The organism is Paraburkholderia sp. A3BS-1L (assembly GCF_051125215.1).
Lineage (GTDB): Bacteria > Pseudomonadota > Gammaproteobacteria > Burkholderiales > Burkholderiaceae > Paraburkholderia.
Genome location: NZ_CP120445.1, coordinates 746,647 through 861,989 on the forward strand (window position 1 = coordinate 746,647; position 115,343 = coordinate 861,989).

Below are 115,343 nucleotides of genomic sequence, written 5' to 3' on the forward strand. Positions count from 1 at the left end.
GATGCGCGTGTTGCCGTGCTCAAGGCGGTGGTCACGCAGGCCAGTTCCGCCATTCCCATCATGCCGCTCTATCTCGCGCTGCTCTTCAAGGCGATGAAGGAAAACGGCACGCACGAGGGTTGCATCGAGCAAGTCTATGGACTCCTGCGCGATTCGCTCTACAGCGCCACGCCGGTGCTCGACGACGAAGGCCGCCTGCGCGCCGACTACAAGGAGCTCGACCCCGCGATCCAGGCGCGCGTGAAAGCTGCGTGGGACCAGGTCACCGACGAAAACCTTTACGCCACCACCGATTTCGCGGGCTACAAGGCGGAATTCCTGCGTCTGTTCGGCTTCGGCATCGAAGGCGTCGACTATGGCGCCGACATCGATCCAAACGTAGCGATTCCCGGCATCGTCGAGATGTAAGCGTCGGGTTTCGCGGCGCCGAGCGGCGCTAGCGCTGCGCGCCGATCAGCACCATCATCGGCCGCTCGCGCTCTTCGGCCAGCGCGGGCATGGCGTCCACCTGCGCCTGCGTCGGCCCCCATTCGATCAGGCGGCTCAAGGTGAATCCGCAATCGATGAGCGTATTCACGAGCGTGCCTAGCGTGCGATGCTGCTTGACGACGCCCTCGGCAAGCCAGTTCGTCGCGCGCGGGCCTTCCATCTGATAGCTGTCGAGCAGCCAGCTCTTGTTGTTGTCATCGTCGAGACAAAAGCCCGGCGCGCGCGGCGCCATGTAAATCGGATGCTCGATGGAGAACACCAGCCGGCCGCCCGGCACGAGTGCGCGGTGAATCGTGCGCAGCAACCCGGCAAGATGCTCCACGTAATGAAACGCGAGCGAACTATAGACCAGATCGAAGCTGGCCTCGGCCACTTCGAGCGTTTCCAGATCGGCGCGACGCCATGCGATAGACGCGGGTTGCGGTGACGATTGCGCCGGTGCCTGCGTCATCGCTCGCGCACGCTCCAGCATGCGCACCGAGACGTCCACGCCCTCCACCGCAGCCGCCCCCTGCTGCGCCGCCCAACGGCAAAACCAGCCATAGCCGCAGCCGAGATCGAGCACCCGCAAGCCACCCAGGTCCGGCAGCAATGCGCGCAGCGCGGGCCATTCGGGCGCGCCGTCCAGCCCCTGCACCGAACGGTTCAGGCGGCTGTAGCTTTCGAAGAAGGCGGGGTCGTCGTAGATGTTCTGGGTCATGCGCGCGAGTGTCTCACGAGGCGCACGCAATGTCCCGCCGCCTTCAATGCGAATGTCGCGGCACCTCCGCGCCCCGGCAGCCCACGAGGAAATCGAAATCGCATCCCTCGTCGGCCTGCAGCACGTGCTCGACGTAAAGCTTGCGATACCCGCTGCCGTCCGCCGGCTCGGGTTTTTGCGCCGCCGCCCACGCAGCGAGCCGCGCGCGGATCTCTTCATCGCTGATATCCACGCGCAGCGTGCCCTTTTCGCAGTCGAGCTCGATCCAGTCGCCGTTGCGCACGATCGCAAGCGGGCCGCCCGCGCGCGCCTCGGGCGCCACGTGCAGCACCACCGTGCCATAGGCCGTGCCGCTCATGCGCGCGTCGGACACGCGCACCATGTCGGTCACGCCCTGCGCGAGCAGCTTGGGCGGCAAGCCCATGTTGCCCACCTCCGCCATGCCGGGGTAGCCGCGCGGCCCGCAGTTCTTCATCACGAGCACCGAGTCGGGCGTGACGTCGAGCGCGGGATCGGCAATGCGCGCCTTGTAGTCGTCGAAATTCTCGAACACCACGGCGGGCCCGCGATGCTTGAGCAGCGCCTGCGTGGCCGCCGAGGGCTTGAGCACCGCGCCGTTCGGCGCGAGATTGCCGCGCAGCACGCACAAGCCGCCGTCCTGCACGAGCGGGTTGGCGAGCGGGCGGATCACCTCGTCGTTGTAGCTCGGCGCGTCGCGCACGTTTTCCCATAGCGTATGGCCGTTAGCGGTGAGCGCGTCGGGATGCGGCAGCAGCTTCGCTTCGCCGAGCCGCCGCAGCACCGCCGGCAGACCGCCCGCGTAATAGAACTCCTCCATCAGGAAGCGGCCCGAGGGCTGCAGATCGACGATCGTGGGCGTGTGGCGGCCGATGCGTGTCCAGTCGTCGAGATCGAGCTTCACGCCGATGCGCCCCGCGATCGCCTTCAGGTGAATCGCCGCGTTGGTCGAGCCGCCAATCGCGGCATTCACGCGGATGGCGTTCTCGAACGCCGCGCGCGTGAGCAGCTTCGAAAGGCGCAGGTCTTCGAGCGCCATCTCGACAATTCGGATTCCAGACAGATGCGCGAGCACGTAGCGGCGTGCATCCACGGCGGGAATGGCGGCGTTGTGCGGCAGGCTCACGCCCAGCGCCTCGGCCATGCAAGCCATCGTCGAGGCCGTGCCCATGGTGTTGCAGGTGCCCGCCGAGCGCGACATGCCCGCTTCCGCCGACATGAACTCGTGCATCGAAATCTTGCCCGCCTTCACCTGCTCGCTCAATTGCCATACCACCGTGCCCGAGCCGATATCGCGCCCTTCGTGCTTGCCGTTGAGCATCGGCCCGCCGGTCACGACGATCGCCGGCACATCGCAGCTTGCCGCGCCCATCAGCAGCGCGGGCGTGGTCTTGTCGCAGCCGCACAGCAGCACGACCGCGTCCACGGGGTTGCCGCGGACGGCTTCTTCCACGTCCATCGACGCGAGATTGCGCGTAAACATTGCGGTGGGCCGCAGGTTCGACTCGCCGTTGGAAAACACCGGGAATTCCACGGGAAAGCCGCCCGCTTCGTACACCCCGCGCTTCACGTGCTCGGCGAGCTTGCGAAAGTGCGCGTTGCAAGGCGTGAGTTCCGACCACGTGTTGCAGATGCCGATGACCGGCTTGCCCGCGAACTCGTGCTCGGGGATGCCCTGATTCTTCATCCAGCTCCGGTACATGAAGCCGTTCTTGTCGGTGGTGCCGAACCACGCGGCCGAGCGGAGCCGGATTTTGCGAGCGTTCATGGCTTTACCCACTTAGTGAGAAAAACCCATAAATAGCATGACTATATAGCCAGGGAAGATCGGGAAAACGCGGATTTAAACCGCCATATCCGTTGAATATAGTTTGTCTATTGACGCTTGCAAGGCAGATGGCCGGTGTTGAGTCACGCCGACTCGACACCGGCCCGGGATGGCGCGATTGACTCGTGACACTGTCTGGCCGTGAGGGACGCGAGTGCAGGTAGCGCCGAATTCAAGAAATAGAAAGCTACGTTGGAGACACGCATGAAACTGGCTACTCGCATGGCAAGCGGCCTCATTGCCGCCGCCGCGGCTTTTTCGTTCGCGGCGGGCGTCGCGCACGCCGAGGACAAGCAGATCACGCTGGGCTTCGCGCAAGTGGGCGCCGAGAGCGCCTGGCGCACTGCCAATACCGTATCGGTCAAGGCCGCCGCCAAGGAAGCCGGCATCAATCTCAAGTTCTCGGACGCCCAGCAAAAGCAGGAAAACCAGATCAAGGCGATCCGCTCCTATATCGCGCAGAAGGTGGACGTGATCGCCTTCTCGCCGGTGGTGGAATCGGGCTGGGAGCCGGTGCTCCAGGAAGCGAAGCGCGCGAAGATTCCCGTGATTCTCACCGACCGCAATATCGACGTGAAAGACCAGTCGCTCTACGTGACGATGATCGGCTCGGATTTCATGGAAGAAGGCCGCCGCGCGGGCAAGTGGCTCGAGGAGCACTACAAGAACAATCCCGGCCCCGTCAATATCGTCGAATTGCAGGGCACGGTGGGCTCCGCGCCCGCGAACGATCGTCACGCGGGTCTCATCGAGGTGATCAAGAACGATCCGAAGTTCAAGATCATTGCGTCGCAAAGCGGCGACTTCACGCTCGCGGGCGGCAAGCAGGTGATGGAAGCCTTCGCGAAGACCTATGGCAACAAGATCAACGTGGTCTACGCGCATAACGACGACATGGCGCTCGGCGCGATCCAGGCCATGGAGGAAGCGGGCATGAAGCCAGGCAAGGACGTGAGCGTGGTGTCGTTCGACGCGACCAAGGGCGGCTTCCAGGCGATGATCGCCGGCAAGATGAACGTGGACGTGGAATGCAGCCCGCTGCTCGGGCCGCAACTCATGACTGCCGTGAAGGACGTGGTGGCGGGCAAGCAACTGCCCAAGCGCATCGTCACGAACGAAACGGTGTTCCCCGAGAGCGTGGCGGCGCAGGTGCTGCCGTCGCGCAAGTACTAATTGCGGTAAGCACAGGCACGCATGAACCTCACGCCGCTGCTGGAAACCGTCGGCCTGACGCGCACGTTCCCCGGCGTGCGCGCGCTCGACGGCGTCGACTTCCGCCTCTTTCCCGGCGAGATCCATACGCTGATGGGCCAGAACGGCGCGGGCAAGTCCACGCTCATCAATGTGCTCACGGGCGTGCACGAGCCCGAGGCCGGCGAGATCCGACTCGCCGGCCAGCCCGTGCGCTTCGCTACGCCGCAGGAAGCCGAAGCCGCGGGCATTCAGACGCTTTATCAGGAAGTCAATCTCTGCCCCAATCTCTCGGTGGCGGAGAATATTTTCGCGGGCCGCCAGCCGCGCAAGCGCGGCCTGATCGACTGGAAGACGATCCACCGGCGCGCCGCCGACGCGCTCGCCGCGCTCAATTTATCGCTCGACGTCACGCAGTCGCTCGACACCTACCCCATCGCCATGCAGCAGATGGTGGCGATCGCGCGCGCCGTTTCGGTCGATGCGCGCATTCTCATTCTGGACGAGCCCACTTCGAGTCTCGACGAAGGCGAAGTCGCGCGCCTGTTCGATGTGCTGCGCAAGCTGAAGGCGTCAGGCATCGCCATTTTGTTCGTCACGCACTTTCTCGAGCAAACCTTTGCGATTTCCGATCGCATCACCGTGATGCGCAATGGCGAGCGCGAGGGCGAATATCTCGCCGCCGAATTGCCGGTGCAGACGCTGGTGGCCAAGATGGTGGGCCTCAACCACGCTACCCACGCCGACGATCGGCTCGCGCACGGCGCACAGCAAGCACACGCGCCCGAAAACTCCGCACAAGCCGACGCGCAAACCGGCGCGCCCTACCTCGCCGCGCAGGGCATCGCGCGCCGCAGCGTGCTCAACGCGCTCGATCTCGAGGTGCGGCCCGGCCAGATTCTCGGCCTTGCCGGCCTGCTGGGCTCGGGGCGCACGGAAACGGCGCGTCTCTTGTTCGGCGCCGACCGGGCCGACGCGGGCGCCGTGCGCATCAACGGCGAGACCGTGAAGCTCGCCTCGCCGCGCGACGCGGTCCGCCACGGCATGGCGTATTGCCCCGAAGACCGCAAGAAGGAAGGCATCGTTGCGGAGCTTTCGATCCGCGAGAACATCGTGCTCGCGCTGCAGGCGCGGCGCGGCTGGTGGCGCATGATTGGACGCGCGCGCCAGCGCGAGCTCGCCAATGGGTATATCGCGCAGCTCGGCATCAAGGCGCGCGACGCGGAGCAGCCCATCGGCCTGCTTTCGGGCGGCAATCAGCAGAAGGTGCTGCTCGCGCGCTGGCTCGCGACCGAGCCGCGTCTCCTGATCCTCGACGAACCCACGCGCGGCATCGACGTGGCCGCCAAGTTCGAAATCATGGACCGCGTGCGTGCCCTCTGCGCGAAGGGGCTCGGCATTCTTTTCATCTCCTCGGAAATCAGCGAAGTGGTGCGCGTGAGCGACCGCATCGCGGTGCTGCGCGACCGGCGCAAGGTGGCCGAGCTTGCGGGCGCGGCACGCTCGGAGCACGAGGTCTACGGCCTCATTGCCGGAGATCGCACATGAATGCGCGCCAAACTTCGGGGCCCGGTTTGGGCCCGCCCGCGTGGCTTGCGCTGACGCTCAAGCATCCGCTCGTATGGCCCGCGCTCACGCTCGTCGCGCTGTTCGCCGTGGATGTCGCGCATCGCGCCAGCTTTCTCTCCATCACGCTGCTGGGCGGCCATCTGTTCGGCGCACCCGTCGACATCCTCATGCGCGCCGCGCCGCTCGTCGTGGTCTCGCTCGGCATGACGCTCGTGATCGCCACGCGCGGCATCGACATTTCGGTGGGCGCCGTGGTGGCGATCGCCGGCGCGGCGGCCGCCACCGTGCTCGCCGACGACCCCTCGCGCGTCGGCGCCGCGTTCGGCGCGGCGCTTGCCGTGGGCCTGCTCGCGGGCATGTGGAATGGGTTGCTGGTGGCCCTCGTCGGCATGCAGCCGATCATCGCCACGCTGATCCTCATGGTGGCCGGGCGTGGCGTGGCGCAACTGCTCACCGGCGGCCAGATCATCCCCATCGGCGCGCAAGGTTATCTGTACGCGGGCGGCGGCTATTTTGCGCTCGTGCCCTGCGCAGTGTGGATCGCGATTGCCGTGACGGTGCTCACCGCGCTCATCGTGAATCGCACCGCGCTCGGGCTCTTCATCCGCTCGATTGGCGTGAATCCCGTGGCTGCGCGGCTCGCGGGTCTGTCGTCGCAGGCCGTGGTGTTCGGCACCTATGCGTTCTGCGGCGTGATGGCCGCCATCGCCGGCATTCTCATCAGCTCGAACGTGCGCAGCGCCGACGGCAACAACGCGGGCCTGCTGCTCGAACTCGATGCGATTCTCGCCGTGACGCTCGGCGGCACCTCGCTCTCGGGCGGGCGCTTCAGCCTCGCCGGCACGGTGCTGGGGGCGCTCATCATCCAGACGCTCACCTACACCACCTATTCGATCGGCGTGCCGCCCGAGGCCACGCTCGTGGTCAAGGCCGTGGTCGTGCTGTGCGTGTGCGTGATCCAGTCGCCCGCCGCGCGCGCTTTCGCCGCCCAGCAGCTCAGGCGCATCGGGCACGCGCGGCGCGCGCGGGCCTGAGAATAAAGACTTCGGGGAATCCGAGCATGAACCGCCCATCGCAAGCTCATGACAACGCTGCTTCGAGCCCGCTCGCCGCATTGCGCCGCAGCATCTCGCGCTTTGTCGATCCGCGCGTGCTGCCCATCTTCGTGACGGTGCTGCTGTTCCTGGCGTTGTTCGGCTTCGGCTCGGCGATGTACACCGGCTTCTTCTCGCTGCAGGTTTTGTTCGGACTCCTCGTCGACAATGCATTCCTGCTGATCGTAGCCATCGGCATGACGTTCGTGATCATCTCGGGCGGCATCGATCTTTCGGTGGGCGCCGTGGTCGCGCTCACCACGATCCTGTGCGCCGTAGGCACCGAGAAGCTGCACTGGCCGGTGGCCGTGGTCGTGCCGCTCGTGCTGCTGTTCGGCGCGCTGTATGGCGCGGCCATGGGCGCGCTGATTCACTTCTTCCGGCTTCAGCCTTTCATCATCACGCTCGCCGGCATGTTCCTCGCGCGCGGCACCTGCTTTCTCATCACCACCGAATCCATCCAGATCAACGACCGCGGCTTTCACGCGCTCTCCGAATTCAGCATTCCCGTGGGCAGCGGCTCGCTCACCACGGGCTCGCTCACCGCGCTCGCCATGCTCGCGGCGGGCATCGTCATCGCGCATTTCACGCGCTTCGGCCGCAACGTCTACGCCGTTGGCGGCAATGAGCGCTCAGCGCTGCTCATGGGCCTGCCCGTCGCGCGCACAAAGATCGCCGTCTATGCGCTTTCGGGCTTTTGCTCCGCGCTCGGCGGCGTGGTGTTCACGCTCTATGTGCTCTCGGGCTATGGCCTCCAGGCGCAGGGCATGGAACTCGACGCCATCGCCGCGACCGTGATCGGCGGCACGCTGCTCACGGGCGGCGTGGGCTATGTGATCGGTTCGGTATTCGGGGTGGGCATCCTCGGCACGATCCAGACGCTCATCACCTTCGACGGCACGCTCAGCTCGTGGTGGACGCGCATTGTGATCGGCGCGCTGCTCTGCGCGTTCTGCCTGCTGCAGCGCGCCACCGAGCGCCATGCCGCGCGCCGCAAATCCACGGGCGGCGGCAAGGGCTTCGCGCGCGCAGCGCGCGCCCGCACGCCGGCTGCCGCGCCGCTCGAACAGACGAAGCTGGTTGCCGCGCCGCCGCGTGAGGCGTGAGGCGTGAAGCATGAGGCGTGAAGCGCCGCCAGCGGTTTTATTCGCATCATTGCAAGCGCCCGGTTACCGGAGCTGTCCCGCATCTGCACGCGATCGACTCAACGTCGACCACATCGACCCACCAAGAAGAGAGCCGGAGGACGACATGGCACAGCAGCACGATGACGACCAGGAACACGAACAGGAACGTGACGGCAACGGTTTCAGCGCCGCGCGGCGAGGGCTGATGCAGGGCGCGGGGCTGGGCGCCGCGCTCTCGTTCATGAGCGCGCTCGGCGGCGGTGCGGGCGGGCTGATTTCGCAGGCGCAAGCAGCGGAAACCGCCTTTCCCTCGCACAAGAAGTGGAAGATCGTCTTCGTCAATCATGTGACCACGAACCCGTTTTTCGTGCCCACGCAATACGGCATTCAGGATGCCTGCGCATTGCTCGGCATGGACTATCAGTGGACCGGCTCGGCCACCTCCGACGCGGGCGAAATGTTGCGTGCGGTGAATTCGGCGATCGCGGCGAAGGCCGACGCCATTGCCGTGCCCATCGTCGACCCGAGCGCCTTCGACAAGCCCGTCCAGGCCGCGCTCGACGCCGGCATTCCAGTGTTCGCCTACAACGCCGATGCCCCGCGCGGCAAGCACAATCCGCGCCTTGCCTATATCGGCCAGGACCTGTATCTCTCGGGCTACCAGATGGGCGAGCGCATCGTGAGCCTGATCGACAGCGGCATGGTCGCGCTCTTCATTGCAACGCCGGGGCAGCTCAATATCCAGCCGCGTCTCGATGGCGCAAGCGACGCCATCAAGAAGTCCGGCAAGAAGATCGACATTCAAACCGTGGCCACGGGCGCGACCGTCAACGAGGAGCTTTCGAAGATCAAGTCGTTCTATCTGGGCCATCAGGACCTGAAGGGCATGTTCGCCGTGGATGCGGGAAGCACCCAGGGCGTGGCGCAGGTGATGAAGGAGTCGAACCTGCCCGCGAAGGGCGTACACGGCGGCGGCTTCGATCTGCTGCCCAGCACGGTCCAGCTCATCCACGAGGGCTTCCTCGACTTCACCATCGACCAGCAGCCCTATGTGCAGGGGTTCTACACTGTGATGGAGGCGTTCGTGTTCCTCGCTTCGGGCGGGCTGGTTGGGCCGGCCGACATCAACACGGGCCTGAAGTTCGTGACGAAGTCGACGGTCGAGCCGTATTTGAATACCTCGACGCGCTATGAAGGCAAGACCACCAAGCCGCAAATCGTCCCGATGAACGGCGCAATCAAGTCGTGATGGATACAGTGAACGAATCCGGCAACATCGAGGCAGTCCGCGCGCCGCGGCGCGCGGGCGTTTCATTCGCATCGCGATGGGCGCCCGAGTTGCGCATTCTGCTCGTGGCCGTGCTGCTGGCTGCGTATTTCGAGTTCGCGAACCACGATTTCCTGCTCACCAACGCCAGTCTCGTCAATCTCTCGCAATTCATCGCGCCGGTGGCGATCATCGCGTTCGGCGAGATCATGCTGATGATCGGCGGCGATATCGATCTATCGGCGGGCATGGTGTTCGCGTTCGCACCGTTCATGATGGTGTTCGCCAGCGATGCGGGGGCGCCCATGTGGCTGGCCGTGATCGCGGGGCTCGCGGCGGCCGCGCTGATCGGCTTCGCGAACGGCGCGGTGACGGTGTGGCTGCGGCTGCCCTCGTTCGTCACCACGCTCGGCACGCTCTTTCTCATCAACGGCGTCACGCTCACGGTCTCGCGCGGCACGCCCGCCGCCACGCCGGGCTCGCCCGCGTTCTCCGCTTTCATGGGCGCGTGGGGCTACAGCGAAATCCTCTGGACGTTGGGCATCGCGTTCGTGATGCACGTGCTGCTGCGGCACACGCGCTGGGGCCTGCATACGCAGGCGGCGGGCGCGAACCCGCTGGGCGCGAGCGAGGCGGGCATCCACGTGAACCGGCTGCGGCTGGGCAATTTCATTCTGGCCGCGGTGCTCGCGGGCTTCACCGGCATGCTCGAAGCGTTTCGCATCACCTCCATCGATCCGCAGGCGGGCGGCAACCAGATCATGTTCCTCGCCGTGGCCGCCGCCGTGATCGGCGGCACGCCGCTCACGGGCGGCTCGGGCACCATCGTGGGCGGGCTCATCGGCGCGGCGGTGCTCGGCATTCTCAACGACGGCTTCACGCTCATCGGCATCAACGCGTTCACGTTCAATATCATCCTGGGCGCCGCGATTCTGGCCGCCATGGTTTTCAACATCCACATAGGACGTATTCGCCGCAAGGGGGCACGCTGATGGACGAATCGCAAGCCGCCTCCTCCGGCGCGAACACCGCGCCGCTCGCGCTGCGCGGCGAGCGCCTCGTGAAGCGCTTTGGCGCGGTCACGGCGCTCGACGGCGTCTCGTTCATGCTCGGCAAGGGCGAGATCCTCGGCATTCTCGGCGACAACGGCGCGGGCAAGTCCACGCTGGTGAAAATACTCACGGGCTTTCATCAGCAAACAGATGGCACGCTGCATATCGACGGCCAGCAGACGCTGCTGCGCTCGGTCGATCACGCGCGCGCGCTCGGCATCGAATGCGTGTATCAGGACCTCGCGCTCGCGAATTCGCTGAGCATTTACCACAACATGTTCCTGAACCGCGAGATCGTGCGGCGCGGGCCGCTCGGGCCATTGCGCCTGCTCGACCACAAGCAGATGCGCGAGCGCGCGGCGCAATGCCTCGACGACATCGGCGTGCACGTGCCCTCCGTGGATGTTCCTGTCGAACGGCTTTCAGGCGGCCAGCGCCAGGCGATTGCGGTGGCGCGCGCCGTGCATTCGAACGCGAAGATCCTGTTGCTCGACGAGCCGCTCGCAGCAATGGGCGCGCGCGAGGCCGGGCTCATCATCGACCTCGTCATGCGGTTGAAGGAAAAAGGCGGCCTATCCATTATCATGATCATGCACAATTACGCGCAGACGCTCGATATCGCGGATCGCATCATGCTGATGCAGCGGGGCCGCGTGACCTACGAACAGCAAAGTGCGCTCACGTCGGTGACGGAGCTCATGGAGATCGTGCGGAGGGAATATCGGGCCATGCGCGCCGGCTCCGCACACTGAGCCACACCGAGCCACACTCAGCGACTGAGCGCACCGGACGTTTACAACAGGGAGTGTCCGAACGGGCCGCCGGACCGAACATTCGGGACGTCCCGGCAGGACAGACATGGATTACCGCAACCTAGACAAACGCAAGAGCATGCATGGGCGCATCGTGCAGGAGCTCGGCATGCAGATCGTGAGCGGCAAGCTCGCACCCGGCCAGCGCCTGCCCGCCGAGCCCACCTTGTGCGAGACCTATGGCGTGAGCCGTCCCGTGCTGCGCGAGGCCACGCGTGTGCTGGTGGCCAAGGGTCTCGTGGTGTCCAAGCCGCGCGTGGGCAGCGTGGTGCGCAAGCGCGAAGAGTGGCACATGCTCGACCCCGACGTGCTGTACTGGACCGTCAACAGCATTCCCGAAGGCGAGTTCTTCCGTTCGCTGATGGTGGTGCGGCAGATCATCGAGCCCGCGGCCGCCGCGCTCGCCGCCATTTCCGCCAGCGACCAGGACCTCGCACGCATTACCGCTGCCTATGCGCGCATGGAGCAGGCCAAAACGGCGGCCGATCTGCTCGAGCCCGATCTGGAGTTTCATCGCGCGATCATGGCGGCCACGCACAACGACATGCTCGCGTATATCGGCAACATGCTGTCGCTCGCGCTCACCGAGTCGATCAAGCTCACGAGCCGCCATCCGAATACGCATGCACTTTCGCTGCCCCGCCACAAGGCCATACTCACGGCAATCGAGAACCGCGACGCGCTGGCCGCAAGGCAAGCGAGCGTGGTGCAGCTCGACAACGCGCGCGCCGATGCCAATACCATTCTGGGCGGCGCGGCGCTGGAAACCTGAGCGCCGCATCGCAGACCCGGCCGCACAGCAGGCACCGCCCACGCGCCGCGCGCTCACACCGCCCGCCTGCTGCGGCGGAACTGGTCGAACAGCACGGCCAGCAGCAGGATGCCGCCGCGAATCAGGTACTGATAAAACGTGGGCACGTTCATGAGGCTCATGGCGTCCTGCACGGCGCCCATGATGAGCACGCCCACCAGCACGCCGGAAATCGTCGCCACGCCGCCCGTGAGCGAGACGCCGCCCAGCACGCACGCCGAAATCACGCCCAGTTCCAGCCCCACCGAAGTCTTCGGGTCGCCGAGGCTCATGCGCGAAGCCAGCATCACGCCCGCGAAACCCGTAACGAGCCCCTGCAGCACGAACACCGTGATCTTGATGCGCGTGACCGGCAGGCCCGCGAGCCGCGCCGCTTCGCCATTGCCGCCCACTGCAAGCACGTTCTTGCCGAACACGGTTTTCTTCAGCAGAAAGCCGAACACCGCGAAGCCGATGATGTTGCTCCAGATCGGGTACGAAATGCCGAGGAACGCGCCACCGCCCAGATCGAAGAAGCGCTCTTCGGAGATCATCACGGCGTCGCCGTTCGAGGTGAGGAAAGCAAGGCCGCGCACGGCTTCCATCATCGCTAGCGTGGCGATCAGCGAATTGATCTTGAAGCGCGCAATCAGCACGCCGTTCACGAGGCCCACGGCGCCGCCCGCGAGCACGCCCGCCGCGATGCCCAGCACCACGCTATGCGATTGCGTGATGACCGTGGAGGCCACCACGCCCGAGAACGCCACGATCGACGCCACGGAAAGATCGACCTCGCCCAATGCGAGCACGAACATCATGGTGACGGCGATCGAGCCGATCAGCGTCACGGAAAGCAGCAGACCCTGAATATTGCGGCTCGTGAGGAAGTCGGGCACCGTGGCGGAAAGCACCGCGAACAGCACCACGAACACCACCGCGATGCCCGACTTGTTGATCATGTCCCACGCGCGCGCACGCGAAGGCGTGATGGGCGCGGCGGCTTCGTTGACGGTTGGCGTGCCCTGTGGCTGCATGGCTTGACTCATCTCTGGTTTCTCTTCGGGGGTGTTTAGCGCGGCAGCGCCATCTTGATCAGTTCGTCGGGTGTGGCTTCGGCCTTCGGCACGCTGCCCACGATGCGCCCTTCGCGCATCACCACGATGCGGTCGGCCACGCCGATCACCTCGGCCAGGTCGCTCGACACCATGATGACCGCGCGCCCTGCTTCGGCGAGCTCGTAGAGCAGGTTGTAGATCTCGGCGCGCGCGCCCACGTCGATGCCGCGCGTGGGTTCGTCCATGAGGAACACTTCGATGCGCTCCGCAAGCCAGCGCGACAGAATCACCTTCTGCTGGTTGCCGCCCGAGAGCGTGCCGATAGCAGTTTCGCCGTTGCGCGTCTTGATCGCGAGTTTCTGGATGTAATCCTGCGCGAGCGCGCGCTCGCGTTTCGCGTCGAGCAGAAAGCGCGCGGGGCTGAAATGACGCCGCGCGCTGATGTTGAGGTTGTCCGCCACCGAGGCAATCGCAACGATGCCTTCCTGCTTGCGATCCTCGGGACACAGTGCGATGCCCGCGCGCACCGCGTCGCGCGGGCTAGCGAAGTTCACGCGCTCGCCGTCGAGTTCGACGTGGCCCGTGCTCGCGCGCGTGGCGCCGTAGAGCAGCTTCATGAGTTCGGAGCGGCCCGCGCCCACGAGCCCGAAGAAGCCGACGATCTCGCCGCGCCGCGCCGTGAACGACACCGGCTCGGCCAGCCCCGGTCCCATCAGCGCCTTCGCTTCGAGCAGCACCTCGCCCGCCGCTCGCGCGCGATAGCCGTAGACGTCCGCGATCGAGCGGCCCACCATCGCGGCAATCAGCCGGTTGCGGTCGAGATCGGCCACCGACTCGAAGGTCTCGATGCGCTTGCCGTCCCGGAACACCGTCACGCGGTCGCACAGCTCATAGACTTCGTCCATGCGGTGCGTGACGTAGATGATCGCGCGGCCGTCCGCGCGCAGCGCGTTGATGATGCGAAAGAGGTTCTCGGTTTCGCGCGCCGAGAGCGAGCTCGTGGGCTCGTCGAAGGCGATCACGCGTGCGTCGCGCATGAGCGCCTTGCCGATTTCGATCATCTGGCGCTGGCCGATGGAAAGGTTCTTCACCGGCGTGCGCGGGTCGATGCGTTCGCCGAGGCGCTGCAATTCCGCCATCGCGCGCTGCACGAGCGTGCGCTCGTCGAGCACGCCGAGGCGGTTGGGCAATTGCCCGAGCATCAGGTTGTCGGCCACGGTGAGCTCGGGCACGAGATGCAGTTCCTGATAGATGATGGCGACGCCCGCGTCGAGCGCTGCGCGCGTGGTCGCGAAGCGCTGCTCCACGCCATTCAGCCTCAGCGTGCCTTCCTGCGGCTGGTTCACGCCCGAGAGCACCTTGAGCAGCGTGGACTTGCCCGCGCCGTTCTCGCCCATCAAGCCGTGCACTTCGCCCGCGCGCACGGCCAGCGAAACGCGGTCGAGCGCGCGCACGCCCGGAAAGCTCACGGTGATGCCGTCGAGTTCCAGATACGCGCGCGGCTCCTGTTGCGCCTGCTGCCCCTGCTGCCCCTGTTGAACCGCTCGAATCATGGTTTCAGTCATTGCATGCCTGCCCTTGCTCTTGCCCTTGCGCGTGCCTTAAATGCCCAGATCGGTGCGCACGGCCTGCCAGTTATCGCGCGTCATCAGCTTGCCGGTGGTCTGCGTATCGGCGGGCGGCTGCTTGCCGTTGCGGATCCAGTCGACGAGGTTCTGCGCGCTGTCCTTGCCGTGGTTCGTCGAGCTCACGGCGATGGTCCCGTAGAAGCCCGTAGGCTGCTTTTTCTGGAACTCGGCGAACGCTTCGCCCGCGCCGTTGATACCCACGCCGATCACGTCCGCGGACGGCAGATGCAGCTGCTCGGTCGCGCGCACGGCTCCCAGCACGCTTTCCTCGTTGAGCGCAAACACCACCCACTTCTTGATGTTCGGATGCTGCGCGAGCACCGGCGAAGCCGCGTTGAAGCCGCCTTCGTCGTCAGTGGTTTTCTGCGGCGCGTCGAAGATGTTTTCCTTCTTGAAGCCGTTGGCGAGCAGCGTCTGCGTCGCGCCATCGGTGCGCAGCTTCGCGGTGGGCAATTCATAGTCTGTGATGCGCAGCGCGCCTACTTCCTCAGGCTTCCAGCCGCGCCGCTTCATCTCGTCCGAGATCGCCTGGCCCACCTGGTTGCCGATCTTGAACGCCGACATGCCCAGGTGCGGCACGTTCGCGAGCGGCTTGCCCGACGAATCGACCAACTGGTCGTCCACGGTCACGAACTTCATGTTGTAGCGCTTCGCGCGCGCCTGGATGGCCGGTCCGAGACGCACGTCGGGCGCACAGATCACGAAACCTTGCGCGCCCTGCGCGCCCAGGTTGTCGATGGCGGCCAGCACTTTCTCGCCGTCGGGCGTGCCGATATTGACGACCGAGAATTGCTCTTTCTGGCCGAGCGCCGTCGCAGCCTTCTGCTCGTTGATGAACCATGCCTGCTCGGGCATCTTCACGAGAAAGCCGATCTTGGTGGGCGCGTCGGCGTGCGCGGCCACGTTCATGCCGAGCGGCGCGATGCACATGGCCGCGAATACGGCGCGCAGGGTGAAGCGGCGAATCTTGCTGGTCATGCTGTTGTCTCCTCTGGTGTGTCTCTGGTTTCTCTGTTGCAACTCAATGCCCGAACGCTTCGACTTCGATATGCCGGCCGAGCAGAAACGCGTCGGCCACGAGCCGCAGCGGACGCACATCCACGTCTTGCGCGCCGTGCGCAATGAGCCAGTGAAAGCGCTCGTAAAGCGCTGCGTACTCGCGCTGCGCATCCAGTTCGACCGGCTCGCCGGCGATGACGAGGCGCTTGCCGCCTTCGGCGATGGAGAGCAGGCCGTCGGTGGTTTCCACGTCGATTTCCCATTGCTCGACGGGACCATGCCGCCAGTCGAATTCGGCGCGCACCGGCACGCCATCGGTATCGATGCAATCGAGTTCCGCGGCGATGGGCGTTGCGCAATCGCTGGGCACATGGAGCGTCGCGCCGCGCAGCAGCACCTCGCGCGGCAGGATGCGCGTAACGATGGAAAGCGCGTTGATGCCCGGATCGAACACGCCGAGGCCGCCCGGTTCCCAGATCCATTGCTGGCCCGGATGCCAGCGCCGCACGTCCTCTTTCCAGCGCACGTGCACCGCGCGAATCGTTCGGTTCAAGATCCACGCGCGCGCCGGCTCGACGGCGCTCGCGCAGCGCGAATGCCACGTGGCGAACAGCGTGCGGTTATGCTGGCGCGCCAGTTCGCGCAGCGCCTCCACTTCACTCACGCTCGCGCCGGGCGGCTTTTCGAGCATCACGTGCTTGCCCGCCTCGAGCGCCGCGCGCGCCTGCGCATAACGCACCTGCGGAGGCGTGCAGAGCGAGACCGCGTCGAGCCCGGATTCGGCGGCCAGCAGCGCGTCGATATCGGAGTAGTTGCGCACGTTCTCGATCTGCGCATTGCGGCTCGCGCCCGCCACGAGCTCGAAGCCGGGGTTGCCCGCGATGGCAGGCAAATGCTGGTCGCGCGCGATCTTGCCCACGCCTGCGATGGCCAACGTATATGACGCGTTCATAAAGACCTTCTTGTCGAAATCACCCATGCCATTGATCTGCATGCCGAATCAATCATTTTCCCCAGCGCAGCACGAGCGGATCGAGCCGGCGCGCAATGGCGATCAATTCCGCGCGCGTTTCCGGATGCATCGCCGGCAGCGGGTGACGCGGCAGCTCGCAGGCGATCACGCCGCCCTCCTTCATGAGCGCCTTGCAGGCGAGCAAGCCCGCCTGGCGGTTCTCGTGATTGATCAGCGGTAGCCACTTCTGGTAGAGCGAGAAGGCGTCATCGAGGCGGCCTTCGCGGTGCGCCACGATGATCGGGCGGATGCCATCGGGGAAACCGCCGCCCGTCATCGCGCCGGTTGCGCCCGCGTGCAGGTCGGCCAGCAGCGTGATGCCCTCCTCTCCGTCCCACGGCCCCTCGACCGCGTCGCCGCCGAGACCAATCAGCTCGCGCAGCTTGTTTGCCGCGCCCGGCGTCTCGATCTTGAAGTACGCAACCTGCTCGATCTCGCGCGCCATGCGTGCGAGCAACGCCGCGGACAGCACCGTGCCGCTCGCAGGCGCGTCCTGGATCATGATCGGAATGTCGATGGCGTCCGACACGCGCGCATAGAACTCGTAAATCTGCTGCTCGGGCACACGAAAGGTCGCGCCGTGGTACGGCGGCATCACCATGACCATTGCCGCGCCCAGCTCCTGCGCGTGCCTGCTGCGCGCCGCGCACGCGATCGTGCCGTAGTGCGTGGTCGTCACGATCACGGGCACGCGGCCGGCCACGTGTTCGAGCACGGTGCGCGTGACCCGCTCGCGCTCCTCGTCGGTGACCGAGAACTGCTCGGAAAAGTTCGCGAGGATGCACAGGCCGTCCGAACCCGCGTCGATCATGAAGTCGACCGCGCGCTTCTGGCTGTCCAGATCTAGTTCGCCGGTCTCGGTGAAGGTGGTCGGCACGACGGGAAAGATGCCCGTGTAGCGTGGCGTACGGGGCGTACGGCTCGTAGTCATGTCGTCTGTCCTGCTTCGATTCGTCATCCTGTCTCCCTGATTCTTTTACCGCTGTGCGCGTTCTTGTTGCGTCGTTGTCCGGTTGGGCGGCGCAGTTCAGGCCGCTTCGGGCTTGCCCGCGAAACGCCGTTTCACGTGCAGCGGATTCGCGTCGCGCAACGCGTCGGGCAACCAGCCATCAGCGAAATTCTGGTAGCAGACCGGGCGCACGAAACGCTCGATCGCCGCCGTGCCCACCGAGGTGCTGCGCCCGTCCGAGGTGGACGGGAACGGGCCGCCGTGCACCATCGCGTCGCAGACCTCGACGCCGGTCGGGAAGCCGTTGGCCAGCACGCGGCCCGCCTTGCGCTCGATGAGCGGCAAGAGTGCGCGCACGAGATCGCCATCGGCGGCGTGCGCGTGCAGCGTGATCGTCAACTGGCCTTCGATATGGCGCAGCACGGCGCGCAATTCGGCTTCGTCCGCGCATTCGACCAGCACGCTGCTCGGGCCGAACACCTCCTCGCCGAGCGCGGCGTCCGCGATCAGGTCGCTCGCGCTCACGCGCAGCAGGGCCGCTTGCGCGCGGCCGGGCGCGGCCGCGCCGCGTGCGAGCGTCGTGACCTTCGGATGCTCGATCAGACGGCCAATGCCGTGCTCGTAGGCGCGCAGGATGCCCGGCGTGAGCATCACGCCCGCCGGCGCCGCGCTGAACTCGCGCGCGGCGTTCGCGGCGAAAGCGTCGAAGTCCGCGCCCGCAAGGCCCAGTATCAGGCCGGGGTTGGTGCAGAACTGGCCGCAGCCGAGCGTTGCCGATGCCGCGAATTCACGCGCCAGCGTCTCGCCGCGCGCGGCGAGCGCGCCCGGCAGCAGCAGGTTCGGATTCACACTGCTCATTTCGGCGTAGACGGGAATCGGCTCGGCGCGAGCCGCAGCCAGCTTCACGAGGGCAAGGCCGCCCGCGCGCGAACCGGTGAAGCCGGCCGCGCGAATCGCCGGATGCTGGACCAGCGCGCTGCCGACTTCATGGCCCGCGTCGAACAGCAGCGAGAACACGCCTTCGGGCATGCCCACCGCCGCGACCGCCTGCTGGATCGCGCGGCCGACGAGTTCCGAGGTGCCCGGATGCGCCGGATGCGCCTTCACGACCACGGGGCAGCCGGCGGCAAGCGCCGACGCCGTGTCGCCACCCGCCACCGAAAACGCCAGCGGGAAATTGCTCGCGCCGAACACCGCGACCGGACCCACGCCGACGCGCCAGAAGCGCAGGTCAGTGCGTGGCGGCTGACGTTCGGGCAGCGCGGGTTCGATGCGCACGTCGAGCGCGTCGCCGCTGCGCACGAGCGTAGCGAACATGCGCAGTTGATTGGCTGTGCGCGCACGCTCGCCTTCGAGGCGCGCGCGCGGCAGGCCGGTTTCGGCCATCGCGCGTTCGATGAGTTGATCGCCGAGCGCTTCGATGCGCGCCGCGCAATCGTCGAGGAATTGCGCGCGCTTGTCGGCGGACAGCGTGCGATATGTGTCGAACGCCGCGTCCGCCAGTGCGCAGGCCTTTTCGACATCGCCTTGCAGCGCGCCGTGGAAAACCGGTTGTGCGATGGGCGTGTTGCTCGCGGCGTCGGTCGCCTGGAACGCCGCGCCTTCGCCGCGCTTCGCGAGCGCGCCGATCAGCAGGTCGCCGGTGAGCGTCGTCGTCATGATGGCAGTCCTTGCGCGTGCGTCAGTGCGAGTGGCGCGGCACGGCGGCGCCGCGCTTGCCCACGAGAAAGTCGAGGTCGCAGCCTTCGTCGGCCTGCAGCACGTGATCGACGTAAAGCCGCGCATAGCCGCCCCGGCCCAGTTGTTCCGCCACGCCGGGCGCGGCAGCCGGATCGACGTCACCCAGGCGGCGTTTCAGCTCCTCGTCGCTGATGTCCAGATGCAGGCGGCCCGCCTCGCAGTCGAGCTCGATCCAGTCGCCGTTGCGCACCGCCGCCAGCGGCCCGCCCGCCGCCGCCTCGGGCGCCACGTGCAGCACCACCGTGCCGTAAGCCGTGCCGCTCATGCGCGCGTCCGAGATGCGCACCATGTCCTTCACACCCTCGCGCAGGAGCTTGGGCGGCAGGCCCATGTTGCCGACCTCGGCCATGCCGGGATAGCCGCGCGGCCCGCAGTTCTTCATCACCAGTACGGAATCCTTATCGACGTCGAGCGACTCATCGGCGATCGTGGCCTTGTAGTGGTCGAAGTTCTCGAACACCACCGCGCGCCCGCGATGCTTGAGCAATTCGGGCGTGGCCGCCGAGGGCTTGAGCACCGCGCCGCGCGGCGCGAGATTGCCGCGCAGGATGCAGATGCCGCCGTCGTCGATCAACGGCTTGTCGAGCGGGCGGATCACCTCGTCGTTGAAGTTGGGCGCCTCGCGCACGTTGTCCCACAGCGATTTGCCGTTGACCGTGAGCGCGTCCGGATGCGGCAGCAGATTCGCTTCGCCGAGCCGCCTCAGCACCGCCGGCAAGCCGCCCGCGTAATAGAACTCTTCCATCAGGAAGCGGCCCGAAGGCTGCAGATCGACGATGGTGGGCGTATTGCGGCCAATGCGCATCCAGTCCTCGAGTTCCAGCGGCACGCCAATGCGTCCCGCAATCGCCTTCAGGTGGATCACGGCATTGGTCGAGCCGCCAATCGCCGCGTTGGCGCGAATCGCGTTCTCGAACGCCTCGCGCGTGAGCACCTTCGAGAGCTTCAGGTCTTCGAGCGCCATCTGCACGATGCGCATGCCCGACATGTGCGCGAGCACGTAGCGGCGCGCGTCCACGGCCGGAATGGCGGCATTGTGCGGCAGAGAGACGCCCAGCGCCTCGGCCATGCAGGCCATCGTCGAGGCCGTGCCCATGGTGTTGCAGGTGCCCGCCGAGCGCGACATGCCCGCCTCGGCAGAAAGGAAATGATGCAGATCGATCTCGCCCGCCTTGAGCGATTCGTGCAACCGCCACACCGCCGTACCCGAGCCAATGTCCTTGCCTTCGAGCTTGCCGTTGAGCATCGGCCCGCCGGTTACGACGATCGCCGGCACATCGCAGCTTGCCGCGCCCATCAGCAGCGCCGGCGTGGTCTTGTCGCAGCCGCACAGCAGCACGACCGCATCGATGGGATTGCCGCGAATGGCTTCTTCCACGTCCATCGACGCAAGATTGCGCGTGAGCATGGCCGAAGGGCGCAGGTTCGATTCGCCGTTCGAAAAGACCGGAAACTCCACCGGAAAGCCGCCCGCCTCGTAGATGCCGCGCTTCACGTGTTCGGCGAGCTTGCGAAAGTGCGCGTTGCACGGCGTAAGCTCGGACCACGTATTGCAAATGCCGATGATCGGGCGGCCATCGAATTCGTGGTCGGGAATGCCCTGGTTCTTCATCCAGCTCCGATACATGAAGCCATTCTTGTCAGTGGTGCCGAACCACTGTTGCGAGCGCAGTTTGGGTTTTGTTGCCGACATCGTCCGGTCCGAGTGAATGAAACATTGGACATAGCTTAGATAGAACTCTGATAACCTTCTAATGAAATATCGGATGTTTTCGATATCGATTTCGGCATTGGTATAAACACTGAATACTATTTGGGACGGCAGGCAAACATGCTCGATTCGAGCCCCTGGTATGTGCGCACGCGGCTCAAGACGCGTCAGTTGCTGCTGGTCGTCGCGCTTGCGGAAGAAGGCAATATCCATCGCGCGGCGGCGGCGCTGAACATGACGCAGCCCGCGGCGTCGAAGCTGCTGCGCGAACTGGAGGAGATGCTGGGCGCGGTGCTGTTCGAGCGCCTGCCGCGCGGCATGCGGCCCACGCTTTACGGCGACGCGCTGATCCGCCATGCGCGCGCGGTGCTGGGCAGCCTCGACCAGGCCCAGGAGGAACTCTCGGCGCTCAAGGCGGGGCGGCTCGGCCATGTCGCCGTGGGCGCGATCACCTCGCCGGGCGTGCGCGTGCTGCCCGCCGCCGTGGCGGCGGTCAAGCGCGCGCATGCGAATATGCGCGTTTCGGTGGAAATCGACGCAAGCAACGCGCTGCTCGAACATCTCGCGCAGGACAAACTCGATGTCGTGCTCGGGCGGCTTTCCGCCGAACACGACAAGCTTCAGCTACGCTACGAGCCGCTCACGGGCGAGCCGGTGTGCGCCGTGGTGCGGCCGGGGCATCCGCTGCTGGAGGCGGCGCATTCGCCGTTGCATGAGGAAACGCCGGATGAAGCGCAAGCGCGGGCGAAAACCCGCGCGCCGCTCACGCTCGCCGACGTGGCGCGCGCCACCTGGGTCGTGCCGCCTGTGGGCAGCGTATTGCGCCATCGCTTCGAATTGATGTTCCAGCGCGCGAGCCTCGCGCCGCCCTCGAACGTGGTGGAAACGCCCGCGCTGCTTTTCATCACGCGCGTGCTCGAGCAAAGCGACATGATCGCCGTGCTCACCGAGGACGTGGCGCGCTACTACGCAACGCACGGCATGGTCGCGGTGCTGCCGCTGCCGATGGATTGCCAGATGGACGACTTCGGCATCATCACGCGCGCCGATCGCCTGCTCTCGCCCGCGGCGCAGATCATGATCGACGTGTTGCGCGAGGTGAGCGCGGACATTTATGACGTGCGCGGCCCGGCGTAATGCCGGCCCTGCATCTGCGCCGCATCGAACAGGAGAACGGATATGCAAGACCCGAAGACGGCCACCCCCGATTCCAGCGCCATCCGCGTCGCGCTCTGGCGCGCGCTGCACCTGGAAGTCGATGCCGAACCGCACGTGCTCGACGATGCGATCGGCATGCAACTCGCCGCTCCGGCCCCGGACTGGCGCAATCGCCCAGACATGCACCCGCAAGGCACGCGCGGCTATCGCGCGTCCATCGTCGGCCGTGCCCGCTTTATCGAGGATCTCGTGGCCGCGCAGGCCGATGCGGGCGTGGGGCAGTATGCGATTCTGGGCGCGGGCCTGGACACGTTCGCGCAGCGCCGGCCGGAGATTGCGTCACGGCTCCATATGTACGAAGTGGATCAGCCCGGCACGCAGGCGTGGAAGCGGCAGCGCCTGGGCGAGCTTGGCTATCGCGAAGCGGCGTGGCTGCGTTTCGTGCCGGTGGATTTCGAGGCGGGCGAGTCGTGGTGGGCACGGCTCGCACGCGCGGGGTTCGATGCGAAGGCGCGCGCCATCGTGGCGTCCACGGGCGTGTCGATGTACCTCACGCGCGAGGCGAATCTCGCCACGCTGCACCAGATCGCGCAGCTCGCGCGGGGATCGACGCTCGCCATGACCTTCACGCTGCCGCTCGATCTCGTCGATCCCGCGGAGCGCGCGCAGCACGAGGCCGTTTATGAACGGGCCCGCGCGGCGGGCACGCCATTTCTCAGCTTCTTTCGCCCCGAGGAAATGCTCGCGCTCGCGCAAGAGGCGGGGTTTTCGAAGGCCGAGCATGTGAGCACCGCCGATATCGTCGCGCGATATTTCGCAGGACGTAGCGATGGCTTGAGGCCTTCCACGGGGGAGTCGTTTTTGATCGCGACGGTTTAGGGCCGAGCCCGAAACGCTCACGCGCAGGCCGTCAAAGCTGCGGCCAATCCGCTTGAGCATTTCCTCGGCGAAATACACGGTGCCGAACCGGTCGCTTCGGGGCGAATCAGCGAGCCGCCGAATGAGAGTCCCTTGCCCGTGAACACGCAATCGGCGCGGTTGGACAGTTTCTTCATCATGCCCGCCATGAAGCCGACCTCGCGGCCGCCCACGCCGATGTCGCCAGCCGGCACGTCGGTGTCGCTGCCGACATGGCGGAACAGTTCGCTCACGAACGCCTGGCAGAAGCGCATGACTTCTCCGGGGCTCTTGCCCTTCGGATCGAAATCGGAGCCGCCCTTGCCGCCACCCATGGGCAGGGTCGTCAGCGCATTCTTGAAGGTCTGCTCGAACGCGAGGAACTTGAGAATCGAAAGATTGACCGAGTGATGAAAGCGCAGACCGCCCTTATAAGGACCAATGGCCGAGCTGTGCTGAATGCGATAGCCGCGATTGACCTGGACGTCGCCATGATCGTCGACCCACGACACGCGGAACATCACCGTGCGCTCCGGCTCGACCAGACGGTCGAGCAAGCCGTGCTCGGCATATTTGCGATGCTCCGAGATATGTGGCCACAGACTTTCCATCACCTCCGTGACCGCTTGCAGGAACTCCGGTTGACCCGGATTGCGCTCGGCGGTGGCGCCCAAAAAGTCTTCAAGTGATTGATATTTCATTTCAAACGCCCATCGAGGATGCGGGTTCTGTGCGAGACAAGCATTTTGCACCGGTTGGCACGGTGGAATGTAATATAAATGAAATGCGCAGTAATGCACTCGACAGATCGCACGAAATCGGTCCGGCTGCTAGAAATGCGCGCGAGCGGGCGTATTTGCCCTAATTGCCCGGATTTGCCCGGCTATGCCGAAATGCGCATAGGATGCGTCGCGAAAGTTCAAGACGGGGCGATATTGGCTTCCTATAGTCGCTTTCGGCATTTCGCCACGCGTTCCCCATTCGCAGCGGTTCGATCGATACTACAAAGGAAACAACATGCGTTTTGCGAAGACTTTCACCCCTGTCGCCGTTGCAGTTGGAGCACTTCTCGCTGTTGCACCGCTCGCCTCTCATGCGGAGACCGTCGTCAAGATCGGCTTTGCGGCGCCGCTCACCGGACCTAACGCCAGTTACGGCAAGGACCTGGAGAACGGCGTCAAGATGGCGCTCGACGACGCCAAGGCACAAGGCGTGAAGATCAATGGCCAGCCCGTCTCGTTCCAGTTGGTAGCCGAGGACGACCAGGCCGACCCGCGCGTCGGCGTGCAAGTCGCCCAAAAGCTCGTGGACGAAGGCGTTTCCGTGGTCGTCGGCCACTTCAACTCGGGCACGACCATCCCTGCGTCCGATCTCTACGAAAAGGCGAACCTGCCCGTTATCGATCCGGCCGCCACCAACCCGGTGATCAGCGGCCGTGGCTACAAGAACGTCTTCATGGTGATCTCGAGCGACGCGCAAAACGCCGGCACCGCGGGCGCCTATGCGGTCACGACGACGAAAGCCAAGCGCATTGCCGTGATCGACGACCGCACGGCATTCGGCCAGGGCGAAGCCGATGAATTCGTGAAAGCGGTCAAGGCGCACGGCGGCGACATCATCGACCGCGAGTACACGACCAATCAGGCAACCGACTTCAAGACCCAGCTCACGACCATCAAGAGCAAGAACCCCGATCTGATTTTTGTGGGGGCGCTCAATCCGCAAGCGGCCGGCATCATGAAGCAGATGGCGCAGCTCGGCATCAAGGCGCAGTACGTGGGCGGCGGCGGCGTGAAGGACGTCGACTTCATCAAGCTCGCGGGCGACGTGTCCGAAGGCGCGATGGCTTGGGAATACGGCCGTCCGCTCGACAGCACGCCGGTGGGATCGAAATTCGCCGAGCGCTTCAAGCAGAAGTTCGGCGTGGAAGTGCTCTCGTACGCGCCGTTCGGCTATGACGCGGCGTGGGCCGCCATCAAGGCGATGCAGGCAGCCAACTCGACGAAGCCTGCCGACTATCGCGCGAAGCTGCAAAGCATCAACTTCGACGGCATCACCGGCCAGATCGAGTTCAACGCGAACGGCTCGCTCAAGACCGGCTCCTCCACCGTCTATCAGGTGAAGAACCGCCAGTGGGTGACGGTCAAGACGGTTAGCGGCCTCTGATCGTTCACGCGAACCCGCCGGGAATGTCCGCTTTCCGGCGGGGCCTGGACGATTGCCCGCGATGCTCCGGGTTCGACTGTGGCTGCCGATATAATTGGCAAGCCATTCAACGAGGACATCGCATGAAATCACTGATTGCCGTACTGGCCACCGCCACCATCGCGTCGACGGCGTTCGCCGCCAACGCCATCGACAAGCTGCCTTCGGGCGTCGTAGTCGAACACATCAAGCAAGGCACCGGCGCGCAGCCGACCGCCAGCGACGTCGTGCGCGTGAGCTATCGCGGCACGCTCGCCAACGGCACCGAATTCGACAGCTCCGACAAGCACGGCGGCCCAGCCGAGTTCCCGCTTGGCCGGGTGATTCCGTGCTGGACGCAGGGCTTGCAGAAAATGAAGGTGGGCGGCAAAGCCAAGCTGACCTGCCCGGCGGCAACGGCTTATGGCGATCGCGGCGTCGGCCCGATTCCGCCGAACAGCGACCTCACGTTCGAAGTCGAACTGATCGGCATCGGCAAGTAATGGAATGCAAAAAAGCGCGTCACCACGAGCGATTTACGTGATGACGCGCTTTTGCTAAACGCCGAACTCAATAAACACCCGGCATGCCCGGCGGACGATTCTTGAAGCGGCGGTGCACCCAGTAATACTGCTCGGGAAACTTGCGGATCTGCGTTTCAAGAAATTCGTTGGTTCGACACGCATCGAGCGTATCGCTCTCCGAAGGAAAATCGGCGAACGGCTCAAACACGGTAAGCTTGTATCCGCGGTAATCGGGCAGCACTTCGGTCACGAACGGCACGACGCGGGCACGGGCAATCCGGGCAAGACGCGAAACCGAAGTGAGCGTGCACGCGGGCACGCCAAAAAACGGCACAAAAACCGAGTTGTGGATGCCGTGGTCCATGTCCGCGGCCAGCATGACCGGAATGCCTGAACGCAGCAGTCCGATGATCTTCTTGGCGCTGGTCGAACGCTCGACCATCTCGGCGCCGAATCTGCCGCGTTGCCGCCTGGCCAGTTCCCCCAGACGCTCATTCGACATGCGCGTATAGAGTGAAGCGGCCGGCGATCGCGTGGAATAGAGAATGCAGCCGACTTCAATGCTGACGAAGTGAAAGCCCAAAAAGATCGTGGGCGGCGCATCCTTATCCTCCAGATCGATTTGGCTTTCGATTTGAACCAGCTTCCGTATCGCCTCCTCGCTGCCGAACCATTGAACGCCTCGTTCGACATAGCTTCGGATCACGTGGCGAAAATGCTTTCTCGCAAGTTGGTCGTACTCGGCGTCGGACTTGCCCGGAAAGCATAAACGCAGGTTGACATGAACAATATGCTTCCGGGAGCTTGGCAGTGCGTATAAAAGCGTGCCGAGCGCGCTGCCAAGTCGCGCGACCACGCCATAAGGAAGCATTGAAAAGAGGCGCAATAGCGCCACCATGGCAAAAAAACCTAGTCGCTCCAAGTGAGTCTCCTGCTTGCGAAAGTCATCCATTACCTTTCGAAAAGGCAACGAAATTTCCAGACAAGCGATGTTTTCTAAATGAGATGCCGTGGGGAGGCAAGGAGCAGAACGTTCTGAATCGCGCTACCGTCGCGTTGATCGCGCTTGTGTCGCGACCATTTGCGACAAGTATCGCATGCGCCACTTTGCGACAGGCGAGTGTTATGGACGGTATAGGGTTTTTACCAAGTGAGTCCCATTGCGGGAATCACCGCAAACAAGCGCTAGCTCAGTTCGCAAGAACCCAGCATATTTCCGGACCGATCGACTAGCTGCGCGATGAACAAAGATTGCTATCAATGATAGCCAGCGGGAGCGGTGCAAGCGCCCTCAATGCGCGTCGAAGCCGCCCATGTCTTCGTATTCGAAATGCGTCGGCTCGACACGGCCGAGCGCATCGAGCAGCGAGTGCCCCGCCATCGTGAGCGAAGGCAGCCGTTGGCCTTCGGCGCGCTGTTCGAGCGCGACGAGCTGGCGTTCGAGCAGGATGTCGAGTTCGTGGCGGTTCATGTCGATCTGCTCCGGCGCGTGGCGGATCAGCATCAGCGTTGCAAACTCGTGAGGGCTCAGCACGTGGTGTCTCCGGGCAATGCCGCAACCAGAGGGGGTAGGGCCGCATATCCTGGCATCCCAATGTGACGCCCCCATGACTGTCACGCCCCCGCATTCGCCTGCTTGTGCGCGAGCTCCTTCGGCTGGGCAGCGAGCGCCACGCCGCACTCCTCCACGAGATCGCGCAGCGTGGCAGTGAGGTGCGTAGCGGCATCGTCGGCGATGCTCGGCCCCTCTTCGCGGCGCACCGCCCGCACGCCCACGACGATCGGCAAGGCCGGAGCGCGCTCGCGCACGCGGCGCACGAGGTTGCGCAAGTACGGCGGCGACTCGGCGGCGTCGAGCGACGCCACGCAGACCACCCGCGTCGATTGCATCAAGTGCGCCGCTTGCGCGGATTGCGTCGATGGCATCGCGTGCATCGACTGCAAGGTTTGCAGGTCCATCATCCCCGTGCGCGTGGCGCGCACTTCGTCGTATGTCGTCGCGAGGCACGGAATCCCCGCGCGCGCGAGCAATTGGCACACGATCGCCACCACCACTTCGTCGAAGGCGCCGCGCCCCGGCACGCACAGCACCGCGCGGCCGTCCGCGGGAATCTCCGGCGGCGCGTCGTCTTCGTTGCCCGAAGCGTGGCGCGAATCGTTCACCGACTCCAGCACTTCCACGATGTCGAGCAGCGCCTGATTGATGCGCGCAAGCTGCTCGGCGGGCAGCACGCCGCGCAGCACGTCGTTGCGCGCGAAGCGCAGGCCCTCGAACACCACCCGCTCGTAATAGTCGATGAGCGGCATCTCCGTGAGCAGGCGGTCGGCCTGCAGCAGCGCCTCGTGCGGGTCGTCGGCGAGCAGGCGCTGGTAGCAGGTCTGCGCGGGCGTGAGCGCGGGCTGGTCGCCGAGCAGGATGGTCAGGAAGTTCAGGCGGTCCACGTAGCGGCCCAGCGTGACGATGCACAACGTGAGCGGCGTGGAGAGCACGAGCCCGACCGGGCCCCAGAGCCACGCCCAGAAGATCGCCGCCACCACCACCGCGAGCGGCGACAGGCCCGCGCGGCGGCCGTAGAGCATCGGCTCGGCGAACTGCCCCGCCACCACGTCGACGACGATGAAGAAGATCAGCGTCGAGACTGCCATGGTCCACTGCGGCTGGATGGCCGCGCCCAGCAGCGTCGCAAGGATCGCGGCGATCCAGATGCCGATGTAAGGCACGAAGCGCAGCAGCGCCGAGAGCGCCCCGAACATCAGCGCGCCCGGCACGCCGATGCCCGCGAGCCCGATGGCGATCACGCCGCCCACCGACACGTTCACGCCCAGTTGCGTGACGAAGTAGCGCGAGAGCCGCTCGGAGGCGTCGTTGATAGCCGTGGTGGTGCGATGCAGATCGTTGGAGCCGAACACGCTGATGAAGCGATCGCGCAGGTCCTCGCGCTGCAGCAGGATGAAGATCGTCACCACCAGCACGATGAAGGCGGTCTCGAGCGGCGCGATGGCCGGCGCGAAGGCTTTGCGCACCAGTTGCATCGGCGTGGGCGCGGGCGTGTGGACCTCGACCTGCATCGGCGGCTGCGGCTGGTTGCGCGCGGCGCGCCCGCGCGGCGGCGGCGGCGCGGGCGGCGGCGTGGGCGTGATGCGCTGGAGCTCGGCGGCGGCGCGCGTCATCAGCGAGTCGGCGCGGCCAATGGTCTTTTCCTGCACCGTTTCCGCCTTCTCCATGATGGCTTCCTGGTACTGCGGCAAGGAGGCCGCGAGCTGCACGACCTGCGTGGCGATCAGCGCGCCCACGCCCGCCAGCGCCAGCACCGTGGCGAGCACCGCGATCAGGATCGCGATGAACTGCGGGATGTGCAGCCGGCGCAGCGCGGTCACGAGCGGTGCGAGCAGAAAGCTCAGCAGCACCGAAAGCGTGATCGGCACGAGCATCGCGCGCCCGAAGTAGAGGCCGCACACCACCACCACGCCCGTGACGAGCGCGGCGAGCGTGTGCAGCGTGGGCGTGCTCGACGCGAAGACGCGGTTGCGGTGGCCGTGCGGCTGTCCCGACGGCCCCGATGGTCCATTCAGCGGTTCGGAATAAGGCCTCTCGGGCGGGCTCTGGAAATTCATGGCGAAGCGTTGGCTGGTCGGGGAGTCGGGTGAGACGCGCAACAGGCGCGCCTGAGTTCAGGGTAGTGCGTGCAGCGTGCGTCAGGCGGCGCGCAGGCGAGAAATAAGCCTGAAAACGGCAAACGGGCGAGAAGCGTAACCCAGGCGCGCCCTGGATAAAAGGGTTCGAAAGTGCGCGCGCCGGGATCAGTGCCTGGCCGCCTCCAGCTCCTGATTACGCGAGGTGAGGAACTGGATCAGCCCATCCACGCCCGATTGCTGGATCTTCTCGTTGAACTGCACGCGGTAGGTCTGGATCAGCCAGGCGCCCAGCACGTTCAGGTCGTAGAGTCGCCAGCCCTCGGGGGTCTTGTACAAACGGTAGTCGATCTCCACGGGATTGCTGCTTGTCTGCGCGAGCGTGCGCACGACCACGTCGGTGTCGCCGGGCGCGTTGCGCATCGGCGGGTATTCGATCTGCTGATCGGGCTTGAGCTGCGCGAGCGCGCCAGCGTAAAGATGGATCAGCAGCAGCTGGAACTGCTTGGCGACCTGTTGCTGCTGCGCGGGCGTGGCGGTGCGCCAGTGCCTGCCCATCGCGAGTTGCGTGGTGCGATGGAAGTCGACATAAGGAAGGATGTCCCGGTCGACGATGTCGCGAATGCGCGCAATGTCGTCCGGCGCGATGGCCTTCGTTCGCACTTCGTCCAGCACCTGCTGCGTGGCCGTCTTGATGAGCGCCTGCGGGTCCGACTGATCGACGACGCCCTGCGCGAACGCGCTCGCGCCAATTACCAGCGACGCCATGAACCACGCGAGCACCGCGCTCAGGAAAAAGAGCTTCTTCATGCGTTTGTTGTCCGTGTCGATCGGTGGAATGCGGTGCCGCCGTGCCGGGCCGCCGGCTTGACCGCCCCTGCAAAGGGTTGGCCCGCCAGCGTAACCGAACGCGGCGCAGCGCGCCGCCACCGCGACGCAGGGTTACAAATGCAGTGGTTTTGTTACACCGGAGTTCCCAGATGCGCGCCGCCATCAGCCCACGGGCGATCAAACCCCAAATGACAACTATCAGCGTCAATACGTCGCGGGATATATCACGTTGCGATACAATCGCGATCTCAAAAAATCGCGGGCGGCCCGGCCGGGACGCCGCTTTATCCCTTTCGCTTCGTCCCCTTTACCGCTATCTCGACCGTGTCACGCTTCAGAATTCTTCGCTGGCTCACGCGCTTCGCCCCGGCCCCCGTTACCCTGCGCTGGCGCGAGCGCCTGCGTTCGAGCGGCGGCGCGCTGGTGGGCATAGCCGTCACGGGCGCCGTTTCGCACTACCTGCTCGGCAACGCCTCGACCATTCCGTATCTGATCGCTCCGATGGGCGCCTCGGCGGTGCTGCTGTTCGGCGTGCCCGCGAGTCCGCTCGCGCAGCCGTGGTCGATCATCGGGGGCAATCTGGTTTCGGCTACTGTGGGCGTGACCTGCGCGATGTTCATCCACGATCCCGTGGAGGCCGCCGCCGTCGCCATCGCCGCGGCGGTCTGCGCGATGTTCACGCTGCGCTGCGTGCACCCGCCTTCGGGCGCCGTGGCGCTCACCGCCGTGCTCGGCGGCCCTGCCGTGCATGCGCTCGGCTATGAGTTCGTGTTCGAGCCGGTGGCGCTGCAATCATTCACGCTGCTCATTTCCGCGCTCGTCTATCACACGGCCACCGGCCACCGCTATCCCCACGCGGTGCGCCCGGCCAGGACCGCCCAGCCCGCGACCGCGCCGGGTGGCTTCTCGCGCGCCGACCTCGAAGCCGTGCTGCGCGACCGCGACGAGCTGCTCGACATCGACACCGACGACCTCGAGTCGCTGCTGCGCGAAACGGAGATTCGCGCCTATGCGCGCAGCTTCGGCGAGCTCAATTGCGCCGATGTCATGACGCGCGACGTCGTCAGCATCACGCCGGCGACAACCGTAGGCGAAGCGCGCACGCTGCTCAAGCGTCACGACATCAAGGCGCTGCCGGTGGTGGATGAAAAGCGCCACGTAAAGGGCATCGTCACGCGCGCCGACCTCGCCGAAGAAGGCCTCGGCCGCCACCCGCTGCGCGCGCTGCTGCATTCGCTCCGAAGCGGCATCGCCGCGCATCCCGCCGACGGCGTGCGCGTGAGCACGATCATGAGCACGCACGTTCGCACTATTGCGAGCGAAACCCCCATCGTGCAGCTGCTCGGCATTTTCGCGGGGCGCGGCCACCACCACGTGCCCGTGGTGGACGGCGAGCGCCGCCTCGTAGGCATCGTCACGCAGGCGGACCTGATTTCGGGCCTGTACCGGCAGGCTCAGCCGCTGCAAGGCCAGAGCGCCTGAACCTCATGCATTCCTGAACATATCGCGGGTCGCGCGTGGCGCAACCGCGTCGGGAAGGTCTCGGCCAAACATATCATGTTGTGATATATTCGCATTTCGAATCGCACCCATTTGAATTCCCAATGAAGAACCATACGCGCGGCCTGACGAAGACCGATTTCGAGCAATTGTCCGAGTTCCGCTACCAGATGCGCCGCTTCGAGCGCTTCTCGGAACAGGCCGCCCAGGGCGAGGGCATCACGCCGCTGCAATATTTGCTGCTGCTGCACGTGAAGGGCTATCCGGGCCGCGAGTGGGCGACCATCGGCGAGATTGCCGAGCGTCTTCAGGCGCAGCATCACGGCGTGGTGGCGCTCGTCTCGCGCTGCGAGGCGCTCAACCTGGTCGAGCGGCGCGTGAGCGAGCGCGATCGCCGCCAGGTGGAAGTGCATCTGCTCGACGGCGGCGAAAAGCTGCTCGCGCGCCTCGCCGAACTCCATCGTGCGGAACTGCAATCGCTCGACGGCACCTTCACCATTCCGCAAATCGATCTCTGACGACCATGCATCTCGACGACTCCTACAAGCGCGACTTCTCGGCCAACGCGCGCCTGCCCGGCATCAGCGCGCTGGCCGCCGTCATTGGCGCGCTGGCCACGCTCGCCGCGTTCGTGCTTCTGAGCCTCATCCACTGGTTCACGAACCTGTTCTTCTATGGCCGCTTCTCGTTCGAGGATCACTCGCCCGCGCTGAACACGCTCGGCGCGTGGGTCATTCTCGTGCCGGCGGCCGGGGGGCTGATCGTCGGGATGATGGCGCGCTTCGGCTCCGACAAGATCCGCGGCCACGGCATTCCGGAAGCCATCGAGGCGATTTTGTTCGGCAAGAGCAAGATGTCGCCGAAGGTGGCCATCCTCAAGCCGCTCTCCTCGGGCATCGTGATCGGCAGCGGCGGGCCGTTCGGTGCGGAAGGCCCGATCATCATGACGGGCGGCGCGATCGGCTCGCTGCTCGCGCAGTGCGTGCGGCTCACCTCCGCCGAGCGCAAGACGCTGCTCGTCGCCGGCGCCGCCGCGGGCATGACGGCCGTGTTCGGCACGCCGGTGGCCGCCGTGCTGCTGGCGGTCGAGCTGCTGCTGTTCGAATGGCGCCCGCGCAGCTTTCTGCCGGTCGCGCTCGCCTGCGCCGTGGCGGGCTTTGCGCGCGCTGCATTCTTCGGCACCGAGCCGCTTTTCGCGATGCAAACCCCCACGCCGCACGCGCTCGCGCTGTTTTCGTGCGTGATCGCGGGCCTGCTCTCGGGTGCGCTCGCTTCCGGGCTTTCGGCGGCGCTCTACAAGGTCGAGGACCTGTTCGCGCACCTGCCGCTGCATTGGTCCTGGTGGCCCGCGATCGGCGGCCTCGTGGTGGGCATCGGCGGCTTCATCGAGCCGCGCGCGCTGGGCGTGGGCTACGACGTGATCGGCGACCTGCTCCATCAGCACATCATCTTGCAGGTGGCCATCGCCATCCTCGTGGTGAAGGCAGTGATCTGGGTCGTGGCGCTCGGCTCGGGCACCTCGGGCGGCGTGCTCGCCCCGCTGCTCATGCTGGGCGCGGGCCTTGGCTGCGTGCTGAGCCACGTGCTGCCCGGCAGCGACCCCGCACTCTGGCCGCTCGTGTGCATGGCGGCCACGCTTGGCGCCACGCTCGGCGCGCCGCTCACGGCCATCGTGTTCGCCTTCGGCCTCACCCACGACACCAACGCGCTGCTGCCGCTGCTCACGGCCACGCTGGTCGCGCACGGCTTCGCCACGGTCGTCATGAAGCGCTCGATCATGACCGAGAAGATCGCGCGGCGCGGCTATCACATCTATCGCGAGTACGGCGTCGATCCGCTCGAGCGCCATCACGTGGACGAAGTGATGACGCGCAACGTCGAAACCATCGACGCCGGCGTGAGCGTGCGCGATGCGCTATCGCAATACTTCGGCCCCGACCAGAAGCGCCGCGCCTGGCCTGTGGTGCGTGACGGCGCCGTGCTTGGCATGGTGGACCGCGCGATTCTGGAGACGGTGCGCGCGAGCGGCGCCAACGAGGCGCTCGATCAGCCGCTCGGCGCGCTGCTTGCGCTGCGCGCGCCCGATGTGGCGGTGCCTGAGGAGACTTGTCGCCGGATCGCCGCGCGTCTTGCCGTGCATGGGCTCGAGCGGCTGCCGGTAGTGTCCGATCGCCGGTCGATGCAACTCATCGGCATTGTGTCGAGCGCCGACCTCGTGAAGGTCTCGCTTTCGCACTTCGAGGAAGAGACCAAGAGGGAGCGCTTCCGGCGCATCCCCATCGGCAACAGCAAGCGGCGTTTTCCGCCGGTTCGGAAAGCGAGCTGAGACACGGAACTCGTGGATTTCGATGCGCGCCGGTTATGCCGGCGCGTTTTTTAGCCATTCGCAGACTTCCGGGGCAGGGCTCTGTTCGACTCGAATCAACCCCTCATATCTCTTGAAAGTCGACGCTCGCGGAGCCGGTTGTCACCCATGCCCGACCCAGGACCGAGCATCCAAAACCCGACTCAATACGGTACCAACGATGGTTGCCTTTCGGCGACAGCGTGCGATAGAGCTGGGGCGGATTCAGATGCGCCTGCTCGGCCACGGCCTGAACTCCGCCAAATGCCTGCGCCATCTGGCGCAGCACGATCAGCAGCTCGGCCTGGTCGCCATCGGCCAAGATGTCATTGATAACCTGGGTGCCCGCAGGCAGTGAAACTTCTTTGTCACAGATACTGCGACGCGCGTACGTGTGAACCTTCAATACGGTCGGCATTGGACCACTCTCCATGTGGAATGCCATCGATTCCACCACGCTGACTGTTTGGAGTTGCATGGCAGGGTTGACTGTTAGTTTCAAATCTTGAGACGAAGACCATGGCTTCCGCGTCTTCCCACTGCGCCAGTTGAGTGCTGCCGCAATCCCAGCCACGCACTGCTGCGGTGCATCACACCATCTTCCCGTCCGGTTTCGCACGCGACCCGCCCCATTCGCGTGCGCCGCAACAACTGGCACATACCTTGCTGGAATGCTGCATGTCCTGCTTCGCCGCACTGCGCCCAAGCAGCCACCTCATGCCGCCGACCACTGAAACACCATGCTGCGCGTCCTGCTCGTAACCGACACCGACAAGCCCATCGGCGATCTGCGCCAGGCGCTCGCGCGGCTCGGCTACGAAATGCTCGCCGAGCCCGCGACGCCGCAGGCGCTGCATCGCGCCGTCGAGCGCGAGCGGCCCGACGTGATCATCATCGACACCGAATCGCCTTCGCGCGACACGCTCGAACAGCTCGCCGTGATGAACGCCACGGCGCCGCGACCCGTGCTGATGTTCAGCAACGATGCCAACCAGCAGCTGATTCGCTCGGCCGTGCATGCGGGCGTGACGGCGTATCTCGTCGAAGGGCTCGCGGGCGAACGCATCGCACCGATTCTCGAAGTCGCGCTGGCGCGCTTTGCGCAAGAGGCGCAACTGCGCGAGCGGCTCACCCATGCCGAGAACGAACTGGCCGAGCGCAAGCTGATCGACCGCGCGAAGCGCATCGTGATGGAGCAGCAGAAGCTGTCCGAGCCCGCCGCCTACGCAACGTTGCGAAAGCGCGCCATGGACCAGAGCCTGAAGCTGGCCGAGGTTGCCCGCCAGATCGTCGCGGCAAGCGGGCCGCAGGAGCGGCGCAAATGAACGCGCCGGCCCACGAATGAGGATGAACGAAGCGCACATCATGAACACCACCACCCCGCACGCCGCGCCGGAAAAGACGCACCTGAAGATAGGCTACGTGCCGCTCGCCGACGCCGCGCCGCTTGTCGCCGCGAAATTGCTCGAGTTCGGCCACGCGCACGGCCTCACGCTGGCGCTTTCGCGCCAGCCGTCCTGGGCCGCGCTGCGCGACAAACTGCTGACCGGCGAACTCGACGCCGCGCATACGCTCTACGGTCTCGCGTACGGGGTGCAGCTTGGCATTGGCGGGCCCCGCCAGGATATGGCCGTGCTGATGGTGCTCAACCGCAACGGCCAGGCGATCACGCTGTCGAACCGTCTCGCCGACGCTCTCGCCGAACACGGCACACTGCGCCGCGCGCTCGCGACGCTCGAGCGCAAGCCCGTGTTCGCACAGACCTTCCCGACCGGCACGCACGCGATGTGGCTCAATTACTGGCTCGCCGCGCAGGGCGTGCATCCGCTGCGCGATATCGACAGCGTGGTGATTCCACCGCCCCAGATGGTCGCCGCGCTCACCGAAGAGCGGCTCGACGGCTTTTGCGCTGGCGAGCCGTGGCCCGCGCTCGCGCAGCAGCACGGCGTGGGGCGCACGGTCATCCGCAGCGGCGAAATCTGGCCCGATCATCCCGAAAAAGTGCTGGCGTGCCGGCGCGATTTCGTCGTGCGCTATCCGAATACGGCGCGCGCGCTCGTGCAGACGATGCTGGAAGCATGCCGATGGCTCGACGGCGCGGGACATCGGCAGGAAATCGCTCAATGGCTGGCGCGGCCGGACATGCTCGGCGTGGATCCGGCGTTGATTGCGGGGCAGCTCGAAGGTATCGGTACTTTCGACCCGGTGCGCATGAAATTCTTCGAGGACGGCGCGGTGAACAATCCGTTGGAGTCCGAAGGAATCTGGTTCATGACGCAGTTCGAGCGCTGGGGAATGATGGCGCGGCGCGACGACTATCGGGAGATTGCGCGAGCGGTGAATCAAACCGCGTTGTATCGCGAGGCGGCGCGGGCGATGGACGTTTCGGTGATTGACGCGTCGAGCAAGCCGGTTTTCGTCGACGGAAGGGTTTGGGATGGCGCGGATGCTGGGGGCTACGTGGAGGGGTTTGGGGTGAGAGCTTGAGTGGATGCGGCGCTCATGATGAGCGCCTGGCGCTTGATCGCGTTCGTTATTCGTTGCGAGCGAAACTTCGGGCGCGACTGGATGTGCGGATCAGCTTGCTCTTGCTCGCCCCGCCCCTCCGTCATGAAATCCGGTCCGAATTTCGCGAATTTCTTGAGCATGCCACCCAACGACCGGCGCACAGGGCGGATGCGGATTTCATCGCCCACGCGCTCGATCTCGGCCCGCGAGGGAGATTCCATCCGCAAGCGCACGATTTACTTCACCACCACCTGCGTATGCCCCACGACCGGCGGCTTCTCGAAGTACGGTCCCACGAGGCCGCGCCACGCCTGGAAATCGGCGGATTCACGGAAGTGGACCATATGGTCTTCCAGCGTGTCCCATTGCACGACGAGCACGTACTGGTTCGGCTCCTCCACGCTGCGCTGCAGTTCCACGGCGGTGCAGCCGCGCGCGCGGTGGAATAGCGGCAAGGCCTGCGCCACGGCTGCTTCGAATTCGGCGTTCTTGCCGGCCTGCACGGAGATGTGCGCCATTTCGTAGACCACGTTCTGCTCCTTTCTCTTCGCTTTTTTCGTCATTCATGAATGCGCGCGCAGTTGCGGCGCGGGCCTAACGTTACCACGCCGGCGCGTTCAATCACGCAGCCCGTCGATTGATGACAGCTTCACGACATCATGCGCACGACTTCCTGCTCCGAAGGGCAGACCTGGTTACGTTGCGCGGCGATCGGCCCGGGCAGTTTTTTCTTGTCGGCGGCCACGTTGGTGTAGTACCGGAGCTCGGTGATGCTCGTCCCACCTTTGCTCGACTGCGGCTGCGGCGACCACAGCGCGACCCAGTAATGGCCGTTGGCGTCGTACATGACCGTCGATTTCGTATCGCACGCGATGCCACGCACGAAAGCGCTGACCACCGTCACGCCCGGCATGCCCGCAGCAGCGCTGCCCTCGCCCACGGAACCGGCGGTCGCCACCAGCGCGTCGTAGTCGCTGCCTAGTCGAGTCGTCATGTTTTGTCTGAAAGAGGTTTTCTGGATCGCTGCAAGTGACTGTCTCTTCGCTTCGCCTCGGCGATATGACAATCCCTAACGATTGGACGTCAGCAAACGGTGAGCAATCATCAGTCGCACTTCATGAGAGTCAGATAAACTCCGACGAATTTCAAGATGCGTCACCGCAAGACCCGGATGACGGCGGGCAATGCGAGACCGCCAAAATCACCAGACGGCTGACTATGCGTAACGGGGTCGCCGTCGCGAACAAGACAAGGGGCCGTTTGCGATGCGAGTTTCCGTACCTGTCCGCCTCGGCGCGTTGACGGCAGGGCTGCTGGTGGCGTCCAGCCTGCTTGCAGCCGACAAGCCCACGGACAAAGCAGCCGTCAAGGTGTCGCCCGCCACGACCGCATCCGGCGCAGCGCCGGCCTCGGCGGCTTCTTCGGCCTCGGGTGCAACAGCCGACGCTTCGTTTGGCGGCGTGCCCGGCGCGCTCACTACCACCGCGGGCGGCATCGGCCCAGCCGTGATCCAGACGGCGCCGGGCACCATCGCCATGCTCCCGGGCGCCAATGCGCTGCCCGCCCCGACGGGCCAGCCGCGCACCCATGTCTTCACGCTGCGCCAGATGGGCGCCTACGGCGCGATGGAATTGCGCGGGCTCGACCCCACGGGCTACCTCAATGCCGATGTGCGCACCGACGAGGTCGTCACCGCTGCGAAGCTGCGGCTCGTCTACACGTATTCGCCCTCGCTCATCTATCCGCTTTCGCACCTGAAGGTGTTCGTGAACGGCGAAGTGGTGGCCACCATTCCGCTCGTGAAGGAAACGGCAGGCAAGCTCGTAACGAGCGAGATCGCCCTCGATCCGCGTCTCTTTACCGACTTCAACCGCATCAGCGTGCAGATGATCGCGCACTACACGCTCGATCATTGCGAGGACCCGTATCACTCGACGCTGTGGACCGACATCGCGCCCGAAAGCACGCTCACGCTCGACACGGCCGCCGTCGATCTGCCCAATAGTCTCGCGCTTTTGCCGGCGCCGTTCTTCGACAAGCACGACTACACCCTCGTGCGCGTGCCGTTCGTGCTCGCCGCCAACGCGGGGCTGCCCACGCTGCGCGCGGCCGGCGTGGTGTCGTCGTGGCTCGGCGCGCTCGCGAGCTTTCGCGGCGCGCGCTTCCCGGTCGCGCACGCGGCACCCGCCGACGCCAGCGCGATCGCGTTCGCGCTGCCGGGCCAGGTGCCCGAAGGCATCGCGCTGCCCGAGATCAAGGGCCCGACGATCACGATGATGACCAACCCCGCCGCCGCGCCGGGCTCGGGCCGCAAGCTGCTCGTGCTCGCGGGCCGCACGCCCGAGGAGCTGAAGAAGGCCGCCGACGCGCTCGTACTCGGCCAGGCCGGCATGGCGGGCAGCAGCGTGGCGGTGCAATCCGTGGATCTCGGTCCCGAGCGCAAGCCCTACGATGCGCCCAACTGGGTGCCCACGGACCGCCCCGTGCTGCTGCGCGAGCTCGTGAGCGACCCGCAGCAGTTGCAGGTCTCGGGCTACAACCCGCCCGCGATCCGCGTGAACATGCGCGTGCCCGCCGACCTCTATGCGTGGGCGCACAGCAATGTGCCGATCGACATCCGCTATCGCTACACCGCGCCGTCGAGCTGGAACGACTCGATCCTCAACGTCAGCATCAACGACCAGCTCGTGCGCTCGCAGCGCCTGAAGCCGGTCACGCGCGCCGCCGACGAAACGCGCATCGCCGTGCCCGTGCTCTCGGGCACCGATGTGCGCGCAACGAGCAGCATCGAGATTCCGGCGTTCCGCGTGGGCTCGAACAACCAGTTCCAGTTCCAGTTTCATATCGATTCGCAGAAGACCGGCCTGTGCGCTTCCACGGCCGCCGACATCGCGCGCGCCGCCATCGACCCCGACTCGGTGATCGACTTCAGCGGCTTCGCGCACTACACGGCGCTGCCCAACCTCGCCTACTTCGCCAACAGCGGCTATCCGTTTACGCGCATGGCCGACCTCTCGGCAACCGCCGTCGTGATACCCGACGCGCCCGACACGAAGGATCAGGAAGCCGTGCTCACGATGCTCGGGCACATGGGCCAGTGGACCGGCCTGCCCGCGCTGCGCGTGAAGCTCGTGCCCGCCAGCCAGATCGACAGCGTGAGCGGCGACGACCTGCTCGTGATCGGCTCGGGCTCTGCGGCGAACCTGCTCGCGAAGTGGGGCAAGGACCTGCCGCTGCTCATCGAGCGCGGCAAGACCGAAGTGGCGACGCGCGACCAGAAAATTGGCTGGCCGAACTGGCTAGGCGGCACCGCGGACGACGACGACACCACGCCCAAGGGCCGCTCGATCGTCACGCTCGGCGGGCCGCTGGCCGCGCTGATCGGCTTCGAGTCGCCGCTCGCTTCGGGGCGCAGCGTCGTGGCGCTCGCGAGCACGTCCGCGGCGCAACTCGACGACGTGCTCGACGCCATGCAGGACAGCAGCAAGGTCGCGCGGATGCATGGCGATCTGAGCGTCGTGCGGCACGGCGAGGTGGAAAGCCTGCGCGTGGGCGAGCGCTATTTCGTCGGCGACCTGCCCTGGTATGCGCGGCTGTGGGTGCATATCTCGCGCTATCCGTCGCTGATGGCGCTCGCGGGCATTCTCGCGGGTCTGATCGTCGCGTTCACGGTGTTCTGGGCGCTGGGCCGCATGGCCAAGCGGCGCACCGGAGACTGATCATGCGCGTCTCGCCGCTCCATCGCGGGTCCCGCCTCGCGCTTCGTCTCGAGCTTCATCTCGCGCGCTGGCTCGCGGCCAGCGCCTGCGCACTCGCGCCGCTCCTGCCCATGCATGCGGCGCAGGCCGCGAGTCCGCCCGCCAAGGCGGCCGCAGGCGGCGTGGCGAGCGCGCCCGCTTGCGCATGGCCCGACTGGGACGCGTTCAAGCACGATCTGCTGAGCGCCGATGGCCGCGTCATCGACGCGAGCACGCCGCGCCAGGTCACCGTCTCCGAGGGCCAGTCCTACGCGCTGTTCTTCGCGCTCGTCGCGAACGACCGCAAGCGTTTCGACACGATCCTCACGTGGACCGAGAACAATCTCGCCCAGGGCGATCTCGCCTCGCACCTGCCCGCGTGGATCTGGGGGCGCACCGACATCGGCGAAGATGGCGCGGCGCTGCCCGCATCGGGCGCTTCGAGTGCTGCGAGTGCTGCGAGTGCTGCGAGTGCTGCGAGTGCTGCGAGTGCTGCGAGTGCTGCGAGTGCTGCGAGTGCATCGGGGGCTTCCGCGAGCACGGCGGCGCAAAAACCCGCGTGGGGCGTGATCGACGCGCACTCCGCCAGCGACGCCGACCTCTGGATCGCCTATACGCTGCTCGAAGCGGGACGCCTCTGGAACGAGCGCCGCTACACGGCGCTCGGCATGCTGATGGCACGCAACGTCGTGCGTCAGGAGAGCGCCGATCTGCCGGGCCTCGGCCGCACGGTGCTGCCGGGCCCGATGGGCTTCAGGCTCGACAAGAGCACGTGGCGGCTCAACCCAAGCTATGTGCCGCTGCAACTCATGCGACGCTTCGCGCTCGCGCTGCAACAAGCGCCGGAAGCGCCCGAATGGAAGTCGATGCTCGCCAGCTCGACGAAGCTCGTGAACGACACGGCGCCGCGCGGCTACTCGCCGGACTGGGTGATTTATCGCGCTCAGAGCGGCGGCAAAGGCGCCTTCGGCCCCGACGAGAAAACGCACGCCGAAAGCGCCTATAACGCGATCCGCGTCTATCTGTGGGCGGGCATGCTCGCCCACGACGATCCCTTGCGCAGCGCCACGCTCGCCACCTTCGCGCCGCTCTCGGCGTTCGTGGCGGCGCACGGCTTTCCGCCCGAGCGCGTGAACACGCAAAGCGGCGAGACGGGTCCGAACGAAGGCAACGGCGGGTTCTCCGCCGCGGTCGCGCCCTATCTCTCCGCGACTGGCCGCACCGACCTCGCCGACGCGCAGGTCGCGCGCAGCCGCACGCTCGCCCAAAAGTCGCCGCCCGGCTATTACAGCAGCGTGCTGATGCTGTTCGGCCTCGGCTACATGCAAGGCCTCTACCGCTTCGACGCACAAGGCCGCGTCGCGCCCGCATGGACGACCCGATGCCCGGCGCCGCGCTGAAGCGGTGCGCGGGTGCGCCGCGTCCGAGCGCATGCTTTGGCGCGCGCTTGTCACCGCGCTCGTCACCGCGCTTGTCAATGCGCTTGTCAATGCGCTTGTCAATGCGCTTGTCAATGCGCTTGTCAATGCGCTTGTCACCGACCTTGCCGTCGGGCTTGTCCCCGCGCTTCGCCGCGCGCCTCACTCCGCTGCTCGCACTCCTGATCGCGGCATTGCCGTGCGTCGCGCGTGCGCAGAACGCGCCGGGCGCGCAGAACGGCCCGCAGCCCGCCGCGAACGCGGCCGCGCCCTCGGCGCAGGCTGCACAGTTGCTGTCGGCGGCGCGCATGTGGATGGCGAAGAACCGCCCCGACGTCGCCAGCGGTCTCGTGCAGAAAGCCCTGCTGTTCAATCCGCAGCAGCCCGACGCGCTCGCGCTCATGGGCCAGATCGAGCTGCGCTCGAACCACCCGGCGCAAGCGGCGAAGATCCTGGCACAGCTAAGGAAAGTCGCGCCGAATGCGAGCGCGACCCAAGAGCTCGCCGACGCCTACCGCCTCGCCACGACGGATCGCAACGAACTCGCGCAAATCCGTCTGCTGTCGAGCGCGGGAAAAAGCGAGGAAGCTGCCGCGCGCATCCGCAAGCTGTTCCCGAACAGCGCGCCCAAGGGCGATTTTTCGCGCGACTATTACCGCATCATCGCCGGCACGACCGATGGCCGCGTGCAGGCCATCAACGAACTGCGCGCCCGCGTGAAGCAGAACCCGAACGACACGGTTGGGGCGCTGACGCTGGGCGACCTGCTCACCGATCGCGCCAGCACGCGCATCGAAGGGCTGAACCTGATCTACCGCGTCTACCGCCGCCAGGACAGCAACCGCGCGAACGCGCTCGCCTATTGGCGCAGCGCGCTCAACAGCGCGGGCCGCGACGACCCGGCCTACTACATCTGGTATCAGCGCTATCTCCAGGAAGTCCCCGACGATACGGATGCCAAACAAACCGTCGCCGAGCTCGCGCAGAAGCTCGGTCCCAAAGGCGTGGCGCTGGCCAACGCGGCGGCGGCCAGCGGCAAAAACTATGCGCCGCCGGCGAGCCTCGCTTCGGACAATGGTTCGGGCGGCGGCGCTCGCACCGCGCGCGCGCGCCCAGCGGGTCCCGGCGCGGCGGCGCGCGATCGTGGCCTCGCGCAGCTTCAGCGCGGCGATCTCAACGAGGCCGAAGCCTCGCTGCAAACGGCCCAGCGCGCGAACCCGAACGACGGCGCGACGCTCGGCGGCCTCGGTCTCGTGCGCCTGCGCGAGGGCCGCCACGACGAAGCGCGCGCTTTGTTTGCGCGCGCAGCGAAGCTCGACTCCGACAACGCCGGCAAGTGGCGCAGCCTCGAAAAAACCGCGACGATCTGGGGCAACATTTCAAAGGCGCGCACCGCTAACGCCCAAGGCAAGCCCGAAGAAGCCGAGACGCTCGCCCGCGAGGCGCTCAGGCTCGATCCGGGCAACGCCGACGCCGCGCGCATCCTCGGCGATTCACTCATCGCCCGGCAGAATTGGGCCGAGGCCGAAAGCGTGCTGCGCCCGCTCGTCGAGGCGAAAACACCCGACATCGACGCGCTGCGCAGCCTCGTGACCGTGCTGCGCGCCACGCATCGGGACAGCGAGATCGGTCCGCTCATCACCGCGACGGCGCCGCGCCTCACGGGCTCCACGGCGGAGCTCAAGGGCCTGCACGCCGATCTGCTCTCGCTGCAAGCCGACCAGTTGCTGGCCGAAAACCGTAAGAGCCCGGCCATCGCCAAGCTTGAAGACGCCGTGCGCCTCACGCCCGACGACGCATGGACGCGCTTCACGCTCGCGCGTCTGTATCGCGATCTTGGGCTGGCCAAACTGGGCCGCGACGTGATGGACGATGGCCAGAAGATCTCGCCGTCGCCCGATATGCGCTACGCCACAGCGCTCTATCTGAATTCGGTGGACGACATAGAGGGCGCCGCCGCCCAGCTCGACGCCGTGCCGGCCGCCGCGCGCAGCGCCGGCATGCGCGAGCTGATGGGCAATCTCTTGGCGCAGCGAAAGCTCCGCGAGGCCCGCCAACTGATCGCGCAAGGCAAGGACGACGAAGCGCGCGCCGCGCTCGATGCCGCAGCCGCCGATGCCAACGCGGCCAACGACCCGCAAATGCTCGCCTCGGTGGGGCGCGAATGGATCGCCATCGGCGAAACGGACAAGGGGCTCGCGCTCGTGCAGGACTGGCTCGCGGCGCACCCCAACGACCCGTCGGCCAACGGCGCGCGCGTGCGCTACGGCGAATTGCTCGCCGCCGCCAATCGCGACGACGACTGGGCCAGGTGGATCGACGCCACGCGCGAGCGCCCGGGCCTCAGCGACAAGGACCGTGCGAACCTCGACGACCAGGAACTGCGCCTCGCCCTGCGTGCGACCGACCGCCAGATCGAGCGCGGCAATCTGGCGAGCGCACAGCGCACGCTCGACGCCGTGCCCGACCGGCTCAAGTCGAACCGCCGCTGGCTGCTGGAGCAGGCCGACTTGCTCGAGGCGAAGGGCGACTACAAGGGCGCGATGGCGTCCGCGCAACAGGTGCTCGCGCAGCAGCCCGGCGACGCCGATGCGCGCCTGACGGTGGCGCGCATGCTCGAGCGCATGGGGCGCGGGCGCGAGGCCGTCGACATGGTGCGCGAGGTGCTGGTCGACACGCCCGCCGACGACGTGGACACGCGCCTGTCGATCGCGCGCCGCTTCACGGCACAGGGGCTCGACCAGGAGGCGCAGGACGTGGTCGACGCGTTGCGCGCGCGCTACCCCGAGCGCTCCGACATTACCGTCCAGGCTGGGCGCGTGGCGCAGTCGCGCGGCGATTACGACGAGGCGGCGAGCCTCTACCGCACCTCGCTCGCGCAGGAGCGAGTTGAAGGCGAGCAACCCGGCACCGATGGCCTGACCTCCGCGAGCCGGGCGCTCCAGGGGCTCGACGACCGCCGCCAGGGGCAGGTCGCGACCGAGTGGTACCAGTCGAATCTCTCGGGCGACCCCGGCATCTCGGAGCTGCATGCCACGGAAATTCCGCTCTACGTACGGATTCCGAACGGCTACACGGGCCACTATTTCTTCCACGCCGACACGGTCTATCTGAATGCCGGGGCGCTGCCCGCGGGAAGCGAAGGCATCTATGACTACGGCAAGGCCCCGGCGCTCGGCAACGCCCATATTCCCGCGATCAACGAGACCGCCACGGGCGTCGCGCTCGCGGCCGGCTACGAGTACAGCCGCGCGAACACCAGTTGGCGCGCCGATCTCGGCTCCACCCCGCTCGGCTTCCCGATCACGAGCGTGCTGGGCGGCTTCCAGTACCGCTACGACTTTTCGCGCGCTTCGCTGTCGTTCGACGTCTCACGCCGCGCCATGACCAGCAGCCTCGTGTCCTACGCGGGCGGGCGCGATCCGGTCACCGGCGAGACCTGGGGCGGCGTGGTGCGCAACAGCGCCACGGTACGCGGCGCACACGACTTCGGCCCCGGCACGCTGTTCACGAGCGTCGGCTTCGGCCTGCTGACCGGCTCCAACGTGCCGACCAACCAGGAGTTCAAAGTCCGCAGCGGCTATGACTGGTCGGTGTGGAAGCGGCCCGATCAGGACGTGTCGAGCGGCCTCACGCTCAATTACTGGCAATACTCGAAGAACGAGCACTTTTACACCTTCGGCAACGGCGGCTATTACAGCCCGCAGAGCTACTTCTCGGTCGGCATTCCGCTCGACTGGAAGGGCCGCTACCAGAAGCTCTCCTGGCAAATCTACGGCAGCGTCGGCGTGTCGTTCACGAACGAGGACCGCTCGCCGTTCTTCCCCACCCACCCCGATCTGCAGGCGCTGGCCGGCAACCCGTACTTCGGCGGCGGCTCGGGCGGCGGCTTCAGCTATGCCATCGAAGCGGCGCTCGAATACCGCATCACGCCGCATTTCGTGGCGGGCGGACGCTTCCGGATCGACCGCTCGCACGACTACGCGCCGAACGTGGGCCTCGTGTATCTGCGTTACTTCTTCTCGCCGCAGCACGGCCCGGTGCCGTACCCGCCGACGCCGGTAAGGCCATACTCGGATTATTGAGACACTGTATGAAGCTTTCGATGAAGCTTTTGATGAAGCGTCCGACGCACTCCGCGCTGCCCGAGACACGACGATGAGCGAGCCCGCACGCGCCTCCAGATCCGAACCAGCGCCCCCCGCAACCGCCGCGCCGTCAACTGGCGCACGCGGCGAGCGCGCCGGCCGCGAACCGCATCCGTCGCTGCTCGCGCGGCTCTCGCAGCGCGCGCCGCTGGCCATCGAGGGCCTGCCGCCCGCGCTCGCCGCGCTCGGCCCGGGCCAGGTCCATATCGTCTACGCCAGCGCGTCGCCCGCGCGCGACGCGCTGTTCTGGCAAACCGCCGCCGCCGCGCTCGGAGGCCCCGCGAACGTGCTCTCCACGCGCGACGGCGCGAGCATCGCGGCCACGCTGCGCGATCACGGCATCGACATCGACCGTCCCGGCGCGACCCATCACCGGGCCAACGTCTGTTCGCTCACGCCGCTCCCGGAGCGCGACGGCGCGCAAGTGCTGATCGAGGCGCTCGACGCGCTCGCCAACCAGTGCGCGGCGCCCGCGAGCCAGTTCTATATCGAAGGCGCCGAAGCTTTCTTTGCCTGGCACAACGCCGCCACGCTTGCGCGCCAGGGCGCGCAGCTCGCGAACTGGTGCATGCAGCACCGCCACGGCGTGCTGCTCGTGGCCGAGCCACCGGGCGCAAGCGACGAGCAGACCGGGCTCGCCTCGTTCCAGGCGCGCTTCGCGGGCGCGGCGCAGCTGCTGCAAACGCAGGGCCAGTTCCATTGGGAAGTGGCGTTCTGGCGTTCAGGTGTCGCGGTGCTCGGCAGCCAGTCGCTGCCGCTGCGCTTCGCGGCCATCGATCATCGGCTCATGGTCACGAACCCGGGCGGCACCTTCGAGCGCTCGATCGGCGAGGTGGGCCTGCTCGCACCCGACGAGGGCCGCGTGATCGTCTCGCGCGACGCCGTGCTCAACGAGCGCGTGGTGCCGCCCGGCTGGCAGGTGGTCGACGACAACGAGGCCGCGCTGCTGGCCGCGCGCACCGCCGTCGCCGCCACGGTGATCCTCGACTTCGGCGCGAACCGCCAGCTCGAATTGCTCGCCGAGCAGGTCCATACGCTGCGGCTGCAATGCGGCAACGCGCTCAAGATCATCGTGCGCGAGGAAGCCGTGGCGATGCGCTACGAATCGCTGATGCTCAATCTGGGCGCGAACCGCGTCGTGGCGCGCCATACGACGCTCTCGCAGGTGGAGGCGATCGTCGAGAGCCTGCAGGGCCAGGTGTACTCGCGTCCCGTGCCCGCCGACTATCGCCAGGCGCTCGCCGGCGTGATGCACGGCGAAGAGACCGGCTATGTGAGCGCGGCGCGCTTCGTCGAGCTCGTGGGCGCCGCCGTGGAGCGCAGCCGCGTGATCCAGCTGCCGAGCGTGCTGATCCGCCTCGCGCTGATGCCCGAAGTGGCGCACGTGGACGCGCTCAAGGCCTGCGTGCAGCGCCGCGCGGGCGACATCATGAGCGCGGCGGGCGACAGCCTCTACGTGTTCTTCTTCGCCTGCCGCATCGGCGACGCCGACGCGGTGCTGCAGCGCGTGTTCAAGCGCCCGCTCGCCGAGCTCTTTCAGGGCGAGCAGCGTTGCGGCGACCCCAACTCGATCACGGCGCTGCTCGAAACGCTGACCGACGAGATCGAGAGGCAAACGCCGCCCGATTATTCGGGCTGGCTCGCGCTGAATGCGCCTGCCGCACCGACTTCCGCACCGACGGCCGCGACACCGGGCGAGCAGCAAGCGCCGACGGGTGGAGAGGCGGCAAGCGCGCCGGACACGCCCCAGACCCGCGGCCTGCTGCCGGCGCTCCCCGCATCCATGGCCGCCACCGATGCGCCTGTCGAGTGGCAATTGCGCGGCAACGAAGCGCCGCGCGCCGAACCGCGACCGGTATCGCTGCCGCTAAAGAGACCGACATGAAACACCCCCCACGCTCACTGCGTTCGCTGCCCCCCGAGGGGGCCGTCGGTCCCCTTGGGGCGGCCCGGCGGAGACCGATATGAAACAACCCCCACGCTCACTGCGTTCGCTGCCCCCCGAGGGGGCCGTCGGTCCCCTTGGGGCGGCCCGGCGGAGACCGACATGACCACCTTCCTGGGCTATTTCATCTGGGGGCTGATCCTCGCTGCGCCGCTCTGGTGGCTCACGTGGCGGCTGCGCCTCGGGCGTTTCCTGCCCAACTGGGCCAAGCCCGCCAGCGAGCGGCCGCTCGAATTGCCGCCGCAACTGGGCGCGCTCGTGATTCGCGGCAAGCGCCGCACCGATGTCGTCACCCACCGGCCTTCGATCGTGCCCACGACGCCCACGCCCCACGCGAGTTCCGCCACGGCGGCCAACCTTGCGGAGGAGCCACGCTCATGAGGACTATCGCGATCGTGTCCGCCACGGGCGGCGCGGGCCGCACGACGCTCGCCGCCGCGCTCGCGAGCCTCCTGGTTGCGCGCAAGCACGCCGCGCTCGCCGTCGAATGCGATCCCCGCAACGTGCTCGCGCTGCATTTCGGTCTGCGCCAAAGCGCGCGCGCAGGCCTCGCCACGAGTCTGGCGAACCAAGGCGGTGCGAATCCCGCCAGCGACGGCTGGGCCCACACCGCACTGCAAAGCGACGATGGCGTGCTCGTGCTCCCGTGGGGCAGCGCACCGCAAGCAGAAGACAGCGACGACGGCGCCGCCCATCTCGCCGCCCACCGCTACTGGCTGCGCGAGCGGCTGGCGCGCGTGGATCTGTCGGCGCACGCCATCGCGCTTGTCGACGCCGCGCCGTGGCCCAGCGCGCATGCACGCCAGGCGATCGATGCGGCCGATCTCGTGCTCGGCGTGCTCACGCCCGACGCCATGACTTGCGCGACGCTGCCGCGCTTCGTCTCGGCACTAGAGCGCACCGGCAAGCGTGCCGTATTCGTCGCGAATGCGGTCGTGCCCGCGCGGCCGCTGCACACCGATCTCGTTGCGCTGCTGCGCGCGCGCCTGGGGCCCGCCATGCTGCCGTATCTCGTGCACGCGGACACGGGCGTGCCCGCCGCGCTCGCGAGCGGCGCGAACTTCTGCAAGAGCGCGCCCGCTTCGCAGGCCGCTCACGATCTCAACGGCATCGCCTCGTGGATCTCGCACTGGTCGACCCAGGCGCCAGCCGCGCCGCAAGACCGCTCGCCCGAAGGCGCAACCGGAGCCGGCCGATGATGCAAGCCCAGGCAATCAGGCTATGGACAGCGTTCTGGGCGAGCCTGCGCCAGCTTGGCGCGCGCGAGCTCAGCGTCGCCGCCGACGCCGCGTTCGACCAATGGCTGCTGCGCCTGTTCTTCCGGCCACCGCGCCCCGGCAAGCGCGACTGGCCGGCGCTCGCATTCGCGGCGCTGGGCCGCGAAATCGCCGGGCAGCTCGACATGGGCCAGGACCGCAGCAAGCGCGCATGGCTCCTGCGTCTGTTCCTGCGCCCGCGGCGCGAGCGCCAGCGTCTTGCCACCGACCTGCGCAAGCTGCACAAGCAGACGCATCCGCAGCGCATCGCGCTGCGCGTATGGCTCGACACGCGCCTCGAGCCCATTTACCGGCGCGCCGCGAAGGACCGCACCGCACTCGCGTCGCGGCTGCCCACCATCGACTGGGACGGCATCCGCGCGCGCCTCGAACAAGTCTCCGCCGCATTCGACCGCGTGCCGTTCCTGCGTCAGTGCCTGCTGTGGCTCGCGTTCGGGACAGCGGTCGCGATCTGCACGACGCCCCTGCCGCTCGGCAGCCAGGTGCTGCTGTTCTTCCTCGTGTGGCTCATGGTCATGGTCGCGCGCCGCATTCCCGGGCATCTCGCCACCATGCTGATGGTGATGCTCTCGATCCTCATGACGGGCCGCTACATCTGGTGGCGCAGCACCCAGACGCTGCATCTGTCGAGCCCCGCCGAAGCCTTCGTGGGCTACGTGCTGTTCGCCGCCGAGGTCTATACGTGGGTGGTGCTCGTGTTCGGCTACGTGCAGACGGCCTGGCCGCTGCGCCGCAAGCCGAGCCCGCTGCCCGACGATCCCGCCGACTGGCCGACCGTCGACATCTACATTCCGACCTACAACGAGCCGCTTTCGGTCGTGCGCCCGACGGTGTTCGCGGCCAGCACGATCGACTGGCCGCGCGAGAAGCTGCGCGTCTATCTCCTAGACGATGGCGACCGCGACGAATTCCGCGACTTCGCCGCGCAAGTCGGCATCGGCTATATCCGCCGCAAGGAACACTCGCACGCGAAGGCCGGCAACATCAATCATGCGCTGCCGCTCACCCAGGGCGACCTGATCACGATCTTTGACTGCGATCACATCCCCACGCGCTCGTTCCTGCAAAGCACGGTGGGCACCTTCCTCGCGGATCCCAAATGCGCGATGGTGCAAACGCCGCACCACTTTTTCTCGCCCGATCCGTTCGAGCGCAACTTCGACACGTTCCATCGCGTGCCCAACGAAGGGAGCCTGTTCTACGGCCTGATCCAGGACGGCAACGACTTCTGGGACGCCACTTTCTTCTGCGGCTCGTGCGCCATCATCAAGCGCAAGCCGCTCGAGTCGATCGGCGGTATTGCAGTGGAGACCGTCACCGAGGACGCGCACACCTCGCTGCGCCTGCACCGCGCGGGTTACACCTCGGCGTACCTGCGCACCGTGCAGGCCGCGGGCCTCGCAACCGAGAGCCTCGCGGGCCATATCGGCCAGCGCATCCGCTGGGCGCGCGGCATGACGCAGATCTTCCGCGTCGACAACCCGTGGCTCGGCAAGGGGCTGTCGTTCTTCCAGCGCCTGTGCTACAGCAACGCGATGCTGCACTTCTTCTACGGCATCCCGCGCCTGATCTTCCTCGTGATGCCATGCTCGTTCCTGTTCTTCGGACTGCACGTAATCAACACGCCCGCACCGGTGATCCTCGCCTACGTGCTGCCGTATCTCGTGATCTCGGCCATCGCCAACTCGCGCATCCAGGGCCAGTACCGGCATTCGTTCTGGGCCGAAGCCTACGAGAGCGTGCTCGCCTGGTATATCGCGCTGCCCACCACGATGGCGTTCATCAACCCGAAGCTCGGCAAGTTCAACGTGACCGCCAAGGGCGGCCACATCGAGCGCGACTATCTCGACTGGACCATTTCGACGCCGTATCTCGTGCTGCTCGGCATCAACGTGCTCGCAGTGCTGGCCGGCATCGGACGGCTCACGATCTGGCAAAGCGACGAGCCCGCCACCGTGTTCATGAACCTCTTCTGGGCCTTCGTGAACCTCACGGTGCTCGGCCTCGCGGTGGGCGTGGCCAAGGAAGCGCGCCAGGTGCGCGTTGCGCACCGCATCCCGCTGCGCGTGCCCGCCATGCTCACGCTGCCCGACGGCCGCACGCTCGCCTGCAAGACCGAGAACTATTCGATGGGGGGCCTCGGCCTCGTGCTGCCTGCCGAAGCCCGCGAGGAAAAGCTCGCGGCCGGCGAGCGCGTGAACGTGTGCCTCTCGCGCGGCACGCTCGAGCACGATTTCCCGGCGGTGGTCGCACGTCTGGCAGGCGGCCATCTGGGCGTGCGCTTCGAGAACCTGACCGTGGAGCGCGAGCGCCGCCTCGTCGAGTGCACCTTCGGCCGCGCCGACGCCTGGCTCGACTGGCAAGACGTCCCGCGCGAGGACGCGCCGCTCAACGGACTCGTCGAGCTCATCACGCTGAGCTGGCAGGGCTATCTGCGTCTCATCGATGCGTTCTTCGACGCGCTCGAGAACCTCTTCACGCGACGCCGGCCCGAGCGGAACAACCCGGCTCGCCAGCCATAACAGCCAACACGACACGGAATTCACGCGGGAACGCGACCGAACATGGGCCTCTGGAATCTCTACTTCATCGCCAAGCTGCACCTCTACTCGCTCGGCAAGCTCAAAGCGGACTGGCTGCTGAACATCCTGTTCGCCATTGCGCTGCTGCTGCCGGTGAAAAAGCGCGGGCTGCGCATGGCGCGCAACGTTCTCACGGCGATCGCTGGCATCGCGCTCGTCTATCACGAGTCGGACATGCCGCCCATCGGCCGCGCGATTTCGCAGCTCCCCGTGCTGCTCACCTTCACGCCCGGGTACATGCTGGAGCTGACCGGACGCGTCGTCTCGCTTTCGATGGCGGTAAGCGCCGTGCTCGCGCTGCTGCTTTACTTCCTCATCAACCGCTGGATCCGCGTGACGACCTTCGTGCTGATCGCGCTCGTTGCGGTGCCGCTGTGGCAGGGCACGGGCACGCTGATCGCGAACGCCACCAGTACGCTCGCCCAGAACGGCAACGACAGCGATAACGGGAATGGCTCCAACGACGAGCCGCGCAACGACCAGGTCGGCAGCTACGACCAGCAACTCGCCGCGTTCCGCGCCAACGAGGAAGGCCGCCATGTGAACTTCACGCCGCTCACGACCGATACGAACGCGCAGTTCGACATCATCGTCGTGCATATCTGCTCGCTTTCGTGGGACGACATGGACGTCGCGAAGATGCGCAACAACCCGCTGTTTTCGCGCTTCGATTACGTTTTCACGAACTTCAGCTCCGCTGCGAGCTATAGCGGCCCGGCGGCCATCCGCGTGCTGCGCGCGAGTTGCGGGCAGGAAGCCCACAAGGGGCTCTACGACCCGGCGCCGCCCGAATGCCATCTGTTCGCGCAGCTCGCGCAGGCCGGCTACACGCCGAACGCGCTGCTCAACCACAACGGCCGCTTCGACGACTTCCGCGGCACCGTGATCAAGGAAATCGGCGTGCCGGGCGTGACGATTCCCACGAACGACGGCCTGCCCGTGGCCATGAAGGAGTTCGATGGCTCGCCGCTCACGGGAGACTACGACGTGCTCGCGCGCTGGTACAAGCAGCGCCTCGCCGCGAGCGAGGGCCCGGTCGCGCTTTACTACAACACGGTGACAATGCACGATGGCAACCGCATGCCCGGCGCCAACGCGAAGCTCACCAGCCTGCAGTCCTATCCGATCCGCCTGCAATCGCTGCTCGGCGACGTCGACAAGCTGATCGAGCTCGTCGCGCAGTCGGGCCGCAAGGCTGTGATCGTGTTCGTGCCGGAACACGGCGCGGCGCTGCGCGGCGAAGACAACCAGATCGCGGGCATGCGCGAAATCGCCACGCCGAACATCGTGCACGTGCCGGTGGGCGTGAAAGTAGTGGGTCTGCCCGCGGGCACGGAGCACGCAGGCGGCGCGGTCACGATCGATACACCCACGAGCTTCCTCGCGCTCGCGCAACTGCTCTCGAACCTCGTCGCGAACAGCCCGTTCCTGCCTGGCGCGCAGCCGCTCGCGCAGTACGCGGCAAACCTGCCGCAAACGCGCATGGTGGGCGAAAACGAAGGCACGGTGATGATGACCACGCCTACAGGCTACGTGATCCATACGCCGGACGGCGTCTGGGTGGAGGGAAGCAAATAAATGGCGCTGCGAGACTGGCTGAACGGACGGCGTGCGCGCAGCCATGCGGCGCTGCCTGGCGATATCGACGCACTCGCGCGGCTCGTCGAGGGCGTGAACGCCGAACGCTATTTCGACGTGCAGGCCGAGGATGCCTGGCAGGAAGCGGCCGGACGCTGGCCGCTCGTCGCGCAACTGCTCGAACTCAAAGCGGGACCGCCTGGATAGCGCGGCAGCGCGTGGCGTTTAGCGTACCGGAGCAGCTAGACGCGCTCCGCGTAGACCGTGCGCTCGATCGGCATGCAGGTGAGCGGGCGGCTGGCAGGCGCGATGTAGCGGCGTGCGAGCGCGTCGGGCTCGGGCTGTTCGATGACGCGCCAGCCATAAAGCGCGAGAAACGCGCGCACCGCTTCGGGATCGAGGCCGAAGCGCCAGATCGCCCGCGGCGAAACAAAGCGGCGATAAAGCGCCTCTTGCCCCTGTGGCACGTTTGCGTCGAGAAAATCCCTGCGCACATAGGTAAAGGCGAGGCGGCTGCCAGGCGCGGCCCGCGCGAGCATTTCAAGCGTCGCCCGCACGGTTGGCTCATCGAGATATTGCGTGACGCCTTCCCAGACGAAAAAGGTGCGCCGGTTGCGTGTATAGCCTTGCGCGGCCAGCACGGCGTCGAGCGCGAGATGCTCGAAGTCGACCGCCACGAGCGTCGCGAATGACGGTATCGCGCCAAAGCGCTTCGCGAGGCGCTTGCGTTTGGCTGCGATATTGATGGGCTGATCCAGTTCCCATGCATGCACGCCGGTATCGCGCAGCAGCCGATAGGCGCGAGTGTCGAAACCTGCCCCCAGATTCACGAACGCCTCCATTTGTGGAAGGGCTTCGAGCAGCTTTTCGTCGATATAACGCTTGCGGCACAGCATGCCGCCCCACAGGCCCGGATACTTGCGCTCGGCTATCGCGGCCATGCGCGCCGCCGTGCGCGAGCCCATCAACGCAATGAGCAGGCGCGCGGGCGCGGGCAGCAGCGCGGCGGCGAGATCATCGTCGACGATGCGCCGATTGGGCTCGAGCCGCTGCTCGACGGCTACCAGCGCCATGGGGCCTACGCCGGTTTGCGCGGCCTCTTGTGTCATCGTGGCGTTCCGCCCGCCGGGCGTGTCGGGCGCAGGCGGTGCGATTGCTCAGGCATTCATTCCGCCCTGCGCGCGCCGCCGCCCCTGTACGCGCGCGACCGAATCGAACAGCGCCTGCGCGCGCGCCAGTTCGTCGAGCGCGAGGTCGAGACGAGACTGGGCCTCGCCGCAGGCGAGTGCCGGAGCTGAGTCGTCCGCCTCGTCATGCACGGCGCGCATCGCGCGAAATGCCTGATCGACGTTGCGGCTGGCCTCAAGAAAGCGTCGGGCGGCCTCCGCCTCGCTTGAACGGGTGTTGATCGCCATATAGCTCCATCGTTAATTGCGTCCAGTCGGTGCCGCGCAGCAAATCGCCTTGCGCCCCGCAGGACGTCTCTTTTGCCGTAGCCCCGAAAGTGGCGCCGCTGATGCGGGGGCCGCTGCCTCGCCTCACAGGCGTCGTGCACTCCGCCGGCGCGATATCGAAGAGATCGCGCGCGAAGAGGTCACGCGTGACGCCGCGCGCCAGCAGCGCCAAAGTCTCGCTGCGGCGGCTGCGCGACATTTCCGCACAAGAGTCGAAATCGGTATCGCGCGCAATCGAGCGCACCGCGCCCAGGTCGCGCGCCTTCGCCAGCAAATCGAAGAGATCGCTCGTCACGCCGCGCGCATGCTGCGCCGGCGCCGCGCTGCGCAGACGCTTCGTGAGCTCCAGCCAGGTCTCGAAGTCGCCATTGCGGACCGCTTCGTGGAGCGCCGCCATATCGCGCGCCTTTACGCGCGTGGGTTGCGCAAGACGCACGAAATACGGCGCCTCGAGCTCCACGCCAAACGCGACCGGATAACCCCCAGCGCCGAATTCCGCGCCCGCCCTGGGCGCCGCGCGCTCGACGCGGTCCACCACTACCGTGCTCTGCGAAGCGCACGGCGCCTTCGCCGTGCTCACGCTGCGCAAACGCTCGGGCTGCACGCGCAGGCTGCTGCCGATGCTGAGCTCCGCAGGCGACGCGCACACGAGCGCGTAGTGATGATCGCGCGGCTTGCCCGAAGGAAAGCGCGTGCGGCTCGTGACGAACATGTGCGGCGGCAGCGGCCGCACCTGACCGCTCGCGTCCACCCATGCATTCCAGACGAGCGCGTCCTCGCGCTTGACGTCCGCCACCCGTGCACGGCTTGCCGCCGGCGAAAACAGTGCGAGCAGCGAGCCTGTGCGCAGCGCGGCAACCTGCGCGCTGTTGCCGAGCGACTGATTGATGCCCCACAGAAACCGCCCGCCGCCCAGGCGCCGCTCCCACTCCTTGCGAAGGACGATCGTGGGGAGATCTTCCCCCGTCTCCGATCCAATCCTGGACCAGCAAAACGTGGGCGGTAGGTGTTTCAGTGCCATCGACTTCCTCGGAACGCAGCGCGCCCGCCAATCCGGCGAGCAATTCAATAAACGTTACTGTATAGGTATAATGCATGACATGGAAGCCCCAGACACCGATTTTCCCGTTCAGGAATTGCTGCGCCAGCTATCGGCCGACGTGCGCTCGTCAAGTGAAATTGCGCGGCTTTCTGGAGTCAGTCAGCCTACGGTCTCGCGGCTGCGGCTGTCGAACGGCCGCAGGCTGCGCCGGAGTGCGTCATTCAATAAACTATGCAGTTTCTATGGCGTGAAGCCCGCGTCGCGGCATGCGGCCGCCTATAACGAATTGCTGCGCAATGCCATCGTCGATGTGTGGGACGGCTCGGAGGAGCACGGCCGAGCGCTGCTCGTCGTGATCAAGGGATTGAAGGATCTGAGGGAACGGCCCGGCTAGTCACCATGGCCGCGCATGGCGATGCGTCAGGTAACCGGATTTGGGATAGGCGCGCAGCAATGGTGCCCGGTTGGTGAAACATCAACTGACTAAAAGACACGCCAATGGGCTGAAAACGGCTCCCAGAGGCCTTGCAGCGCGGTCGCGGCGTGCGGCAAGCCGGGATAACAGGCCAAAAATCCCATATGCAGTTACCTTTCGCCCTGTGCCGGCTATTGCACAGCGTGCCGCTGCTTTTCGCGAAGCTCGCCTATAAACAAGACGGCAATGCGCGATGCAGCGCGTCGGTAACGTTTCGTTTGCTTCCAGGTTCCCATGAATGCAACGTCGGCTGACAACGTCCGCGCCGCGCCCTGCGCTACCAAGTCGACGACGCATTCGGTTACGCCTTCAATTGCCATTGCTCGCAATGCCGGCGTGCCACTGGATCGGCCTTAAAGCCGTGCGCCGGCACCGAGCGCACGCGCCTGCGCCTGCGCCTCCAACGAGGCGAAAACGATCTGCTCATCCACGGCAACGCAGACGCGGCACACGACGTTCATTGCCGGCACTGCGGCTCGCTGCTCTATTCGGTGGTGCGCGAAGGGGCGTTTGCCCGTGTGACGATGGGCACGCTCGTCGACACGCCCTCCATTCGCCCGCAAGGACATATCTTTGTTGGCTCGAGGGCGCCATGGCACGAAATCGCCGACACGCTGCCGCAGTACGACGAATTCCCGTCATAACGCGCTCGAACGCGTAACAGTCAACGCAAACGCATGGCCACACGTTGTTTTCTTATTGTTGTGCGTTGCAGTCGACATAATGGGGATCGACTGCGGCGAAAGACATTTCGCAGGTGCAACAAAATGTGCGAACCACCGTGCGGAAATCGAGTCTAACCGGGCGCATGGAAAGCCGCGAAGCACCCAAAACACCATTTTGACAACCTTTCAAATTCGTTCCGACCCCGGACAAGCCTGTCTGGTGCGCCGACGCGACGATTACGGTTGCCTCACGTGGCGTAACGCACTACCATACGCGATCTTTCTGCATTGCACGAAAATCCAGGCCGCCATGCCATTGTGCGTTTGGCGCTCGCTCGGCGGGACCGGCACGCGCCCCCGCCCACTCCCCTGCAATTTTTCGTCATCGCCAGGACGCCACGCCGCTGGCGCGTGACCCTTTTTGCCCACGCTGGGCAATTCCTTTCGAGGAGATTGTATTGACAAGCCATGACCGGGAAGACGCGCTGGCCCCGTCTGCCCGCCCCGCCCGCCGCGCAGCCAAGGACAAGACCGGCGATACGACTCAGTTGGACGGCGGCTCGCAACTCGAAAAGCGTCAGCATCAAATGCGTGCGCTCATCAAGCTCGGCCGCGAACGCGGTTACCTGACCCACGCCGACATCAACGACCACCTGCCCGATAACTTCGCGCAGACGGCCGCGCTGGAAACCATCGTCGCCACGTTCAACGACATGGGCGTGCAGGTCTACGAGCAGGCGCCCGACGCCGACACGCTGCTGCTCAACGAAGACACGCGTGCAGACTCGCAGGCCGACGACGAAGCCGATGAGGAAGTTGAAGTCGCGCTCTCGACGGTCGACTCGGAATTCGGCCGCACGACCGATCCTGTGCGCATGTACATGCGCGAAATGGGTTCGAGCGAGCTGCTCACGCGCGCCGGCGAAATCGAAGTCGCCAAGCGCATCGAAGACGGCCTCCAGGAAATGATCCAGGCGATCGCGGCTTGCCCGTCGATCGTCGCGACGATTCTCGCCGACGCGGACCGCGTTGCCGCCGAAGAGATGCGCATCGACGAACTCGTCGACGGCATCGGCAGCGACGAAGCCGCGCAGGAACCCGCAGCGGCCGACGCCGACGCGGACGAAGAAGTCGAAGCCCAGGCATCGGACGAAGAAGATTCGGACGACGAGGACGGCGACGACGACGATGCCGACAACAGCAAGGCCAACGAAGCCCTGCTCGCGCAGTTGAAGGCCGACAGCCTGGCGATCTTCGCGCGCGTACGCGCGCTCTTCGAACAGATGGCGTGCACATCGGATGCGAATGCGCGCGCGTCGGCCGCAGAAATGCAGATCTGCGCGGACATCCAGAGCGAGCTCGCACCTATCCGCTTCACGGCCCGCACCATCGACCGCCTGTGCACGCTGCTGCACGAGCAGGTCGCGCAGATCCGCGCAATCGAGCGCAATGTGCTGGCGATCGTCGTGGACCGCTGCGGCATGCCGCGCGAAGCCTTCGTCGAGCAGTTCCCGGGGCACGAGACCGACCTCGAGTGGGGCGTGCGTGCTGCCGCTGCATCGAGCAAGTACGGTCCCGCCATCGAGCGCAGCCTGCCGGCCATCCAGGCCGAACAACGCAAGCTCGCTGAGATCGAAGCGGCCGCGTCGCTGTCGCTCCAGCAGATCAAGGGCATCAACCGCCGCATGACCGCCGCCGAAGCCAAGATGCGTCAGGCGAAGGGCGAGATGGTCAAGGCCAACCTGCGTCTCGTGATCTCGATCGCGAAGAAGTACGTGAATCGCGGCATGCAGTTCCTCGATCTGATCCAGGAAGGCAACATCGGCCTGATGAAGGCCGTGGACAAGTTCGAATACCGCCGCGGCTGGAAGTTCTCGACGTATGCCACGTGGTGGGTGCGTCAGGCCGTGACGCGCGCGCTCGCCGACCAGGCGCGCACGATCCGCGTGCCGGTGCACATGATCGAGACGATCAACAAGCTGAACCGCATCTCGCGCGAAATTCTGCAGCAGACGGGCATGGAAGCTCATCCGGCCGATCTGGCCGCGCGCATGGGCATGACTGAGGAGAAGGTGCGCGGCATCCTCAAGATCGCCAAGCAGCCGGTCTCGCTCGAAAGCCCGGTGGGCGACGACGGCGACGCGACGCTCGGCGACATGATCGAGGACGCAGGTTCGGCTTCGCCGGCCGATGCGGCGATCCATGCGAACATGCGCGCTGCGATCGACGAGGCGCTCAAGGCGCTCTCCCCGCGCGAAGCGAAGGTGCTGCGTATGCGCTACGGCATCGACACCACTTCCGATCACACGCTCGAAGAAGTGGGCAAGCAGTTCGACGTCACGCGTGAGCGGATCCGCCAGATCGAAAGCAAGGCAATGCGCAAGCTGATGCACCCGAGCCGCGCAGACAAGCTGCGTCCGTTCCTCGAACGGTAAGCGGTTTTATCGCCGCGGTTATTTGGCGATGAATTGAAAAAAGCCCGTCACGCGAGTGACGGGCTTTTTGTTTGGCGGCCAATGTACAAATGCCAAGTCCTTTGGTAGAGAACCGACTAGCGAGCAAGCATGAACGCGACTACGGAACACACAGCGAGTATGTGCTGCGAACTGATTCGCAAGGATCAGTAGCGCCACCGCTTGCATGATCTGGTTTCGGTCTGACTCGAATCCCCCCGAGCATGATGAACCGGGACAATCACATCGATGTGCTCCGGTATTGCATTGCACTCATGACCTGCCCCCTCCAAACAGGGCCAATCGGAGTCTAGTAAAGTTCGTTTTCAGAGAAGAAGACGAACATGAAGAAACGCTTTACGGAACAGCAAATCATCGGTTTTCTGAAGGAAGCCGAGGCCGGCATGCCGGTCAAGGAACTGTGCAGGAAGCACGGATTCAGTGACGCGTCGTTCTACACCTGGCGCGCGAAGTTCGGTGGCATGGAAGTCTCGGAAGCCCGCCGGCTCAAGGACCTCGAGGTGGAGAATGCGCGGCTGAAGAAACTGCTGGCCGAAGCCATGCTCGATATGGAAGCGTTGAAGCTCGTCGTCAAGGGAAAGCCCTGAGCCCGCAAGCCAAACGCGAAGCAGTGTCGGCGATTCGGGAGAAGGTCAACATCTCCGAGCGCCGCGCCTGCCGGCTTGTCGGGCTTTCTCGCAGCGTTCTGCATTACGACGCGAAGCCGGACCACGAGAACGCTATGCTAGCGGCGCGTCTGGTGGAGTTGGCGCACGAACGTCGTCGATTCGGCTACCGCCGGTTGCACGCCTTGGTGGAACGCGAAGGCACACACGCCAATCACAAGCGCGTCTATCGCCTGTACCGTGAGGCAGGGCTGGCTGTGCGGCGCCGTCGCAGGCGCCACGGCGTAATGATTGAGCGCGAGCAACTGGCGTTGCCGAGCGCACCCAATGAGGTGTGGTCAATCGATTTCGTGATGGATGCACTTGCCAACGGCCGGCGCCTGAAATGCCTGACCATCGTCGACGATTTCACGAAAGAGGCTGTCGACATCGTCGTCGACCACGGCATCTCAGGCTTGTATGTCGCTCGGGCATTGGACCGCGCAGCTCGCTTCCGTGGCTATCCCAAGGCGGTGCGAACAGACCAGGGACCCGAATTTACGAGCCGCGCGCTTGACCAGTGGGCGTATGCGAACGGCGTCACTCTGAAGTTGATTCAGGCGGGCAAGCCAACGCAGAATGCGTACATCGAATCGTTCAACGGCAAGTTCCGCGACGAATGCCTTAACGAGCACTGGTTCACGACGCTCGCCCACGCTCGGGCTGTCATCGCGGCATGGCGTCAGGACTACAACGAGGAAAGGCCGCACAGCGCACTGAACTACCTTTCGCCAGCAGAGTTTGCGGCGAAACATCGAGCAACAGCGGATGCTCCTGCCGCTATCCAGGAGCTGGTTTAAAGGGACTTTGCTAGAAGCCCGTTGGCCCTATTGAAGGGGGCAGGTCACTCAAGATATTCGCGCCTGCTTGCAGACGTCCTGACGTTTATAGTTTCTGATTCCTGTAATCCGTTCCACGCGCCTAAACGCCAGAACCCCGGCGCTCATTCGGAGCCACCGGGGTTCTGGACATACTGCATGAGGAGCCTGACGATTACCTACTTTCACACGGGCAATCCGCACTATCATCGGCGTGGAGCTGTTTCACGGTCCTGTTCGGGATGGGAAGGGGTGGGACCAGCTCGCTATGGTCATCAGGCATGACGGGTTGCTGCGTCGCACGGGTTTGGGTGAACCTGGCGCCACAGCCAATCGGGAAGAAGCGTAAAGAGGTGCTGTTTCTTGGGGTTGTGTTGTTTCCGGCACAACACCGATCTCTCAACCTGCGCGTCCTTCACTCCACACCGGGAGGAAGACACACCTGTTATAGGATCAAGCCTTACGGGCAATTAGTATCAGTTAGCTTAACGCATTACTGCGCTTCCACACCTGACCTATCAACGTCCTGGTCTCGAACGACCCTTCAAGGGGATCAAGTCCCCGGGGAAGTCTCATCTTGAGGCGAGTTTCCCGCTTAGATGCTTTCAGCGGTTATCTCTTCCGAACATAGCTACCCGGCAATGCCACTGGCGTGACAACCGGTACACCAGAGGTTCGTCCACTCCGGTCCTCTCGTACTAGGAGCAGGCCCCCTCAAACTTCCAGCGCCCACGGCAGATAGGGACCAAACTGTCTCACGACGTTTTAAACCCAGCTCACGTACCTCTTTAAATGGCGAACAGCCATACCCTTGGGACCGGCTACAGCCCCAGGATGAGATGAGCCGACATCGAGGTGCCAAACACCGCCGTCGATATGAACTCTTGGGCGGTATCAGCCTGTTATCCCCAGAGTACCTTTTATCCGTTGAGCGATGGCCCTTCCATACAGAACCACCGGATCACTATGACCTGCTTTCGCACCTGCTCGACTTGTCAGTCTCGCAGTCAAGCACGCTTATGCCATTGCACTATCAGCACGATTTCCGACCGTACCTAGCGTACCTTCGTACTCCTCCGTTACACTTTGGGAGGAGACCGCCCCAGTCAAACTGCCTACCATGCACTGTCCCCGACCCGGATCACGGGCCAAGGTTAGAACCTCAAACAGATCAGGGTGGTATTTCAAGGACGGCTCCATGCAGACTGGCGTCCACACTTCACAGCCTCCCACCTATCCTACACAAACCGGTTCAAAGTCCAATGCAAAGCTACAGTAAAGGTTCATGGGGTCTTTCCGTCTAGCCGCGGGGAGATTGCATCATCACAAACACTTCAACTTCGCTGAGTCTCGGGAGGAGACAGTGTGGCCATCGTTACGCCATTCGTGCAGGTCGGAACTTACCCGACAAGGAATTTCGCTACCTTAGGACCGTTATAGTTACGGCCGCCGTTTACCGGGACTTCAATCAAGAGCTTGCACCCCATCATTTAATCTTCCGGCACCGGGCAGGCGTCACACCCTATACGTCCACTTTCGTGTTTGCAGAGTGCTGTGTTTTTATTAAACAGTCGCAGCCACCAGTTTATTGCAACCCCTTCACCCTCGGAGCGCAGGCTCCTCAAGCTACCAGGGCGTACCTTATCCCGAAGTTACGGTACCAATTTGCCGAGTTCCTTCTCCCGAGTTCTCTCAAGCGCCTTAGAATACTCATCTCGCCCACCTGTGTCGGTTTGCGGTACGGTTAATGTTGAACTGAAGCTTAGAGGCTTTTCCTGGAACCCCTTCCAGTTGCTTCGCTTCCGAAGAAGCTCGCGCCACACCCTTGAATTACGCGCCCGGATTTGCCAAAGCGCCTTCTCCAATGCAGCGACCGGGACTTCCAACACCCGGACAACCTTCCGCGATCCGTCCCCCCATCGCATTCAACACTAGTGCAGGAATATTGACCTGCTTCCCATCAGCTACGCATTTCTGCCTCGCCTTAGGGGCCGACTCACCCTACGCCGATGAACGTTGCGTAGGAAACCTTGGGCTTACGGCGAGGGGGCCTTTCACCCCCTTTATCGCTACTCATGTCAGCATTCGCACTTCTGATACCTCCAGCACACTTTCCAGTGCACCTTCGCAGGCTTACAGAACGCTCTCCTACCATGCACATAAATGTGCATCCGCAGCTTCGGTATATGGCTTAGCCCCGTTACATCTTCCGCGCAGGACGACTCGATCAGTGAGCTATTACGCTTTCTTTAAAGGGTGGCTGCTTCTAAGCCAACCTCCTGACTGTTTTAGCCTTCCCACTTCGTTTCCCACTTAGCCATATTTGGGGACCTTAGCTGGCGGTCTGGGTTGTTTCCCTCTTGACACCGGACGTTAGCACCCGATGTCTGTCTCCCGTGATTGCACTCTTCGGTATTCGGAGTTTGCTATGGCGACGTAATCCGCAATGGACCCATCAACCATGACAGTGCTCTACCCCCGAAGGTGATACACGAGGCACTACCTAAATAGTTTTCGGAGAGAACCAGCTATTTCCAGGTTTGTTTAGCCTTTCACCCCTATCCACAGCTCATCCCCTAACTTTTCAACGTTAGTGGGTTCGGTCCTCCAGCACGTGTTACCGTGCCTTCAACCTGGCCATGGATAGATCACCTGGTTTCGGGTCTACACCCAGCGACTAATCGCCCTGTTCGGACTCGCTTTCGCTACGCCTGCCCTATTCGGTTAAGCTTGCCACTGAATGTAAGTCGCTGACCCATTATACAAAAGGTACGCCGTCACCCCTTGCGAGGCTCCGACTGTTTGTATGCATGCGGTTTCAGGATCTGTTTCACTCCCCTCCCGGGGTTCTTTTCGCCTTTCCCTCACGGTACTGGTTCACTATCGGTCGATCACGAGTATTTAGCCTTGGAGGATGGTCCCCCCATCTTCAGACAGGATTTCACGTGTCCCGCCCTACTTGTCGCATCCCTAGTTCTTCCATTCCGTTTTCGTCTACAGGGCTATCACCTGCTATGGCCGCACTTTCCAGAGCGTTCGACTAACGGTACAGATAAAGAATGCAGGCTGATCCCATTTCGCTCGCCACTACTCTGGGAATCTCGGTTGATTTCTTTTCCTGCGGCTACTTAGATGTTTCAGTTCGCCGCGTTCGCTTCACGTGACCTATGTATTCAGTCACGGATACTCCATTCGGAGTGGGTTTCCCCATTCGGACATCTCCGGATCAAAGCTTGTTTGCCAGCTCCCCGGAGCTTTTCGCAGGCTACCGCGTCCTTCATCGCCTGTGATCGCCAAGGCATCCACCACATGCACTTGTTCGCTTGACCCTATAACGGGTGCGTCTCTCGACTCACTCGCTACAGGCTGAGTTTTCGCGTTGTGCCGTATTCCAAAGCCCTCTTTCGAGGAACTTAAAAATACATCGATACAATCACAACCCTGATTCACCTACTCCACACCCATCTCTAAGTGTGTTTCAGATAAATCTCTTTACTACTTCTTCCTGATTGTTAAAGAACGACAGCCGATACGTTTTCACATACCGCTCTGACTGGCTCAATCGCCAATGCAAAACTCCCTGCATTTAACTGCTCCTGCAGGATGCTGTGCATTAGGGATTGGTGGAGGATGACGGGATCGAACCGACGACCCCCTGCTTGCAAAGCAGGTGCTCTCCCAGCTGAGCTAATCCCCCAGTCATGCATACTCAAGGGGGTTACCAGTCAGCCACCGCGCAGACAAATTGGTGGGTCTGGATGGATTCGAACCATCGACCCCCGCCTTATCAAGACGGTGCTCTAACCGACTGAGCTACAGACCCCTGAGTCTGTCTTTTCTACAGCCGACAAGTGTGAGCGCTTCAATGAACTTCGCAATGAGCTCTGGAAAGGAGGTGATCCAGCCGCACCTTCCGATACGGCTACCTTGTTACGACTTCACCCCAGTCATGAATCCTGCCGTGGTGACCGTCCTCCTTGCGGTTAGACTAGCCACTTCTGGCAAAACCCACTCCCATGGTGTGACGGGCGGTGTGTACAAGACCCGGGAACGTATTCACCGCGGCATGCTGATCCGCGATTACTAGCGATTCCAGCTTCACGCAGTCGAGTTGCAGACTGCGATCCGGACTACGATCGGTTTTCTGGGATTGGCTCCACCTCGCGGCTTGGCAACCCTCTGTTCCGACCATTGTATGACGTGTGAAGCCCTACCCATAAGGGCCATGAGGACTTGACGTCATCCCCACCTTCCTCCGGTTTGTCACCGGCAGTCTCCCCGGAGTGCTCTTGCGTAGCAACTGGGGACAAGGGTTGCGCTCGTTGCGGGACTTAACCCAACATCTCACGACACGAGCTGACGACAGCCATGCAGCACCTGTGTGACGGCTCCCTTTCGGGCACTCCCGGCTCTCACCAGGATTCCGTCCATGTCAAGGGTAGGTAAGGTTTTTCGCGTTGCATCGAATTAATCCACATCATCCACCGCTTGTGCGGGTCCCCGTCAATTCCTTTGAGTTTTAATCTTGCGACCGTACTCCCCAGGCGGTCAACTTCACGCGTTAGCTACGTTACCAAGCCAATGAAGGCCCGACAACCAGTTGACATCGTTTAGGGCGTGGACTACCAGGGTATCTAATCCTGTTTGCTCCCCACGCTTTCGTGCATGAGCGTCAGTATTGGCCCAGGGGGCTGCCTTCGCCATCGGTATTCCTCCACATCTCTACGCATTTCACTGCTACACGTGGAATTCTACCCCCCTCTGCCATACTCTAGCGATGCAGTCACCAATGCAGTTCCCAGGTTAAGCCCGGGGATTTCACATCGGTCTTGCATCACCGCCTGCGCACGCTTTACGCCCAGTAATTCCGATTAACGCTTGCACCCTACGTATTACCGCGGCTGCTGGCACGTAGTTAGCCGGTGCTTATTCTTCCGGTACCGTCATCCCCCCGGGGTATTAACCCAGAGGTTTTCTTTCCGGACAAAAGTGCTTTACAACCCGAAGGCCTTCTTCACACACGCGGCATTGCTGGATCAGGCTTGCGCCCATTGTCCAAAATTCCCCACTGCTGCCTCCCGTAGGAGTCTGGGCCGTGTCTCAGTCCCAGTGTGGCTGGTCGTCCTCTCAGACCAGCTACGGATCGTCGCCTTGGTGAGCCTTTACCCCACCAACTAGCTAATCCGCCATCGGCCACCCCAATAGCGCGAGGTCTTGCGATCCCCCGCTTTCATCCTAAGATCGTATGCGGTATTAATCCGGCTTTCGCCGGGCTATCCCCCACTACTGGACATGTTCCGATGTATTACTCACCCGTTCGCCACTCGCCACCAGGTGCAAGCACCCGTGCTGCCGTTCGACTTGCATGTGTAAGGCATGCCGCCAGCGTTCAATCTGAGCCAGGATCAAACTCTTCAGTTCAATACCTGTTACTGTTTTCTGTCCCTCTCGAGACAGGTCGCTCACTCAAAGCTGACAGGTTCTGAATAAATTCAAAAACCTGACTTACTTTTGTGTGAGACTCTTGATACTTTCGCTACTCCCGGTCATCCCCGAAAGAATCACCAGGTCACGAAACCCATCAAGCGCCCACACTTATCGGCTGTAAATTTTTAAAGATCGCGTCGCACAAGACACCGGAACCACTTCGAACTACCCGGCGCTTTCTGCGTTGCTGCGTCAGCAGCAGAGAAACGAGATTATGCAGACTCTTCCGCGTTTCGTCAACATCTTTTTTAACGTCGCCGTTTAAAAACTGATGACTTCACGCCCCCGCCGTTTCTCGCGGCAGGCTTCGCTGCCGGACTTCAGCGGGCGAAGGGGGCGAAGGGGGCGAATCTTAGCGCGTCTACCCTCGCTTGCGCAAGCGGGAAAGGCTTTCCGGCACGTCGCTTGCGGCGCACGTCCATCGATCCTCCTATGAGGCACTGCGGTAATCGCAGCGATTCGACCATGAGACAAGTGATTCCCCTGGCTATTGCGCTATCGCTCATTGCCCCGCCTATGGTTCGTGCAGACGACAGTGCAAACCCCTGTGCCGCGCTCAAGCGCATTGTCGCGGCGGCGCCGCAGCGCTTCTCCTCCCTAAGCCCCGAAGATGGTCGAGCCGTTGCACAGCCATACGGAGACGACGCTCGTTGCGCAACGAGTCGAGGCACCTATCAATGTACGTGGAGCACGCGAGACGTCCAGGCCGGATCGATCACGGACACCCTGGAGGGCGTAGGCGCCGATATCGCCTCTTGTTTGCCCAACGCCACCCACGATGAAAACTCCCCCGGCCGCCAACACTTCTACCTGGGCGAGCGCGGCAGCCGCACCGAGATCACCGCGCAAACCGCCGGCGCGAACCGCGTTAAGCTGACCGTCTCACAACAATAGACGCTCCACTGCGCACTGCCGCGCCCTCAATAATGTCCCCGATATCCGTCCAAGCCGCACGGACGTACGATTCGTGTGCAGAATTCACAGCACAAAAATCGCAAGCCATTCTGGACGCGCCGCCCACCCGCGCAGCGCAACAGCAGCTTTGCACGGAATCGGAGTAAGCGCCAAAGCACCGACTCCGATCGACACAGGAGACACCTCATGAGCCGCAGTTCAGCCGTCGACGTCCAGACGTTCATCAACGAGCATCCGTTCTCGCCGTTTCAGTGGTTCATCTTTCTGATGTGCTTCGCCATCGTCCTGCTCGACGGCTTCGACACGGCGGCCATCGGTTTCATCGCGCCGTCGCTGCTAGGCGAGTGGGGACTCACCAAGCCCGCGCTCGCGCCGGTTCTGAGCGCCGCGCTCTTCGGCCTCGCCTGCGGCGCGCTCGTCTCAGGGCCGCTTTCCGATCGGCTGGGCCGCCGCACCATGCTGCTAGGTGCTGTACTGGTGTTCGGTGCGACCTGCCTTGCCTCCGCGTTCGCCTCGGGCATCGAGCAACTCACCTGGCTGCGCTTCATCACCGGCGTGGGTCTGGGCGCCGCCATGCCGAACGCCGTCACGATGATGGGCGAATACTGCCCCGACGCCCGCCGCGCAACGATCATCAATCTGATGTTCTGCGGTTTTCCGCTGGGCGCCGCACTCGGCGGCTTTCTCGCCGCGTGGATGATCCCGCACCTGGGCTGGCGAAGCGTACTCTTGGTCGGCGGTCTCACGCCGCTCGTGCTCGCCGTTCCGCTTGCGCTGCGCCTGCCCGAATCGGTGCGCTACATGGTGGCGAACCAGCGGCCCGCCGAGCGTATCCGCGCTGCGCTCGCGCGCATTTCCGCAGACGCGCAAACCGCGCAGTCGTTCACCATGACCGAGATCACGCCGCACGCCGACGGCAACGGACTTGGTGTGGTGCTCTCGCCGCGCTATGCGATCGGTTCGGTGATGCTGTGGATCGCCTATTTCATGGGCCTCGTGATCTTCTACGCGTCGATCAACTGGATGCCGCTGCTGCTCAAGGACGCCGGCCTGCCGCCCGCTCGCGCGACCCTGATCTCGGCGCTCTTCCCGCTCGGCGGCATCGGCGCCGTGCTGTGCGGCGTTCTGATGGACCGCTTCAACGCCAACCGCATCATTGCCGTGTGCTATGCGCTGACCGCGCTTTCCATATGGCTCATCGGCCAGGCCGTGGGCAATGTGGGCGCACTCGTGCTGGCCGTGTTCGCGGCGGGGGTGCTCATGAATACCGCACAGTCGTCGATGCCCGCGCTCGCAGCGGCTTTTTACCCGACTCGAGGCCGCGGCACCGGCGTTGCGTGGATGCTGGGAATCGGCCGCTTCGGCGGAATCGCCGGGTCATTTCTCGTGGCAGAACTCACGCGCCGGCACTTTTCGTTCGCGGGAATCTTCGCGACGATTGCCGTGGCCGGTCTCGTGGCCTGCGTGGCATTGCTCGTGAAGCAGGCCGCGCGGCCGCACGTCGTGCAAGCGGTGGCGCGCACGGAGAAGGAGTCGTTCGGACACTGAGCGAAGCACTGAGCGCTGCCGCGTGACGGCGCGTTGTGCGTATTTCAGGCGACGGGCCGCACAACCAGCACGCACAACCGGCGCGCGAAGCGCAACATTGACGTGCCGCTCAGCCGCCAAGCGCGGCGAGATTGAGGGTGTGAGATTGGCCAATCCATATAGCGGCGTCGCGATGATCGCGCAACGCATCGCCGGTATTGGGATGCACGAATACGTCGAGCGCGCCGTGATTGAGCACGAGCCACGCAAACACCGTGGCAAATCGTTCGCCCGGGATCGCGAGCTGATATGACCACATCGGATGCGGCCCGACCGGGCGTTCGTGAAAACGCCCGATCCCCACGGCGTCGCCTAGTTGCGCAGCGATGGTTTCACGCAATGCCCAAGCGACGTCGCGCGTGCTGGCATCGAAATAAATATGGGCGTGCCAACCGGAAATATCGGCGGGATCGGGATGATTCATGGCGGTATGTCTGAAGTGCGGGAAATCGGCGAGGTTCGAATCGGCATTGTGCCGCGAAATCCGCCACCCGATGCGCCTGCCGCATCGCGTGTGCCCGCTTGCGTCCGTGCGCGCCGTTCGCGTAAGTGTCGCCCCGCCATCAGCCGCACGATTTCATCGCCGTTCGTATGCCGGGTCTCTCGCGCTCGCCGGCCACCTCCCCCTGCGCAAGACGACAATGCGGTCGGATACCGCAAAAATATCATGCGAGTTGTGGGAAATATGCACGATCGCCATCCTCTGCATCTTGAGCATGCCAATCAGCGCCATCATCTTGCGCTGCTCCGGCGCGCCGAGCGCAGCCGTGGGGTTCGTCCATGATGTTCGAGCGCCGGCGGCACGCCCGTATTGCTCATTGCGCCCCCCCCAGCCGTTCCTTGTACCGATCGATCAGCACCGACACGATGATCACGAACCCCACTACGATGAACTGCCAAAAAGCGTTGACATCGATAAAGACGAGGCCGAATTCGATGACCGCGATGATGAGCGCGCCGATCAACGTGCCAATCACGGTGCCGGTGCCGCCAAACAGGCTCCGGCCGCCGATCACGACCGCCGCGATCGAATCGAGCAGCATCGGCTCGCCCGCGTAGGCGACGCCGGCCGCGAAACGCGCGGTATAAACGATGCCGCCGACTGCGGCGAGTGCGGCCGCGATCAGATAGATCGCAAACAGATGACGACGGACATTGATGCCTGCATGCACGGCTAATTGCGGATTGCCGCCGATTGCACAGGTGTACTGCCAAAATTTCGTTTGCGACAGCACGAAGTGCATGAACATCAGCAGCACGGCGGTGAGCACCACGGGTCTCCAGCCCTCGCCGAGCCATGCGAGCCCCGTGTTGTCGACGGGCACGGTCATGCCGCGGCCCGCCGCCAGAAAGCCCGCGCCGCGCCTCACCGTACATGCCGAGCGTGCCGATGAACGCGGGCGCGCCAAGGCGTGCAATCAGCACGCCATTGACGAGGCCCGGAATCAGGCAAATGAAGATCGTGAGCGGAATCGACAGCAGCGGCACCCACGGCGAGCCGCCGCCCGGAATCGTGAACTGCGCAACGCACACGGCGGCGAGCCCAATGACGAATCCCATCGAGAGATCGATGGCCGCCGTCAAGGTAGCAGTGGCTCAGTATCCTGGCGCCCCCCTGCCAGGCCTCGTGTTTTCCAGCAGTCTTATCGCACCGGATTCAGTGCACATCTCTGTGCGAATCGCGGAGGTGATTGCAGGCGCATCATTGCAGAAACAACCGGTAAGCCGGATTCTGCGTCTCCTCCCAATGCGGATAGCCGAGCGTGGCGAGAAAGCGGCGGAACTCCGCGTCCTCGGCCGCCGGCACCTGGATGCCCACCAGAATCGAACTGTAATCCGCGCCCTGGTTGCGGTAGTGGAACAGACTGATGTTCCAGTTCGGCGCCATCGATGAGAGAAAGCGCATCAGCGCGCCCGGACGCTCCGGAAACTCGAAGCGGAACAGCCGCTCGTCGTGCGCGAGCGGCGAGCGCCCGCCCACCATGTAGCGGATGTGCTGCTTGGAGAGCTCGTCGCCGGTAAGGTCGACGCACGGGAAACCGTGATCGACGAAGGCCTGCGCGATCTGCTGCGACTCGCCCCGGTTGCGGATCTGCACGCCCACGAAAATGTGCGCGCGCTCGGCGTCGTCGATGCGGTAGTTGAACTCGGTCACGCTGCGCGTGCCCACGAGTTCGCAGAAGCGTTTGAAGCTGCCGCGTTCCTCGGGGATCGTCACCGCGAACACCGCCTCGCGCGCCTCGCCCACCTCCGCGCGCTCGGCCACGAAGCGCATGCGGTCGAAGTTCATGTTCGCACCCGAGGTCACCGCCACCAGCGTCTGGCCCGTGATGCCCTCGCGCTCCGCGTACTGCTTGGCGCCCGCCACGGCCAGCGCGCCCGCCGGCTCCAGCACGCTGCGCGTGTCCTGGAAGACGTCCTTGATGGCCGCGCACAGCGCGTCGGTGTCCACCGTGAGCACCTCGTCCAGATACTGCCGGCACAGCCGGAAGGTTTCCTCGCCCACGAGCTTGACCGCCGTGCCGTCCGAGAACAGGCCCACTTCGCTCAACTCCACGCGCTTGCCGGCCTTCATCGATTGCGCCATCGCGCACGAATCGTCCGTCTGCACGCCGATCACGCGGATCTCGGGGCGCACCGCCTTCACGTAGGCCGCCATGCCCGCCGCAAGCCCGCCGCCGCCGATCGGCACAAAGATCGCGTGAATCGGGGCCTGATGCTTGCTGAGCACTTCCATCGCCACGGTGCCCTGGCCTGCGATCACATGCGGATCGTCGAACGGATGCACGAAAGTCAGTCCGCGCTGCTCCTGCAGGCGCACGGCGTGCGCGTAGGCGTCGCTATAGGATTCGCCGGCCTGCACGACCTCGACGGTGGGGCCGCCGTGGGCGCGCACCGCGTCGACCTTGACCTGGGGCGTGGTGACCGGCACGCAGATCACGGCCTTCACGCCGAGCCGGGCAGCTGAAAGCGCCACGCCCTGGGCGTGATTGCCGGCCGAGGCGGTGATCACGCCGCGCTCGAGCTGCGCGGGCGTGAGGTGCGCCATCTTGTTGTAGGCGCCGCGCAGCTTGAAGGAGAACACGGGCTGGTTGTCCTCGCGCTTGAGCAGGACGGTGTTGCGCAGGCGCGCCGAGAGGTTCGGCGCCCGCTCCAGTTCGGTCTCGCGGGCCACGTCGTAGACGCGGGCGGTGAGGATCATGCGAAGGTAATCCGTTTGCCGCGCGTTGCTGGCTTTGCTGTTGACCGTAGCGGCCTCGGTTGCGTCGGCTTCCACTACGGTTTGACTCGATTCGACCTGCATGACGACTCCTGTGCTGTCTCTTGATATCTCTTGTTGCCAGGAGGCGGAAACAAAAAACCCGCCTCGTGGGGCGGGTTGTTGTCGCTTATGCCAGACGTACGCTAACCCACCATTCGATGAATGGTGCGAATAATCAGCGTAATCGGGCAGTGGCGGGAATTCATTCGCACAAGCATGAGGGAGGCCGCATCAATTGTCAATCCAGCATTCGCCTTGACGAAATGTCTTGATAACTACAAATTACATTTCAAATAATACCTTTTGAGCTTTAAAACGGTCATTAGCATGCCGCGAACGCAGCTGCAGTCTTTTGGCCTTCAATTAAACACGTCCAGCCGTGAAACATTCTAGGAACTCACACACATCTGATTGATTAAAAAAGGGAAATGCTAGCGCGACGATTATCGGGCCGTGTTTCACGGTTTCGACCCCAGCCACGTTTTTACGCTACAGGCAGTGTTCTGAGTCCAAAAAAGCAGAGGGCAGGCGCCCTTCCGGCCCTGCCCTCTCGGACGTTCATGCGTTCGGTTTCAGTCTGCCTCGGCCGTATCCATCTCAACCGCATCTATCTCGGCAGCCCATTCATCAATCACCGCCTTCATCCGTTCGGCCAGACGCTGCTGATCTACCGTAGCAATGCCTTTCAGGCTCAACTCGGCACGGCCATCGCCGAAAAGCTTCAGTTCCCCAAGCGCCACGCCATCCGGGCGATTGAACTGCACGCGGGACTGATAATGCGTGCGGCGCGGCCCGATACGCCGAGCACCGGCCTCCGCGGACGCCGCAGCTTCGAGTTTGCGCACGCTCGCCTTGCCTTCGATGACCTGCCCGAGCCAGTGCTCGGCGACGCTCACACCAGCGCGGTCGAAGATCAACTTGATGTTGTAGGCATGTCCAAGGCCGATATCCTTGCGATGCTGGGCCATACGCTGCAAGAGATACGGAGGCAAAGACGTGAGCGAAATCACCTTGCTGATGTGTTTCGGGTCTTCACCAACCGCTACACCCAGTTCAACTTGGTCGACGTAGACACCATCATCCAGCAACTTCTTCCAGGCAAGCGCGTCGTCAAAAACCGTCTGCTCCTCTCTCTCCTTGTTGGCGTGATAGGCACGCAGATAGAGGTTCTGGTTATCGAGGCCATCGCGAACATCGGCATCGATATGCTTGTCGCCGCGCGAGCGCGCCGCGCGGATACGGCGTTCGCCGTCGACAATCACATATTTGCCGGGAAACTCGGGCAGGCGCGTGACAAGAATCGGCGTGATCTGGCCCTGCGCGGCAAAACTCTCCGCAAGCTCGTCGATTGTCTCTGCGCTGTAAAAGGCGCGTGGATTGTACGGATTAGAGACGACATCTTCGAGTGGAATTCTCGTAACCGCATGAACCGCCGTAGCAGCAGACGGCTCCACCGGTGCGACCTCAATCCGCGCGGCAGGCGCCGCGTCGCGCTGTGCGATACCCACGATGTCGCCGTCGGCAAGCCGCTCGCCTGCGGATGCGCGTTCAACGGCCATGCCCGCGCGAACCTTGCTGGTGAAGTTAAGCTTAGTTGCCATCGACGACCTCCTCTTCTTCCTGAACGAGCGCAATGATTTCGTTGTAAACCGCGGAAATTTCGTCTTTGGCGACCTTCGTGCCGCGCACACCTTTTACGTCGAAGACCGTTCGCCCAAGCGCCGCCGTCTGTCGATACAGTTCACGTTGCTTGATGGTAGCCGCGAGCACGTGAACATTGCTCTCGGCAAGAATCGCGCTCATCTGTGTGTGCAGGAGAGTCTTCGAATTGGCCTTATTCAGCAAAATTGCGAATTTTCCAGCAGGATTAGCCACTCGCGTACGCTCGACCAACTCCATCATCCCTTCACTACTCCATATGTCGATCGGAGATGCGTCGGTCGGGATGATGGTCGCATCGGCAACAGCAAGGACTCGAGCGGTGGTTAGGTCGTTGATGTTCGGCGGACAGTCGACAATGACGACGTCATAGTCGTTCGCAAGCGCGGCGATCTCCGGGCCGATCATCTTATCGAGCTTATTGATGCTACCAACACGAAATGGGAGCGGCGTTTCCGGACCGGAAGCCGCGCACCAACTCATGCACGATTGCTGACCATCGGCATCGGCGACATAGACCTTGTAGCCCTCGGATCGAAAAGCCCCCGCCAGATTCATGCTGGTTGTGGTTTTTCCCACTCCACCCTTTTGGTTCGCTACCGCAATGACCAGTCCCATTCAGTTCTCCATGCAATGTTCAACGCTGGCATCGCCTAACGCCATTCTCCACGTGGAGAGTCTCCAGCGAGTCACTTGGCAGTCTAGCGGCAAGTTAAAGTAAATTCTAGCTTCAGCGCTAGAATCGTTGCCAGATCACAACCAAACTGACCATTCTGACAAGAGATTCGACGAAGTGAGATTTTTTCGGGTTCGATATTCGATCAGATGACTGTCGTGCCGATGGGCGATCTCCACGTGGAGACTCTAAGCAGCATGTGGGGAGGTTTCGTCGACGAGGCTTCCCTCTGCGGAATCGCTAAGATGGGCTTCGAGCCTAAGCGTGTTCGTCGACGAGATGTCAATCAAAATCCAAGACCGGCAGGACTTCAGAGGAGGCCCAGTCAGGGAAACATTTATGCCTCTTTTGAATTTCGAGTGGGTGGATTTGGCCGGGTCAAGTGCGGGCGGAAGCCCGGCGGAGCGCACCCTTGATGCGGTCAAATCCAGCCGCACGCTTGACGGCTCGGGCCAGGCAAAGCCTTGCGGCGCCTGGCTCCCGAGCCCGTCCGGCGGCAAGGACTTCCCCGCCTTGGGGCGGGGTTAGGGGTGGGGAAATCCACGCCGAAGAGTCGAGCCTTCCGCTACCGCGCAAGCCGTGCCACCCACTCAAATTTCAAAAGAGCCACATTTATTTAGCTGCACCTCGACACCACGCTCCACGTGGAGACTGGATTGCTTTGCAGCACCTCTGAAATTCGCTGCCACAACGGGCTATTACTGCGGCATGGCCCTTCTCTCCACGTGGAGCTTCGTGAGAGGTCAAAAGGCAAAATACCGATGTCAGGCGAGGCGGGGCGGTGCTGATGAATTGCTTAGAGGCAAGCAGTCATGTCACTTTGCTAGAAGAGTTGCTTTTACGAGCTTTGCTCTCAGGGGCTAAGAAAGCTACGCCGACGATCTCCATCGCGACCTGTTCGTTCGTCTCAAAGAGCAACGCGCTCGAGCAGCGTGCGACAAGCATGCAAATCAACGCGTGCTGAAAGCGAAATCTCTAGAATTTGTAAATCTGGCAACCCGCTGGCCGATTTACATCTGGGACTGCCTGATCTCCACGTGGAGATCAGGCAGCGACAAAAAGGAGGGGCCGGGGCTACCTGGAGTCAGCAGGCGGCAGAGAGAACAAAGGTATCTCAGACACCAAACGGCGGTTTTTTGGCACCGCTGCACGTATAGAAATGGCTACGTGAAATTTTCTTATTTTTTATAATTAAAAAATTCCTCTAAATCCCTCGACAACAGCAGTTACTCGGATCCGGCCTTCAACGTGAGGTCGATATCGCCCATGGCGTGAAGATCAGCACCCCCCGGCGCCTGTTGCCCACTCAACAGAAATTCGAGCAAATCTGCAGCGGTCGGTTGGCCCCACGTATCGAGAACCACCCAACGGAAGAAGTTCGTCGAGGCCATCTTGCTCGGCACCTTGGTCATCGAAACCTTGAGCTTGTCCATGCCGACCGTTTCGTTATAGCGCTTGATGAGCGCGGTCTGATCGTCGTGCTCGAGTTCGTTGAAGTAGGCCCGCGCCTCGGCAATCTTCGCCGCAATATAACGATCCTTCACCTGATCCTGGCTCTCGCGCGCCTTGGGCGAATCGGCACCCGCACCGCTTGCAGCATTAGCCCCCGGCAATTGATACCCCTGCATCAGTGCCTTGCGGAAATACGCCGCCACATTGGCGAGCGGTGCCGCATTTTTCTGGGCCACGCGCGCGGCCGTGTAGGCCACGGCTGTGCGAACCTTTTCCTCGCCGTATTGCTTAAAAAGACGTCGCGCCTCCGAGACCGGAACATTGAATTTCGACATCTCGCCAACGAGCATGGTCTCATTCGCCCGGAGCTCTTGAGACGGATCCGTCTCCGGCTTGCGGGTCACACGAAATTGCAGGGCGACGACCGAGCGGCCTACCTTGTGTTCGATGAGTTCGAAGTTGTGGTCCGAGATCTCGTTGACTTCCTTGATGCAAGGCACCAGTACGCGACTCTTGAACTGCTTGTAGAGCTTGTACGACTGTGCCGACGTATCCTGGCCAAGAATGAGATCGCGCAGTGTCGCAAGCGGAAAACGCGCCGTCATCCCGACGGCTTCGTAGCGCACGACGTTTTCCCAGAGGGCAAGCGAATGCGCTTTCCTGAATTGCCGCGTGATCCGCATGTCGATCATCGCGTAAATTTCGGGATTCAAAAGCTCGCCGCGAATCTGCTCGGAAAAGGTATAACGCAGCACCGAGCGCTCGAGTTCCGCGCCCGCAAGCAAACCCGAAGCCTTCCAGATGCTGCGTTTGTCCTGCGTGAGATAGTCCCAGTTAACGACCGTGCTGATCAGCGAATTGATCGTCTCCTTGACGTATTCCGTATTGTTGCTGTTCAGATCGACATCTTGCGAGAGGGCGGAAATCGTGATTTCGAACGAAGAGCGTCCGGATTCGAGAGAGTCCTGGCGGATCGCGTTTTTGATCAACGAGCTGAACATCTTGCGCTGCTGAAGGCTGATCGACCCGGATTTCGGTGCGATGTGAATCGCAGGAACCGCCTTGCGGAAGAGATCAGGCGGCTGGCCTTGCTGGAATACGAGTGCACCTTGCTTGTCGGCGTCGCCGGCATCGGCCTTTTTTCTTGCCATATGATCCACGTTAAAAGGGAACCTGGTCGGTTGGTAACTGTATACCAACCGACCAGGTGACTCAAGGCCATGAGCTCGCCTGTGCGGGAGAGCGACACCGCGTGTGGGAAGGGTTGACAGGTGCCGCGTTGGTGGCCGTGCCAGGCCACCGGACAAGCTTGGAAGGGCATTGCTGCCAGCCCAAAGTGATCCCAAATCCGGTAACTATTCGAGCGTGCCGCTCCAAATTTGCTCCCATAGCCAGCTACCTTGTGGTCCCCTGGTAAGTGTTCACTTCGGAAATAGTTATTCACAGGTACCAGCTTATGGGAAATCGCGGCACGCGGCCCATCATGGCGTGGTGGCAAGTCCTATGAGAAAAATCTCCCACTGGAGGCGACCTATTGGTTATCCCATAAATGAGGACCCAAAGCAGTCCGGACCCAAGCCTTCCTGAATCGGCATCCAAGAGCGCGCTACCATAATTGGCTACCTTTGACTCCTCCCACAAACCGCTACCTCTTGTTGGCCCCTTGGGTTGTACGGCAAGCCCCGGCGGGAGGGACCTTCGATGTTCAGGTTCTGGGCACCTGCCTTAGGTTCCCAGAACTGGTTACCTTCTGCTTTCCCCATAATTGGATACCTTCACGGCAACCTGCGGGCGACGAGACAAGTCGGATCCATGTGGCCGGGGCCCATAGACGGGTACCTTCGTGCGCTCCCATAAGTGGGAACCTCAGGCCCTTCCGGCAATTTTTCCCATACGGGGCAACCTTTTCCCCATATCCACAGACCCCAATCCCCATCCAAGGCTACCGAATCCCCATATCCACAACCCCGGGATCCCATAGACAGTGCCCAGCGCCCCATAAGTTGCAACCAATTCGTCCGCAAACCCTTACCAGATAAGGCTTTGAGCTGCCTAAAGGTTTACTAAAGGTTCTAAAGCGTAAAAGGTAAACACTGAAACGAGCGCCCGATGAGAAAGACGTCTCCCAAAACCGGGACCCTACGGAAATGTGAGCGGTCACCAACGCATATCCTCCCAAACCCGGTGACCTTCGAGCGGAATGACACTTCTGTAGCTCCCAAAACTTGGGACCTATAAATCGCTACATAAGAATTTACATTAAATATGTACCATAAAACCTTGATTTGTAATCATGATTCCTCTTATGGTGTCGTATTATGGGGAAATACATCGGTGAAGGTAACTGTCTATGGGATCGATTAGTCTCTGAGCAGCTCGTCTCCTCACAAGACACTTGGTGTTCTGAAACCAGAATCTGTCTGTTCCCCCGGTTCGCATTGCTCAACGGGTTGTCGGGCCCTGAAAGCGCTGCCCAAGGACCTCGCCTCCCATATCGTGTTACCTACCTTAGGTCACCAAATATGGGAGAACCTCGACTGGGTTTTCGATAGATGCCCGGTCGGCGCCCTAAGGTGCACTGCAACATGTTTTGCAGGTAACCTTGGCCTGTACCCGTAATCATCGTTCAATCCAAACCTGCGGACGGCGATTCCGAATCCGTCACGCGCTACCGAATCGACAAACTGACAACCGGGAGTGAACCTCCGCGATAGCGCGTATCGGGATTAGAACCCCACGCCGCTTCACCCGGCTGGTACCAGGGGGCGTGATGGCTCAGCCCGTCGTGCTGGGTAATTGGCCGGGCACCCTCGCGCACGAGATGCCGGGTGCGCAGGCATACCACAATGCTCGCCGTCTGAGGCCACGAGCCCTGTCAATGCACGCCGGGAGGAGTGCGCGCGGACAACTGGCGGAATCGGGTTGCAACATGTTCCTTCTCCTGCTGATGTATGCGATATGCATGGCGCGAGTTACTGAAGGCGTGGCTTAACGACGGCTTTCTGTATCCGTGCGGGAGCGTCGACTTCTGACCGCCGTTGGGTATAAAACAGATCCGGTGCACCGACGAGAGTCGCTACGCAACCAGTCACATGGTCGCGCAGCGATTTCCGCGAGTGGTCTGCCGGTTGGCGGTTCCGAGGGGCATGCCGGCCCATCGTGTGAACCTTGTGCAGCCAATGAGATGCATCACTGCGGGGAGTCATGGGGCGCCTGCCTGTGCGCAGGCCCGATAAAGCTGGTGCCATCGTCAAAAATTTATTGGTAGTCATGTATATAAAGGGGTTGACGAAGCAAGCCGCATGTTCCTCGCGGTGGCGCTTCCCGGTGTCGTGACTGAACGGAGCAGAGGATTTGCCGTGCTCGCAACACAAAGGTAACCGTTTGTGGGATTTCAGGTCGCAGATGCGGAAGCGGGCGTGTACCTGTCGCAGATAAGCAGATCGGGCGCCGCACGTGGCGTGCCGTTCCAGGGAACGCCGTTATAGCCTGGATGCCAGGCGTAGCAAGGCTTCTGCGTGCGCAGCGAGCGCAATCCCGTTACGCGACCTGGCCGTCCTGTTCAACCAGCACCCACTTCGTGGATGCAGCCAGTCCACCATTGGTCGCTACCCTAGGAGCCCCGCTGAATGATCGTTTTCATGTTGTTCTGCCCGACCCTCGTGGCATCGGCGCGGTTAGTGCGTACGGCGGAGCACAGCCAGGCACCGGGATGATAGTTAGTTAGCCTAAATTAACGGGTTGTGGAGATTAAAGTCGATATCCATCAGACTTTTAACCGTGCCCTGGGCACGAAGGCGGCTAGCGACAGGGGAATGTGCCCATCAGCGCCTTGTAGATGACCGCGCCCGTGGGTTCGAGAATGTACTGAAGGTGTCCCTTCATCCAGGCCAGGACGGCGACAAGCTGCTCCCTGCGACCGATGTTGGGCGGGACGCAATAGCGCTGCGGCTGCTTGTCGATCAGGGTCTGAACCAGCGCACCGTGCGTGTAGCCCGAAAGATACATGACACAGGCGTCGACATTTTCTGGCCTTTGGCAAACATTCAGAAAGACATCGGCTTGATCAATCGAAGGCGCTGGCTTGGCGGGAGGTGTTTGCGTGGTTTGCGCAGTGGCGTTGCCAGCACAGAGCGCGGCAACGAGTGCCAGCCCGGCAAGGAGAGGTTTTTTCATTTGCGGGTGGGTGGAACGGTTCGTCGGAGAGAACTCGGGTGCCGGATGCATACTCCGCGCGGAATCGTAGATGCTGGCCGCAAGCTTAGCCGCTGGGCGGGTCTCGTAAATTGTTTTGCATCAAACGGGCAATGTCCCCCGCGCCCTTAGTCCTGTAGCTGATTTGAATCGGAAAACTCCATCGTTCGGATTTGCCTGGGCGCTTCGTAGAATCGGTCGAACTTTTCCTTACGACTGTCAATACGAAGCCCATGAGCACACGCCGCGCATTTCTCAAACTTTCGCTAGGTGCGGCTGCTGCCGCGCTGCCCGCCCTGAGCGCTCCCCGGGCCTTTGGGGCAAACGCCGCGCGCACCCTGCGCATCGGCAACCAGAAGGGCGCGCTAAGCCTCCTGAAGGGCCGAGGCACGCTGGAGCAGCGTCTCGCGCCGCTGGGCGTCAAGGTGACGTGGACGGAGTTCAACGCGGGCCCAGTGCAACTGGAGGCGCTCAACGTCGGCTCGATCGATTTCGGTGACGTGGGCGAGGCGCCGCCCATCTTCGCGCAGGCCGCGGGCGCACCGCTTGCCTATGTGGCGGCAACGCTGCCGCGGCCGCAATCGGAGGCAGTGCTGGTGCCGCACGACTCGCCGCTGCGCGAGGTTGCCGATCTTAAAGGCAAGCGGGTCGCGTTCAACCGGGGCAGCAACGTTCACTACTTCCTCGTGCAACTGCTGCGCAAGTACGGGCTCGATTATCGCGACGTGAATCCCGTCTTCCTCGCGCCGCCCGATGCGCGCGCGGCTTTCGAGCATGGCGCCATCGACGCCTGGGTCATCTGGGACCCGTTCTTTGCGTCGGCGCAGGCGAGCTTCGGCGCACGCGTGCTCGCCGATGCAAGCGACGTAGTGGTCAATCGCGGGTTTTACTTTTCCTCGCGCAACTATGCGCGCGATAACCCGGACGTGATCCGTGTGCTGATCGACGAGGTCGCCAAAACGGACGAATGGGGCAAGAGCAATCGCGCGGCGTACGCGGACGAACTGGCGAAGCTCTGGGGGTTGCCCGCGCCCGTGGTGGCGCGGGCGGTCGATCGCACGGCGTTCGGCACGGTGCAGATCACGAAGACCATTCTCGGCGAGCAGCAGAAGATCGCCGACACTTTCCTCGATCTCGGCCTCGTGCCCAAACGCGTGGATGTGTTGCAAGCGGCGGTGCCGGGGCTCGCCTGAGCACCGCTGCCATTCAACGCTGGACCACGGCGCTCATTTGCGCGACTTGGCCAGCGTGACCGTCTCGAAGAGCTCGTAGTTCGGCGTGGGCGTCTGATCGGCGCCCGGCGCGTGATAGTAGTTCATCGTGATCGTGGTCTTGCCGCCGTGCTCGCCAGGGTCCACGTCGAACACGGCGATCCCATAACCGGTACCCGTATCGCGCTGTGCGGACCAGATGGCGTCTTCGAGCGCATCAGCTCCCGCGCGTACCCAGGTCCCCGGCGTTGCGCCCGGCACGGGCCGGTTTGGCTTCGTGAACACCTTCGCATGCGGATTGCCGTTGCCCACATCTACGCCGTAGACGTCGAGCGGTACGCTCGTGCCGCCGCCGCCGAGTATCAGGTGGATCGTGCCGTGGCTCGTGTCGAACGTGTTGGCGCCCGCTTGCGCGTTCGCGGCTGGCTTTGGCTGCAGCGTGTCGACAGGTGTGCCCGTCGCGGCATCCACGCCTGCATGATGGTTGCAGCCGCGCACAGGATAGCTGCGCTCGTAGTCGTGGTCGTGGCCGCACACCACGAGGTCCACGCCATAGCGGTCGAAGAGCGGCAGCCAGGCCTCGCGGATGCCCTTGTCCGAGCCGTTGCCCGTCTTCGATGAGCTGAGCGCGTCCTGATGCATCTGCACGACGATCCAGTCGATTTCGTCGTCGTGCGAGGCATGGCGCAGCGTCCTTTCGAGCCAGCGCGTCTGCTCGCCGTTGCTGTAGCCGCGCACATAAAACGACGAGCCCGCCGCGATGGGCGGATTGCCCGTGCTTGCCGCGGGCACGAGCGGCGCGGGGCCGGCCACGAACGCGGCGGCATCCTGATACACCACGTCGTCGGCATCGAGCGACACGAACAGCACGTTGCTCACGCGGAAGCTGTACCAGCGACCCGGAAAGCGCGTGCCGTTCTCGGGCAGCGTGTAGCGCGTGAGATACGACTCGAGCCCTTGCGGACCGTTGTGGAACTCGACTTCATGGTTGCCGGGGCACGGCATCCACGGACGGTTCGACGACGAGCTCTGGTTGTTGTTCGCGAAGTCGCGCCACACCTCGGTCTGGTGCGCGGGGTTCAGGTTTGCGTAGCAGAGGTCGCCGTTGAGCAGGTGAAAGAGCGGCTGAAAGCGCTCGACGGCCTCCACTGCGAAGCGGCTTTGCGGAGACGACAGCACCCAGCCCGTGTTGGGCGTGGCGAGGTCGCCGTAGCTCGTGAAGCGAAACGGTTGACGTCCGCGCGGCGCGGTGGTGAAGCTTGCGGCAAATGGGCTGCCGGCGTGGCTGTCGTTGTCGGCGGTGACTTCGTAGCGATAGGTGGTGCCGGCGTGCAGGCCGGAGAGGCGCGCATGATAGGCGAACACGACGACGCCCGTGAGGCCGTCCGTGTAGGTGCGCTGGACCGCGTTCACGACTTCGCGGCTGCCGCGGTCCGTGGCGTACGTCACGCGCGGACGCGTGGCTGCCGCGAGCGAAGCCCACGAGACCACGACTTCGCTCGCCGGGTCCGCGCCCCAGGTGAGATGGATCTGCTCGGGCGTGCCGTCGGGCGTGGCCGCATTGGCTTTTGCAACGCCGGCGAGCGTGGCCGCGGCGCCGGCGGCGCTCGCGAAACCGGATGCGCCGGCGAGCTTGAGGAAGCCGCGCCGCGAGACGTTGGCGGCAGCTTCGGTGTAGGATGCTTCGGGGATATGCTTCTTCGTCATGGCTCGTCACAAGTGTTGCAGGGTGGGCGTAAACGAAACGATGGCTTCGTTACGTGACCTCGCGATGACACGGCTTGAGCGCTTCTGGCCGCAGGAGTGACGCTGCCGCAATTCGGCTGTCGGCACTAAAAATCAGGAATGCGAAAAAAAGCAGGGGCTAAAAAATGCCTTGCACAAGCGCTCACCGGGCGCCCATAAACATGCATACAGAATGAATTATATATAAGCGAAGAATTCGCAATTGTTGTTATTCGGAGCGTCTCGGTAACCTCAACGCACGCAAATCGCCTGAGGCGCCGCGCGGCCTTGCAGCAAGGCTCGCGCGGCGCGGAGCCCACCCCAGACGCGCCGACGCCCATGCCTCGCATCGCATTCAACGACTGGCTGATGAACTTCATTCCGCATCCGGGCGCGCCCGAGTGGCGCGAACGGGTGCGCCGCGCCGGGGGCGCATTACTCGGCATCGCATTCACGGGGATCGCGACGCATCTGCTGTTCGGCAGCGCAGGCGATATTCCGATGCTGGTCGCGCCCATGGGAGCTTCGGCGGTGCTGCTGTTCGGCGCTTCCGAAAGCCCGCTTGCGCAGCCATGGTCCATCGTTGGGGGCAACCTCGTTTCGGCGCTGGTCGGCGTGGCCTGCGCACAGTGGATCGCGACCCCGGTTCTTTCTGCCGCCGTGGCCGTTGCGCTTGCCATCAGCGCGATGTTCCTGTGCCGCTGCGTGCATCCACCCTCAGGCGCCGTTGCGCTGACGGCCGTGCTCGGCGGCCCGGCCGTGCATGCGCTTGGCTTTCGCTTCGTGGTCACGCCCATTTTGTTTCAGTCGTTTGCCTTGCTGAGCGCCGCACTGGTCTATCACGCGCTCACAGGGCACCGCTATCCGCGCGCCGTCTGGCGTGCGTCGGCTCCGGCCAATGCCCCGGCGAGCCCCTTGGGGACGCCGGCACCTGTCGCGCAGGAAGCCGGCGCGTTTGCCGACCTGCAGCGCCTGTCGTTCGACGAACTCACCTGCGAGGAATTCATGACGAGCGCGGACCACGCCGTGCCGCTCACGATGGGCCGGCATGCTGCACTGGAGACGTTGCGCCGCCACGGCGTTCATGCGTTGCCGGTGGTGGACGACGCGCATCGGCTCGTGGGCACGGTCACGCACCACGATCTGGCGAACGGGAGTCCAGCGGGATTCGCGCGCAGACTATGGCGCGCGCTGCGACGCACGACCCTGCAGGTGGAGGAGACGGTCGAAGCCGTCATGGCATCGGGGGTTCAAGCGGTGCACCGTGCCACTCCGCTGGCCCATCTCGCATCGATCTTCGCGGATCACTCGTGCTACGAGGTACCGGTTTTCGACGATGCACGGCGCCTGCTCGGCGTGGTGCGGCACTCCGACATGATCCGCTGGCTGCATCAGCACGCGGGCGCGGCCTATGCGTATGCGGAGCGACCAGCCGCCGACGCGAGCTGAGCACGCCGGCGCGCGGCGACGTGACTCGCGCACGCGCATCAGCCCGGCGCGAACTGCACGACCGCCATGGTCCCGTATCCATCCGCGCCGTTCTCCAGCCTCACCTCGGCCCGATGCGCACGCGCGATCTCGCGCACGATCGCAAGCCCGAGGCCGCTGCCGGGTTTCGTGGAGGCCCGGAAGAAAGGCTCGAAAACCTTGTCGCGCAACTCTTGCGCAATTCCGTCGCCTTCATCCGCGACGCTCAAGGTGACGAACCCTGCCGCCACCGCGAGCGTCACCATGACCGCACCGCCTTCGGGCGAGTAGCGAATGGCGTTATCGACGAGATTGAACACCAGCACCGAGAGCAACTGTTCGTTGCCCATGACCTCGGCGTGCTGCGCGAGCGTCGCTACGAGCTCCACGCGCCTGCGCTGCGCGAGCAGCGCGAGCTGCTCGATCACGCCGGTCGTGACGGCGCGCATGTCCACGCTCACACCTTCGAATTGCGTATAGTCGGCCGCCTCGGCTTGCGCGAGCGTCAGCAACTGATTGGTAAGCCCCACGAGCGAGCGGTTGCTCTGATGCATCGCCTTGAGCGTTTCGTGAAGCAGCGCGGGATCCTGCTGCCGGCGCGCGTATTGCAACTGCGTGCCGAGTAGCGTGAGCGGCGTGCGCAACTGGTGCGCGGCATCGGCGACAAAGCGCCGTTGCATCGCGGTCTGCCGCTCGATGATGTCGAGGCATTCATTGAACGCGCTCACGATGGGGCGCAACTCGCTCCTCAGCGGCTCGACGTCGATGCGCACCGAAGACGTGCGCACCCGTTGCGGCAGCCCGCGCGCGAGCCGCGTGAGCGGGCGCAGCTCGAGCGTGAGCGCGACGCACACGAGCACGACGGCCACCGTGACGATGGCCGCGAAATAGAAGATCTGCGGCCGCCAGAGCGCGGCGACCATCGCGTCGCGCTCGTGCAGCGTGCGGCCCACCGAAACGATCACGCGGCGCGTCGCGCCCGCGTCGTACATTTCGCGGATCAGCGAAACCGCGCGAATGGGTGCGCCGCCTACCTGGGCGTCGTACCACCGCGGGGAGGTTTCGGGAACGTGTTGCGGAAAATCGGAAGTGCCTGCAATGATGGCCCCGCCGATTTCCTGCACGCGGAAGAACACCTGGTCGCGGTGCGGCGTGCGCAGGATTTCGATGGCGCTCGGCGATATCGATGCGACCAGGTCGTTGCCTTGCCAACCGATGTCGCCGGCCATCACGCGAGCCGCCGAGAGCAGCGCATCGTCCTGAAGCAGATTTGCCGTGTGCCATGCGTTGCCTCGCGTGATCAGTCCGGCCGCCGCGATGAACACCGTCATCGGCAGCACGAGCCAGAGCAGCAGGCGCACACGCAGGCTGTTGGTCGCTTTGTTTTTCGCCTTATTCTTCGGCTTCGGCATCTTGGAGCAGGTAGCCCAGCCCTCGCAGCGTGATGATGGTCGCCGTGCTCTTTTCGAGTTTCTTGCGCAGCCGAGAGACATAGATCTCGATGGCGTCTTCGCTGGTGGGGGCGTCGGCGTCGCTCACGGATTCCGCGAGGGCGGCCTTGGACACGGTTTTTTTCGCGCGCAGGATCAGCGTTTCCAGCACGGTGTGCTCGCGCGGCGTGAGCGTGAGCGATTCCTCATCCACGTAAAAGCGCAGCGTGTCCATGTCGTAGAGCAGGTTGCCGCAGCGCACGCGGTTCGTGCGCGAGGGCGCCTGGCGGCGCGCGAGCACTTTCACGCGCGCCACGAGCTCGCGTGCGTCGAAGGGCTTGACGATGTAGTCGTCGGCGCCGGCGCCGAGGCACACGACCTTTTCGTCGATGGCGCCCGTGGCCGTGAGAATCAGCACGGGCGTGGCGTCGCCGCGTGAGCGCATGCGGCGCAGCAGCGCCTTGCCCGACATGCGCGGCAGATTGAGATCGAGCAGCACCACGTCGTAGGGCGAGGCGCGCAGCGCGTCTTCGGCCGCCTCGCCGTCGCCTACGTGGTCGAGCATGAAACCGTCATCGGTCAAGGTGCGGATGAGCCAATGCGCGAGTTGTTCGTTGTCTTCGACGAGCAGCAGTTTCATGCCGTTTTCCAGTCCAGTCGGCCGGCCCTGCACGATGCGGTATCGGTATCAGGCGGTCTTGTACTGTTCGCGAGCGATGCGCGTGCGATACAGGTACAGGGTCGCCACCAGGCCGCACACAGCGGCGATGCTCAGCCATGCGCCCGGCGCGGCCTTGTCGCCGGTGACATGAATGAGCCACGTGGCGATCGCCGGCGTGAAGCCGCCCACGAGCGTTGCAAGGCTATAGGCCATCGAGAAACCCGTGGTGCGCACATGCACCGGCATCAGCTCGGTCAGCGCGACGACCATGGCACCGTTGTACCACGCATAGAGCGTCGAAAGCCACAGCTCCACGATCAGCAGCGTCGAGAAGGAGGGCGCGGCTACGAGCCAGCGCATGACCGGATACGCGCTGAGCACGGCGAGCACGGTGCAGGCGATCAACACGGGCGCGCGGCCGATGCGGTCCGACACGGCGCCGGAGATGGGCAGCCAGATGAAGTTCGAGACGCCCACGCATACGGTCACGAGCAGAGCGTCATACGACGAGAGGTGCAGCTCGACCTTGCCGAAGGTGGGCGTGTAGGCGGTGATCAGATAGAACGAGGTCGTCGTCATGATCACGAGGCCCATGCCCGCGAGCACGATGCCCCAGTTGCTGGCGATGGCGCGTGTGATCTCGCCGAGGCTCGGATGATGGCGGCGTGCGGTGAACTCATCGGATTCGCGCAGCGTGCGGCGGATATAGAACAGGAACGGCACGATCATGCAGCCGACCACGAACGGCACGCGCCAGCCCCACTCCTTCATTTCGGGCGCAGGCAGCATGGCGTTCAGCGCCACGCCGAACGCCGCGGCGAACACCACGGCCACTTGCTGGCTGCCCGACTGCCACGAGCAGAAGAAGCCGCGGTTGCCCTTGGTGGAGATTTCCGCGAGGTAGACGGACACGCCGCCCAGCTCGGCGCCTGCCGAGAAGCCTTGCAGCAGACGCCCGATCAGGATGATGAGCGGAGCGGCCAGGCCGATGGTGGCGTAGCCGGGCACGAAGGCCACGCACATGGTGCCCACGGCCATCAGCCCGAGCGAGAGAATCAGGCCTTTGCGGCGGCCATGGCGGTCCATGTACGCGCCGAGCACGATGGCGCCGAGCGGGCGCATCAGGAAGCCCGCGCCGAACACGGAGAGCGCGAGCATCAGCGAGGCGAATTCGTTGCCGGCCGGAAAGAACGTGCTGGCGATGGCGGCGGCGTAATAGCCGTACACCATGAAGTCGTACATTTCCAGAAAGTTGCCGCTGACCGCGCGAAACACGGTGCGGGCTTTCGACTCTCCCGGCGCGGCGTTAATGGCTGAAGACATGTTGGACATCCTTGCATGTTGGACGAGCGCACCCCGGCGGCCGTGCGGGCCGTCGTGCTGCTCGCCGTGTGGCTTGATTCGGGGTGGAAAACGCGGTTGAAATTAAAGCGATTGTTTTGGCGAACGGCAGCGCCGGATTACGGCATGCCTTTCACGAATTCATTCGTATAGGTCTTCGACAGATCGACATGCCGGGCCGTCAATCCCGTGCCTGCCGTCATCAGCACCTTCAGCACGGTTTGCGGCGCGCCGTCGGGCATCAGGCCATCCTTCGAAAACGCGCCCTGCGCCGAGGCGAGCGCGCGCACATAACCCGCGCGGTCGTTGCCGATAACCTCGGGCGGCAGCACCGCGGCGATCTGCCCAGCCGAATGCGTGCTGATGAAGCGCAGCGCACGGGTGAGCGCTTGCACCATTTTTCCGGTCTCCCGCCGGTGCGCGAGCATCCAGTTGCGCCGCAGATAGAGGCACGCGCCTGCGTACGGGCCGCCGACCCAGCGCTGCGTGTCCTCGACGCTGCGCATGTCGACCACCACCGTGGCCGCGCGGCTCGTCAGGAGGCGCGTGGCCGTGGGTTCCTCGACCATGCCCGCGTCGATCGAGCCCTGCTCGAAGGCTTCGACAAAGCGCGTGTCGGATGCGAGCGGCACAACCGTGTAGTCGCCGGCCGCCACGCCCGCGCGGGCGAGCAGGAAACGCGTGAGCACCCACGTGGAGGCGCCGAATCCGGTTACGCCGAGGCGCTTGCCGCGCGCCGCTTTCATCGCCGCTGTATTCGCTGGTGTGTTCGCTGGTGTGTTCGACGCCGTCGTTTTCATGGCGGTGGCGCCAGCCAGTTCCCGGCCGCCTTCCGCATGAACCGAGGCGAGCTCGGCGAGCCCCGCCGCGCGCTGCAGCACCACCACCGAGAGCACGTCCTGGCCGCGGCTCTGCAGGTCGAGCGTGTGGTCGTAGAAGCCCACCGCGCCTTCGATCGCGCCGGCGATCAGTTCCGTGGAGGTGTCGATGCCCGCCGGACCCGAGACCACCTGGACGTCGAGCCCTTCGTCCTTGAAGTAGCCCAACTGCGAGGCAAGCACTGCTGGCAGATAAACGATCTTGGACATGCCCCCCATCATCAGCCGGATCGGCTCGGCATGCGCCATCGGGGCGGCGCCGAGCGCGATGCACAGCAACAAAGCGCTGCCGAAATGCTGGGCGCCGGAAAGCATGACTGCGTGACTCCTCGTGACCGGCGGCTTGCCGGAATGGGTGGAAGTATAAGAAAGCGTGGCCTTCTGATTGCTTTCTGGCTGAAAGCGATTTTCTCGGTATTTACCCCGTATTTACCCGGGTACGGATGCGGGCGCACCCCCACTGGGCCACCGAATGCCCAGCCCGACTGCCCTTACAATAGTGCCAGTTCCCATTCGCTGCCATCACGAGACCATGACACGAGACCCCCGCCTCACCCTCAACGCGCGTCAGCAGGAGCTGCTCGAATGGGTGCAGCGCGACGGCTTCGTGACCGTCGACGATTTCGCCGCGCACTTCGGCGTCACGCCGCAGACCATCCGCCGCGACGTCAACTGGCTCGCCGACATGAACCTCCTGCGCCGCTACCACGGCGGCGCGAGCCTGCCCACGAGTGCGGAAAACGTCTCCTACGGCGCGCGGCAACAGATGTTCCACGCGGAGAAGCGGCGCATCGGCGCGCTCGCGGCCTCGCACATCCCTGATCAGGCCTCGCTCTTCATCAACCTCGGCACCACGACCGAGGAGGTCGCGCGCGCGCTCAACCGCCATCGCGGCCTGCGCGTCATCACGAACAATCTGAACGTGGCGAGCATGATGAGCGGCTACCCGGAATGCGAAGTGCTCATTACGGGCGGCATCGTGCGGCCGTGGGACAAGGGCATTGTGGGCGAGCTCACCATCGACTTCATTCGTCAGTTCAAGGTCGATTACGCGATTATCGGCACCTCGGCGATCGAAACCGATGGCACGCTGCGCGACTTCGACACGCGCGAGGTGCACGTGGCGGAAGCGATCATCGAGCACGCGCGCACCGTTTATCTGGTGACGGATCATTCGAAAATCGGCCGGCCCGCGCTCGTGCGCCAGGGGCATCTGAGCCAGATTCACGCGCTTTTCACCGACAAGCCCCTGCCCGCCCAAATGAACGAGACCGTTGCCCAGGCGGGAACGGCCGTGTACGTCGCGGACTAGGCAGCGGCGCGGCGCACCCGCATGTGCCGAAACGAAAGCAATACGAACATCATTCGAAAATTTTCGAGCTTGTTCAAACGCTCTCCAGGCGCTTGATCGGGCGTCCACTTGCGCTTGAAATCCAGCGATATGCAGGGCAGTTGCCTTTTGTCAGGCGATTCCGGAAGTCCGCTCGTCACACCATAAAAGCGAACTTTACTTTTTCGGTTTTGTTCGATAAATTTCGAATTCGAACATTTTTTGGTTCGATCCTGGTGAATGCTTTGGCGTGATCAACCAGGATCGCGAGTTTGCCGGAACTATCAGGGAACGCAGGTGAGTCAACAGAATCGCTACGATCTGCTCGTCGTGGGTGGCGGAATCAACGGCGCGGGCATCGCGCGTGACGCGGCTGGGCGCGGGCTCTCCGTGCTCCTTTGCGAGCAGGACGACCTTGCCTCGCACACCTCGTCAGCGAGCACAAAGCTGATTCACGGCGGGCTGCGCTACCTCGAACACCGCGAGTTCGGCCTCGTGCGCAAGGCGCTGCAGGAGCGAGAGACGCTGTTGCGCTCGGCGCCCCACATCATGTGGCCGCTGCGCTTCGTGATGCCGCACATGCCCAACCTGCGCCCCGCGTGGCTCATCCGCGTCGGGCTCTTTCTTTACGATCATCTGGCCAGGCGCGAGCTGCTGCCGGGCTCGCGCGGCATCGACATGCGCCGCCACGCGGCGGGCGCACCGCTCATCGACACCATTCGGCGCGGTTTCGTTTACTCGGACGGTTGGGTGGACGATGCGCGTCTGGTCGTGCTCAATGCGCTCGACGCGCAGGAGCGCGGCGCGCGGATTCTCACGCGCACCAAGCTCGTTGGCGCGCAGCGCGTGAATGGCGAATGGCTGGCGACCCTGCGCCGCCCCGACGGCAGCACCTTCGACGTGCGCGCGCGCGCGGTGGCCAATGCGGCGGGCCCATGGGTGGGCGAGGTGCTGCACGGCGCGCTCGGGCGCGGCGCGCAGCACAGCGTACGCCTCGTGAAGGGCAGCCATATCGTGACGAAGCGTCTATTCGATCATGACCACGCCTACATTTTCCAGAATCCGGACAAGCGCATCGTCTTCGCGATTCCTTACGAGCACGACTTCACGCTGATCGGCACGACCGACGTGGAATACCGCAGCGATCCCGCGAAAGTCTCGATCGACGGCGACGAAACGCGCTATCTGTGCGAGTCGATCAACCGCTATTTCAAGCGCAAGATCTCGCCCGCCGACGTGCACTGGACCTACTCGGGCGTGCGGCCGCTGCTCGAAGAAGAGGGCACGAAGAATGCGTCGGCGGTCACGCGCGACTATCGTCTGGAGATGGACGACACCGAAGGCGCGCCGCTGCTCTCCGTGTTCGGCGGCAAGATCACCACGTTTCGCAAGCTCGCGGAAGAAGCCGGCGACAGGCTGTGCCGCGTGCTGGGCAGCAACGCGCCGGGCTGGACCGCCGGCGAGCCGCTGCCGGGCGGCGACATCGCGAACGCGCGTTTCGCGCCCTTCGCCGAAGGCTTCGCGGGTCGCCACGCCTGGCTGCCCGCGCCGCTCGCGCTGCGTTACGCGCGCGCTTACGGCACGCGCGCTGAGCGCCTGATCGGCAAGGCTGCGTCGCTCGAAGAACTGGGGCCGCAGATTGCCCCAGGCATTTACGAGGCCGAATTGCGCTATTTGCGTGATACCGAGTGGGCGACCTGCGCCGAGGACGTGCTCTGGCGCCGCTCGAAGCTCGGCTTGCACGTGGCGTCGGGCACGCTGGAGGCGGTCACGGCGGCGCTCGAAGCGTGGTTTGCCGCGAGCCGCGCGCCGCACATCGCGGCGTGAATCAAAACTACTCACGGATGGAGATAAGAGACATGCAGGACCAACAGTACATTCTTGCGCTCGACCAGGGCACCACGAGTTCGCGTGCGATGCTGTTCGACCGGCAGGGCCATATCGTCTCGATGGCCCAGAAGGAGTTCGAGCAGATTTATCCGCGTCCGGGCTGGGTCGAGCACGATCCGCAGGAAATCTGGTCGACCCAGGCGGGCGTGGCCGCCGAAGCCGTTACGCGCGTGGGACTGAACGGCACCAATATCGACGCCATTGGCATCACGAACCAGCGCGAAACCACCATCGTCTGGGACCGCGAGACCGGCCATCCCATCTACAACGCGATCGTCTGGCAGGACCGCCGCACGGCCGGCTTCTGCGATCAACTCAAGGCACAAGGCCTCGAAGCCATGGTGCGCGCGAAGACCGGTCTGCCGATCGACGCGTACTTCTCGGCCACCAAGATCCGCTGGATTCTCGACAACGTGGAAGGCGCGCGCGAAAAGGCGCGTCGAGGCTTGCTCGCGTTTGGCACCGTCGACAGCTGGCTCGTCTGGAATTTCACGAAGCACGAATTGCACGTGACCGACGTGACCAACGCCTCGCGCACGATGCTGTTCAATATCCACACGCGCAAATGGGACGACGAGCTGCTCGACGCGCTCGATATTCCGCGCAGCATGCTTCCCGAAGTTCGTTCGTCATCCGAAGTGTATGGGCCGACCAAAACCACGGTATTCGCGTCGAAGATTCCGCTCGCAGGCATTGCCGGCGACCAGCAGGCGGCGCTGTTCGGCCAGATGTGCACGGCCTCCGGCATGGTGAAGAATACCTACGGCACGGGCTGCTTCCTCATGATGAACACGGGCACGAAGCCCATCGAGTCGAAGAACAATCTCGTGACGACCATTGCGTGGCAGATTGGCGACGAGGTGAACTATGCGCTCGAAGGCAGCATCTTTATCGCTGGTGCCGTGGTGCAATGGCTGCGCGACGGCATGGGCCTCATCAAGAGCGCGGCGGAAGTCGAAGCCCTTGCGGCGAGCGTGCCGCACACGGATGGTGTGTATCTGGTGCCGGCCTTCGCTGGCCTTGGCGCGCCGCACTGGAACGCGCACGCGCGCGGCTCGCTCTTTGGCGTGACGCGCGGCACGACCGCAGCGCACGTCGCGCGCGCCGCGCTCGATTCGATCGCGTATCAATCGCTCGACGTGCTCGCTGCCATGGAGGCCGATTCGGGCATCAGCGTAGGCGAGTTGCGCGTGGACGGCGGGGCGAGCGCCAATAACCTGCTCATGCAGTTCCAGGCAGACCTGCTGGGAGTGGATGCCGTGCGTCCGCGGATTACCGAAACCACCGCGCTAGGCGCGGCCTATCTCGCTGGCCTCGCGACCGGCTACTGGAAAAGCGTGAACGAACTGCAGAGCCAGTGGCATGTGGACAAGCGTTTCTCGCCCGCCATGCCGCCATCGCAGGTGGACGCCTGTCGCGCGGGATGGCAGCGCGCGGTGCGCGCCGCCAAGGCTTGGGCCGACGACACGCAGTAACGCCGCGGCGACATCCGGCCAAAGAACTCGAACGAGTCAACGTAACCCAATACCGAAGGGCCGCGCAGCCAGCACTGCGCTGGTCTCGCGTCAATTTCGGAATCCTGAGAAATAATCAGAATGTCACCATACATTGCTGAATTCATCGGCACGGCCATACTCGTACTGCTAGGCAACGGCGCGGTCGCCAACGTGCTGCTCGCAAAGACCAAAGGCAAGGGCGCCGACCTCATCGTCATCGTGATGGGCTGGGCGATGGCCGTGTTCGTGGCCGTGTACGTCACCGCATCGTACAGCGGCGCGCATCTGAACCCGATCGTGACGATCAGCCTCGCGCTCACTGGCAAGTTCGCATGGTCGAAGGTGTGCGGCTACATCGTCGCCCAGATGCTCGGCGGCATGGCGGGCGCGTTCCTCGTGTGGCTCGCTTATCGCCAGCACTTCGCGAACGAAGCCGATGCCGATCTCAAGCTCGCCGTGTTCTGCACCGCGCCTGCGATCCGTAGCGTGCGGCACAACGTGATGACCGAAGCCATCTGTACCTTCGTGCTGATCCTCGGCGTACTGTATCTGGCCTCGCCGCAGGTGGGCCTGGGCGCGCTCGATGCATTGCCGGTTGGCCTGCTCGTGCTCGGCATCGGCATTTCGCTGGGCGGCCCCACGGGCTACGCCATGAGCCCGGCGCGCGATCTCTCGCCGCGCATCATGCATGCGCTGCTGCCGATCCCGGGCAAGCGAGACAGCGACTGGCGCTATGCGTGGATTCCCGTGCTCGGACCGCTGCTGGGCGGCGTGGCGGCTGCGTCGCTGTATCTGTATCTGCATGCGACGCATTGAGGGTCGTGGGGCGGCGGTTTCGCAACGTGTTGCGCAACCGCTGCAAGCCAATCACTTCGGAATCACCCACAGCATGCCCGCAAACACCGCATAGAGCCAGCCCACATGCGTAAGCTGGCGGCTATGCACTTGCGGCGCACGGAACGCCCATTGCAGGAACAGGATGGCGAGCATCGTCGTGGCCGCGGCAAGAATCGACGGCGCACCCAGGTGCCACGGCGTGAAGAACAAGCCGAATGCGGTGGGAATAGTCGCCTGGATCATCATCGCGCCGCTGATGTTCGCGAGCGCGAGCCGCTCCTTGCCCTGACGCACCCAGATGATCGCGTTCATGATTTCCGGCAGCTCGGTGGCGATCGGGCTGAAGAGCAGCGCAGTCAATTGCGGGCTCAGGCCGAGCCACGGTCCTACTTTACCGATCTGCTGCACGAACAGGTGCGAGGCGAAGAAGATCACGACCAGCGCGCCCAGGGTCTGGAGCAGGACCCAGAACAGCGACGGGTCCGCATCGCGCGGACGCAGCTTGAGCGGCTCGAGCCCCACGTCTTCGATCTCATCGCCATCGTCGCTCAGCTCCTTCCAGCAATAGAGCGCGTAGGCCGCGAGAAACGCAATGCCGAGAATGGGCTTGAAACTGAACACCACGAGTCCGAGCCCGATTTTCGCCACGAAGATCGCGAGGAACCAGAGCTGGTCGCGGCGCAGGTGGCGCGTATCGGCGTCGACGGTGCCGGCGCCTGCACGGCCCGCGCGCGCGACCGTCGCCAGCAACGCGACGCCCACCACCGCATAGGCGACGGTGCTGAGCGCGAGCGGCCCGCCAATGGCCGCGCCAATGCCGATTTCCTTGTGGGCCGGATCGGTGCCGAACGCGACGGCTACGAGCGTGACCACGCTTTCGGGCAGCGCCGTGCCGAACGCGGCAAGGATCGTGCCGGTGGCCGTCTGCGTGACCTTGAGCTTCTGGCCGAGCCACTCGACGGCATTGACGAAGGTTTCGCAGGATAGATAGATGATGCCGGCGGCGGCAATGAGCAGGGCGAACGTCCAGATCATGACGAGCGCTCCGTCGTGCGGGGGTGTGCGACTGCGATCGCGTGGCGGCGTGAAAAGCGGTGCATGGGAAACGGCATTCCTCGGGCTGGACGGACGGACCAATGACGCAATCCCCCCGCCCAGCCCGGGTATGAAGGATGACGTCATAGGTCTCGTCAGGCCGAAGAACGGCTGCCGGCGCCATGGCACAGCGTGCCAATTATGTTGACGGCGGCGCGACACGCATCGCGCGTGACGCAGACTACTCCCCTAAGACCGGCGCATTATAGCCGACGAATGCGGTTGTGCGGGAGGGGGCTCGTTTCATGGCGTAGTTCGTCGGCACATCTGCGTCACGGTTCCACGACGTTGAAATCGCCGTCGAATTTGTCGAGGGTCCCTAGCATGGCGCGGAACAGTTCGACCTTGCCGTCCAGCTGGATTTCGCGCGCAAGTACGGCTTCCTGAAAGCCCGTTTCCCCGCAGAGGATCCGGTTGAGCGTTTGCCTCGACATGGTCACGCTCAGATCGGTGCGCTCGTTTGGCGATGTGTAGCACCACGTCAACGCCCCATTCTGGAGATTCAGTTTGAACTGCTTATCGATGTCGCTGAAACGCCACGCAATGCGCATGTTCAGATGCTGCGCCTTCAGGCCATCGACACGAACGGCGAAATAGTCGAAGAACATTTCCTCGGTAATCGCGCTGACCATGTCGGCGCTGCGGCTGCCGAATTCGGTCGAAGCATCTCGCCCTTCGCGCAGTTCGCGCGCGCCGAGCAGGAACGCGTTGCGCCACGTTGCCGATTGGGCCTGATACCCCATCTGTTCGAGCGCAGCAGCACCCAGTTCGCGCGCTTCGCGCAACTGCGGCTGTGCAAACACCAGGTGGTTCATGCACTGGGCGACCCAACGGTACTCGCCTTGATCGAAATCTCGACGCGCGCGCTCGAGCATGGCATCGGCTCCGCCCATGTACTCGACATAGCGCGGTGCGGAAGCCTCCGGAGGCAGGGCGTGCAGGTTAGCCGGATTGCCGTCGTACCAACCCAGGTAATGCTGATAGATGGCTTTGACGTTGTGCACGACAGCGCCGTAGTAGCCGTGCGCATGCCACTTCGAACGCAACTCGTCCGGCAGGCGAATCTGCTCGGCGATTTCAACGGCGTTCAAGCCGTGGTTCATGAGGCGCACAGTCTGGTCGTGCAGGAATTTGTAGAGATCCCGCTGCGCCTCCAGGTAATCGACGATGCGCTCGTTGCCCCAGGTCGGCCAGTTGTGCTGCGCGAACACGACCTCGGCTTCGCGCCCGTAGCGCTCCAGCGACTCGCCCAGGTATCGCGACCACGATTGCGCGTTGCGTACCTGCGCGCCTCGCAGCGGACACAGATTGTGCAGCGACCGCGTGCCGTTCTCGGCCAGGTTGAGCGCGCGCTCCTGCGGGAACCAGAAGTGCATCTCGGCGGGCGCTTCGCTTTCGGGCGTGAGCTGAAACACGATTTCGACGCCGTCGATCACATGCGATTCGGTCATTTGCATGATCAGCTTTGTCGGTGGAATCAGCGTGATCGTGCCGCGCGGAATATTCTTGCCCATGCCCGCATCGATCTGGCAGCAGGCATTGCGCGCGAGCGTATGGCCAAACTGGAATTGCGCGCGCCGCGCCATGGCCGTGCCCGCCATCACGTTTTCCGACACCGCTTCTTCCATGAATCCAGCGGGCGCGATGACCTGCGCCTTGCCGGCCACGACATCCGCTTCGTCCACGACGCCTCGCACACCGCCGAAGTGATCGGCATGGCTGTGGCTGTAGATGACCGCCACGACAGGGCGCCTCGGACGATGCGCGAAATACAGCTCGAGCGCGGCGGCAGCGGTTTCCTTGCACGTGAGCGGATCGATCACGATCAGGCCGGTCTCGCCTTCGATGAACGTCACGTTGGAAACGTCGAAGCCACGCACCTGATAGATGCGCTCGGTCACGCTGAAGAGACCGTGCAGCCTGTTCAGCCGCGCATGGCGCCACAGACCGGGATGCGCGGTGGGCGGCGCGGCTTGCTCGTCGAGAAAGCCATAATCGGCGAGGCTCCAGATCAGTTGCCCGTATGCGCCGCGAATCTCCGCATCGGCTATGGTGCCGATAAAGCCGTGCTGTGCATCGGCGACTTCAATCGGATCGTCGGGCGGCAGGTCGTTCAGCGCGTGCTGTTGCGCGGCGATGGTCGCCTCGGTTGCGGGAAGCGGCCCGGGCAGCGCCCGCTGGGCTTCTTGCTTGATCGGATGTTGCATCGTGTGTCTCCCAGATTCTGCCGGCGCCTTGCCGACGATATTCTCGCTATGCCCGGCGTTGTGCGGCGCGAATCATGTCGGCGGCCTTTTCGCCGATCATCATGGCCGGAGCGTTGGTGTTGCCGCCGATCAGCGTTGGCATGATCGAGCAGTCCACCACGCGCAGACTTTCCACGCCTCGCACGCGCAGTTCGGGATCGACGACCGCGTGCGGGTCCGCGTCGCGCCCCATCTTGCAGGTGCCTACCGGGTGATACAGGCAATCGGCGTGACCGCGCACGAAAGCGCGCACGCTGGCTTCATCGGCGAAGCTCTCGCTTTTCATTTCGCGGCCGCCCAGGTTCTTCAGCGCAGGCTGCCCGAAGATATTGCGCATGATGTGGATGCCGGCTATCAGCGTTTCCATGTCGCGTGGCGCGCTCATCAGCCGTGTGTCGATCAGCGGCGCTTCGCGCATGTCGGGCGAGCGCAGGCGCACGACGCCGCGGCTTTCGGGGCGCAGCACGCATACGTGCCCCGAGTAGCCGTGGCCGAGCTTGCGTCGGCTGCCCATGTTGCGATTGCCGATCAGGGCGACGGTGAACACAAGGTTGAGGTCGGGGCGATCGAGCTCGGGGCGGCTCTTCACAAACGCGCCTGCTTCGACGAAGTTGGACGTCAGCATGCCGGTACGTTCGCGCCGATAGCGGCGGATCTCCTTGAGGAGACGCAGGCCGCCGCGCAGCGTCGCGCCGAACAGATCGGTGCTGTCGAGTTGCGTGTTGAGCACGATGTCCAGATGATCCTGGAGGTTTTCGCCCACCCCGGGCAGGTCGTGGAGCACCTCGACGCCCATTTCGCGCAGATGCGCGGCAGGCCCGATGCCCGAGGCCAGCAAGAGCTGCGGCGAATTGAATACGCCGCCGCTCACGATCACTTCACGCCGTGCGCGCAGGACGTGTTGCACGCCATCGCGCACGACCCGCACGCCCACCGCGCGCCGCCCTTCGAAGACGAGGCGCAGCGCCCGGGTGCCGGTCAGCACTGCCAGGTTATTACGGCCGAAGTTGTAGTGGCCGTTCGTGGTCTTGCCCCGGTGCAGATAGGCACGCGCCGCGTTCCAGCGCTCGCCGTTGTGCTGCGTGACCTGGTAGTAGCCGAAGCCTTCCTGCTCGGCGCCGTTGAAGTCGTCGTTCAGCGCATGGCCCGCTTGCTGCGCGGCTTGCAGGAAGTGATGGCAGAAAGGATTGGGCGAACGCAGGTCGTTCACATAAAGCGGGCCGTCCGTGCCGTGCCACGGATTGTCGGTGCCGGCGAAGCGAGTGTTGTTCTCGCTGCGCTTGAAGTAGGGCAGGACGTCGTCGTAGCTCCAGCCCTCGCAGCCGAGCGCGGCCCAGTCGTCGTAATCCTTGCGATGGCCGCGGATATAGACCATGCCATTGAGTGACGAAGAGCCGCCCAGCACCCGGCCGCGCGGCTGATAGCTGGTGCGGCCGCCGAGCGCCGGCTGTGGCTCGGTGTAGTAGCCATAGTTGTAGGGGCCAGGCTTGACGACGGTTTTGGCGAGGCCGATGGGCGTCCAGATCAGGTAATGGTCGTCCGGGCCGCCATTCTCGATCACGGCGACGCGCACCGTTGGATCGTCTGCGAGGCGGCCCGCCACGGCACAGCCGGCCGATCCGGCGCCGATCACCAGATAATCGTATTCGCCCGCCACGGGCACGGCGGAGGGTGAGCTCATGGGTGTCCCCTGTCGTGGATACGGCGTCATGCGTCGTCCACTTTGGTGGTAGTGCGCGAAATCCCGCAGGCGGCCCGAAGCGGGTTCGGGGCGGCGCAGGGTCTGTCTCCTCTGATGTGACTCTGCCCGCGCTGGCGGCGTGGGCAGAACGGCTTTCAGGGTAAGGACAGCGCGCGGGGGGGACACCCCCCCAGTCAGGTAGGTGGGGGAGCGCGGCGGGCAGGTTTGCTGGCGCTCAAGTGCTTTGAGCGGCGCACGACCGCCGGATTAGAACCAGGCATCCTGCATGTCGAGCGTCGTGCGGTCGAGCGAGGCGAGCAGATCGAACTGTGCGCCCGTCTTCGGCAGCTCCCAGGCGAAGAAGTATTTGGCGGCGGCGAGCTTGCCGCGATAGAAGCTGGCCTCATCGTCGTTTTTGCCGCCTTCCTCGCTTGTGCCGCTTGTGCGCGCAAGCGCCGCGCGCGCGGTGAGCGCCTGTTCGAGCCAGACCCACGCGACCACCACGTGCCCGAACGCTTCCAGATACACCGACGCATTGGCGAGCGCGACGCTCGGGTCGCCGGCCGACCAGAGCGTTTGCGTGACATCGACAAGACGATTCAGCGCCGCTTCAAGCGAGCGCGCATACGCGGCATCCTGCTTGTCGCCGCTCGACAGTGCGCGGTCCGTCGTAGCCTGCACACGTTGCACGAATAGCTTCAGCGCCGCGCCGTTCTTGATCGTGACCTTGCGGCCCAGCAGGTCGAGGCCCTGGATGCCGTGCGTGCCCTCGTGAATCGGGTTGAGGCGGTTGTCGCGGTAGAACTGCTCGACGTTGTATTCGCGCGTATAGCCATAGCCGCCGTGCACCTGGATCGCGAGATCATTGGCGGCGAGGCACCACTGCGAGGGCCAGCTCTTCGCTATCGGCGTGAGCAGGTCGAGCAGCAGCGTGAGCGGCTCGCGCGCCGCGTCGTCGGCGGCAGCGCGCGCTTCGTCCACCAGTTGCGCGCACCAGAGATTGAGCGCGAGCGCGCCTTCTACATAGCTCTTTTGCGCGAGCAGCATGCGGCGCACGTCGGCGTGCTCGATCAGTCTGATCTGCGGCGAAGCCGGGTCCTTGCCTGCCGCGCCCACGCTGCGCCCCTGTGGACGATTGCGCGCGTAGTCGAGCGCATGCAGATAGCCGGTATAGCCGAGCATGGTCGCCCCGAGACCCACGCCGATGCGCGCCTCGTTCATCATATGGAACATGTACGTGAGGCCCTGGTGCGGCTCGCCCACGAGATAGCCGATAGCGCCCGCGCGCCCGCCCGGCGCGTACTTCGTGCCCTCGCCGAAATTGAGCAGGCAGTTTGTCGTGCCGCGATAACCCATTTTGTGATTGAGGCCCGCGAGCACGACGTCGTTGTGCTCGCCGCGCGAACCGTCTTCGCTTACGAGGTATTTCGGCACGATGAAGAGCGAGAGGCCCTTCACGCCGGCAATGAGCTTGCCGTCCGGGCCCGGAATCTTCGCGAGCACGAGGTGGACGATGTTTTCGGAGAGTTCGTGCTCGCCGCCCGAGATCCACATCTTGTTGCCGCGCAGCCGATACTGCGCGCCCAGCGGCGAGTCGTGCTCGAAGTCGGCGCGTGTGGCCACGTCGGAAAGCGACGAGCCCGCCTGCGGCTCGGACAGGCACATCGTGCCGAAGTAGCGGCCTTCGAACTCGGGCTTCACGAAGGTCTCGACCTGCTTTGCGCTGCCGTGCGCGAGCAGCAGGTTGGCGTTGCCGATGGTGAGGAACGGATACGCGCTCGTGCCCACGTTCGCGGCCTTGAACCACGCCAAGCCCGCCTTCTCGACCACCAGCGGCAACTGCATGCCGCCGTATTCGTAGTCCTGGCCCGCGGCCATCAGACCCGCTTCGCTGAACGCCTTCAGCGCGGTCTTGACCTCGGGGATGATGGTGACGGTTTCGCCGTCGAAGTGCGGTTCGTGCTGATCGTTTTTCTTGTTGTGGGGCGCGAACAGGTCGGTCGCGATCTTCTCGCAGGTGTCGAGCGCCGCATCGAAGGTCTCGCGCGAATGGTCGGCGTAGCGCGCGATGCGCGTAAGGCGCTCGACGTCGAGCCATTCGTAGAGCAGGAAATCAAGATCACGGCGAGAGAAGATCAGCGACATGGCAGAGGGCCCGTGAATAAGAAAAGTCGCAGCCTAACAAAAATAGAACGATCGTGCTATTGGCGATTTCTCCAAATCCTTTATGGTGCCGCCGTGCAATGACTTGCTTGTCGGGCGACGCAAAGTGCCAAAGCTTCTTCATGAATCTTCAAATCGAGAGAGCCCGCCCGGCGAGAGATTGGCCGTAAGCTTTTCGCCGCTCCCTCCCTAATTGGGGAGCATTCTCTCAACACGCACATATTTATGGAGGTTGCTCATGCAACTGATTCAACGTGAACAGCTGTCGAACCTGCAAGTCGTTACGGCTGGCGCTGGCGCCAACAAGACCCCGTCGGCAGTCACCCTGACGATCACGAAGGAAAACGGCCTGAACCTCGTGATCACGCCGCAAGCTGCAGCATCGGCAAGCTAAGCTTCGCCGAGGTCTCCGACCTGGAAAGCCGGCAAACCGGGTTTGCCGGCTTTTTGCGTTTACCTACCCGGGTTGCGCCTTCCCAAATCGCACGTTTGAAGAGGATACGGCAATATTCATGCTCATCCTCCCGAACAGCGAGAACATCATGGACCGGCTCGATGCGATGTCCGTGCTCGTCGCCGTGGTCGAGGCCGGCAGCCTTTCCGCAGCGGCGAGGCGTTTGAACATGCCGCTGGCCACGGTCAGCCGCAAGGTCAACGACCTCGAGGCGCATCTCAAGACGCGGCTGCTCAAACGCACCACTCGGCAACTCGCGCTGACCGGGGCCGGGGCGTCTTACGTGGCGGCCTGCCGGCGTATCCTGGAAGAGGTGGGCGAGGCCGAGCGCGCGGCAACCGGCGAATACACCACGGCAAGAGGCACGCTTGCGCTCTCGGCGCCCGTGGTGTTCGGGCGGCTGCACGTGCTGCCCATCGTCAATGCGTTTCTCGCGCAGTATCCCGAGATCGACGTGCGGCTGATACTGGCGGACCGCGTGGTCAATCTGATGGAAGAGCACGTGGACGCCACCGTGCGCATTGGCGAGCTGCCCGATAGCGCGCTCGTGGCGGTGGGCGTGGGCGCGATTCGCCGCGTGGTTTGCGCGAGCCCCGAGTATCTGGCCGAGCACGGCGTGCCCGCTGCGCCAGGCGATCTGGCGCGGCACCACTGCGTGACGTTCGAGAGTGTCGAAGGCCGCACGTGGACGTTCCGCTCGGGCAAGGGCGACGTCGTGCAGTCGGTGCACGCGCGGCTCGCGGTCAACACCGCGGAGGCCGCGATCGACGCCGCGCTGCATGGCGTGGGGCTCACGCGCGTGCTTTCGTATCAGGTTGCGCAGGCGGTGCGCGAAAAGCGGCTTGCCGTGGTGCTCGAGGCGTTCGAACTGGCGCCATGGCCCGTCAGTCTCGTGCACGGCGGGCAAGCGCCGCTGCCACTCAAGCTGCGCGCGTTCCTGGATTTCGCGACGCCTTTGCTGCGCGAGCGGGTGGAGGCGGTGCGGATCGAGCCTCGTGGGCGCGAAGCAACGGCTGGACAAGCGCGCCGATAGCAAGCTGAATCAGTCGGCGCGCTGTGGCATGCTGCAACGGACAGCCATGCACAATACGCCCATCATGCAAGCTCCCGACCTTGAACGCCTCGTCACCCTCACCATGCCTTTCGGCAAGTACAAGGGCCGGCTCATTGCCGATCTGCCCGGGCATTACCTCAATTGGTTCGCCCGCGAAGGGTTTCCACCGGGAGAAATCGGCCGGCTGCTAGCGCTGATGCAGGAGATGGACCATAACGGCCTGAGGAGCTTGCTCGATCCGCTGCGCAAACGCGGATAGCGCGAGTCAGGCGTCGTCGTTGCGCTAAGCCGTTCAGCCGCTTGACCATCAAGTTGGCGATTTGCCTTTTTGCCGGCATAGGCAAAGTCCGCGAATTTTCCAAACGGCGCCCGCAGCAAGCTGGGAAGGAGTCGGTGTCGAAAATAGATGGGTTGGTGTCGGAAGCGTACAAGCTCCAGTAACGCTTTTGAACTAAGGTGATGAACCTCTTATCCGATCGTTTGGAGCCGACATGTCCGATTTCATTACCGTTTTGCGCGAAACCTGCCCGACTCCGGTCCTTGACGCCACCAAGTGGAAGCGCATCGGCGGCGACCCGCACACCGTGAACCTCAACGCTTACCTCTCCAAGGACGGTAGCAAGATCATGGGCACCTGGATTTGCACACCGGGTAAATTCGAGGTGAACTACGAGAAGTGGGAGTTCTGCCACTTTCTCGACGGCTACTGCATTATCACGCCGGAAGGCGAGGAGTCGGTGCACCTGAAGGCGGGTGATGTGTTCGTGATTGAACCCGGCATGAAGGGGACCTGGGAGGTGGTGGAGACGGTGCGCAAGTACTTCGTCTTCGCCTGAGCCCGTAGCTGATACACCGGTGACTCAATACGCCCGCTGGCGAATGACGCGCGATGGCGCGCACTAGCCGGATCGATGCTCTGGCCTTCACCATCGATCTGCGCCCCATCGCTACGTTGCGAGTTCCGATACCTAACACATGCGCTGGCCTGCTCCTGCCCAGTGTCCACCACCTGGACATAGCGCTGGTCTCCGCTCACGCGCTTGCCATCGGCGGCGGCCGCGTTAAGCGGATACACCGCGTCTTTGGGCGGGTTTGCACCGAGTACGACCATCGCGATGATGGCACGCTTCAGCCCTTGCGGCCGAATGCGATCAGGCAGTGAAAGCTGCACTGCGAAATGACCGCAACCGGGCGAGAGTACGCATCCGCCCGCAGTGAAGGTTGACATTCGTGGTCGCGCGGATACCAATGGCTGAAGAATGACCTGAACGGAACCGCCGGCCCAGTGGGGCCGACACCTGAATGCCTGTTCGACAGTACGAGCGAACGACGCTCCCGAGCCGCAGCGGCGAGTCACGACCGTCCCTCAACTCACGCGTGGCAAGACATCGGGACTATCAAATTCCTCAATCGGAAAATCCCGATGGAACGCGATGATCAAAGATCTCCGCGTACTTCACCGGTGCCCAGCGCGCTTCGCTGCCGGTTGACCTCCCCCCAAAGCGCATCGCTATCGTCATCGCGTAGCAGGATCACCCAGTTCAGTTGATTGTCGGACACGCCGAAGTATTCCCGGATTTCCGTGCGGACGGCATTGACGAACTGCGCGTATTCCGGGGTTGCCTGGGCCTGCGCGTGCAAGGCGTCGTATTCCGCATCGTCCATGCCGCCGCCGTGCTCGTCGATGTAGCGCGAGATCCACTGGTCCCGTTCGCGGTCGTAGTCGGCCTCGGCGCGCATCGCCTGTACAGCCGTGTAGAAGTCCAGTTGGGCAAACGCGGCGATCGTCGCCGTTGTTGCTTCGTCGAATGTCGTTGTCATCCCATATCTCGTGTTGGTCGTGGCACATCATCGCACGGGCCGCACACGGACGGGTTTCGTTGCATCGGCGGGGGTTCTTTCACAAAACGCTTGCTAGCGTACTGGCAGTCCTGTTCGAACCAGAACATCAGTCGCGCCATGCGCACGGCCGATCGCTCGCGCGAGAAAACTCGCACAAAAGTGTTTGGCAACGTCAAACGTTTCTACAATCCGAGGATAATGGGCATGTACCTGTGCACTGCCGCCCAGCCGCTTTTCCATACCAGCCGGAGGCAGTCCATTTCCGCGGCTGGTAAATATCAAAAGAACAATCGATGCATTGCAATTGACGCCCATAGCCAAACGCCCTTTAAAAAATGTCGGGCCCAACATTTGGGCCGCCATCGATGTGATCGAGCAACGATTCGGCGGAGAACTTGCACGAGCGGGAGTGCGCGCAGCCAAGCTGTTACTGTCTCCCAACGTTCTGAGCCGTTTGCCGAACGTGAATATCGCGGCACGGGCTAGTGACGTTTCGTGAGTCTCCTTCGACGCAACCGGCGAGCAGAAGCACTAGAGTGTGAAGTATCGATCCAGTTTCCGGCAGATGTCGCTTTCCCATAGTACGTGTCCTTTCCTTCGATCGCGCCGGCACGGGCAGTGGCATCGCACGCGCTTGCGTTGCGCCAATCAGACGTGTGGAGATGCTTCATGGAAAACTTCCAGAGAAACCGCTCGACGCTTGTTGCGCTGGCGTTCCTGCTGGCGGGATGTGCCGCTGGCGGCATGCCGCAAAGCGGTCCCCATCTGAGCCCAACGGAGTGCCGCGACCTGGTCGCGCTAAAAAGCAATCCGTCTCCTACAAAGGAGCAACGCCAGGCCGAGCTTTCGGCGCTGAGGAAAGCGGGCTATGACCCGTCGCCATGGAACGATGACCCGAACTACCCGGACGATCTGCACGCGGCGCAGCGCCTGGTCGATCAGTGGGTTCAAACGGACTGCCGGTAGTGGCGACGCCGGTGGGAGGCGCTGGAATCGGACCAAGGTCCGATATCCAACGAACGAGACAGCGGGTAGGCTAAAACCTTCCGCAGGAAACTGACACACGGACACCCATAATGACGAGCTTACGGAGTTGCCGGAAATCGCGCGGAGAGAAAGGTGTCGTCGCGAGACGACTCATGCTCGCTGCTGTGTGCGCCGGCCTGCTGCCTCTGGCGGGATGTCCGTATTACTACGCGCCGCCTCCCGGCACCGTGGTCATGCAGCCTGCGAGTTTCGACCGGTCCTTTGCCGCCGCTGCAGGTGCGATGCGCGACGAAGGGGTCGCGATCACGGTTCAGGACCCCGGCACCGGCGCGATAGCCGGAACCGCCGCCGGCGGCACGGTCACTGCGAACGTGCGCCAGCAAGCCGATGGCAGCGTGATGGTGCAATTCAATTCCGGCAATGCACAAGATCCTTCGCTGCTTGGGCGCATCAACCGTAGTTACGATCGGCGCATGGGTCGCTAGGTCCGGGCCTTCCGCCCGGCAATGACAGCTCAGTGGGGCTCGGGCAACGCGTGCTCGCGCCCCGCCTCGATCACGGATTCTGGCCGTCCACCGACACGAAATAGCGCTGCTCGGCATTGAGAATGAATTCGAGCATGGCGGCCCTCACACGCTTCGAATCGCGCTCGAGGAAGCCTTGCAGCAATTCGCGCATGCCTGCCAATGCAATCTTTTGCGTCGACGGGTCGGTCAGCGTGAGCGATCTGACTTGCTGCGCGTGGTCGGTAAACCGCCGAATCGTGTCCTGTAGCCGACTGTTCTGTACGGCCGAGAGCCAGACATCGCGAAACTCCACATTGGCTGCCATCAACGCAGCGCCGTCCCGCTTTTCGCAGCTTCGGACGGCTTTCTGGTACGCGCGCTTTAACGCAGCGTCCTGCACGTCCGTCAGCACCGCGGTTGCACCCGCTGCGGCGCTCGGCTCAAGCAGCCTGCGGACTTCGAAAATCTCATGGACGTCATTGTTCGTCAGCCTCGGGATGACGAAACCGCGCGTGGTGCCGACCAGAAAACCCTCGTTGACGAGGCGCACGAGCGCCTGACGAACAGGCATGCGCGTGCAGCCGAATTCGTTGGCGATTTCGTAGTCGAGAATCCGATCGTTCGGCCCAACGTCCCCGCGCTGCATCCGAGCGCGGACTTCCTGGTAGATGGTCTCGGTCAGTGTCGTTTGCGTGAGCGCGGTTCTGACCGGCGCTTTGGGAATCTTTGTAACCCCTCTCGTCATGGCGGCCGTTCCGTAAACTGAATTCTGAATTTGATAGTCATTCTCGGCCGCCGGGGCGCGAATTGTCAAGGCGGCCACGGGGCCGCCAGTCCTGTCGGCCTATCGGTGAAAACCCATCTCGGTAAAACCCCGAATTCCTCGCAATAAAATGCTCTGACGCGAGCCGGAAAGAAATTTTGGAGGCAGTTCGTTGACATCAAAATATATCCACAGTAATGTTCCCGCTATCCCAAAAACTGAATTCAGTTTTTTGTCGAGTCGGGCCTTTCGGGCTCGGCGGCCCACTCCAGGAACGAGGCGTAAGTCCATGCTTTTTCGCTCGCTGAAGCCACTGCTGGCCGATGAACATCCTCTTCGTCTGATATGGCTGGCGCTGGGCAGTGCGCCGATGGTGGAGTTTGCCGCTCAGGCAAATCCGGACGCGATCGTCATCGATCTTCAACACGGCTTGTGGGAGCGCACTACGCTTGAAGCGGCCATTGGCGCGGTGGGCACGCGGGTGCCGGTGATTGCCCGCTGCGCGGAAAACTCGCACAGCGCCATCTCACAAGCGCTCGACGCCGGCGCGGCTTCGGTGCTGGTGCCGCTCATTGAAACGGCGGACGACGCGCGCAGGGCAGTATTGGCAGGACGATACCCGCCGGTGGGGAAGCGCTCGGCCGGCGGCGTGCGGCCGCTAAGGGCGGGGTTCGAGGCAATGCGGGACGCGGATCGCGAAGTAGCGATTGGTCTGATGATTGAAACGGCCGAGGGCGTGGAAAACGTCGAGGCTATTGCCGCGACCCCGGGCGTCGACTATCTGTTCATCGGCACCGGCGACCTGGCCATGTCACGCGGCACCGTCGATAGCCAGGTGATCGACCGCGATTGCGAGCGCGTTGTGCGTGCTGCCTCGGAAAACGGTTTGCCGTGCGGCATCTTCACGGGCAACACGCGCGCCGTACATCAGGCATTCGAGCGCGGATGCCGGATGGCCGTGAGCGCCAACGACATCGACGTGGTGAAGCAAGGCTTTCTCCAGGTGCGAGAAGAAGCGAAGGACGATGCGCGCGGTTCGACGCAAGGCACGCGCTTTTCATTTTGATCGGACTCCAAAGGAACGAGAGGACGCGATGGATATCACGAGACGAGCAATCGCAGCGATGCCGGATTCGCCGATCATCGATGTCTGGCGCCTGGGGATCGGCCGCAATGACGTCATAGGCCTGTGGGCCGGAGAGAGCGACCTGCCGACACCGCAACCGTTTTGCGATGCCGCCAGTCGTGCGCTGGCGGCGGGGCACACGTTCTACTCGCCTAATCGCGGCATTGCCGAGTTGCGCGATGCGATCCGCGCATATTACGCGCGGCTTTGCGGCATCGCCATCGAAGACGAGCGCATTTCCGTCACGTGCGGCGGCATGAATGCCGTCACGCTCGTGGCGCAAGCGATCATCGAGCCGGGCGACAACGTCGTGTGCGTGACGCCGTCGTGGCCCAACATTCTGCGCGCCGTCACGATTGCCGGCGGCGACGTGCGCAGCGTGCCGCTCGGTTACGGCGACGACGGGTGGCATCTCGACCTGCAGCAACTCTTCGACGCCTGCGATGCACGCACCCGGGCCATTTACTATGCCTCGCCAGGCAACCCGACAGGCTGGACGATGGAAGCCGGCCGGCAGCGGCAACTACTCGAATTCGCGCGTTCGCGCGGCATCGCGATCCTCGCGGACGAGGTGTACCAGCGCATCGTGTACGACCGGACCTATGCGCCTTCGCTGCTGGAAATCGCCTCGCCGGACGACCCGGTCTTCGTGATCAACAGCTTCTCCAAGGCTTGGCTCATGACCGGCTGGCGCATGGGATGGCTCGTGTATCCGCGTGCGATGCTCGGTACGTTCGAGAAGCTCGTCCAGTTCAACACCAGCGGCGGCCAGGCGTTTCTGCAGGCGGGCGCGGCAGCGGCCCTCAATGAAGGCGAGGCGATTGTCGAAGCGTTTGTGGCGCGCTGCCGCGGCGGCCGGCAGATCGCGCTCGATCGCCTGCGCGCGATCGACGGTCTGCATGTGGTCCCGGCCAGCGCGTCGTTCTATCTCATGTTCAGTATCGACGGCGTCACCGACACGCTCGAATTCTGCAAACGCGCCGTGCACGAGGCCGGCGTGGGGCTCGCGCCGGGCATCGCGTTCGGTGCGGAGTCGGCGCATCAGATTCGCCTGTGCTACGCGCGCAGCGACGCCAGCCTGATCGAAGCGATGGACCGGCTCGAAACACTATTGCGTAAGGGAACCTGAGCGCCCCTGAGCGGCTCCGCTCAGCCCTGAGAGGACTGTTCGAGCCAGGATTTCGAAGGGCCCACTCCGGAGGCTAACCGGAGAACCATTATTCATCCCACGAGGAGACAAAGCAAAATCATGCAACGCAAACTTCACGCCGCGATAGCCATGCTGGGAATTGGTCTGACGGGCAGCGCTTTCGCGCAAAGCTCCGTCACCCTGTACGGCATTGTCGATCAGAGCATTCGTTTCACCAACAATTCGAACGCGGCTAACGACAACCAGGTACAACTGACTAATGGCGCGATCACGAATAGCCGCTGGGGCCTGAAAGGGGACGAGGACCTGGGCGCAGGCATGAAGGCGGTGTTCCGGCTCGAAAGCGGTTTCGATCCGCAGACCGGCAAGCTCAATCAGGGCGGGCGTCTGTTTGGCCGCTACGCGTACGTGGGTCTGGAAAGCCAGTACGGCACCGTCACGTTCGGCCGCCAGGGGACAGAGGCCTTCAACTTCTTCGGCGACTTCGATCCGCTGACCGTCGGCAACTATACGGCGAACTCATGGCCGTTCTTCATGACGGTAGGCCGCATCGACAGCGCCGCGACCTACACCGGGCAATTCGGCGGCCTCCATCTCGGCGCAACCTATGGGTTTGGCCAGCAGCCCGGCAGCCTGAGCAAGAATTCGTCGTGGAGCGTGCGCGCCTCGTATGACCTCGGTCCGGCGAGCTTTGGCGGCACGTATCAGCAAACGCGCGATCTCAGCAACAACATCCAGCGCATGTGGGGTGTAGGCGTGAAGTATGCCGCCGGTCCGGCGACGCTGTTCGCGGGGTACCTGGGCGGGCAGGACGGCACGGGTACCGTCGACGAGGCGCTCAACGACCCGAGCCGCACCGTTATCACCGGCTCGCCGTCGGCCAATCAGCGTCGCGACATGACGCTCTATACGGGCGCGACTTATCAGGCGACACCCGCGCTGGCGCTCACGGGCGCGTTCTACTACGACGACATGCACAACCTCAACGGCTACGCGGCCAACAACGGCGAGCGTTACACGGGCGTGCTGCTGGCCGAATATTCGCTGTCGAAGGCCACGCAGGTTTACGGCACGGTCGACTACAACCACGTTTCGGGCGGCGCGTACACGGAGCTGCCGGGCAAGAGCAACCAGACCGGCGTCGCGGTGGGCATCCGCCACATGTTCTGACGCGCAGCGCGTCACGACGCCGGTCATACTGAAAGGAACCCAATTCATGAATCATCCCGCCGATACCGATCGCTCTGGGTGGCTGCTGTATCACTCGGTCGGCATGTTTCCCGGGCAGGAGGACGCGGTACGCGCCGCGCTCGACACGTTTGCATCGAGCTGGTGCCGCCCGGACCTGCAACGCTGGGACTACGGCCTTGCCGCCCGGCGGCAGGTGCTCGATCAATGGGCCACGCTGGTCAATGCGCCGGCCCACGCCGTGTTTGCATCGGAGAACGTCACCGATGCATTTGCGCGCTTCGTCGGCGCGCTCGGGCGCAAACGTCTGGCTGGACGTCGCGTACTGATCTCCGCGGATTGCTTCCCGAGCCTGCATTACATGCTGCGCGGGCTCGAACCGGTGCTGGGCTTCACGCTCGATACGGTGCCGCTCGCGCCGGACGCGGCCTACATGACCGACGACGAATTCATTGCCCATTGGCAGGAAGACGTGGCGCTGGCCGTCATCACCTGGGTCACGTCGACTGCTTCGAAGCGCGCCGACGTCAAGCGCCTGGCCGCGCACGGTCGCGCGCAGGGCAGCCTGATTGCGGTCGACATCACGCAGGGCGCGGGCATTCTCGATTTCGACGTCATGCAACCGGCCGTCGATTTTGTCGCGACGACCACGCTCAAATGGTTGTGCGGCGCACCGGGCACCGGGCTCGCGTACCTCGATCCGAAGCTGATCGACAGCGATATGGCGCCGCTCGTGCAGGGCTGGTTCAGCCAGCCCGATCCCTTCAACTGGGATCTCTCGCGCTTTTCGCTGGCGCCCGATGCGCGGCGTTTCGATGGCGGCACGCCGTCGTTCCTGCCGTTTGTCGCGTCGGGGCCTGGCCTCGCGTGGCGGCTCTCGCCCGACGCCATCGGCATGCGCGAGCACAACCTTGCGCTGTCGCATCGGTTGATTGCGCTGGCCGACGCCAAAGGCTATGCGGTGCGATCGCCGCGCGACGATGCGCAGCGCGGCGGCAGCGTGATGGCCGATCTTCCCGCGCACGTCGATCCGCACGAACTGGAGGCCACGCTGGCGAAGCACGGCGTGCTCGTGGATACGCGCGGCAGCACCGTGCGCATGTCGCCGGGCGCGCTGACGACGCATGCCGTGCTCGACACGTTGTCGGCGCTGCTACCGGAAGCCTGATCTGCTTGCGAAATACATTCGACAAGGAAATAACGACATGGACGAGACAAACATTACCGCGCGTGAGAAGGGCTTGCACAAAGCCCTGACGCAGCGGCAAATTTCGATGATCGGCATCGGCGGGGCCATTGGCACGGGCCTCTTCATGGGCAGCGGCATTGCAATCGGCTACGCGGGCCCCGGCGTGCTGATCAGCTACGCGATCGCCGCGCTGATCGCCGTGATCATGGTGTTCAGCCTCGCGGAGATGGCCGTTGCGCATCCGACCGCGGGCTCGTTCGGCACCTACGCCGAGATGTACCTGAGCCGCTGGGCCGGGTTTGTCGTGCGCTATACCTATTGGGTCATCGAAGTGGTTGCGGTCGGCGGCGAGGCCATTGCAGTGGGCCTTTACATGGGCTTCTGGTTTCCGGGCATTCCCGTGTGGCTGTGGTCCATCGCGTTCGGCATTGCGCTGATCTACGTGAACTGCCGCTCGGTGAGCAACTTCGGTTCGTTCGAGTACTGGTTCGCGCTGATCAAGGTGGTGGCGATCCTCGGCTTCATCGTGGTAGGCCTCGCGCATGTGTTCGGCATCGGCACGGGGTCGCCCGGCGTCGGCCTGCACAACCTGACCGGTTTGCCGGGCGGATTCATGCCGCATGGCTTCAGCGGCGTCTGGATGGGCGTGCTCATGGCGATCTTCTCGTTCTACGGCGTCGAAATCGTGGCCGTGACCTCGGGCGAAGCGAAAGATCCGACGCGCGCCATTCCGCATGCGTTGCGCTCGATGGTGTTGCGCCTCACGCTCTTCTATATTCTCGCGCTCGGCATCATGGTGGCTTATCTCCCGTGGACGGAAGCCGGTGCGAAGGTGGTCCAGCAAAGCCCGTTCGTGAAGCTCTTCGCGCACGCAGGCATTGCGCACGCGGCGGGGCTGATGAACTTCGTGGTGATCACGGCGGCGCTCTCGAGCATGAACACCAACATCTACCTGTCCTCGCGCACGTTGTTCTCGCTCGCGCGCGGCGGCTATGCACCGCGCTGGATCGGCGCGCTGACTGCGAACGGCACGCCGCTCGTCGCCACGCTGATTTCGGGCGCCGGCGTGCTGGCCGCCGCCGCGGTGTCGTTCTTCAGCCCGCTCGCGTACAACTATCTGTTCGGTATTGCCTTGTTTGGCGGCATCTTCGTGTGGATCGTGATTCTGGCCACACACCTGCGCTTTCGCCAGGCATGGAAAGGCCGCACGCTGCCGGTTCGCATGCCGCTGTTCCCGATCGCGCAGATCACCGGCATTGCATTGCTGAGCGCGATCTTGATCACGATGGGACTCGATACCGAGTTCTGGAACATCTCGTGGATCGTTGGCGTGCCGTGGCTGATCGCCGTTTCCATCGTGTACTTCGTCTACCGCAAACGGCTGGCGCAGTCGGTGGTCGCCAACGGCGCCAGCGCCTGATCCGGGAGACGACCACATGATCGATCTGCGTAGTGATACCGTGACCCGTCCGCGCCGGGGCATGCTGGCCGCCATGGCCGCTGCGCAAGTGGGCGACGATGTCTGGGGCGACGATCCTACCGTGCTTCGTTTGCAGGCGACTGTCGCCGAGCGCACGGGCAAGGAGGCGGGACTGTTCCTCCCGACCGGCACGCAGAGCAATCTGGCTGCGCTGATGGCGCATTGCGGGCGCGGCGACGAATTCATCGTCGGCCAGGCCGCGCACGCCTACCGGGACGAGGGCGGCGGCGCGGCCGTGCTGGGGAGCATCCAGCCGCAGCCCATCGAAAACGCAGCCGATGGCTCGCTGCCGCTCGAGAAGATCGCTGCGGCCATCAAGCCGGTCGACATCCACTACGCGCGAACACGCTTGCTCGCACTGGAAAACACCACTGGGGGAAAAGTGCTGCCCGGGGGGTATGTCGCCGAGGCCACGCAACTCGCGCGCGAGCGCGGGCTGTCGACGCATCTCGACGGGGCGCGTGTCTGCAATGCCGCTGTTGCTTCGAAGCAGTCGCTCGCGGCGCTGTGCGCCCCGTTCGATTCGGTGTCGATGTGTTTTTCGAAGGGACTCGGTGCGCCCGTGGGCTCGGTGCTGGTCGGCAGCAAGGCGGTGATCGAGGCGGCGCGCCGCTGGCGCAAGATGTTGGGTGGCGGCATGCGGCAGTCGGGCGTACTCGCAGCAGCGTGTCTTTACGCGCTCGAACACAACTTCGAACGCCTCGCCGAAGATCACGACAACGCGGCCTGGCTTGCCGAAGGGCTCGCGCAGATCGATCGGGTAAAGGTTTTGTCGCACGCCACCAATATGGTTTTTGCACAATTCCCGCAGCCGCATTGCGCACCGCTCGAAGCGTGGCTCCGGGAACGCGGCATTCTCACCCAGGTGTTATATGGTTCCCGTTTCGTCACGCATCTGGACGTTTCACGCGCGGACATTGGCGTGTTCGTTAATGCGGTCAAGCAGTATTTCAAGCGCTGATCTCCATTCCCCGGAGCGTTGTCATGAGCAAAACCGACGATCTGTTATCCACCCGGCAGCCCATTTCCGGCATGCGTCGATGCCAGGTACTGATGGCATGCGACGAGTTGAATCCCACCCTTGAATTCCTCAAGAGAACGCTTGGGCTGCGGATCGACGCCATCTTTCCAGCCGATAACCCTTCAACCGCGATGCTCTCCGGGCATGGCCTGTCGATTCGTCTTGGCGTAGGCCTCGCCAACGGCGTCAAAGAGTTGCGAGTGTTGTGTGACGATCCTGACCAGCTATCGTCCGGCGCGCGAGAACTGGTTGCGCCGAACGGGGTGCGCATTCGCCTCGAAGCAAACGATCCACCACTTCGTCAGCCAGAGACAATTCAGGAACTCGCGGTGTCGCATCTGGATGAAGACGCGCAGTGGAACGTCGGGCGGGCCGGGCTTCGTTATCGCGATCTGCTGCCGGCCAGGCATGGTGGCGCGTTTATCGCATCGCACATTCGTATTCTCGATGGCGGACCGGTTCCCGACTACACGCACTTTCACAAGGTTCGGTTCCAGACGATCTTTTGCCGGAAGGGCTGGGTGCGCGTCGTCTATGAGGGGCAGGGCGAGCCATTTGAAATGCACGCGGGAGACTGCGTGCTGCAGCCGCCGACCATTCGGCATCGCGTGCTGGCAAGCTCGGCTGGGGCGGAGGTCGTCGAACTCAGCAGTCCGGCTGAGCACATCACCGTGGTCGACCATGAAATGGTGCTGCCGACACCGGCGACGCATCCCGTGCGGGATTTCAATGGCCAGCGCTTCGTGCGTCACGTGGCGGCGTCGGCAAAGTGGGCGCCGTGGCGCATCGCGGGTTTTGAGGCGGCGGATACGGGGATTGGCGCGGCTACCGAAGGCGTAGCCGGGGTTCGCGTCGTGCGGCCTGCCGGAGAGGCGAGGCGCCGGACGCAGACGCACAACACCGAACTGTGCTTTTTCTATGTGCTGTCGGGGCGGCTCGATGTCGTCGTGGACGGCGACCGTTATACGCTCGCATCGGATGCGAGCGTCACGATCCCCGGTCATGCGCGGTATGCATTCGAGCACTACTCGGA

The 115,343-nt window shown here is 64.1% G+C and carries 89 protein-coding genes, 2 tRNA genes, 3 rRNA genes, 2 pseudogenes and 1 riboswitch (2 of these 97 only partly in view); of the genes and pseudogenes, 52 read left to right on the forward strand and 44 right to left on the reverse strand.

What is annotated here, in order from left to right:
* A protein-coding gene (gene fabV / locus P5W99_RS34135; RefSeq protein ID WP_421028222.1) for an enoyl-ACP reductase FabV crosses the window boundary here: on the forward strand, window positions 1–408 show its 3' portion. Its footprint begins 789 nt before the window's first position; 408 of the gene's 1,197 nt are visible here — the last part of the coding sequence; its start codon lies off the left edge, out of view; the stop codon is at window positions 406–408.
* A gap of 28 nt (window positions 409–436) precedes the next feature.
* Here the strand turns inward: fabV and P5W99_RS34140 are convergent, their stop codons facing one another.
* A complete protein-coding gene (locus P5W99_RS34140; protein WP_434665739.1) occupies window positions 437–1,189 on the reverse strand; it encodes a class I SAM-dependent methyltransferase in 753 nt (250 codons plus the stop codon).
* A gap of 43 nt (window positions 1,190–1,232) precedes the next feature.
* Window positions 1,233–2,975 (reverse strand): IlvD/Edd family dehydratase, encoded by a 1,743-nt coding sequence (locus P5W99_RS34145; protein WP_421028224.1) that lies wholly within the window; start codon window positions 2,973–2,975, stop codon window positions 1,233–1,235.
* A 282-nt stretch (window positions 2,976–3,257) separates the two neighbouring features.
* Between P5W99_RS34145 and P5W99_RS34150 the strand changes: the two genes are divergently transcribed.
* The 8 genes from P5W99_RS34150 (at window position 3,258) to P5W99_RS34185 (ending at window position 11,919) form a co-directional block, all read left to right on the forward strand.
* Window positions 3,258–4,208, forward strand: coding sequence for an ABC transporter substrate-binding protein (locus P5W99_RS34150; protein ID WP_421028760.1), 951 nt, complete (start codon window positions 3,258–3,260; stop codon window positions 4,206–4,208).
* A gap of 21 nt (window positions 4,209–4,229) precedes the next feature.
* Entirely contained in the window at window positions 4,230–5,774 is a 1,545-nt protein-coding gene (locus P5W99_RS34155; RefSeq protein WP_434665742.1) for a sugar ABC transporter ATP-binding protein, read from the forward strand.
* The gene (locus tag P5W99_RS34160) at window positions 5,771–6,829 is read left to right on the forward strand and encodes an ABC transporter permease (protein WP_434665745.1); all 1,059 of its coding nucleotides are present in this window, start codon (window positions 5,771–5,773) and stop codon (window positions 6,827–6,829) included. Before P5W99_RS34155 ends, P5W99_RS34160 begins: the two co-directional genes overlap by 4 nt.
* A gap of 80 nt (window positions 6,830–6,909) precedes the next feature.
* Window positions 6,910–7,995, forward strand: a complete 1,086-nt coding sequence (yjfF, locus tag P5W99_RS34165; protein ID WP_421028761.1) for a galactofuranose ABC transporter, permease protein YjfF — start codon at window positions 6,910–6,912, stop codon at window positions 7,993–7,995.
* A gap of 145 nt (window positions 7,996–8,140) precedes the next feature.
* Window positions 8,141–9,265: a sugar ABC transporter substrate-binding protein gene (locus tag P5W99_RS34170; RefSeq protein ID WP_421028227.1), complete on the forward strand. Its 1,125-nt coding sequence runs from the start codon at window positions 8,141–8,143 to the stop codon at window positions 9,263–9,265.
* Window positions 9,265–10,275, forward strand: a complete 1,011-nt coding sequence (locus P5W99_RS34175) for an ABC transporter permease (RefSeq protein ID WP_421028228.1) — start codon at window positions 9,265–9,267, stop codon at window positions 10,273–10,275. Before P5W99_RS34170 ends, P5W99_RS34175 begins: the two co-directional genes overlap by 1 nt.
* On the forward strand, window positions 10,275–11,087 hold the full coding sequence (locus P5W99_RS34180) for an ATP-binding cassette domain-containing protein (protein WP_421028229.1): 813 nt from the start codon (window positions 10,275–10,277) through the stop codon (window positions 11,085–11,087). The genes P5W99_RS34175 and P5W99_RS34180 overlap by 1 nt, the downstream gene beginning before the upstream one ends.
* Window positions 11,088–11,193: 106 nt before the next feature.
* Window positions 11,194–11,919 carry a FadR/GntR family transcriptional regulator gene (locus tag P5W99_RS34185; RefSeq protein ID WP_421028230.1) on the forward strand — a complete coding sequence of 242 codons (726 nt, stop codon included), beginning with the start codon at window positions 11,194–11,196 and terminating at the stop codon, window positions 11,917–11,919.
* A gap of 53 nt (window positions 11,920–11,972) precedes the next feature.
* Here P5W99_RS34185 and araH read toward each other — a convergent pair whose 3' ends face one another.
* The 7 genes from araH to P5W99_RS34220 all read right to left on the reverse strand — a co-directional run bounded on the left by araH (window position 11,973) and on the right by P5W99_RS34220 (window position 21,013).
* The gene (araH, locus tag P5W99_RS34190) at window positions 11,973–12,983 is read right to left on the reverse strand and encodes an L-arabinose ABC transporter permease AraH (RefSeq protein WP_421028231.1); all 1,011 of its coding nucleotides are present in this window, start codon (window positions 12,981–12,983) and stop codon (window positions 11,973–11,975) included.
* Window positions 12,984–13,006: 23 nt separating this feature from the next.
* A complete protein-coding gene (gene araG / locus P5W99_RS34195) occupies window positions 13,007–14,545 on the reverse strand; it encodes an L-arabinose ABC transporter ATP-binding protein AraG (protein WP_421028232.1) in 1,539 nt (512 codons plus the stop codon).
* Between the two features lie 48 nt (window positions 14,546–14,593).
* A complete protein-coding gene (locus P5W99_RS34200; RefSeq protein ID WP_421028233.1) occupies window positions 14,594–15,598 on the reverse strand; it encodes an arabinose ABC transporter substrate-binding protein in 1,005 nt (334 codons plus the stop codon).
* A 43-nt stretch (window positions 15,599–15,641) separates the two neighbouring features.
* Window positions 15,642–16,571 (reverse strand): Gfo/Idh/MocA family protein, encoded by a 930-nt coding sequence (locus P5W99_RS34205; RefSeq protein WP_434666633.1) that lies wholly within the window; start codon window positions 16,569–16,571, stop codon window positions 15,642–15,644.
* 52 nt (window positions 16,572–16,623) lie between these two features.
* On the reverse strand, window positions 16,624–17,562 hold the full coding sequence (locus P5W99_RS34210; RefSeq protein ID WP_421028234.1) for a dihydrodipicolinate synthase family protein: 939 nt from the start codon (window positions 17,560–17,562) through the stop codon (window positions 16,624–16,626).
* Between the two features lie 96 nt (window positions 17,563–17,658).
* Window positions 17,659–19,239 (reverse strand): aldehyde dehydrogenase (NADP(+)), encoded by a 1,581-nt coding sequence (locus P5W99_RS34215; protein WP_421028235.1) that lies wholly within the window; start codon window positions 19,237–19,239, stop codon window positions 17,659–17,661.
* A 22-nt stretch (window positions 19,240–19,261) separates the two neighbouring features.
* Complete coding sequence (locus P5W99_RS34220; protein WP_421028236.1) at window positions 19,262–21,013, reverse strand: IlvD/Edd family dehydratase; 1,752 nt, start codon at window positions 21,011–21,013, stop codon at window positions 19,262–19,264.
* A gap of 138 nt (window positions 21,014–21,151) precedes the next feature.
* Between P5W99_RS34220 and P5W99_RS34225 the strand changes: the two genes are divergently transcribed.
* Together P5W99_RS34225 and P5W99_RS34230 are read left to right on the forward strand one after the other, a co-directional pair.
* Window positions 21,152–22,168 carry a LysR substrate-binding domain-containing protein gene (locus P5W99_RS34225; RefSeq protein ID WP_421028237.1) on the forward strand — a complete coding sequence of 339 codons (1,017 nt, stop codon included), beginning with the start codon at window positions 21,152–21,154 and terminating at the stop codon, window positions 22,166–22,168.
* Window positions 22,169–22,210: 42 nt separating this feature from the next.
* Window positions 22,211–23,068, forward strand: coding sequence for a class I SAM-dependent methyltransferase (locus P5W99_RS34230; RefSeq protein WP_421028238.1), 858 nt, complete (start codon window positions 22,211–22,213; stop codon window positions 23,066–23,068).
* Between the two features lie 3 nt (window positions 23,069–23,071).
* Here P5W99_RS34230 and P5W99_RS34235 read toward each other — a convergent pair.
* Window positions 23,072–23,787 (reverse strand): annotated as a pseudogene (locus tag P5W99_RS34235) (Glu/Leu/Phe/Val dehydrogenase dimerization domain-containing protein); the annotation flags it as partial.
* Between the two features lie 316 nt (window positions 23,788–24,103).
* On the opposite strand from P5W99_RS34235, the gene P5W99_RS34240 reads away from it, so the two are divergent.
* Together P5W99_RS34240 and P5W99_RS34245 are read left to right on the forward strand one after the other, a co-directional pair.
* Window positions 24,104–25,252 carry a branched-chain amino acid ABC transporter substrate-binding protein gene (locus P5W99_RS34240; protein ID WP_434665756.1) on the forward strand — a complete coding sequence of 383 codons (1,149 nt, stop codon included), beginning with the start codon at window positions 24,104–24,106 and terminating at the stop codon, window positions 25,250–25,252.
* A gap of 122 nt (window positions 25,253–25,374) precedes the next feature.
* Complete coding sequence (locus P5W99_RS34245; RefSeq protein ID WP_421028240.1) at window positions 25,375–25,773, forward strand: FKBP-type peptidyl-prolyl cis-trans isomerase; 399 nt, start codon at window positions 25,375–25,377, stop codon at window positions 25,771–25,773.
* 67 nt (window positions 25,774–25,840) lie between these two features.
* Here the strand turns inward: P5W99_RS34245 and P5W99_RS34250 are convergent, their stop codons facing one another.
* From P5W99_RS34250 to P5W99_RS34265, 4 genes are all read right to left on the reverse strand, one after another.
* On the reverse strand, window positions 25,841–26,746 hold the full coding sequence (locus P5W99_RS34250) for a lipid A biosynthesis lauroyl acyltransferase (protein WP_421028241.1): 906 nt from the start codon (window positions 26,744–26,746) through the stop codon (window positions 25,841–25,843).
* A gap of 339 nt (window positions 26,747–27,085) precedes the next feature.
* Window positions 27,086–27,328 carry a hypothetical protein gene (locus P5W99_RS34255; protein WP_421028242.1) on the reverse strand — a complete coding sequence of 81 codons (243 nt, stop codon included), beginning with the start codon at window positions 27,326–27,328 and terminating at the stop codon, window positions 27,086–27,088.
* Between the two features lie 80 nt (window positions 27,329–27,408).
* Window positions 27,409–29,409: an AI-2E family transporter gene (locus P5W99_RS34260; RefSeq protein WP_421042776.1), complete on the reverse strand. Its 2,001-nt coding sequence runs from the start codon at window positions 29,407–29,409 to the stop codon at window positions 27,409–27,411.
* Window positions 29,410–29,595: 186 nt separating this feature from the next.
* Window positions 29,596–30,237: an MlaC/ttg2D family ABC transporter substrate-binding protein gene (locus tag P5W99_RS34265; protein WP_421028243.1), complete on the reverse strand. Its 642-nt coding sequence runs from the start codon at window positions 30,235–30,237 to the stop codon at window positions 29,596–29,598.
* A 345-nt stretch (window positions 30,238–30,582) separates the two neighbouring features.
* Here P5W99_RS34265 and P5W99_RS34270 point away from each other — a divergent pair, with 345 nt between their 5' ends.
* The 3 genes from P5W99_RS34270 to P5W99_RS34280 all read left to right on the forward strand — a co-directional run bounded on the left by P5W99_RS34270 (window position 30,583) and on the right by P5W99_RS34280 (window position 34,084).
* A complete protein-coding gene (locus tag P5W99_RS34270; protein WP_421028244.1) occupies window positions 30,583–31,740 on the forward strand; it encodes an HPP family protein in 1,158 nt (385 codons plus the stop codon).
* A gap of 122 nt (window positions 31,741–31,862) precedes the next feature.
* Entirely contained in the window at window positions 31,863–32,276 is a 414-nt protein-coding gene (locus P5W99_RS34275; protein ID WP_421028245.1) for a MarR family winged helix-turn-helix transcriptional regulator, read from the forward strand.
* A 5-nt stretch (window positions 32,277–32,281) separates the two neighbouring features.
* Window positions 32,282–34,084: a chloride channel protein gene (locus tag P5W99_RS34280; RefSeq protein ID WP_421028246.1), complete on the forward strand. Its 1,803-nt coding sequence runs from the start codon at window positions 32,282–32,284 to the stop codon at window positions 34,082–34,084.
* A gap of 103 nt (window positions 34,085–34,187) precedes the next feature.
* On the opposite strand, the gene P5W99_RS34285 is transcribed toward P5W99_RS34280, so the two are convergent.
* The gene (locus tag P5W99_RS34285; protein WP_421028247.1) at window positions 34,188–34,520 is read right to left on the reverse strand and encodes a DNA-binding protein; all 333 of its coding nucleotides are present in this window, start codon (window positions 34,518–34,520) and stop codon (window positions 34,188–34,190) included.
* A gap of 322 nt (window positions 34,521–34,842) precedes the next feature.
* Between P5W99_RS34285 and P5W99_RS34290 the strand changes: the two genes are divergently transcribed.
* Together P5W99_RS34290 and P5W99_RS34295 are read left to right on the forward strand one after the other, a co-directional pair.
* Entirely contained in the window at window positions 34,843–35,427 is a 585-nt protein-coding gene (locus P5W99_RS34290) for an ANTAR domain-containing response regulator (RefSeq protein WP_421028248.1), read from the forward strand.
* Window positions 35,428–35,449: 22 nt separating this feature from the next.
* Window positions 35,450–36,589, forward strand: coding sequence for a CmpA/NrtA family ABC transporter substrate-binding protein (locus P5W99_RS34295; protein ID WP_421028249.1), 1,140 nt, complete (start codon window positions 35,450–35,452; stop codon window positions 36,587–36,589).
* 89 nt (window positions 36,590–36,678) lie between these two features.
* Here the strand turns inward: P5W99_RS34295 and P5W99_RS34300 are convergent.
* From P5W99_RS34300 to P5W99_RS34310, 3 genes and pseudogenes are all read right to left on the reverse strand, one after another.
* Window positions 36,679–36,810: pseudogene (locus P5W99_RS34300) on the reverse strand (AbrB family transcriptional regulator); the annotation flags it as partial.
* Window positions 36,811–36,846: 36 nt separating this feature from the next.
* Window positions 36,847–37,128, reverse strand: a complete 282-nt coding sequence (locus P5W99_RS34305) for an antibiotic biosynthesis monooxygenase family protein (RefSeq protein WP_421028763.1) — start codon at window positions 37,126–37,128, stop codon at window positions 36,847–36,849.
* Between the two features lie 131 nt (window positions 37,129–37,259).
* Window positions 37,260–37,604, reverse strand: coding sequence for a hypothetical protein (locus P5W99_RS34310; protein WP_421028250.1), 345 nt, complete (start codon window positions 37,602–37,604; stop codon window positions 37,260–37,262).
* A gap of 271 nt (window positions 37,605–37,875) precedes the next feature.
* On the opposite strand from P5W99_RS34310, the gene bcsB reads away from it, so the two are divergent.
* The 9 genes from bcsB to P5W99_RS34355 all read left to right on the forward strand — a co-directional run bounded on the left by bcsB (window position 37,876) and on the right by P5W99_RS34355 (window position 53,502).
* Complete coding sequence (bcsB, locus tag P5W99_RS34315) at window positions 37,876–40,329, forward strand: cellulose biosynthesis cyclic di-GMP-binding regulatory protein BcsB (protein WP_421028251.1); 2,454 nt, start codon at window positions 37,876–37,878, stop codon at window positions 40,327–40,329.
* A 110-nt stretch (window positions 40,330–40,439) separates the two neighbouring features.
* Window positions 40,440–41,747, forward strand: coding sequence for a cellulose synthase complex periplasmic endoglucanase BcsZ (bcsZ, locus tag P5W99_RS34320; RefSeq protein WP_434666637.1), 1,308 nt, complete (start codon window positions 40,440–40,442; stop codon window positions 41,745–41,747).
* A 125-nt stretch (window positions 41,748–41,872) separates the two neighbouring features.
* Window positions 41,873–45,850: a cellulose synthase subunit BcsC-related outer membrane protein gene (locus P5W99_RS34325; protein ID WP_434665767.1), complete on the forward strand. Its 3,978-nt coding sequence runs from the start codon at window positions 41,873–41,875 to the stop codon at window positions 45,848–45,850.
* A gap of 73 nt (window positions 45,851–45,923) precedes the next feature.
* Window positions 45,924–47,798, forward strand: coding sequence for a cellulose biosynthesis protein BcsE (gene bcsE / locus P5W99_RS34330; protein WP_434665770.1), 1,875 nt, complete (start codon window positions 45,924–45,926; stop codon window positions 47,796–47,798).
* Window positions 47,799–47,960: 162 nt separating this feature from the next.
* Complete coding sequence (locus tag P5W99_RS34335) at window positions 47,961–48,239, forward strand: hypothetical protein (RefSeq protein WP_421028254.1); 279 nt, start codon at window positions 47,961–47,963, stop codon at window positions 48,237–48,239.
* A complete protein-coding gene (bcsQ, locus tag P5W99_RS34340; RefSeq protein WP_421028255.1) occupies window positions 48,236–49,057 on the forward strand; it encodes a cellulose biosynthesis protein BcsQ in 822 nt (273 codons plus the stop codon). The genes P5W99_RS34335 and bcsQ overlap by 4 nt, the downstream gene beginning before the upstream one ends.
* Window positions 49,054–51,657 carry a UDP-forming cellulose synthase catalytic subunit gene (gene bcsA / locus P5W99_RS34345; RefSeq protein ID WP_434665775.1) on the forward strand — a complete coding sequence of 868 codons (2,604 nt, stop codon included), beginning with the start codon at window positions 49,054–49,056 and terminating at the stop codon, window positions 51,655–51,657. Before bcsQ ends, bcsA begins: the two co-directional genes overlap by 4 nt.
* A gap of 42 nt (window positions 51,658–51,699) precedes the next feature.
* A complete protein-coding gene (bcsG, locus tag P5W99_RS34350; protein ID WP_421028257.1) occupies window positions 51,700–53,295 on the forward strand; it encodes a cellulose biosynthesis protein BcsG in 1,596 nt (531 codons plus the stop codon).
* Entirely contained in the window at window positions 53,296–53,502 is a 207-nt protein-coding gene (locus P5W99_RS34355) for a hypothetical protein (protein WP_421028258.1), read from the forward strand.
* A 35-nt stretch (window positions 53,503–53,537) separates the two neighbouring features.
* Here the strand turns inward: P5W99_RS34355 and P5W99_RS34360 are convergent, their stop codons facing one another.
* The 3 genes from P5W99_RS34360 to P5W99_RS34370 are packed head-to-tail and all read right to left on the reverse strand — an operon-like array spanning window position 53,538 to window position 55,770.
* Window positions 53,538–54,404 carry an SAM-dependent methyltransferase gene (locus P5W99_RS34360; protein WP_421028259.1) on the reverse strand — a complete coding sequence of 289 codons (867 nt, stop codon included), beginning with the start codon at window positions 54,402–54,404 and terminating at the stop codon, window positions 53,538–53,540.
* 48 nt (window positions 54,405–54,452) lie between these two features.
* Window positions 54,453–54,710, reverse strand: coding sequence for a hypothetical protein (locus P5W99_RS34365; RefSeq protein WP_421028260.1), 258 nt, complete (start codon window positions 54,708–54,710; stop codon window positions 54,453–54,455).
* Window positions 54,658–55,770 (reverse strand): hypothetical protein, encoded by a 1,113-nt coding sequence (locus P5W99_RS34370; protein WP_421028261.1) that lies wholly within the window; start codon window positions 55,768–55,770, stop codon window positions 54,658–54,660. The genes P5W99_RS34365 and P5W99_RS34370 overlap by 53 nt, the downstream gene beginning before the upstream one ends.
* A 79-nt stretch (window positions 55,771–55,849) precedes the next feature.
* Here P5W99_RS34370 and P5W99_RS34375 point away from each other — a divergent pair, with 79 nt between their 5' ends.
* The 4 genes from P5W99_RS34375 to P5W99_RS34390 all read left to right on the forward strand — a co-directional run bounded on the left by P5W99_RS34375 (window position 55,850) and on the right by P5W99_RS34390 (window position 60,849).
* Entirely contained in the window at window positions 55,850–56,185 is a 336-nt protein-coding gene (locus P5W99_RS34375; RefSeq protein WP_213308937.1) for a helix-turn-helix domain-containing protein, read from the forward strand.
* A gap of 353 nt (window positions 56,186–56,538) precedes the next feature.
* Window positions 56,539–56,910 (forward strand): GFA family protein, encoded by a 372-nt coding sequence (locus P5W99_RS34380; RefSeq protein ID WP_434666640.1) that lies wholly within the window; start codon window positions 56,539–56,541, stop codon window positions 56,908–56,910.
* A 479-nt stretch (window positions 56,911–57,389) separates the two neighbouring features.
* Complete coding sequence (rpoD, locus tag P5W99_RS34385) at window positions 57,390–59,366, forward strand: RNA polymerase sigma factor RpoD (protein ID WP_421028262.1); 1,977 nt, start codon at window positions 57,390–57,392, stop codon at window positions 59,364–59,366.
* Between the two features lie 362 nt (window positions 59,367–59,728).
* Window positions 59,729–60,849, forward strand: a protein-coding gene (locus P5W99_RS34390; RefSeq protein ID WP_434665780.1) for an IS3 family transposase whose coding sequence is annotated in 2 segments (ribosomal slippage) — window positions 59,729–59,987 and window positions 59,987–60,849 — 1,122 coding nt in all. Because the reading frame shifts where the segments join, the coding sequence is not laid out codon by codon here.
* A gap of 184 nt (window positions 60,850–61,033) precedes the next feature.
* Here the strand turns inward: P5W99_RS34390 and rrf are convergent.
* From rrf to P5W99_RS34415, 5 genes are all read right to left on the reverse strand, one after another.
* Window positions 61,034–61,147: ribosomal RNA gene (rrf, locus tag P5W99_RS34395) — 5S ribosomal RNA — on the reverse strand.
* Between the two features lie 169 nt (window positions 61,148–61,316).
* A 23S ribosomal RNA gene (locus P5W99_RS34400) occupies window positions 61,317–64,196 on the reverse strand.
* 292 nt (window positions 64,197–64,488) lie between these two features.
* Window positions 64,489–64,564: transfer RNA gene (locus tag P5W99_RS34405), tRNA-Ala, on the reverse strand.
* Window positions 64,565–64,613: 49 nt separating this feature from the next.
* Window positions 64,614–64,690, reverse strand: a tRNA-Ile gene (locus P5W99_RS34410).
* Window positions 64,691–64,755: 65 nt separating this feature from the next.
* Window positions 64,756–66,288, reverse strand: a 16S ribosomal RNA gene (locus P5W99_RS34415).
* The 16S, 23S and 5S rRNA genes sit together here with 2 tRNA genes alongside, the layout of an rRNA operon.
* A 531-nt stretch (window positions 66,289–66,819) precedes the next feature.
* Between P5W99_RS34415 and P5W99_RS34420 the strand changes: the two genes are divergently transcribed.
* Window positions 66,820–67,248, forward strand: a complete 429-nt coding sequence (locus tag P5W99_RS34420) for a hypothetical protein (RefSeq protein WP_421028263.1) — start codon at window positions 66,820–66,822, stop codon at window positions 67,246–67,248.
* 207 nt (window positions 67,249–67,455) lie between these two features.
* Complete coding sequence (locus P5W99_RS34425; protein ID WP_421028264.1) at window positions 67,456–68,817, forward strand: MFS transporter; 1,362 nt, start codon at window positions 67,456–67,458, stop codon at window positions 68,815–68,817.
* A 109-nt stretch (window positions 68,818–68,926) separates the two neighbouring features.
* Here P5W99_RS34425 and P5W99_RS34430 read toward each other — a convergent pair whose 3' ends face one another.
* From P5W99_RS34430 to P5W99_RS34460, 7 genes are all read right to left on the reverse strand, one after another.
* Window positions 68,927–69,280: a DOPA 4,5-dioxygenase family protein gene (locus P5W99_RS34430; protein ID WP_421028265.1), complete on the reverse strand. Its 354-nt coding sequence runs from the start codon at window positions 69,278–69,280 to the stop codon at window positions 68,927–68,929.
* 391 nt (window positions 69,281–69,671) lie between these two features.
* Entirely contained in the window at window positions 69,672–70,127 is a 456-nt protein-coding gene (locus P5W99_RS34435) for an ABC transporter permease subunit (RefSeq protein WP_421028266.1), read from the reverse strand.
* Window positions 70,128–70,558: 431 nt separating this feature from the next.
* The gene (gene ilvA / locus P5W99_RS34440; protein ID WP_421028267.1) at window positions 70,559–72,160 is read right to left on the reverse strand and encodes a threonine ammonia-lyase, biosynthetic; all 1,602 of its coding nucleotides are present in this window, start codon (window positions 72,158–72,160) and stop codon (window positions 70,559–70,561) included.
* A gap of 530 nt (window positions 72,161–72,690) precedes the next feature.
* Entirely contained in the window at window positions 72,691–73,719 is a 1,029-nt protein-coding gene (locus P5W99_RS34445; RefSeq protein WP_421028268.1) for a ParB/RepB/Spo0J family partition protein, read from the reverse strand.
* Window positions 73,709–74,395 (reverse strand): ParA family partition ATPase, encoded by a 687-nt coding sequence (gene parA, locus P5W99_RS34450; RefSeq protein ID WP_421028269.1) that lies wholly within the window; start codon window positions 74,393–74,395, stop codon window positions 73,709–73,711. Before parA ends, P5W99_RS34445 begins: the two co-directional genes overlap by 11 nt.
* 1,284 nt (window positions 74,396–75,679) lie before the next feature.
* Window positions 75,680–77,056 (reverse strand): replication initiation protein, encoded by a 1,377-nt coding sequence (locus tag P5W99_RS34455; RefSeq protein WP_421028766.1) that lies wholly within the window; start codon window positions 77,054–77,056, stop codon window positions 75,680–75,682.
* 2,650 nt (window positions 77,057–79,706) lie between these two features.
* A complete protein-coding gene (locus tag P5W99_RS34460; RefSeq protein WP_434665788.1) occupies window positions 79,707–80,132 on the reverse strand; it encodes a Rap1a/Tai family immunity protein in 426 nt (141 codons plus the stop codon).
* A gap of 200 nt (window positions 80,133–80,332) precedes the next feature.
* Here P5W99_RS34460 and P5W99_RS34465 point away from each other — a divergent pair, with 200 nt between their 5' ends.
* Window positions 80,333–81,292, forward strand: a complete 960-nt coding sequence (locus tag P5W99_RS34465; protein WP_421028271.1) for a sulfonate ABC transporter substrate-binding protein — start codon at window positions 80,333–80,335, stop codon at window positions 81,290–81,292.
* A gap of 33 nt (window positions 81,293–81,325) precedes the next feature.
* Here the strand turns inward: P5W99_RS34465 and P5W99_RS34470 are convergent, their stop codons facing one another.
* A complete protein-coding gene (locus P5W99_RS34470; protein ID WP_434665791.1) occupies window positions 81,326–83,017 on the reverse strand; it encodes a purple acid phosphatase family protein in 1,692 nt (563 codons plus the stop codon).
* 357 nt (window positions 83,018–83,374) lie between these two features.
* Between P5W99_RS34470 and P5W99_RS34475 the strand changes: the two genes are divergently transcribed.
* Entirely contained in the window at window positions 83,375–84,484 is a 1,110-nt protein-coding gene (locus P5W99_RS34475; protein ID WP_421028273.1) for an HPP family protein, read from the forward strand.
* Between the two features lie 38 nt (window positions 84,485–84,522).
* Here the strand turns inward: P5W99_RS34475 and P5W99_RS34480 are convergent, their stop codons facing one another.
* The 4 genes from P5W99_RS34480 to P5W99_RS34495 form a co-directional block, all read right to left on the reverse strand.
* Window positions 84,523–85,914: a sensor histidine kinase gene (locus P5W99_RS34480; protein ID WP_421028274.1), complete on the reverse strand. Its 1,392-nt coding sequence runs from the start codon at window positions 85,912–85,914 to the stop codon at window positions 84,523–84,525.
* Entirely contained in the window at window positions 85,895–86,572 is a 678-nt protein-coding gene (locus tag P5W99_RS34485) for a response regulator (RefSeq protein ID WP_421028275.1), read from the reverse strand. Before P5W99_RS34485 ends, P5W99_RS34480 begins: the two co-directional genes overlap by 20 nt.
* A gap of 48 nt (window positions 86,573–86,620) precedes the next feature.
* Window positions 86,621–87,916, reverse strand: a complete 1,296-nt coding sequence (locus P5W99_RS34490; RefSeq protein WP_421028276.1) for an MFS transporter — start codon at window positions 87,914–87,916, stop codon at window positions 86,621–86,623.
* Window positions 87,917–88,053: 137 nt separating this feature from the next.
* Window positions 88,054–89,127, reverse strand: coding sequence for an ABC transporter substrate-binding protein (locus tag P5W99_RS34495; RefSeq protein WP_421028277.1), 1,074 nt, complete (start codon window positions 89,125–89,127; stop codon window positions 88,054–88,056).
* 217 nt (window positions 89,128–89,344) lie between these two features.
* On the opposite strand from P5W99_RS34495, the gene P5W99_RS34500 reads away from it, so the two are divergent.
* From P5W99_RS34500 to P5W99_RS34515, 4 genes are all read left to right on the forward strand, one after another.
* The gene (locus P5W99_RS34500; protein ID WP_421028278.1) at window positions 89,345–90,124 is read left to right on the forward strand and encodes a DeoR/GlpR family DNA-binding transcription regulator; all 780 of its coding nucleotides are present in this window, start codon (window positions 89,345–89,347) and stop codon (window positions 90,122–90,124) included.
* 315 nt (window positions 90,125–90,439) lie between these two features.
* The gene (gene glpD, locus P5W99_RS34505) at window positions 90,440–91,969 is read left to right on the forward strand and encodes a glycerol-3-phosphate dehydrogenase (RefSeq protein WP_421028279.1); all 1,530 of its coding nucleotides are present in this window, start codon (window positions 90,440–90,442) and stop codon (window positions 91,967–91,969) included.
* 32 nt (window positions 91,970–92,001) lie between these two features.
* Window positions 92,002–93,507 (forward strand): glycerol kinase GlpK, encoded by a 1,506-nt coding sequence (gene glpK / locus P5W99_RS34510; protein WP_421028280.1) that lies wholly within the window; start codon window positions 92,002–92,004, stop codon window positions 93,505–93,507.
* 120 nt (window positions 93,508–93,627) lie between these two features.
* Window positions 93,628–94,344: an MIP/aquaporin family protein gene (locus tag P5W99_RS34515; RefSeq protein ID WP_421028281.1), complete on the forward strand. Its 717-nt coding sequence runs from the start codon at window positions 93,628–93,630 to the stop codon at window positions 94,342–94,344.
* A gap of 51 nt (window positions 94,345–94,395) precedes the next feature.
* Here the strand turns inward: P5W99_RS34515 and P5W99_RS34520 are convergent, their stop codons facing one another.
* The 4 genes from P5W99_RS34520 to P5W99_RS34535 form a co-directional block, all read right to left on the reverse strand.
* Window positions 94,396–95,400 (reverse strand): sodium:calcium antiporter, encoded by a 1,005-nt coding sequence (locus P5W99_RS34520; RefSeq protein ID WP_421028282.1) that lies wholly within the window; start codon window positions 95,398–95,400, stop codon window positions 94,396–94,398.
* An 84-nt stretch (window positions 95,401–95,484) separates the two neighbouring features.
* A riboswitch (yybP-ykoY riboswitch) is annotated at window positions 95,485–95,662 on the reverse strand.
* A 70-nt stretch (window positions 95,663–95,732) separates the two neighbouring features.
* Complete coding sequence (locus P5W99_RS34525) at window positions 95,733–97,667, reverse strand: alkyl/aryl-sulfatase (protein ID WP_421028283.1); 1,935 nt, start codon at window positions 97,665–97,667, stop codon at window positions 95,733–95,735.
* Window positions 97,668–97,713: 46 nt separating this feature from the next.
* Entirely contained in the window at window positions 97,714–99,387 is a 1,674-nt protein-coding gene (locus tag P5W99_RS34530) for a GMC family oxidoreductase (protein WP_421028284.1), read from the reverse strand.
* 267 nt (window positions 99,388–99,654) lie between these two features.
* On the reverse strand, window positions 99,655–101,532 hold the full coding sequence (locus P5W99_RS34535) for an acyl-CoA dehydrogenase (RefSeq protein ID WP_434665800.1): 1,878 nt from the start codon (window positions 101,530–101,532) through the stop codon (window positions 99,655–99,657).
* A gap of 256 nt (window positions 101,533–101,788) precedes the next feature.
* Between P5W99_RS34535 and P5W99_RS34540 the strand changes: the two genes are divergently transcribed.
* From P5W99_RS34540 to P5W99_RS34555, 4 genes are all read left to right on the forward strand, one after another.
* Window positions 101,789–101,944: a hypothetical protein gene (locus tag P5W99_RS34540; RefSeq protein WP_175196844.1), complete on the forward strand. Its 156-nt coding sequence runs from the start codon at window positions 101,789–101,791 to the stop codon at window positions 101,942–101,944.
* Between the two features lie 148 nt (window positions 101,945–102,092).
* Window positions 102,093–103,037: a LysR family transcriptional regulator gene (locus tag P5W99_RS34545; RefSeq protein WP_421028767.1), complete on the forward strand. Its 945-nt coding sequence runs from the start codon at window positions 102,093–102,095 to the stop codon at window positions 103,035–103,037.
* A 64-nt stretch (window positions 103,038–103,101) separates the two neighbouring features.
* Complete coding sequence (locus tag P5W99_RS34550; protein ID WP_421028768.1) at window positions 103,102–103,317, forward strand: DUF3820 family protein; 216 nt, start codon at window positions 103,102–103,104, stop codon at window positions 103,315–103,317.
* Window positions 103,318–103,549: 232 nt separating this feature from the next.
* Window positions 103,550–103,894, forward strand: coding sequence for a cupin domain-containing protein (locus P5W99_RS34555; RefSeq protein WP_014193317.1), 345 nt, complete (start codon window positions 103,550–103,552; stop codon window positions 103,892–103,894).
* A gap of 601 nt (window positions 103,895–104,495) precedes the next feature.
* Here P5W99_RS34555 and P5W99_RS34560 read toward each other — a convergent pair.
* Entirely contained in the window at window positions 104,496–104,879 is a 384-nt protein-coding gene (locus P5W99_RS34560) for an ATP-dependent protease (RefSeq protein WP_421028286.1), read from the reverse strand.
* 690 nt (window positions 104,880–105,569) lie between these two features.
* On the opposite strand from P5W99_RS34560, the gene P5W99_RS34565 reads away from it, so the two are divergent.
* Entirely contained in the window at window positions 105,570–105,866 is a 297-nt protein-coding gene (locus P5W99_RS34565; RefSeq protein ID WP_421028287.1) for a DUF4148 domain-containing protein, read from the forward strand.
* Between the two features lie 173 nt (window positions 105,867–106,039).
* Window positions 106,040–106,372: a hypothetical protein gene (locus P5W99_RS34570; RefSeq protein ID WP_421028288.1), complete on the forward strand. Its 333-nt coding sequence runs from the start codon at window positions 106,040–106,042 to the stop codon at window positions 106,370–106,372.
* A 70-nt stretch (window positions 106,373–106,442) separates the two neighbouring features.
* Here P5W99_RS34570 and P5W99_RS34575 read toward each other — a convergent pair whose 3' ends face one another.
* Window positions 106,443–107,138, reverse strand: a complete 696-nt coding sequence (locus P5W99_RS34575) for a GntR family transcriptional regulator (RefSeq protein WP_421028289.1) — start codon at window positions 107,136–107,138, stop codon at window positions 106,443–106,445.
* Window positions 107,139–107,328: 190 nt separating this feature from the next.
* Between P5W99_RS34575 and P5W99_RS34580 the strand changes: the two genes are divergently transcribed.
* From P5W99_RS34580 to P5W99_RS34610, 7 genes are all read left to right on the forward strand, one after another.
* Complete coding sequence (locus P5W99_RS34580; RefSeq protein ID WP_421028290.1) at window positions 107,329–108,222, forward strand: HpcH/HpaI aldolase family protein; 894 nt, start codon at window positions 107,329–107,331, stop codon at window positions 108,220–108,222.
* Between the two features lie 28 nt (window positions 108,223–108,250).
* Complete coding sequence (locus tag P5W99_RS34585) at window positions 108,251–109,411, forward strand: pyridoxal phosphate-dependent aminotransferase (protein ID WP_421028291.1); 1,161 nt, start codon at window positions 108,251–108,253, stop codon at window positions 109,409–109,411.
* Between the two features lie 120 nt (window positions 109,412–109,531).
* The gene (locus tag P5W99_RS34590; protein ID WP_421028292.1) at window positions 109,532–110,602 is read left to right on the forward strand and encodes a porin; all 1,071 of its coding nucleotides are present in this window, start codon (window positions 109,532–109,534) and stop codon (window positions 110,600–110,602) included.
* 46 nt (window positions 110,603–110,648) lie between these two features.
* The gene (locus tag P5W99_RS34595) at window positions 110,649–111,788 is read left to right on the forward strand and encodes an aminotransferase class V-fold PLP-dependent enzyme (protein WP_421028293.1); all 1,140 of its coding nucleotides are present in this window, start codon (window positions 110,649–110,651) and stop codon (window positions 111,786–111,788) included.
* A 37-nt stretch (window positions 111,789–111,825) separates the two neighbouring features.
* Entirely contained in the window at window positions 111,826–113,229 is a 1,404-nt protein-coding gene (locus P5W99_RS34600) for an amino acid permease (RefSeq protein ID WP_421028294.1), read from the forward strand.
* A gap of 16 nt (window positions 113,230–113,245) precedes the next feature.
* The gene (ltaE, locus tag P5W99_RS34605; protein ID WP_421028295.1) at window positions 113,246–114,250 is read left to right on the forward strand and encodes a low-specificity L-threonine aldolase; all 1,005 of its coding nucleotides are present in this window, start codon (window positions 113,246–113,248) and stop codon (window positions 114,248–114,250) included.
* A gap of 23 nt (window positions 114,251–114,273) precedes the next feature.
* Window positions 114,274–115,343, forward strand: the 5' portion of a protein-coding gene (locus P5W99_RS34610) for a cupin domain-containing protein (RefSeq protein WP_421028296.1). Its footprint extends 55 nt past the window's final position; the window shows 1,070 of its 1,125 coding nt (coding positions 1–1,070); the start codon lies at window positions 114,274–114,276; its stop codon lies off the right edge, out of view.

Excerpts from the sequence above, each read along its gene's own strand:
- P5W99_RS34210 (WP_421028234.1), bottom strand. The coding sequence starts at position 17,562 with ATGACTACGAGCCGTACGCCCCGTACGCCACGCTACACGGGCATCTTT.
- P5W99_RS34480 (WP_421028274.1), bottom strand. The coding sequence starts at position 85,914 with ATGCCGAAGCCGAAGAATAAGGCGAAAAACAAAGCGACCAACAGCCTG.
- P5W99_RS34540 (WP_175196844.1), top strand. The coding sequence starts at position 101,789 with ATGCAACTGATTCAACGTGAACAGCTGTCGAACCTGCAAGTCGTTACG.
- P5W99_RS34535 (WP_434665800.1), bottom strand. The coding sequence starts at position 101,532 with ATGTCGCTGATCTTCTCTCGCCGTGATCTTGATTTCCTGCTCTACGAA.
- P5W99_RS34275 (WP_421028245.1), top strand. The coding sequence starts at position 31,863 with ATGAAGAACCATACGCGCGGCCTGACGAAGACCGATTTCGAGCAATTG.
- ilvA (WP_421028267.1), bottom strand. The coding sequence starts at position 72,160 with ATGCAGGTCGAATCGAGTCAAACCGTAGTGGAAGCCGACGCAACCGAG.
- P5W99_RS34355 (WP_421028258.1), top strand. The coding sequence starts at position 53,296 with ATGGCGCTGCGAGACTGGCTGAACGGACGGCGTGCGCGCAGCCATGCG.
- P5W99_RS34280 (WP_421028246.1), top strand. The coding sequence starts at position 32,282 with ATGCATCTCGACGACTCCTACAAGCGCGACTTCTCGGCCAACGCGCGC.
- P5W99_RS34425 (WP_421028264.1), top strand. The coding sequence starts at position 67,456 with ATGAGCCGCAGTTCAGCCGTCGACGTCCAGACGTTCATCAACGAGCAT.
- P5W99_RS34375 (WP_213308937.1), top strand. The coding sequence starts at position 55,850 with ATGGAAGCCCCAGACACCGATTTTCCCGTTCAGGAATTGCTGCGCCAG.
- P5W99_RS34260 (WP_421042776.1), bottom strand. The coding sequence starts at position 29,409 with ATGAATTTCCAGAGCCCGCCCGAGAGGCCTTATTCCGAACCGCTGAAT.
- araH (WP_421028231.1), bottom strand. The coding sequence starts at position 12,983 with ATGAGTCAAGCCATGCAGCCACAGGGCACGCCAACCGTCAACGAAGCC.
- P5W99_RS34445 (WP_421028268.1), bottom strand. The coding sequence starts at position 73,719 with ATGGCAACTAAGCTTAACTTCACCAGCAAGGTTCGCGCGGGCATGGCC.
- P5W99_RS34455 (WP_421028766.1), bottom strand. The coding sequence starts at position 77,056 with ATGGCAAGAAAAAAGGCCGATGCCGGCGACGCCGACAAGCAAGGTGCA.
- P5W99_RS34205 (WP_434666633.1), bottom strand. The coding sequence starts at position 16,571 with ATGAACGCGTCATATACGTTGGCCATCGCAGGCGTGGGCAAGATCGCG.
- P5W99_RS34430 (WP_421028265.1), bottom strand. The coding sequence starts at position 69,280 with ATGAATCATCCCGATCCCGCCGATATTTCCGGTTGGCACGCCCATATT.
- P5W99_RS34460 (WP_434665788.1), bottom strand. The coding sequence starts at position 80,132 with ATGCATCCGGCACCCGAGTTCTCTCCGACGAACCGTTCCACCCACCCG.
- P5W99_RS34285 (WP_421028247.1), bottom strand. The coding sequence starts at position 34,520 with ATGCCGACCGTATTGAAGGTTCACACGTACGCGCGTCGCAGTATCTGT.
- P5W99_RS34265 (WP_421028243.1), bottom strand. The coding sequence starts at position 30,237 with ATGAAGAAGCTCTTTTTCCTGAGCGCGGTGCTCGCGTGGTTCATGGCG.
- P5W99_RS34360 (WP_421028259.1), bottom strand. The coding sequence starts at position 54,404 with ATGACACAAGAGGCCGCGCAAACCGGCGTAGGCCCCATGGCGCTGGTA.
- P5W99_RS34150 (WP_421028760.1), top strand. The coding sequence starts at position 3,258 with ATGGCAAGCGGCCTCATTGCCGCCGCCGCGGCTTTTTCGTTCGCGGCG.
- P5W99_RS34230 (WP_421028238.1), top strand. The coding sequence starts at position 22,211 with ATGCAAGACCCGAAGACGGCCACCCCCGATTCCAGCGCCATCCGCGTC.
- P5W99_RS34225 (WP_421028237.1), top strand. The coding sequence starts at position 21,152 with ATGCTCGATTCGAGCCCCTGGTATGTGCGCACGCGGCTCAAGACGCGT.
- P5W99_RS34565 (WP_421028287.1), top strand. The coding sequence starts at position 105,570 with ATGGAAAACTTCCAGAGAAACCGCTCGACGCTTGTTGCGCTGGCGTTC.
- P5W99_RS34240 (WP_434665756.1), top strand. The coding sequence starts at position 24,104 with ATGCGTTTTGCGAAGACTTTCACCCCTGTCGCCGTTGCAGTTGGAGCA.
- P5W99_RS34525 (WP_421028283.1), bottom strand. The coding sequence starts at position 97,667 with ATGCAACATCCGATCAAGCAAGAAGCCCAGCGGGCGCTGCCCGGGCCG.
- P5W99_RS34515 (WP_421028281.1), top strand. The coding sequence starts at position 93,628 with ATGTCACCATACATTGCTGAATTCATCGGCACGGCCATACTCGTACTG.
- P5W99_RS34485 (WP_421028275.1), bottom strand. The coding sequence starts at position 86,572 with ATGAAACTGCTGCTCGTCGAAGACAACGAACAACTCGCGCATTGGCTC.
- P5W99_RS34475 (WP_421028273.1), top strand. The coding sequence starts at position 83,375 with ATGCCTCGCATCGCATTCAACGACTGGCTGATGAACTTCATTCCGCAT.
- P5W99_RS34170 (WP_421028227.1), top strand. The coding sequence starts at position 8,141 with ATGGCACAGCAGCACGATGACGACCAGGAACACGAACAGGAACGTGAC.
- P5W99_RS34245 (WP_421028240.1), top strand. The coding sequence starts at position 25,375 with ATGAAATCACTGATTGCCGTACTGGCCACCGCCACCATCGCGTCGACG.
- P5W99_RS34295 (WP_421028249.1), top strand. The coding sequence starts at position 35,450 with ATGAACGAAGCGCACATCATGAACACCACCACCCCGCACGCCGCGCCG.
- P5W99_RS34495 (WP_421028277.1), bottom strand. The coding sequence starts at position 89,127 with ATGCTTTCCGGCGCCCAGCATTTCGGCAGCGCTTTGTTGCTGTGCATC.
- P5W99_RS34140 (WP_434665739.1), bottom strand. The coding sequence starts at position 1,189 with ATGACCCAGAACATCTACGACGACCCCGCCTTCTTCGAAAGCTACAGC.
- P5W99_RS34310 (WP_421028250.1), bottom strand. The coding sequence starts at position 37,604 with ATGACGACTCGACTAGGCAGCGACTACGACGCGCTGGTGGCGACCGCC.
- P5W99_RS34560 (WP_421028286.1), bottom strand. The coding sequence starts at position 104,879 with ATGACAACGACATTCGACGAAGCAACAACGGCGACGATCGCCGCGTTT.
- P5W99_RS34325 (WP_434665767.1), top strand. The coding sequence starts at position 41,873 with ATGCGCTTGTCACCGACCTTGCCGTCGGGCTTGTCCCCGCGCTTCGCC.
- P5W99_RS34470 (WP_434665791.1), bottom strand. The coding sequence starts at position 83,017 with ATGACGAAGAAGCATATCCCCGAAGCATCCTACACCGAAGCTGCCGCC.
- bcsE (WP_434665770.1), top strand. The coding sequence starts at position 45,924 with ATGAGCGAGCCCGCACGCGCCTCCAGATCCGAACCAGCGCCCCCCGCA.
- P5W99_RS34500 (WP_421028278.1), top strand. The coding sequence starts at position 89,345 with ATGACACGAGACCCCCGCCTCACCCTCAACGCGCGTCAGCAGGAGCTG.
- bcsG (WP_421028257.1), top strand. The coding sequence starts at position 51,700 with ATGGGCCTCTGGAATCTCTACTTCATCGCCAAGCTGCACCTCTACTCG.
- P5W99_RS34335 (WP_421028254.1), top strand. The coding sequence starts at position 47,961 with ATGACCACCTTCCTGGGCTATTTCATCTGGGGGCTGATCCTCGCTGCG.
- P5W99_RS34575 (WP_421028289.1), bottom strand. The coding sequence starts at position 107,138 with ATGACGAGAGGGGTTACAAAGATTCCCAAAGCGCCGGTCAGAACCGCG.
- P5W99_RS34590 (WP_421028292.1), top strand. The coding sequence starts at position 109,532 with ATGCAACGCAAACTTCACGCCGCGATAGCCATGCTGGGAATTGGTCTG.
- parA (WP_421028269.1), bottom strand. The coding sequence starts at position 74,395 with ATGGGACTGGTCATTGCGGTAGCGAACCAAAAGGGTGGAGTGGGAAAA.
- P5W99_RS34585 (WP_421028291.1), top strand. The coding sequence starts at position 108,251 with ATGGATATCACGAGACGAGCAATCGCAGCGATGCCGGATTCGCCGATC.
- P5W99_RS34420 (WP_421028263.1), top strand. The coding sequence starts at position 66,820 with ATGAGACAAGTGATTCCCCTGGCTATTGCGCTATCGCTCATTGCCCCG.
- P5W99_RS34555 (WP_014193317.1), top strand. The coding sequence starts at position 103,550 with ATGTCCGATTTCATTACCGTTTTGCGCGAAACCTGCCCGACTCCGGTC.
- ltaE (WP_421028295.1), top strand. The coding sequence starts at position 113,246 with ATGATCGATCTGCGTAGTGATACCGTGACCCGTCCGCGCCGGGGCATG.
- bcsB (WP_421028251.1), top strand. The coding sequence starts at position 37,876 with ATGCGAGTTTCCGTACCTGTCCGCCTCGGCGCGTTGACGGCAGGGCTG.
- P5W99_RS34600 (WP_421028294.1), top strand. The coding sequence starts at position 111,826 with ATGGACGAGACAAACATTACCGCGCGTGAGAAGGGCTTGCACAAAGCC.
- P5W99_RS34185 (WP_421028230.1), top strand. The coding sequence starts at position 11,194 with ATGGATTACCGCAACCTAGACAAACGCAAGAGCATGCATGGGCGCATC.
- P5W99_RS34550 (WP_421028768.1), top strand. The coding sequence starts at position 103,102 with ATGCAAGCTCCCGACCTTGAACGCCTCGTCACCCTCACCATGCCTTTC.
- P5W99_RS34520 (WP_421028282.1), bottom strand. The coding sequence starts at position 95,400 with ATGATCTGGACGTTCGCCCTGCTCATTGCCGCCGCCGGCATCATCTAT.
- P5W99_RS34155 (WP_434665742.1), top strand. The coding sequence starts at position 4,230 with ATGAACCTCACGCCGCTGCTGGAAACCGTCGGCCTGACGCGCACGTTC.
- P5W99_RS34570 (WP_421028288.1), top strand. The coding sequence starts at position 106,040 with ATGCTCGCTGCTGTGTGCGCCGGCCTGCTGCCTCTGGCGGGATGTCCG.
- P5W99_RS34145 (WP_421028224.1), bottom strand. The coding sequence starts at position 2,975 with ATGAACGCTCGCAAAATCCGGCTCCGCTCGGCCGCGTGGTTCGGCACC.
- P5W99_RS34220 (WP_421028236.1), bottom strand. The coding sequence starts at position 21,013 with ATGTCGGCAACAAAACCCAAACTGCGCTCGCAACAGTGGTTCGGCACC.
- P5W99_RS34180 (WP_421028229.1), top strand. The coding sequence starts at position 10,275 with ATGGACGAATCGCAAGCCGCCTCCTCCGGCGCGAACACCGCGCCGCTC.
- P5W99_RS34305 (WP_421028763.1), bottom strand. The coding sequence starts at position 37,128 with ATGGCGCACATCTCCGTGCAGGCCGGCAAGAACGCCGAATTCGAAGCA.
- araG (WP_421028232.1), bottom strand. The coding sequence starts at position 14,545 with ATGATTCGAGCGGTTCAACAGGGGCAGCAGGGGCAGCAGGCGCAACAG.
- P5W99_RS34465 (WP_421028271.1), top strand. The coding sequence starts at position 80,333 with ATGAGCACACGCCGCGCATTTCTCAAACTTTCGCTAGGTGCGGCTGCT.
- bcsA (WP_434665775.1), top strand. The coding sequence starts at position 49,054 with ATGATGCAAGCCCAGGCAATCAGGCTATGGACAGCGTTCTGGGCGAGC.
- P5W99_RS34365 (WP_421028260.1), bottom strand. The coding sequence starts at position 54,710 with ATGGCGATCAACACCCGTTCAAGCGAGGCGGAGGCCGCCCGACGCTTT.
- P5W99_RS34290 (WP_421028248.1), top strand. The coding sequence starts at position 34,843 with ATGCTGCGCGTCCTGCTCGTAACCGACACCGACAAGCCCATCGGCGAT.
- P5W99_RS34530 (WP_421028284.1), bottom strand. The coding sequence starts at position 99,387 with ATGAGCTCACCCTCCGCCGTGCCCGTGGCGGGCGAATACGATTATCTG.
- P5W99_RS34490 (WP_421028276.1), bottom strand. The coding sequence starts at position 87,916 with ATGTCTTCAGCCATTAACGCCGCGCCGGGAGAGTCGAAAGCCCGCACC.
- P5W99_RS34200 (WP_421028233.1), bottom strand. The coding sequence starts at position 15,598 with ATGACCAGCAAGATTCGCCGCTTCACCCTGCGCGCCGTATTCGCGGCC.
- P5W99_RS34595 (WP_421028293.1), top strand. The coding sequence starts at position 110,649 with ATGAATCATCCCGCCGATACCGATCGCTCTGGGTGGCTGCTGTATCAC.
- P5W99_RS34545 (WP_421028767.1), top strand. The coding sequence starts at position 102,093 with ATGGACCGGCTCGATGCGATGTCCGTGCTCGTCGCCGTGGTCGAGGCC.
- P5W99_RS34215 (WP_421028235.1), bottom strand. The coding sequence starts at position 19,239 with ATGACGACGACGCTCACCGGCGACCTGCTGATCGGCGCGCTCGCGAAG.
- P5W99_RS34160 (WP_434665745.1), top strand. The coding sequence starts at position 5,771 with ATGAATGCGCGCCAAACTTCGGGGCCCGGTTTGGGCCCGCCCGCGTGG.
- P5W99_RS34370 (WP_421028261.1), bottom strand. The coding sequence starts at position 55,770 with ATGGCACTGAAACACCTACCGCCCACGTTTTGCTGGTCCAGGATTGGA.
- P5W99_RS34175 (WP_421028228.1), top strand. The coding sequence starts at position 9,265 with ATGGATACAGTGAACGAATCCGGCAACATCGAGGCAGTCCGCGCGCCG.
- P5W99_RS34250 (WP_421028241.1), bottom strand. The coding sequence starts at position 26,746 with ATGGATGACTTTCGCAAGCAGGAGACTCACTTGGAGCGACTAGGTTTT.
- bcsQ (WP_421028255.1), top strand. The coding sequence starts at position 48,236 with ATGAGGACTATCGCGATCGTGTCCGCCACGGGCGGCGCGGGCCGCACG.
- bcsZ (WP_434666637.1), top strand. The coding sequence starts at position 40,440 with ATGCATGCGGCGCAGGCCGCGAGTCCGCCCGCCAAGGCGGCCGCAGGC.
- glpK (WP_421028280.1), top strand. The coding sequence starts at position 92,002 with ATGCAGGACCAACAGTACATTCTTGCGCTCGACCAGGGCACCACGAGT.